Source organism: Streptosporangium sp. NPDC001681, assembly GCF_040298085.1.
In the GTDB taxonomy this organism is placed as follows: Bacteria; Actinomycetota; Actinomycetes; order Streptosporangiales; family Streptosporangiaceae; genus Streptosporangium.
The window spans coordinates 57,309-147,356 of sequence record NZ_JBEOZN010000007.1; the positions used below are offsets into that span (position 1 = coordinate 57,309).

Sequence of the window (90,048 nt, forward strand, 5' to 3'; positions counted from 1 at the left end):
CCGTTCTTCGGGGCCACACACGCGCACAGGCGCTCACCCAGGTCCGGGTCGGGGACCGGCACACAGCACACGTCCGCGACATCGGGGTGGGTGCCGAGCTCGCGCTCCACTTCGAGCGGAGAGATGTTGAGCCCGCCCCTGACCACCACGCGCCGGATCCGGCCGACGACCCACAGCGTGCCGTCGGCTTCCAGCCGGCCCAGGTCGCCGGTGCGTACCCACCCGCCCGCGGCCCGGTAACGGTCGTCCAGTTCGGGTGCCGCCACGTGGCACAGCGGGCTCATCGGTCCCAGCGCCCAGATCTCCCCGATCTCCCCGGCGGGCACCGGTCGCCCTTCGCGGTCCCGGACGGTCACCTCGGTCACGTCGGGGTCGGGGCGACCGGCCAGCCCGGGACGCCACCGGCCGGGGTCGCCTCCGGTATGGCAGTTGACACCGTCGGTGGACCCGTAGACGTTGACGACGGGCCGGTCGAACCGCCGTACGCAGGCGTCCCACGTCTCCTGATGCAGCGGCGCCCCGCTGGCGATCACGGCCCGCAGGGACGACAGGTCCGCGTCGGCGTGACCGTCGAGATCGGCCATGCGGCGCAGCATCGTGGGTACGCCGAGCACGTGGCTGGGGCAGTGCCGCTCGATCGCGCGCAGCGCGGCGGCGGGGTCGTAGCGGGACAGCAGCACGAGGGTGCCGCCGTGCCTGGCCAGGGTCACCGAGGTCCCGCAGGACCCGAACGAGGACGCCAGGGAGACCAGCAGCAGATTGCGCATCGGCTCCGGGCCGAACCGCAGCGCCGCCAGGTAGTTGCCCCGCCCGCCCGCCATCGCGTTGTGCGAGTAGGCGACCATCTTGGGCTCGGCCTCCGAGCCCGAGGAGACCAGGATGCGTGCGGGCGCCTCCGGGTCGGGGCGGGTGGGACGCCAGCGCCGGACCTCGTTCGCTGCGGGACGGTCCAGGCCGCGCGCCCCTGTCACGGGCCGGCCGAACGTCCACAGTTCGCGAAGGTGCGGCATCTCGCACCGCCGGTCGCGGGTCGCCTCGACCGTGGCCGGGACGGTGATGAGGGCTCCGGCCCGGGACCTGGCGAGCAGGGCGACGACGTCGCGAAGCCCCCGGGCGTCGGGAATGGGCAATGCCACGGCGCCGATCGCCGCGACCGCGAGCTCGGCCACCACCGCGTCGCGTCCGTTGGGCAGCAGGACGCCGATGATGTCAGCCGATCCCCAGCCTGCCCCGGACAGGGCGGCGGCGGCGCGGCGGACCCGGATATCCAGCGCGGCGTAATCGAGGGTGCCCGCCTCGTCGATGACCGCGGGGCGGCCGGGCGCCGTCCGGACATGCTCACCGAACAGGGTGTACAGATCCCGGCCGGGGCACAGTCCACGCGCGGTCCACTCCGCGCGCAGCCGTCCGGGAACACGATCGGTCAGGACGATGCCGTTGGCGGAGGTCCAGGACGGCGCATTGACGGGTCTCATCGGGCGTTCTCCAACTAAAGGGGCGCGGTTGCCGGGACGAACGTCCACGGCGCGCGGCTGTAGACGGCCTCGCCGCCGATGTCGAGCGCGGCCGAGAACGCGGGGTCGGCGGCCATCTCGGCCAGCTCGGTCACCACGGTGACGGCGCCGGTCCTGCCCGGCCACCGGGCTGGTGAGCAGGCGGGCGCGACACCACCGTCCCCCCTACCGTGCGGGACGGTGGTGTCGCGGATGAGGCGGGCCGCGTCGACCAGGGCCGTCTCGGCGCGCACCCCCGCGCCGGTGCGGGCGCGGGCCAGCAGCGCGGCGACGATCCCCTCCGCGCTGATGAGCCCGCCCAGCACATCGGTGAGAGTCAGCAGGGACGGCGCGGGCGGCTCGCCGGGGCCACCGACCAGGGCCGCCACTCCGCAGTACGCCTGCACCAGGTAGTCGGTGCCCAACGGCTGGGGGTCGGGCAGGAGGTCCGCCCACCCTCCCGCGTGCGCGTGAACCAGGCAGGGCCGCACGACGGCGAGGGCCTCATGGTCCAGGCCGAGCCGGGCCGCACGGCCCGGCGGCCAGTTGTGCAGGAACACGTCCGCGGCGGCGACGAGCCGTAGGGCGGCACGACGGCCAGGCGCGGACTTCAGATCGGCCTCGACCACCCGTTTTCCCCGGTTCAGTGCCTGGAACCTGGCCGAGCACTCTCCCGCCATGGGCGGCACTCCCCGCATGGGGTCACCTCCTGGCGGTTCGAGCCGGACGACCTCGGCGCCGAGCAGGCCGAGCAGGTGTCCCGCGAGCGGGCCCTGCACCCTGCTGGTGGCCTCCACGACCCGCAGCCCGGCCAGCGGGGCGTGGTCATGCGGACCGAGTGGCGGAAGGGCGGACGCCGGGGCGGTGACGGCCCGCCCGCGCAGCCGCCACGGCGACGCCGGGGCGGGGGGAAGAAGACCGGGGGCGTCGGCGGCCCGCACCGGCAGCACGCTGACGCCGCTGCGCTCGGCCACGGCTCGCACGGCCCGGTAGTCCAGCGCGGCCGCCGCCGTCCCGAGCGCGGCGGGCAGTGGGCACGTCGCGGTGGCGAAGCGCTGCTGGAACGGTGGCCAGCCCGCCGCGACCGCGGCGGGGCCGGCACCCAGTTCCGTCCAGAAGCGCCTCCAGTCCTCGGCGTCGAGCGTCTCGATCTCGAAACGCACGCCGTCCGCCGAGCGGAAGGGCGGGGCACCGTACCCCGCCGGGCCGGCCGGGCCGGGTGAGCCGAGGCCGGGCTCGGCGGTGGCCGCCGCGACGTACGGGGTGAGGGCCAGCAGCGCCGCCTGGGCGGCCGAGGTGGCCGCCGCCAGGGCCGGCCCGCCGCGCAGCAGGGCCAGCACACCCGCGCTGACCGCCTGGACCGCGAGCACCCCGGCGCACACGGAGACGTAGTCCACGCGCAGCGGTCGTGGCCCGCCGGCGGCCCGCCCGTGGACCTGCATGATCCCGCAGGCGGCCTGCACATCGCGTTCGCCGGCCATGGGCACGGCCACGGGCCCTGACCAGCCGATCCGGCACTCGGGCAGCGCATCGCCCATCGCCGCGAACGGCAGGCGGGTGACGCCCAGCCACCCCGCGGGTGCCCCATCCGGCGGCGTCTCGTTCCCCGTCTCGACGGCGCAGCCCAGCGCGCGCAGCCGCCGTACGGCGACCCGCAGCGCGGGTGAGTCGCCGAGCGCGCGCACGGCCGCCCCCGCCAGCGGCCGGCCCGCCGCCACCCCGGACCGGATTACGTCCACCGGCCCGTCCCGTGGGTCTCCCGCATCTCGCCGAGCCGGTCGCGCAGAGCCATCCGGCGGACCTTGCCGGTGCCGGTGCGCGGTATCTCATTCCAGGTCAGCACCACGGGGTCGGCCAGCCGCGGCAGATCGGCGGTGGCGCGCCGCCACGATCCGAGATCGAGTGCGCCGTTCTCGGTGACCACGACGGGCAGGGAGGGGCGCTCGGGAACGCTCAGGATGACGCACTCCAGCACCTCGGGGATACGGTCGTCGATGACGTCCTCCAACTCGACGCAGCTTCCCTCGGGGATGGCGTCCACCTCCCGATCCACGAAACGCATGCCGCCGGTGCGGGTGAGGGCGCCGACGTCGCCGGTGTTCCACCACTCGCCCGCCCGCTTGTCCTGCCAGCGGCTCTGTTCGCCGACGTATCCGAGGCACAGTGCCTTGGTCCGGCAGTACACCAGGCCGGTGGTGCCTCGCGGCACCGGTCGCAGCGTCTCGGGATCCACGACGCGCAGCCGGGTGCGGGTGGGGATCGGATGACCGAGGTCGCGGGTGGTGGGGTGCCGGTCGTGCGCGGTGGCCATGGCGCGCCGGGTGAGGAACCGGAAGGTCAGCGGACCGGTCTCGCTCTGCCCCCAGCCCTGCAACCACACCGGGCGACGGTGCCGCGTGGTGTGCAGGAAGGCGCGCACGGTGGGCGGGTGCATGGCGTCGAAGGTGCTGATGTAGAGGCGGACGCGCTCGAACGGACCGCCCTGCTCCTCGGCGTGGCGCTGCCAGCGCACATAGGTCGCGGGCAGTGCTTCGAGGGTGGTGGGCCGATGCCGGTGCAGGAACGGGCCGGCCTCGGCCCAGTCGGGGGCGCAGACCGCCAGGAGTTTGGCGGGGGCCAGCCACAGCACGCTCGCGGCCTGGGCCAGCGCGCGGCCGTGCGCGAAGGAGATCGCACTGGCCACGGTGTCGCCGGAACGGCTGCCGAGCACCGGCCAGCGGTGCGCCTCGAACCCGGCCAGGCGGCGCATGATCGTACGGGTGGAGTGGACGACGAGTTTGGGCACGCCGGTGGTGCCGGAGGTGTGCATGATGGCCAGCGGGTCGTCGGCGGGCGGGCGGTACGCGGGTGGTGCGGCATGGCCGCGTACATCGTCGATGGACAGGGTGCCCTCGGCCGCGCCGTCGACGAGCAGGGTCCTGGTGGCGAAACAGGTCAGGTCGGTGCCGGCCTCGCGGCTCGACGCCAGCAGCGCGGAATCGGTGACCAGGAGGGTCGGCTCCAGTCGCTTCAGCAGCGTCTCCAGCACGTCGGGGGTCAGGTTCGCGGAGAGCGACGCGGGCACCGCGCCGATGCGCGCCGCCGCGCAGTTCAGCAGCACGTAGTCCCAGTGGTTGCGCTTGGCGATGGCGACCCGGTCTCCGCGCCGCACCCCGGCGGCTGCGAGCCACCCGGCGACATCGCGGACGAGCCCGGCCAGGCCGGGAATGTTCAGCGCGGAACCCAGCGCGGGCGCGATGTCCAGCGGCCGGCTCAGGTGCACGGCCGTGGCGTGGCCTCGGTCGGCCAGATCGTCGAACAGGGTGCCCAACTCGATGGGCTTGGTGAGGAGTGCCATCTGCTCGCCTTCCGGTTCGGGGATGGGGACGGGAGGCCGCGGCGCGGCCACGGCGGACGACCCCGGTCAGCCGGCGGGCGACAGGTGGGCGAGCACCCGCGCGGCGGCCCGCGCGGCGGAGGCCACCGCACCCTCGCTGCACGGGCGCAGCGCCGTCCAGTCGCCCGCGTACTCCACCGCCGAGGCCGGACGGGCCTCGAACGCGGCGCGCAGTTCGAGGGCACGCGGTGTCGCCTCGGGCAGGCCGTACCGGAACCGATGCACGTGGGCGGAGGTGACGCACGCGGCCATCCCTGGCACGAAGTGTTCGGCCCGGGCGGTGAGGCGGTCCTTCACCTCCTCGTCGGGGGCGTCGATCAGTTCGGCGGTACCCCGGGGTGAGGCGACGAGCGACACCAGGCCACGCCCCGCGGGCACCCGCCCGGGATGCTTGTGATGATCCACGGTGATCACGTTGACCAGGGGGTCCTCGGCGGCGGGGACGAGGGTGGCGAAGCCGCGCCGTACGCCCGTGGGGGCCATCGGCCGGTCCAGGACCAGGGTGAGACGGAGCATGGGCGCGTAGCCGCACGCATCCCGGTAGGCGCGTTCGACCGGCGGGGCGTCCGTATGCAGGCGTGCCGCGACGGGGGCGGGCACGGCCAGTACCGCCGAGCGCGCGGTGACGGTGCCGCCGGGCGACTCCAGCCGGACCTCGCCGGAGTCCGCGACCACCCGGGTCACGGTGTGCCCGGTGACCACGTCGAGCCGCGCGGCCAGCGCGCGAGCGAGGGTGTCCATGCCGTCGCGGTAGGTGTGCCAGCCGTTCGTGCTGCCCGAAGCCGCCAGATGCGCGGCGAACGGGGCCGCCGCGGCGCGCTCGGAATCCCACCCGAAGAATCCGGCGACCAGCGGTTGGACGAGGTAGTCGTGAAGGTCGGGATGGTAGCGCCTGACGAGGTCGGCGACGGTGGCGGAGCCCAGTGGGCCGCGCTCCGGGCGGTCAGGGTCGAGGCCGCCGAGCCGGGCCAGGCGCGTCTGGAGGCGGAGCAGGTCCACCCGCGCGCGTGGCGGCAGCCCCGCCCCGGTGAGCAGTCCCAGCGGGCGGCCGGCGTGTGGCCTGGATCGGCCGCCACGCCACACGGCGAGCGCGTCGCGCACCCGGGGCACGGCCTCGGGGTCGGCGTCGAGACCGAGGGCGGCGATGAGCCTCCAGGTGGCCGGGTAGCCCGCGGCCGAGGGGAGCATCTCGGCCCCGGTGTCGATCAGACAGCCGTGGACGCGCAGGGTGCGCATCCGCCCGCCGACCGCGTCGGCGGCCTCGAAGACTCTTACCGAGCACCCCGCCTCGGCGAGCGCGTAGGCGGCGGCCAGCCCGGCGGGACCCGCGCCGACCACCGCGACGTCCAGTGCGGAGGTCATCTGGTGGTGCCGGCGAGCAGGGGGGCGGCCAGGTTCGCGATGACCAGCAGGATCACCGTGGCCCGGTGGGCGCGAATGGCGATCCGCCGGGCGCGCAGGATGTCACCTCGCACGGAGCCGATCACCAGGTGGGTCGCGCGCATGGCGAGAACCGGCAGCAAGACGATCGGTAACCACCAGGGTGCGGCGCCGAGGAGGGGGCCGACGACGATGAGCAGGCCCGCGGCGGCGGTCATCACGGTGATGAACGCCGTGTTGACCCCGGCGGGCACCAGGGCCGCGACGGTGACGCGCCCGGCGCGGCGGTCGCCGTCGATGTCGTGGGTGTTGGAGTAGAGCCCAAACAGCATCGGCCCGAATCCGAACAGCAGGGCCTGCACGAGAACCAGTTCGGTCACCTCGCCGGTGAGCAGGCCGTACGGCACCAGCACCCAGCCGACGCCCAGACCGATCAGGAAGATCTCCTGAAATCCTCGATAGCTGATCTTCAGTCCCCAGGAGTACTGCACCGACGCCACGACGCACACCGCCGCCAGAATGACCGCCCACAGCGGGCGGTGTGGCGCGGCGGCCACCGCCAGCGCCCACAGCAGCACGCCGAGCGCGGTCGCCGCCCAGGCGAAACGGAGCGCCTGGGCCTCGGTGAGGGTGCCGGCGACCAGCGGTTTCCTGGCCAGGCGTCGCTTGGCGGCATCGGCGCCGTAGTTGGCCGCGTCGCTGCCGTCGCGGTAGCCGGTGATGTCGTCGAAGCCGACCATGGCGGCCACCACGGTGACCTCGGCGAGGCAGATCAGCACCAGCAGGCCGATGACGCCCGGCTCCCACCGGCCGGCGGGGGCGAGCAGCGTCCAGACCAGTGGCAGGCCGATGTAGTAGTCGTAGACGTCGAGCTTGGCCAGGCGCGCGTAGGCCCCGAGGGTGCCGCGTGCGGTCGTGGCCGGAGCGGACTCCGCTTCCCTGCCGGTGAACTGATCGGTCATCGTGCTCCCCGGGTTTCGTGGGCGAAGGCGCAGACGGTGTCGGCGATGTGTTCCAGCTGGATGTCACTGAGGTGCGGATACAACGGCAGGGCGAGGTTGCGCCGGGCGGCCGAGGCCGCGTTGGGCCAATGTGCGTCGCGGGGCGCGTGCGACACGAACGCGGGCTGGGCGGGAAGGGTGCGCGGGTAGTAGACGTGCGAGTCGACGCCATGTGCGGCCAGGTGGGTTCTGAGCGCTTCGCGGTGGGTGGCCAGCACCGCGTAGACGTAGTGGCAGCGACCGTCACCGCCGACGGGAGGTGCCGACACCCCGAGGGCGGCCAGGGAGGCGAACCGGGTGGAGTAGTAGTCGGCGATATCCGCCCGGCGTGCCAGCCGTCGGCCCAGACCGGCCAGCCGATGCGTCTGGAAGGCGGCCATCACCTCGTCGAAGCGGCTGTTGTGCCCGATGCGGTGGTGGACGAATCGGCGCGTGCCGTCCTGGCCGTGATTGCGCAGCATCCGCACGCGCGTGGCCAGATCGGCGTCGTCGGTGACCACCACACCGCCCTCACCCGGCATCCCGAACGTCTTGACCTGTACGAACGAGTAAACGCCCGCGTCACCCCAGCGACCCGCGGGACGTCCCAGCAGCGTGCCGCCCTGCGCGACCGCCGAGTCCTCCAGCAGGCGTAGGCCGTACCGGTCGGCCAGCTCACGGAAGCGGGGCATGTCCGCCATCGTCGAGAACATGTGCGCCGGCATCAGCGCCTTGGTACGCGGGGTGATGAGTGCCTCGGCGGCGGCGGGGTCCATGGTCAGCCGCACCGGGTCGACGTCGGCGAAGACCGGCCGGGCACCGATGTTGACGACGGTCGCGGCCAGTGGCGCGCAGCCGAAGGCGGGCACCACCACCTCGTCGCCGGGGCCGACCTCCATGGCGTTCAGCACCAGGGTGAGGGCGGCCGTGCCGCTGGAGCAGGCGACGACGTCGCCGGCCCCCAGCCGATCGCGCAGTTCCCGCTCGAACCGGGCCGTGTGCTCGCCCAGGATGAATCTTTGGGGGGCGGCGGTGCCGATGGTGTGCACCGTCTCCAGCAGCGCGTCGCGGTCCTCCTCGAACAGGTCGGGTGGGAAGAAGGGGATGGTCGTGGTGGTCGGGGCGGTCACCGTCGTTCTCCCGCGTAGAAGTTCTCGATCTCGTCGCACACCCGGTCCACCTGCCACTCGGCCAGGTCGGGATAGAGCGGTAGCGCGAGGGCTCTCGCGCAGGCCGCCTCGGCGCGTGGGAAGTCGCCGGGAGCGTGTCCCAGATGCGCGAAGCACGGCTGGAGATGCATCGGAACCGGGTAATAGGTTTCGGACTCGATCCCCTTGGCGGCCAGATGCGCGACGAGGGCGTCGCGATCCTCGGCCTCGATGAGATGGACGTAACAGACCCGGTTGCCGCCGGGGTGCGGCGGGACGGTGCCGGGAACCGCGTACACCCCCGGGACACCGCGCAGCCGGTCGTCGTAGCGCGCCGAGAGCTCGTCTCGGCGGACGATGTCGGCGTCGAGGCGAGCGAGTTTGGCGAGCAGGACGGCGGCCTGGATATCGTCCATCTTGCTGTTGAGGCCGGAGAGCACCGTGGGGTTGGCGATACCGGGAAAGTGGTCCAGGGTGTGTCCGCCGCGACCGTGGTGGCGTAGCGCCCGCGCGGTCTCGGCGACGGCGTCGTCGTCGGTGAGCAGTGCCCCGGCGTCGCCGATGGCGCCGAGGGTCTTGGTCGGGAAGAACGACAGCACCCCGCCGACGCCGAGCAGCCCGGCGTGCGTGCCGTCCAGACGCATGCCGATGGCTTCGGCGCTGTCCTCCAGGACGGTCAGCCCGTGTCTTCGCGCCACCTCGTGCACGCCCCGCATGTCCGCGAGGCGGTCGAACAGGTGTACCGGCATCACCATCCGGCTGCGGGGGGTCACCACGGCGTCCACGGAGCGCGGATCGATCCCGTACCCGTGCTCCTCGATGTCCGCGAAGACGGGCACGCCTCCGGCGAGCACCACCGAGCCGGCCGTGGCGATGAAGGTGTAGGCGGGGACGATGACCTCGTCTCCGGGGCGCAGCCCGGCCGCGCGCAGCAGCAACACCAGTGCGTCGGTGCCGGAGTTGACGCCGACGACGTGTCTCGCGCCGGTCCACCGGGCGAGCGCCCCCTCGAACTCCGCGACCTTGGCGCCGTGCGAGAACTTGCCCCGGTCCAGGATGTCGACGCAGTGAGCGCGGATCTCGGGCCACAGCTCATCGAACGACGCGGCCTGGGTGAAGAAGGGGATGGGCGCGGACTCGGTTCGCGCCGGGGATGTCGCGGGAGGAGGGAGGGGTCTCTCCATGGCTCTCTTCCTGTGCGGCATGGTCGGGGAGATCAGGTCCAGAGAGCACGGCGGCATGGCTCGGGAGGCCATGTGTCGGTTTCGCGCGTCCGGTCGCACCAGCCGTGGGCTGTCCGGGGCGCCTCCGGGCAGCCGCACGGCGGGCGCGCGGCGGACGCGTCTGGGTCAGCGGCCCAGCAGGGGGATGTCGTTCTTGCCGAGGTGGTAGTCGCGAACCGCGTCGATCAGCTCCGTCACGGAGAGCCGGCCGGTGCCGTCGGTGTCCAGCTCCCGGAACGCCTGGTCGGCCACGTCCGGCTCAAGGCCGATGGCCTCGAACCACTTGGTCATCTCCGTCTGGCTGACCTCGCCGTCGCCGTCGCTGTCCAGGACGTTGACGATGGCCTGGATGGTGGGACCGACCACGCTGGCGAATCCGGCGTCGCCCTTGCTGATGATCTCCTGGTTGGCGGCCTGGATGAACTGGCCCTTGTCCATCTGGGGGGTGCCCGCGGCCCTGGACAGGCGGTCGAACATGGCCAGGTAGACCTGCCTGAGCTCGGCGCCCTTCGGGGTGCCCTGAGCGCCCAGGCCGGTGATGATGTCGTCGGCCTCGGTTTCGAAGTCCGAGCGCTCGATCACACCGTCGCCGTCCGAATCCCAGAGACGGAAGCGCTCTTCCAGACGGCTGCTCTGCTTGGTACCTGCGGCCATTCCAGTCCTTTCCCGAGAATTTTGGGCAGCCCAATGGATGAGCGCCCGGGATGAGCAGAGTCGGCGACAGAATTCCATCTTTTGGAATTCGCCACTCTCCGCAACGGAGATATAGCCATGCGTGACGACTCGTAAACACAGGATCAAGAAAGTCCCACGGCTTTACAATGGCGAGGGAGCAAAAAAGGGGATAGCTGGACATAAATCTGTTGTCCGCTGATATCTGAATATCGAGGATCGGCCAATTCTCATAGCCCGATCACCGTGAAATCACGCACGCCGGCACCGGGCTCATCCATGCCCCCGGGCTCGCCCTGCCGGAACACCAGCGACATCTCAGGTGCCAGGTTCAGGTCCCGGCCGGTGACCATCGGATCGGCATGGATGAGCACGTTGTAGTGATTGGGGAAGTGGCAGCCGTCGAACCCGAGCAGCACGCCGATCCGGCGCCGGCCGATCCAGACCTCGTCACCACGGTCGAGCACACCCGCCGTGGCGATCTCGACGAAGCCGAGAAAACCGACACGGTCGATCCTGGCTCCGGCTGCGGTCTCGGTGTGGTCGGTGACGACCAACTCGTGTACCTCCCCGGCTCGCACGCACCGGCTTGCGTACGGTTCGAGTCGCATGCCCCGGTCCGTCCGACGGTGGACCAGCAGCTTCACCAGGGTCGCGGTGACCTCGCGCTTGGGACCGTCCTCGTCCGGGTTCACACCGTCTCCTTTCCGGTGGCCGCCAGCCGATAGACGTCCTCGACGAGACGTAGGGCGGGCAGCCCGCCGTCACCGTCCCCCGCACCGTTCCGGATCCGCCCTTCGAACGCGCGCAGCACCCCCACGTACTCGTGCCACAGGGAGTTCTTGAACCCCGGATGGCCCGTCAGCATGTCGGCGTAGAGCGTTCGGCCGTCGGCCAGCAGGACCTCGATGTCCTTGCGCTCGCCCGGATAGGACCAGTCGAGCAGCACCCGCACCGACGCCGCCCCGGCGCGCAGCCCGATGTCGGCCCGCCGATCGGTGTCCGCCGCGTCACGGGTGATCCGCGCGGACACCACCTCGGCCGGCCCCAGCAGCGACTCGACCAGATCGAACGCGTTGGGGCCGTTGTCGGCGACACATCCACCGCCGCACCGCCGCGCGTCCAGGTACCAGGTGTCCGCACCCGCGTGCTCCTCGATGCGTTCCAGGTAGCGCACCGTCAGCTTCTCGACCCGTGCCCCGGCGAGCCCGGCTCGCAACCGCCCGACCGCGTGGTTGTACCTGCGGTGGAAGGCGGTGAACAACGGGGCGTCCCTGCGCGCGGCCAGCCGCGTCAGTGAGGCGCCCTGCTCCGTGTCCAACGCGAGCGGCTTCTCCACGCACACGGCCACTCCGCGCTCCAGCGCGTCCGCGCACACCCGCGCGTGCGCGTCGTTCGGCACGGTGACCACCACCGCGTCCGGACGTACCTCGTCCAGCAGCCGCAGATGGTCGGTGTAGACGGGCACCGAGCCGGTCCGCGCGGCCAGCACCGCCGGATCGCGGTCGCACACCGCGCTCAGCCGCAGCGTCGCCGAGCCGCGCAGCGCCGCGAGGTAGAAGCGGGAGATCACACCGAGACCGACGACCCCGATCCGCAGCGGGACCGTCATCGCTCCGCCAGGACGTCCGGTACGGCAAGACCGGCATGTGCTGCGACCTCCGCCAGCTCGGCGTATACCGTCGCGTCCAGCGGGACTCCCGTACTCAGGTGTTCCTCGGCACGCCGGTGTTCGTGCCATCCGGGGTAGCGCACCGGCTTCGCCCGGTCGACGGGCGGGCAGGCCAGCAACGCGCCGAACAGGGCGTTCGCGTCGGCCTCGGCCCCCTCGCGCAACGCACCCGGCGCGACGGCCGCCACGAAGAAGCCGATGTCGTCGTCGCGCCCGCCCGGTCCGCCGTCGCCCGCGAGCGCGTCGGGATGCGCGCCCAGCCCCGCGCCGGGCACCAGCGCGGCCAGCACCTCCACCGCGATGCCCAGCCCGAACCCCTTGTACTGCCCGGCCTCGCCCCCCAGCCACATCAGGTGTGCCCGCCCGGCGTCGAAGGCGGCGGGGTCGGTGACGGAGGCGCCCCCGTCGTCGCGGAGCAATCCTTCGGGGACGGGTCGCCCGGCGCGGGCGGCCTGGCGGATGCGGCCGGTGGGGGCCGCGGTGGTGCTCATGTCGAGTACGAACGGGGGGTGGTCGCCCGCCGGAGCGGCCACGCTGAGCGGGTTGGTACCCAGCATCGTCACCGCACCGCCGGGTGGCCTGGCGATGCGCTGGCCGCCACAGTTGCTGGCGACCAGTCCGATCATGCCGCGGCTGACCGCACGCAGCGCGTGGTGCCCGGCGCAGCCCAGATGGGTGGCCCCACGCACGGCCGCCACACCGATCCCGTACTCGGCGGCGCGTTCGGCCGCCACGTCCATCGCGACCCCGGCGACCCACAGGCCAAGCGCCCGGTCGGCGTCGATGAGCACGGCCGCGCCGCGGTCGGCGACCGTACGGGGCTCGGCATGGGGGTTGACCCGCCCCTCGTCGAACAACGGCAGATAGAGCCGGGTCAGGTTGACCAGGCCGTGCGAGTTCAGGCCGGTGAGGTCGCCGTAGCAGAGCGCCCGCGCGGCCTCGTGCGCCCGCTCGGGTGCCAGACCCCGGGCGGCGAACACCGCCGAGGTGAGACCGAGCAGGTCGGCGTGGCGCACCCGTACGGTCCCCGGCACCGACGGCGCGGGCTCGGGGTGCGGTCGCGCGGCTGACAGGGTTTGGTTCACGGTCGTCCGTTCGTGTCGTCGGTGAAGGCCAGCAGCAGTCGGGCCACCGCGGCGGCGAACTCCGCGAGCTCGTCGACTCGCGCGAACTCGCCGTCGGCGTGGGCGTTGTTGGCGGCGAGGTCGCCGGGTCCCAGCACCACGGTGCAGGCCCCGGCGACCTCCGACATCCAGATGGCGTCGCAGGTGAAGGCGGGCTCGTCGGACGGCCACGGCACGATCCCGGCCGCGTCACGCAGGAGCGCGTGCATCCGGAGGTCACGATCGTCCAGGACGGGCAGGCCGCGCTTGAGCCACTCCAGCCGGGTGATGACGTGCGCCTCGGCGGCGGTTCTGGCGAACAGCGTCGTGCCGGCGAAGGCCGTGACGAACGCGTCGAGACCGTCGTCCAGGGCGGTTCGCAGGTCCCGCTCCAGCCGCCGCCCGGCGGCGGCCGAGGCGTAGGCGAGGTTGAGCAGTAGCGACCCGCCGCCGTAGACCTTGTTGTGCAGGGTGCCCGTGTGCAGGCCCGCCACGCACACCGCGCCCTCGGCGGTGTGCCGGTCGAGCGCCCGGCCCAGGTGCTGGGCGAGAAAGCCCAGCAGGACGCTGGCGTTGTGCCCGTGGGCGGGGTGGTCGTCGATGGCGTCCATCCCGTCGACGACCACCCGTGCGGTCATCGCCGCCGTGCCGCGCGGCAGGAACCGCAGCCGGGTGGGCTCGCAGAAGACGTTCAGTCGCCCGGTGTAGCCGCGCTCCACCAACGGCCTGGTGCCGAAGACGCCCATGGCACCGCCCTCCTCCCCCGCCACGGCCTGGATCAGAATCCCGATGTCACGGCCGATGGCAGGGCGCAGCGCCCGCGCGGCGCGCACCCCGGCGAGCAGTGCCACCGCGGGCCCCTTGGCGTCGATCGCGCCGCGACCGTAGAAGCACTCGCCGTCGAAACGGACGGGTTGCCGTCCGGAGACGGTGTCCAGGTGCACGTTGAACATCACGGTGCGGGCGACCGGCAGGGCGGGCCCCAGCAGCAGCACCAGGCTGGGCTGGTGTTCGAGGAAACCGGGGATGTCCAGCGCCGCGCGCACGGGTGCCGGGACATCGGGGCGGTCAAGCTCGGCCCGCTCGGCGGGCGCATGGTGTACGCCGCGAAAGCCGATCGCGGCGGCGGCGCGGAGATAGTCGGCCTGCGCCTCGCGCAGCCTGGGCACGGGCGCCTCCGGGCCGGTCTCCAGCGGACCGGCGGTGGGCAGCCGCAGCAGTCGCAGCAGCAGGTCGCGGTCGGCCGGGGTGAGCGGGATCGGGGGCACGGCGCGGGCGGGCGGAACGGTCATCGGAGCTCTCCGGCCGATGCGGCGACCTGGGCCACAAGCCGTTCCAGCGCACGCCCGTACGCCACGAATGCGGCGTGGTCGCCACGACCGGGGTCACCGGGCGCCGCGTCGGTGCTCGCCGCGGCGAGGTGCGGGCGCAGGTGCAGGTGCGGCTCGATGGAGAGCGCCCCGGTGTAGCCATGGGCGAACAGCAGGCGAAGGCATTTCGCGACCTGGGCCTCACCGGTGCCCGGCGGGACGAAACCGACTCTGCCCTCCGGGCCGGTCACCGCGTCCTTGACGTGCACGTGCACCACGTGCTGGACGACGGCGGCCAGCATCGGCGCCGACGGGTATCCATACGCGACGCCGTTGCCGACGTCGAACAGCAGCCGCAGCGCCGGACTGCCGACGCCGGTCACCAGGTCCAGCATTCGTTCGGCGCGATCGCCCGCCCAGCCCGTGCAGTTCTCGTGCGCCAGCAGCAGCCCGGCGTCCTCGGCGCGCCGCGCCAGCTCACGCAGCCGCCGATGGGCGCGACGGCCCCACTCGGCCTCGGGCAGACCACCCGAGGGGTAGGACATGACGCGCACCAGGCGGGTTCCCAGAACGGCGCAGCGTCGGGCAAGGACGTCCAGTTCGGCCAGGTCGAGGGCGAAGTCGCCGGTCACGGGCCGGGACCAGTCACCGATCTTGGAGGCGACGCAGACCACGGTGACGCCGGCCGCCCGGATGCGCTCCGCCGAGTGGGCGAAGGTGGCCTCGTCCAGCCTCGCGACGGGAAGGCCGCCGATCGTGCGCAACTCCAGGTGCTTCCAGCCCAACTCGTCCAGAGCGGCGAGTTGGCCGGGCAGGTCGGGAGCCGCCTCGTCTCCGATCCCGGCCGGCACGACTCCGCCCGGCGGGGCGGGCGTGTGCTCAGCGGACGCCGTGGACACGCCGGACCTCCTTGTGCCGGCCGGTGTCCGGCTCGTGCGCGGCGCACAGATCCTTGGCCTCGTTGAGTAGCCGGACGGCGTCGATCTGCACCGGCAGCGTCCCCGGCGCGGAGGGAAACCGGGCGTAGCGCGTGTAGGTGCTGCGGACGAAGGCGGACAGGGCGTCGTCGGCGAACGCCGAGCAGGTCTGATCTCGGCCCTCGATCACCACCCGGAGCTGGGCGGTGTGGTCCGCGTCGCTGCACGGATAGTGACCGACGAGCGTCGCCCCCTCGAAGTCCAGGGTGATACGGCGCTCGCGCACGGGCGAGGTCAGGTCCGAGTCGATCTCGGTGCGCACGCCGGAACGGTGGTCCAACCGGAGCCTGGCGCGGCCCAGGCGTGGCAGCCGAAGCTGGTCGGTCACCATGTCCGTCCAGGAGGCATCGGCGATCCGGGCACCGCCGGCCAGGGTGAGCACCACGGCGAGCGCGTGCGGCATCTCGACGTCGAAGGCGGTGGGGTGGCCGGGGACCGTCGCGCTGCGGGTGAACCGGGGCTTGTTCTGCACCACACGGATGCCGCGCAGCCTGCCGAACTCCTCCGAGTCCACCGCCGCACGCAGGCGGTGGGTCAGGGAGCTGTGCAGCCAGTGGGTGGCGACGGTGATGTCCAGGCCCCAGCGTCGCCTCGTGCGTGCGATGGCCGCCAGGCCCATCAGGTCCAAGGCCAGCGGCTTCTCGATGATGATCTTTCGGTAGCCGAGCTCGGCCAGCCGCTCCAGCATGCCCGAACGAATATGCGGCGGGGTGCACAGGTGGACCACGGTGCGGTGCGGTGGAGTGCGCCCGGCAGCTTCCTCCAGGGTGCCGACCGCGACCACGCCGGCGACATCGGGGGGAGGCCGGAACGGGTCGTGGACGATGACCCGCCCGGGGGCGAGCAGGTCCGGGATCGCGGCGCGCACCCTGAACAGTGCCGGCAGATGCAGTCCTTCTCCGGCCCTGCCCATTCCAAGGATGAAGGTATGCAACATGATGCATCAGCGCCTTTCCGAGTTGCCTGTCACATGACTCCGAAACATGTTTTCCCGGGTACATGTCAGGCGTTCGGCGGAATCTTCATTCGCATGGTTCGACGCCACCGTGAGCACCCGCAAACCGTGCTGCTCCACTCACCGCGTCGGGCTGGATGCCATCGAGCGTCAGATATCGAATATCGGGTGTCGGGTGCCAGGTGGAGAAACGTGCGTGATGGGGACATGAATAAAGAGCCGGCCGGCACCCCTGAACCCGAAAACCTGGAATTTCGCGCGATCGGGCCGCCGGCCTGTGCGGGCGGGAATTTTCCGGGTGACCTCCGCCCACCGATCACCGGTGGTCATGATTTTGACGGTCGGGTCGGCAGCGAGCCGGACGTGCCTACCGGGCTAACCCGGACCACGTCACACCGTTCACCTGTCGCGATCAGGCTGTGGAGAAGCTGGACTGTCCGCCGGGCGGGGCGTGCCAGCCGTGATTCGGCTCGACCGGAACACCGGGGCCAAGGCAGAGCGGACCCGCGTGGATGAAGACCTTGGAATCGGTCAGGTTGATCAGCAGATGCGCGGTCGGCGGGAGCCGTCTGCATCCACCGGCTGGCAGGTCCCGGTACCTGCCGAGCTCCTCCAACTCGGTGGTGAAGACGACGACCTCGCCCTCGGCGGCCGCACCCGGCCCCGCCCAGGCGAGAACGGCCGTGGCCGACACCACGATCACCCCCAGAACAGCACCGAACAGCTTCATTCGCCCCTCCTGGATGGTCTTGAAGCATGCCCCGAAAGATCTCGGCGCCCCGGCGTCGTCCATACGGAACCACCGACATCGGCCATCATCAGGTAATGGAAAGTGATGTGTCAATCACTCTGGGTAATGAAAATTCGAAGCCGGTCAACCCGGCGGACGTGCCGGCTCCGCGCGCCGGTCGAGCCGTACGGTGACCGTCTGCGAGCCGCCGCCCCGGTCCGCCAGTCGTCCGAAGGCGAGGGTGAGGCTCGCGCCGGTCGTGGCGCTCCTCAGGAGCGGGTGTTCGCCGAGCACCTCGGCCACCGGCCGGTCCCAGGTCACGATCAGCTCGTCCAGGTCGCGCCGGGGATCCGACACGGTCAACGTGGCCGTACCGTCGCCGCGCTCCCTGACCAGGACCGCGCACGGGGCGGAGGCGGCCAGGCCGCCGACGGCTCCGTCGTTCCAGAAGTTGACCGCGGTGATTCCGAGAGACGGGACCCGGACGCCCTGCTGCCGGGCGGTGTTGGCGAGCACCCGTGCCCAGCCGGGGTCGGCGGCACGGGCCCGGGTCTCCGCCCGGCTCGCCCCCGGCAGGAGAAGGTAGACGTAACCGGCCGAGTCCGGGTCGACCCCGTGGTCCAGCCAGAGCGTCACGTAGCTCCGGGTCACCTGGCCTGCCGTGCGTTCCTCGCGCAGCGTGCGCAGCCGGGTGGGACAGGGCAGGACGTAGCCGCCGTGCCCGGCCAGATGTGCCCAGCCCTCCCGGTCGTCCACGGTGAGGGGCGCGCCGGTCCTGCGGTTGTCCACGACGGTCTCGACCGCCGCGCCGTCCTCGCTCGTGATCCCGGCCCCCAGGCAGAGCACCGCGTCGTCGAGGAAGAACCACGACTTGAAAGCCTCCATCGTGCTCTCGAAGCCGTTCAGGTGCTGGCCGACCGTCGCGTAGGTGCCGTCGGTGGCGCCGCCCACCCAGCGGGCGGGCGGGCAGGTGTCGCCCCAGGCGTTACCGGCGCCGTCGGCCAGCCGCCTGGTGGAGACGGTCGTGCCCGGCAGGCGGTAGGGGTCGACGGTGGGCCAGAAGGAGTCCGAGTACTGGTCGCCGTGCCCCTCGCCCCACCAGTAGAGCATCCCCGAGCCGGTGTGCCAGCCGCGCCGGTTCTCGCCGTTGCCGTGCTCGTAGTGGCCGATCCGGTACGAGGCCATGCTGAGCCCCGCGCACCACGCCGGCCTGCGGTGGACGGCGCGGGCGCTCATCGCCGTCAGCCGGTGCCCGAGCGGTTCCTCGGCCGCCGGGATCGCGTCGTCGTCCAGGACCGCGGCGAGGCGGGCGTGGAACCCCAGGTCGCTCCTCTCCGCCGCGTCGAGCATGGGTCTGGAGGTGTCGCGCAGCGCCCACCCCTTGACCATGCCCTGCCAGCGGACCCGCTCGGCGGCGGAGGCCGCCTCCCCCAGCAGCAGGATCGCCGCGGCGATGTCGCGTCCCCTGCGGTGGTCGCCGTACGGTTCCCTGCCGATCCCCCGGCCGCTGACCAGGTCCATGCAGAAGCCGTCGTGGACGAACGGCGCGAACGACCTCTCGACGCCGTCGAAGACGACCTGCCTGTTCGGATCGGTGATCTCCCATGGCGAGCCGCGCAGCACCGCGAACAGGGTGGCGAGCCCGGACAGCAGCACCACCCCGTACCCGCCCTGGTAGGGGACGGAGGTGTGCTGGATGAACGAGCCGTCCCGATAGAACCCGTCGCCCTCGAAGACGTGGCGGAAGACCGGGGAGAGCGCGGAGGCGGCCGACGTGGCCTTCCCGGAGTCGGAGCCGAGGATGGCGCGGAGCAGCATCACCGTGCACAGGTCCACCCGATTGGCCCCGGTGCTGGTGCCCTCGTAGTCGTTCAGACGGCACTCGGGGAGAAAATGGTCCACCGCCTCCTGGAGCGCCCCGCTTCGTGGGTCTGTCAGGTGCGGACCGATCAGCACGGCCGCGTCGAGGAGCTTTCTGGGAACGCCGATCTGCCAGTTCCACCAGTTGCCCGCCGGGTCGGCGCCCGCGGCGTACACCCGCCGCCGGTAGTGGTCGACGCCTTCCGCGACGGCGGCGGCCAGGTTCGCGTCGCCGGTCAGCCCGGTGCTCGGCAGCGCGTACGCGCGGGCCATGGTCCGCAACCGCACCGGAGTGTCGGTGAAGGAGGGGAACGCCAGCCCTGGCCAGAGCGAGGTGCCTGCCGGTGCCATGGTGTCCCGGTACAGGGCGGCAGTCGTCCCCAGCCTCGCCAGCCGGGTGCGGTACGGCTCGGCGGTCGGATCGAATCCCGACCCCGTCGTCACCTCACGCCAGCGGCGGCGCAGCAGGGCGAAGGAGTCGTCCTCCGCGGGCGCGGTACGCGCCGGAACCAGCGCTCCAGCCGCGGCGGCACCGCCGAGCTGGAGAAATAATCGCCTGGAATATCCGCTCACATATAGATTGTGAGGCGACGGTCACCGCCGCCCCGAATGCTACGCCGTACCGCCTCACGCGCTCGGGCACTCCGGGCTTCCGCCGGAGGCCGCCCTACCCGGGCATGAGGGCGCCTCGCTCGCGACCTGTCCCGAGCGAGGCGTCCTGCCCTGGCCGACGGGCTGTCAGCAGCCCTTGGTGATCTTCTTCAGGTGGTAGCGGGTGACCCAGAACTTCTTCTTGCCGCTCGTCTTGCCGTTGGTGATCAGGCACTTCGTGGTGGTCTGGCCGCCGCCGGCCCTGAAGTGGAGCTTCGCCTTCACCTTGTGCGAGCAGTGGTTGTTGAAGTAGACAGTCGTGGAGTCGTTACTACCCGTACCCCAGGAATAGTTGGCCTTCTTTCCCGCGGGCTTGGAGCAGGGGATGCTCGCCCTCTTGACGTCCAGGGTTCCGGCCGTGTCCGCGGACTTCGCCGCCACCTTGGCGGCGGGCGCCGCGGCCTGGGCCGTGGCGGACATGGCGGGCGTGACCATCATCGCGAGCGCGACACCGGTCGCGGCCACCACAGAGGTCGGTTTCCGGTGGTTCATGTTCTCTCCTTCTCGTCGGAACGCGGTTCTCCGGGGTGCGGTCAGTGGGACGGAGATGTCTTCCGATGTGGGCGCGTTTCCATCCACGGATGACGCCCGTGGATGGAAACGCGGCCCGAGTCCTCGCGGCCCCCGTAGGCCCCGCTTCCTGCGTGGATCGCGAACACTGCGGGAATCCACGGAAGCGGTGAGGCGAGGAGTGGCCCCGACTATGCCGGTGTGCCGCGACCGGCGGCAAGGAGGATCCACCGGATATGCGGCCAAACATTGTCCAGACCCCTCTGGACAATTGACGGCGCAGGTCACAGCCGTGTGCTCTGCGGATCAGATCCGGACCGAACGGCGGCGGACGGCCGGCAAGGGTGACTTCCGGTAATCTCCTCAGGTTTTGGGCGTACTGCCAAAGAGGCCGCGCCTGGGGCATGAGGATGTCCGCACGGCGGTGTCGAGCAGGGGGTGGATATGGCGGAGTCACCGAATCCACGGGACGGGGAGCCGGGGACACGGCGGGGGCGGAAACCGGTCCGGCCCGATCCTGAGTCCGGTCCTGTCGCGCTGCTCGCGCACCGGCTCTGGAAACTCAAGGAGGAGGCGGGCGACCCCTCCTTCGCCGAGATGTCGTCCCGTCTGGGCGCGGCCGCCTCGAAGTCGTCGCTGGCCGCCGCCGCCCGGGGACAGGTGCTGCCGAGCTGGGAGACGACCTGGGAGTTCGTTCGGGTCCTGGCGGTCGACCGGCTGGGACAGGACCCGGCCGAGGTCGAGCGCGAGTGGCGGGAGCACTGGGAGCGGGCCAGGAGCGCCGGCCGGGAGCCCGTCCCGGCCGGAGCCGGGGCCGAGCCCGGATCCCGGGATGTTCGACGGTCGCGCGTCAGGAAGCCGGTCGTCCTCACCGTGCTGTCCGCCGTGGTCGCCGGTGGCGCGGGCGCCCTCATCGCCTTCGTCGCGTCGTCCGACGGCGGGGAGGAGAAGCCCGTTCCGCAGGCCCCCCTGACACACGCCGCCTCACCGCGCGACGACTCCGCCTTCGAGGGGGACGTCACGCATCCGGACGGGACCGTGGTGCGGGGCGGGACGCACTTCACGAAGGTGTGGAGGCTCCGCAACTCGGGGACCATCCCGTGGCACAGGCGCTACCTCGACCGGATGAACGAGACCCCGTGCCATGCTCCCGAACGGGTCGCGATCGAGACGACCGCCCCCGGCGAGACCGTCGACATAGCGGTGCGCGTCCGCGCCGCCGACAGCCCGGGCAGGTGCAAGATCTACTGGAAGATGACCAACGAGGACGGGGCTCCACTGTTCGCCGGGAAAAATCCGATATTTCTGGATGTCACGGTGAAGTGATCGTCCACCTCGGAGAGCTTCACGGGTCGGACCCGGTGCCGGAGAACCGAGGTCCTTTCCCCCAGTGCAGGATCGCGGGCGCCGCTCCGGTCAGGTCGACGACCAGACCTGTGTCCCCGCGCGCGGCCGGACCACCCGCCCGTCACACCTGGGCATCGCGATTCCTCTCCGGGCCTCCCCTGCCTGACGCGGGAGACCGGTGCCGCCCGGTGAAGCACCGCCTGCCGCGCGGCGCCCGGTTCCGCCGGGCCGCCCAACCATGATCGGGTACGCCCCCGGCGGCACCAGGGAATCGGATACGGCGCCCGGGGAGCCGTGATCCGACGGGAGTCAGAGGTCCACGTCGTGGGAGGCGATCACGTGGACCCCCTCGGGATGCCGGCCCGCGGGAGTGACCAGGACCCGCCGGCCCTGCTCCCGGTAACCGTGCTCGGTCAGCCACATCAGGGCATACGGGCCGAGGTTGCTGAAATCGATCGGGGAGTCGGGCGAAAAGAGGTCCTTGCCCGACGAGATACCGCCGGTGTCGCCTTCGACGATCGACAGGGTGTAGGTGGTCATGGCAGCCCCCGAGCCGTAGTTGTCCTCAGGGTGCTTCATACCCGGTCACCCGGGTTCTGCTCTCGGCTCCCGGTTCCCCCGTCCCGGACCCCGACCCCGGATGCCGGACATCAAGCGGCGCCTGCGGCCCGGCCGCCGCGCATCACCCGAAGCACCACTAAAAGCAACATAAAGGATATATAGGTATATAGTGGACAGAAATTTCCCTCCAGGAGGAGCCCCTCCCCACAGCACATGTGGTTGATCGCGAAGAGCGGCCCGGCACAGGCCGAACCGGGTCATATCTCCGGCGCCGCCGCCCTCCCCGATCGCTCCTTCGACACGCTCACCAGCAGACCCGGAAGCCACGTCATGAGCCAGGACAGCGCCAGCCCGTATGTCGACTTCGAGATCGACCTCACCCTTGAGGAGACTCGCCGCCGCGCCGCCGTCATGGCGGCGCTGGAGCCGGACTGGGATCCGCCAGGGGTACTGCGGGCCGAGGAGGAGGCGTACGACCTCCTCTACTCCGGCCTCGACAGCCGGCAGCAGGAGATCTACGACATGCTCGTGGCCGCCGGCGTGCTTCCCCCCAGGGAGTCCGGCCGTGCCGCTTGACCCACACGCCGACTTCGGACGCAGGGCGTGGGTGCCCTGCCCCGGCTGCCAGGACCACCGCGACTGCGACGACTGCCTCGGCGGCCGCAACTGCGGGGAGCACTGGCGCTACCTCATCGGCAACACCGGAAGCCTGCTGCACCTGCAGTGCCCGGGATGCACCCACCTGTGGAACCACGAGACGGGCTTCGGCGCGGGCGGCCGGACCACCTCCGGCTGACCTGGCCAAAGGTGTCAGCGTCGCCCACGTGCGCGACGAATGCGAGCGGGTCAACGGCATCCCGCGGCAGCTCCCCGACCGGGACCATCACTCGCCGACCGAGGTCGGCAAGGCGTTCGGCGAGATCGCCCGGCGTTATCTGGAGGGGGTCTCCTACCTGGCCCGGCGCGAGCACCTGGTCGCGGAGGCCAGGACCCGGGGAGCTCACCAGGTGGTGGTCGACTCGCTGCTGATGATCCCGGAACGGGAGCACCCCGGGGGGACGCGGTTCTGATGGAGCTCATCGAGCTGGAGTAGACGGCACCCCTGCCCGGGTGGGACGTTTCGCATCGGCACCGGGCCTCCCCACCCGCGCTCGTCGCGGGCCGATCGCATGCCCGGCGGGCCGTTCGGGGCGCCCCTCCTGAGGCGGGAGACCGTCGTCCCCCGGCGGGCACGGAAAAGACGGAGCTCCAATTCCCGGAACGGGGTCCGAGGCCGAACAGCCGAACCCGGGAAACGCATTCATATCAAGTTGTTATGGAGCTTGTACCAATCTGGAGTGTGAAAGGTTTTCGCGATCACTTGCCTCCTGCGGGACGCCTGGCCGGAGACCGGAAAGCCCAACGGAAGGTGAACAACGGGCTTGCTCTGGAAAAAGGGCAGTTCACCAAGGAGCACGGAAGGTCACCCGAAACCCAGAGATGACGGCACATCTCTAGAGAACTACTGGTACGGTCCATCGACAGGATGCCAGCAGGTGGGGGCAATCCGTATTTCGGACAGCCCATATGTCGACTTAAGTGTTATTTATAATCAAATAGCCATAAGTAGCAATTACTAAGCCCTTTACCTTCCCAATAGATCACGGTCAGTCTAATATTTGGACCTATGTCATGGCGTGCATCAGATTTCCCAGATGGACAGGCTGGGTCCTCTGGCCGTGGCAGTGCTTCCTCCAGGCATGATTCCGAACAAGGATCCGACTGGCATCCCGAACGCCTCCTGTCATTCGATTGGCGGAAGGTCATTCTGTTCACGGCGGTTTTAGCGATCATCGCCGCCTCCGCGCTCTGGCTCGCGACCAGAGAGCCCTCCGGTCCGCCCCTCGCGGCGAACCCCACCCCCGACTCCTCGGACGCCGGCTGGGAGAAGGCCGTTTCCTCGCCCTCACCGACGCCGTCCTCCTCACCCCCCACCCCCGGATCAACCCCGAAACCCGCAAAGAGCGGTAGGTCCTCTCCTCGCCCCGAGGCGACCGGTACGGAGAAACCCCCCACGGAGAAGCCCCGTACGGAGAAACCCCGGAGTGAGACGAAAACCCCCCCGCCCGACACCGACTCGCCGGCCGCGTCCCGCCCGCCTCAGCTCACCGTCAAGGAGGCGTACGGCATCCACGGCCGCTACCAGCGAGGGCTGTCGGCCGCCCAGAGCAGGAAGGACCAGGCCGCCATGGCGAAGCTGGAGCACGGGCTCGCGCTGGAGATGACGCGGGCCGGCTTCAAGACCGCCGAGATGGAGAAGAAGTCGCTGGCCTCGGGGATATGGCCCAACCCGCAGATATGGATCCCGCGCCACGTGAACGGCACCGCCGACTGGTTCGTGGCGGTCTCGTACGAACCCGGTGTCGCCCGGATCGTCGACGTGATGAGCTCGGCCCCCGGGGGCTGGCGGCTCGTCGCCTCGGCCGCCGACACGCGTGCCACCCCGGCGCGGTTCCCCAAGATAGCGACCGACGCCGAAGGCTACGCGACGAGCCTGCCGGAGAACGCCACCGGGCTGAGCGCGACCCCTCGCCAGATCGCCCGCGCACACCTGGCGAGCCTGGAGAACGCCGAGGTCGACGCACGGTTCGACGAGGGGCCGTGGACCAGCGAGGCCGCACTGTTCTGGCAGCAGGAGCGGGCGCAGCTGGGACAGGCCGACTGGAAGCTCACGCTGTCGTACCGGCTTGAGGGACCGGTACGCGCGCTCAGGACCAGTGACGGGGGCGCCCTGGTCTGGTACGGAGCCCGATCCACCGAGGTCCGCGAAGCGGAGCGGGAGGGCGCGACGGTCAAGCTGAAGGGCTCGGCCGCCGTCCGCACCCGCGGTAAGGCCTTCGCCCACTCGGTGAGCGCCACATACGGACGCATGTATGTGACATATGTCCCCCCTGCCGGCTCGAACGAGCCCGCTCGCGTGCTGGGCGAGTGGAGCGACGTCCTGGAGAGCCACGGCGACTGACGTTTCACCGGAAGAAAAGGAACATTCATAATGACACCCTCACGTAAGCCATCACGCGCGACGGTGCTCACTGCGAGTGTCGCGATCGGCGTCTTCAGCGCCGGCGCCGGGCTGGGAACCGTCATCGCCGTCCGCTCCGACCCCGGCGGGGGGCAGGTGATGCGACTGGCCGCGGGCACGTATCTCCTCGACGACCAGGCCAAGGCCTGGTCGTCGAGCGCGTCTTCCGGCAGTGATCAACCGGTCCCGCTCTCCGGCGCCGACGCGGGCAGCACCATCGCGGGCGGTGCACGCAGGGGTGACTCCACGGACCCGCGGGTCTGCCTGACCACCACCACCGACGGGCACGCGGTCGAGGCATCGGGGGAAGGCTGTGTCGCCCTCCCGGTCCTGGCCCTGGCCGCCGCCGCAGCCCCTCTCGCACAGCGGCCCGGAAACCCCAAGAGCACGCCGATCCCGCCACCGCCCAAGACGACCACGGCGGCGAAACCCTCGACTCCCACGACGAATGCCCCGGCGGCCCCCAAGGCCACCTCGGCGCCGGTGCAGCCCGCCCCCAACCCGGGGCCGGTGCAACCCCCGGCTGCACCACCGGTGGCGAATCCCCAGCCCGTCAAGCCCCCGGCCCCTCCGGCACCGACGCCGACGGAGAGGGTCAGCGGGAACATCTCGCAGAGCGAGAGTGAGAGCGGCAGCGTCATCGAGCACCCCGCGGAGAAGAAGGTCGAGGTGGTCTCGCCGCCCAAGCCTGCTCCTGAGGCCGGCAGGACGAAGTCCTCGGGCCCCTCACTGTCATCGCAGCCCCAGCCCCCCGGTGGGAACAAGCCCTCCCAGCCCCCCGGCGGGAACCGGACCTCACAACCGCAACCCCCCAGCGGGAACCGAACCTCTCAGCCACAGCCCACCGGCGACAACAAGTCACAACCCCAGCCTCCCGGCGGCAACCGAACCACCCAGCCAGGGGAGACGGCACCGCACACCCGGCCGACGGGCACCCTGCGGCCGGCGATCCGGTCGGGTACGGGCCAGCCGATCGTGCCCTCCGGCGATGTCAGGCCCCCCACGGCGCCCGCCGTCGTGCCCCCCGCGACCAGGCCGACGGACGACGCGGGCGCGCCTTCGCCGAGGAAACAGCCGTCGGCCCCGCCGAGAACGGTGACGCCGACAGCGGCACCGACGGCGCCCGGTGGCAGCCTGAAGCCTGTCCAGCCACAGCCGTCCGCCGGTCCCGGCGAGAACGCGTCGCAGGGTCCCGACGGAACCGTGCTCATGCCGGCCACACCGCAACTCCCCGGCGGCCAGAACGGCGTCTCGCTGCCGGTCTTCGAGGACCCTGAGCTCCTGCGGCGAGCCTACGAGGCCCTCGGGCTGGACAGGGGCATGCGCTACACGGACGAGAACGGCGTGTGGGATCTCAACATCGCCCCGCCGGGCACGCCACCGTGCCGCAACTACACCGCCGAGGAACTCCAGGCGCTGAGCACGTCCCAAGGGCCGAGCCCGGCCCAGAGCGGCCAGACGATCCCCCGCGACTCGTGCCTGTGGCCCGCGTTCATCCGCTGGCTCTACGCGGAGCCCGCATCCGGTGAGGTCAGCAACTGGACCAAGTTCACCGGCCTGCCCCAGCGGAACCTGGAACTCGTGGTGACCGACCCCGCTCCCGCGCCGCTTCCCCAGCCGGTGCCCGACCAGGTCCAGCCCGATCCCGGCCAGCCCGATCCCGCCCAGTCCCTTCCCGGTCATAACCTTCCCGATCAGCCCGACCAGGGCCGGCAGGTTCCCGCACAGCCCGACCCCGGCCGGTTGAGCCCGGCTCAGCCGGGCACCGGAGACGGTGTCCCCGCACAGTGGGGACGCGGCGAGAACGACCGAAACCGGACCTCCCCCTTCCAGCCCGACCAAGGCCAGGTCGAGCCGGACCCGGTCGAATACGACGGCCAATGAGCACACCCACCGGAACCGGGCGTTTCGCGCCCGGCCCCGGCCAGGGGGCGGCCTGGGTGCGCGAGCACGGCGCGCACCTGATGGACTACGCCGCCTCCCGCCTCGAATCCGGCCGGGCACGCGCGGCGGTCGTCGCCGCGCTGGCGGCCGGCCGGACCGAGGCCGCCCCCGAGGGCGTCACGGTCCGGGGACGGTTGCTGGCCGCGCTGCGACGTGACTGCCGCACCTCCACCGGCCACCGGGAGCGGTACGTGCCGGGTTCGGGGCCCGGCATGCCCGATGCCCTGCTGATCGAACGGGTGTGGACGATCGTCGACCCCCTGGGCACGGAGACGCTCAGGTTGATGTACCGCCACGCGCTCGGCATGGAGGATCTCCCCCACGTGCTGGGAATGCCCGCCGACGAGATCGGCAGGCTCGCCACCCGTACCCAGGATCTGATCGAGACCCTGGTGAGCGGGCTGGACGCGCTCGCCAACGGGCGGCGTACCTGTCCGGAGCTCGCCCCGCTGGTGGAGGCGGTCTTTCCGGGCGTCTTCCCCACCGGTAGGCCCGGTGGGCAGGCATCCTCCGCCATCGATCCCGACGACGCCCGGACGACCCTGCTCTCCCACATGATCAGGTGTTCCGTGTGCACGCGGCCGATCAACATCCGCTACACGGTCCCACAGATGATCTCCCACCCGCCGGTCGCGCCGCTCTCCGCCGAGGAGCGGCAGCGACTCACGGACTCGCTGCCCCCGGAGGCGGTCCCGCCCGCATACCCGGCCCGTGGCGGGTCCGCGCTCCTGCCCGCACCTCCCGCCGAGGGCCGGTCCTCCGTCCTCCCCGCTCCTCCGGCCGGGAGCGGTGTCCCCGCCGCTCCGGTACCGCCTGCCGTGGCACTGCCCGCGCCCAGGGTCGGCACACCTCCCTATCCGCCGGTGGCCTCGAAGCCGCCGGCGAAACCACCGGCCACGACGTCAACGGGCACGGGGTCGGCGAGTACGGTCACGCCACCGGCCGGCGGGCCGGCGGCGGGCGCCTCCGATCCCTCCGGCATGCCCCCGCTGCCCGCCCTGCCACCCCGTAGGATCCGGCCGGTCCGCCCACCGTCCGCACCCCCCGTACCCGGGCACGACACCCCGCTGTACGACGCCCTGCTCACCCAGGCATGGGCGCGCGAGGTCCTCGCCCAGAGCGAGGAGATCACCGGCACCATCCCCAGGCAGGCGCCGCCCGCCTCTCAACCTGTCGCCAAGGCCGAGCCCGTCGTCATCGCGGGGCAGGCGTCCGTCGAGATGCGCGACGACACCCAGGTTCCCGCGCTGCGCTTCCACACCGAACCCGACGACCGCCCCGACGAGGAGCGGATCGAGATGGGGATCCGCGTGCTGGAGGCGCTCAGCTGGGCCGGTACCCGGATCAGGAACATGACGATCAAGATCGTCATCATCGTCGTGGCGGGCGCGGCCGGCACCCTGACCGGAATGAACCTTCTCGGCCCCGCGATCGAGTCAAAGGAGCCGGCCAGGTCGCTGCAGGCGTCCACCAGCCAGACCACCCAGGCTCCCCCCGCCGCGGGCGCGCCGGCGCGACGAGACGGACTCGCCTCTCGCCTGCGGGTCCCGCCCGTGGTGACGCTGGACGAGTTCGGCCAGGGAAGCATGATCCTCACCATCTCGGGAGAGCCGTTGAAGTGGCGGATATCGGCTCCCGGCCTGGCCGTGAGCCCTTCCGACGGCACGTTGCGGGAAGGCGTCACGCAGGTGATCAACCTGCGGGCCCACCGGATCCGCAACTGGTGCGGTGCCCCCGCCTCCGTCACCGTCCCGCTGACCGTTCACGGCCTCGACGACTCGATCAGTACGACGGTGCGCTGGCGGACCTGCTGACAGCCCCGTCCCCCTCCCTGCGAAAGGAACTTGGCAATGACCGATACCTCCCCCCATATCCAGACATCACCGCCCACTCCGGCCGAGCAGTTCCATGAAACGGTCCCGCTCACCGCGGAACACCTGCTCACCAACCGCCGTCCTGAGCCCGCCGGAGGATGGCGCCGCCTCGTCTGGCAACTCTCCGGCAGGCGCATCATCCCCGCGGAGTCGGCGGCGGAGCTGGAACGGCGCACGCTGATGGCGCAGGCACAGACCCCCGTCGCGAGCGGGCACCACCGGATCGCGGTCATGAGCCTCAAGGGCGGGGTGGGCAAGACCACGACGACCGTCGCCCTCGGCAACACCCTGGCCTCCCTGCGCGGCGACCGGGTGATCGCGATCGACGCCAACCCCGACCGCGGGACCCTGGGCCTCAAGGTCAAGTCCGAGACGGCCGCGACCATCCGCACCATGCTGGCCGAGGCCCCCCACATCCTGCGCTACGCCGACGCGCGTGCCTTCACCTCGCAGTCCCCCGCCCGGCTTGAGGTCCTCGCCTCCGACACCGATCCGGCCGTGAGCGAGGCCTTCAACGCCGAGGACTACCGCACCGTCGCCGGTCTCATCGAGCGCTACTACTCCATCTGCATCACCGACTGCGGTACCGGCCTGCTGCACGGGGCCATGGGCGCGACGCTGGAGCTGGCCGACCAGATCGTGCTGGTCAGCCTGGTCGCGGTGGACGGGGCGAGCTCTGCCGCCGCGACGCTGGACTGGCTGACCGCCCACGGCCACGCCGACCTGGTCAGGAACGCCATCGTCGTGCTGAACGCCGTGGAGGCCAAGTCCGACGTGGACCTGGACCTGCTGGAGCGCCACTTCACCTCCCGCTGCCGCGCGGTGATCCGTATCCCCTACGACCCGCACCTCAAGGAGGGTGCCGAGGTTGATCTGGTCCGCCTGCGGCCCACGACCCGGGGCGCGTACCTCCGCCTGGCGGCGGCGGCCGGGCAGACGTTCAACCAGCGCACCGATCGGAGCCACTAGTGCGCCATGTCGCCGACGATCCCGGGCTGAACTGGGATCTGGGCCCGCCGCCGAACGCTCGGCGCCGGATGATCATCGTGGTCGTCTCGATCGTGGGGGCGATCCTGCTGGCGGCCGCGGCATGGCAGCTCCTGCGATCCGAACCCGAAACCGTGAGCGCCTCCGTACCCGTCGGGAACGCCGGGGACACCGTCATGCTCGCCCCGCCCTCCGGTTACGAGGGCGCGGCCGGCTACCCCGTCGGATTCCCCCGCAGCGAGGTGGGCGCGATCTCGGCCGCCGCCGCCGCGCTGGAGGCGGCGTGGACCCTGGACTCCGCACAGGCCGAGCAGGCGGCGCTGCTGTACGCGCCACCCGAGCAGCACGACGCGGCACGGGCCGGCGCCCGCGAGGCCGTCGCCGGATGGCGCGAGATCCTCGGCCTTCCCAAGGACGGGGCGCTACCCGACGGCGCCGCCATGCGGACACGGACGGTCGGCGTCCAGTGGAAACCCCGCGGCCAGGATCAGACGCAGGTCTCGGTCCTGGTCCAGGTGACCGCCACCCGGGGCGTCGGGGACACCGAACCGACCTTCTCCAACTCGTACGCCATCAGCCTGCTCATGCGCTGGCAGCCCGGCATGCGCGGCGCGAACCAGGGGGACTGGGTCAACATCCCCGACCCCCTGGCAACCTCCGTGCCGCCGGTCGCCCTGCCGGGCACCCCCGAATTCACCACCGCCGGCTGGAGACCCATCTCCGGCCCAAAGCCCACCTCATAGATCCAGGAAGAGCCATCAATGCCCCCACGTAGCTCGTCCCGGCGAGTCAGCTTACTCTCCGGCCTACTGCTGGCCGCGGTATCCGCGACGACAAGCGCGGTCATCGCCCAGCCGTGGGCCGCCGTGGCGGATCCCGGCGTGAGTACCACCTCAGGCCCGATCCAGGAGGCGCTCCCCCAGCAGGAGGCCGTCTCCGAGGTCGTGACCCCCTCCGTCCAGAGGGAGAGCTCCCCGCCCACCCAGACGAGACAATCCCGCCCCACCGAGGCCCCCGTGGCCCAGAGGGAGAGCCCTCCACCCACCCAGACGAGACAATCCCGCCCCACCGAGGAGAAGCCGGCGGAGGAGCTCAGGAGTTCCACCGGCGAGACCGAGGAGACCGCGCCGGTCTCCCGTAACAGCCCCGGTACGAGGAACGCCGCGCCCGTCCCACAGGAGGAGGTCCCCGCCGAGGAGACCACGGCGGCTCGGCAACCCGCACGGACCAGGACCACCGCATCGGCGGACCCGGCGCTCTCCAGGACGCGTCCGACCGAGGAACCACCCGCGAACACCACCACCAGGCGCACCACCGAGCCGACGACGCCCCCGAAGCCCACCCAGACGCCACCAAAGAGCACGCAGCCCACCAAGCCTCCTGGGGACACCGAACCGTCGGCCACCACGTCGAACCCGCCGTCCGCGACGCCGACCCCCTCCGGCACCTCCGCGCCGAAGCCGAGTGAGACGGCCACCAGCCCGGCCGCGACCCCGCCGGCCACCACGACACCGACCGGCACCCCCAGTCCCCCGAAGCCGACACCCCCGAAGCCGACGCTCCCGAAGCTCCCGAAGCTCCCGAAGCTCCCGAAGCCGACGTCGACCCCGCCGCAGGCGACGCCGAAGCCCTCGGCGAGTCAGCCCACCATCCCCACCACGCCACCGCACACGCCACAGCCCGCCCCCGCGCAGACCGGCGTCTACGAGCCCACCCTGCTGAGCGAGTGGGTCCGTGACAACCAGCCCCAGGCGGTGGACTCCTCCCCACGGACCGTCGTGCCGCCGCCTTCGTTCAAGCGCTCCGCCTCGGAGGTGTGCGACCCCGCCGACATCGCCTCGTGCTGGAGCCTCGCGCCCTGGCGGAGCCGTACCGCGGAGTCTCCTGACGCCCTGCCGGTCTCGAACCAGGGATCGTCGTCGTCGAACACGCCCCGCTGGGTGTTCGCACCGCCACCCCAGTCCGCCCAGCCGCTGTCAAGCCCGAGGAGGACGGCGGCCCCCAGCCCGACGACCGTCGGCTGCTGGAGCTTCAGTCCCTCCAAACTCTGCGCCAGATCCTGGGAGGAGTAATCATGATCACCAGATCCCACGTGCGGGTAGCCGTACTCAGCATGGTGGCCGCGCTGGCGGTGAGCACTCTCAGCGCGGCCCAGGGAGAGGTGGTCAAGGCGGCGCCCTGCGCCCCCGCCACAACCGGCGAGGCCAGCGCCGCGCAAGCCCTCAACTGGGGCACACCGTCCTGGTGCGCGGAGTTCGACGACTACCTCAACGAGTCCGACTGGGTGTTCTACGACTCGGCCGGGCACGCGGGTAACGGCCGCCGCTCTCCGCAGCAGCTCTACCTCGGCAACGGGGCGCTCTACCTGTACGGCCGTGAGGACGGGACCACGGCCGGGCTGGCCGCCCGTCACGACCAGGCCTACGGGCGCTGGGAGACCCGCATCCGCCTGTACCCGGGCGCCGGGTCGTACCATCCCGTCGCCCTGCTGTGGCCGAAGGACGGCGGCGGCAACGTGCAGAGCTCCACCGGCGAGGAGGTGGACTTCCTGGAGGTCATCGACGACCCGAACAGGCAGCGGCCGAACTTCTTCCTGCACACCCCGCAGGGACAGGAGCAGGCCCACGCCAACATCGACATGACCACCTGGCACACCTACGCGGTGGAGATCACTCCCAACAGCGTCGTCGGCTACATCGACGGGCAGGAGTGGTTCCGCTCCGGCAACGCCACCCGCAGTTCGATGTCGGTCTGCCTGCAGCTGGACTGGTTCCCGGGCCAGGGAAGCTCGGGAGAGGCGTGGATGGAGGTGGACTGGCTCCGCATCTACCCGTCCGGGACGGGCGTCGCGGGCTGACCCCATCTCGGTAGGGCGGGAGGGCGCGGGACATGGGTCCCGCGCCCTCCTCACGTTCCCGGACAGGCTGCTCCGGGACCGGCTGGTTCCGCGGGGAAACGGGCGGCCGGAAGGTGCTCAGGCGAGCTGGGCGCCCTGCAGCCCGGCGTAGGCGCCGCGCAACCGCATCAGCTCGTCGTGAGTGCCCATCTCCTGGATCCCGCCTTCGCGCATGACCACGATGCGGTCGGCGCCGCGGATGGTCGACAGCCGGTGAGCGACGACAAGGACCGTGCGCCCGGCGACCAGTCGGGTCAACGCCTCCTGGATGAGCGCCTCCGAGCGGGTGTCCAGGGCGGAGGTGGCCTCGTCCAGGATCAGCACACGCGGGTCGCGGATCAGGGCGCGGGCGATGGCCAGACGCTGGCGCTGGCCGCCCGACAGACGGGCGCCCCGCTCTCCGACGACCGTGTCGAGGCCGGCGGGGAGCCGGTCGATGAACTCCAGCGCGTTGGCGTCCTGGAGCGCCTGCCGCACCCTGTCGGAGGGGACGTCGGCCATGCCGTAGGTGATGTTCTCCCTGATGCTGCCCTCGAACAGGATCGACTCCTGCGGTACGACGGACAGGAACCTGCGGTAGGTCCGCAGGTCCAGTGTCTCCATGTCACGCCCGTCCAGCAGGATCCGGCCGGAGGTGGGACGCACGAAGCCGATGACGAGGTTGAGCACCGTCGACTTGCCCGCTCCCGAGGGGCCGACCAGCGCGATCGTCTCTCCGGGGGTCACCGTGAGGTTGAACCCGGTGACCGCGGTGCCCTCGCCGTAGGAGAACTCGACGTCGCGGAACTCGATCTCGCCGCCGACGGAGACGACCTGCTCCTTGCCCGCGTTGTGCTCCAGGTCGGGTGCCTGGAGCACCTCACCGATGGATCGTACGGAGGCCAGCCCCTTGCTGATCACCGGGGTGAGGCTGAGCAGGGAGGTGACGGCGGAGGTGAGGGTGGCGAAGAAGGTGGTGAGCATGACCACGTCGCCCGCGGTGATGGGGATGACCTGGTAGTAGGCGACGAGCGCGGAGCCGGCGAGGAAGGCGACACCGAGCGTGTTGAGCAGGATCCAGGCCAGCGCGCCGAAACTGCCGTTGAGCAGGTCCAGCCGGAGCCCCTTGCGCAGCACCTTGGTCAGCGTGCCGTCGACGCGGTGCAGGGCGTCCTGTTCCAGGCCGTGCGCGCGGGTGATCGGGATGAGCGTGGTCATCTCGCTGACCCGGGTGGACAGCTGCTCGACCTCGCGGCGGAAGCTCTCGTTGTCGTCGCGCAGCCGGGTGCGCATCCGCATCACGAGCAGCGCGGCGGCGGGTACCACCACCAGGAAGACCGGCATCGCGGCGGGCACCCGCACGGCGATCACCACCAGGCCCCCGGCCAGCATGGTGAGCGCGGACAGGCCCATGTCCGCCGCCTGCTGGCTGGTCTGCTCCACGCTCTCGACGTCCCGGATGACCTTGGTCTGGAGTACGGCGGCGCTGACCCGCGAGTGGTAGCCGATGGAGAGCTGCTGCATGCGGCGGCAGAGCGCGGAGCGCAGGTCCGTCCCCATCCGGCGGATGGCTCCGTGCAGGCAGCGGACGTAGAGCAGGTGGAGGGGATAGTTGAGGAGCAGCAGGACGAGCAGCACGCCCGCGTTGACCCACAGATGCGCGATCGGGCCGTGACCGACCACGATGTCGACGACATTGGCCGTGATCAGCGGCAGCAGCCAGGTGGGGCTGTGCTTGAAGAGGAAGGCGAAGACCGCCACGAGCAGCCTGAGGCGGTCCTCCCGGAAGAGATAGGCGAGCGTACGCATTGGATGCTCACCGCGGTAGCGATGATCGAGAGCGCCAACCACAAATCCCCCAAATAGTGGTAGATCTCCGGTCAATCCTCTCGTATCGAAATTTCGGCCGCGTGACAAGCCCGCGCGTGCCGCCGCCGGACCACCCCGCCCGTCGCGAGCCGTTCAGTCCCTCGCTGCGGGAAGCCTCATCTCCAGGAGCTGACCGGGCCAGTCGCCGACCTTGAAACTCTCGGTCCTGGTGAAGCCCTGGCTCTCGTAGTACGCCACCAGGCGACCGTCGTCGCCGCCGTAGCAGTCGACCCGCAGCAGCGCGACCTCCCGCTCGACGGCCTCGGCCCTGGCACGCTCCAGCAGGGCCGAGCCGACCCCGCGACCGTGGAACCGCTGGTCGATGACCAGCCCCTGGACGTACAGCTCGGGCTCGGAGGCGGGGGTGACGTAGGGCATCGCGGACCCCACGACCAGGCATCCCGCGGGCCGGCCGTCGAGTTCGGCGACGCGCATCCCGCCGGACGTCGCCCATGAGGTGACACTCTCCACACGGGCCGCGTCAGTCGAGAACGGTTCGCTGCCCCACTGGCCGGTGCGCCCCTGGGAGGTCAGCCACGCCACCGCGCTGTCGAACATCGCCAGGACAGCCGGTACGTCGCCGAGGTGCCCGTCACGGATAATCACCGGCGGATCGTAACAGGACATGCACCCCTATACGGGATATGCCGCGTAAAGAACCTCACCGCGCCGGAAGATCAGTACACTCGGCGACGGCCGGAGTACGGCTCCTTGGTCACGGGCGCATGCCGTGGCCCCTTTCCCCCCCCGGGAGTCACGTGAGCAGCGGAGTGATCGGCGCGTTCCCCGAGCCGCCCCCGGTTCCACCCGGTCGGCGCTCGTTCCGCCCTGGTCGCAGGTGGCTGTGGTGGCTGGTGGCCGCCGTCACCGCCGTGCTGCTCGTGGCGGGCGGGACCGTGGCCGGCGCGTACGTCAAGCTGACCGGCAACGTCAAGCACGTCGAGGTCACCGCGGAGGACCTCGGACGCCGGCCGGCCAAGGTCGCGACCAGTGCGATGAACGTCCTGATCGTCGGCTCGGACCAGCGAAACGGCAAGAACGCGAGGTACGGCCGGGTCGCGGGCGAGCGGACCGACACGATCATGCTCGCGCACATCTCGCCGAAGCGGGACAACGCGATGGTCATCAGTTTCCCGCGTGACTCGATGGTCCAGCTCCCCGCCTGCCGGGCCAGGCAGGGGCTGCCAGGGCAGCGGCCGCACCTGGGCATGATCAACGAGTCGTTCAACTCCGGCGGCATCACCTGCACCTGGAAGACCGTCGAATCGCTCACCGGCATCCACATCGACCACTTCGTGAAGGTCGACTTCACCGGTTTCAAGGACATGGTCGACGCGGTCGGTGGCGTGGAGATCTGCGTGCCCGAGGCGATCGACGACAAGAAGGCCCTGCTCCACCTGTCCGCCGGACGTCAGAACCTCGGGGGTGAGCAGGCCCTGGGCTACGTACGGGCCCGCTACAGCCTGGGTGACGGATCGGACATCGGGCGCATCCAGCGCCAGCAGATGTTCATCGCCTCCATGGTCAAGAAGGTCATGAGCGGTGAGACGCTCACCGACCCGGCCCGGCTCTTCGGCTTCCTGGACGCGGCGACGAAATCGGTCACCACCGATCCCGGCCTCACCCCGGGCGTCATGAAGGACCTGGCCACCAGCGCCGAGGGGCTCGCCGCCGGGCAGATCCACTTCATCACCACCCCGTGGCGCTACTCGCTGGTCCACCCGGGCCGGGTGGAATGGGTCGAGCCGCAGAGCGGCAGGCTGTTCCGTATCGTCGCGACGGACCGGGCGATCGCCGGCTCCGGGGTCAGGGGCGGCCAGTCCAGGGTGCCCCGATCGAAGATCCAGATAGAGGTGCGCAACGGAACCATGCGGTCCGGCCTGGCCACCGGAGTGGCGGTCCAGTTGGAGGAGCGGGGCTATCACGTCGCCAGGATCGGCGACGCCCTGCGCAAGCCGTACCCGGCGACCACGATCGCCTACTCGCCGAACGGCACCGCCAAGGCGCCCACCCTCAGCCGAGACCTGATCGTCTCCACCCCCAAGCCCGTCTCCTGGGCGACCACGGGAAGGCTCATCCTGACGATCGGTGACGACTGGAGAGGCCTGAAGCCGCTTCCCCGCAACGACAACGAGAGCCTGAAGGGTTTCGACGCGACCCACGACTCGTGCACCGGCGCCTGACCGTTCCCGTCAGATGGACTTCGAGGCGAGCCGTACGGGAGGGACGCCGAGCAGGCCATGATCGACCGGCTGCCATCGGGATGCCGCGAAGGCCCCGGCGGCTTCCTCCCGATCCCGTCTGAGCTGGAAGCCATTTCCCTTCACCATCAAATGAGCATAAAAACTTGACCCGGCTTTGCTGTCTGATTAATACCAATAACCTATAAATAGTCCTAAGTATGCATTTATAGAAGTAAAGGCCCTTTCGAGGGGGAACGTCAGCATTGCGATATCCACGTTCGATCCAGGGCCGCATGACCCTCACCGCGCTCGTCCTGTTCATGCTGGTGCTGGGGATCGGCATGTTCGCCATACAGGATGTCGTGCGGGACAAAGTGTTGACCGACGCCACCGACGCGGTGGCCGAGGCCGCCGGGAAGGCGGTCCAGAGCGTCGAGAACGGGCCCGCGAACGCCGTCGTCCTTCCCACCAGCCACATCTCCCTCATCCAGGTCGTCGCGGCCGACGGCCGGGTGGTCGCCGCCAGCCCCGCCATGAAGGGGAAGCCCAGGATCAGCGAAACACTCCCTACCGACGGCGACCTCCAGGTGAACGGGACGTCCTGCATGACCTTCCCCACGGGGCGGCAGACGTGCTACATCATCGTGGGCTTCCGGATCGATCACTCCCCCTACGGCAAGGTGATGGTCTACGCGGCGGCACCGGAACCCCAACTGCTCCGTACCAACGTCCTGGAGATCTCACTGGCGCTTTTCGGCTCCGTGCTCCTCGCGCTGCTCGGCTGGGGTACCTGGCAGCTCGCCGGTCGCACCCTGAAACCGGTGGCGCGGATCCGCGCCAAGATGGCCGAGATCACCGCCACCGACCTCAGCCGCCGGATGCCCGTACCCGATTCCGAGGACGAGGTGGCGCAGCTCACCAAGACCGTCAACGCGACCCTCGAGAGACTGGAGCGGGCTGTGGAGAACCAGCGCCGCTTCGCCTCCGACGCCTCCCACGAGCTGCGCACCCCGCTGACCGGGCTGCGCACCAAACTCGAACTGGCGATCTCCGATCCCAACGCGGAGGACTCGCACACGACCATGCGCGCCGTGCTGGCGGACGCAGAACGGCTCCAGGCCATCATCGACGACCTTCTGCTGCTCACCCGCCTCGACGCCGGCGTGCAGAGTACATCGGAGCAGATCAACCTCTCCGAGCTGGTCACCGCCGAGGTGGAGCGGTGGCCCCACCGGCACGAGGTGCTGTTGAAGCTCGCTCCCGACGTCGTGGTGCGAGGCAACCGGCTCCAGCTGACCCGGCTGCTGACCAATCTGCTCACCAACGCCGACCGGCACGCGACGAAGGAGATACAGGTCCGGGTCGGCAACGAACGGGGCGAGGCCGTGATGGAGGTCATCGACGACGGGCTCGGCATCCCGGCCGGGGAGCATGAGCGGATCTTCCAGCGGTTCACCCGCCTGGATTCGGCGCGCAGCCGCGACGCCGGGGGAACCGGCCTGGGCCTGCCCATAGCCAGGGACATCGCCCTGGCACACCAGGGCAGGCTCTATGCCACCGACCGCGCCACCGGCAACGGCGCCCGAATCGTCCTCTGCCTCCCGCTGTCGACCGCCACACGCCGCTGAGGGATCCCTCCGACGGGTTGGCGGAGAGACCACCCTGGTGACCACAAGATGCGGCCCCTGCGGAGATGGCCCGTATCCGTCATATGTGAGAATCAGGCCATGCACAGGATCGTCATGTTCGCCATGGACGGTGTGATCCCCTTCGAGCTTGGCATCCCGCCGCGCATCTTCGGTATCGCCAGGAGCCCCGAGGGCGAGCGGCTCTACGAGGTGCTCACCTGCACCGTCGACGGCGCCCCGGTACGCACCGACGCCGACTTCTCGATCGCGGTGGACCACGGAGCCGAGGCCCTGGCCGGAGCGGACACCGTGGTGATCCCCGCCACCCACGCGCTCGGCCCCGTCTCCACCGAGGGACGGCTCACCAGGCCCATGGCCGACGCGATCGCGCTCATCCGGCCGGGCACCCGCCTGGTCTCGATCTGCACCGCCGCCTACGTGCTCGGGGCGGCCGGACTGCTCGACGGCCGCCCCGCGACCACCCACTGGAGCCACACCGAGCACTTCCAGAAGCTGTTTCCCCGGGTCAGGGTCAACCCGGACGTGCTGTTCGTGGACGACGGGGATGTGCTCACCTCCGCCGGAGTGGCCGCGGGGATCGACCTCTGCCTGCACATCGTCCGGCGCGACCACGGCACCGAGGTGGCCAACCGGGTGGCCAGGCGATGCGTCGTGCCGCCGTGGCGCGACGGCGGCCAGGCCCAGTTCATCGAGCGCCCGCTTCCCGCGCCGACCGCCGCGACCACCGCGGCGACCAGGGCCTGGGCGCTGGAACGGCTGCACAAGCCGCTCCCCCTCAGCGAGCTGGCCGCCCACGCCCGGATGAGCCGCCGTACCTTCACCCGGCGCTTCCGCGACGAGGTGGGCCTCAGCCCCGGACAGTGGCTCATCCTGCAGCGGGTGGAGCTGGCCCGGCAGCTCCTGGAGAGCAGCGACCTGCCGGTGGACGGCATCGCCCTGCGGGCCGGGTTCGGCACCGCGGCCTCGCTCCGCCAGCACCTGCAGGTGGCCGTCGGCGTCTCGCCGTTGGCCTACCGCCGCACGTTCCGGCCCGTGGAGGCCGCACCGGATCCGGAGCCGTCACCGGCTGCGTGACCACTCCTCCTGCAGACGGGCCGCCGCCTTCTCCGGGGTGATCCTGCCGTGGGCGACATCGAGAATCACATCGCCCTCCGCGCGCTCCAGGAACACCTCGTCGGGGACGTTCAGCGAGCCGCCGCCCCGGATGAGTTCCTGGAGCGCGGCGTAGCCGTCCTTACCCTCCGGGGTGGCGAAGACCGACGATTCCACCTTGAAGTCCGCAGCCGCGGGGACCATCGTCAGGTCTCCGGCCCAGCTGGAGACGCCGTCGCCCACGGTCAGGAATTCGATCAGCGTGGCCGCCTCGGCCACGTGCCCGGAATTCCTGGGGACGGCCAGGCCCACCTCGGCCGTGCTACGGACGGCCGGCCTGGCGTCCGGCAGGACAGTGGGGAAGGGACCGGCGCCGATCTTCTTGACGGAGAACTTGCCGGTCCTGCGGTAGGACGTGGACAGCATCGAGCTCTGGCCTGAGCCGTCCACCAGGAACAGCGCCTTGCCGGAGCGGAAGAGCTCGGCCGGGCCGTCACCCCTGAGGGCCAGCGTGGACCTCGCCAGCATGCCCCTGTCGAACATCGCCCCATAGCCGGTCAGGGCCGAGACCATCTCGGCGCTCTTCCACGACTTTCCGCCGGCCAGCAGGTCGTCGGAGAGGGTCGGGTCGGTCTGACCGGCGATGGTGAACAGCAGTTCCTCCTGCCGGCGCGGCTCGCCGGAGAAGACGATCGGCTGAAGGTCGGGGATCTCCTTCCTGACCCGCATGACGATGGATTCGAGATCGGCGACCGTCTTGGGGAAGGACTCCCCGAGCTCGGACAGGAGAGCCGCGTCGTAGTACATGACCGCGCCGGCGGTGGATCCCATCGGGACCGAGTAGAGCGTGCCGTCCTTGGCGACCTGCTCCGTCTGCTTGACCACGACCGGGTCGAGTTTCCCGAGCAGGTCGCCGGAGACCTCGTCCTTCCAGTCGGCGACCGGACGGAGCCGGTTCTTGACCGCGCCGGTCATGGTCGGGATGTGGATGCCGACGACGTCGAGCGCCTCGCCGCCGTCGAGTGCCTTGGGCAGCCGCTTGCGGTAGTCGGCCTCACCGAAGGTGCGCAGGTCGACCTTGATGCCGGGATTCGCCTCCTCGAAGGCGGCGAGCGCCGCCTTCAGCCCGGCCTCGGGCGGGGAGAAGGTCCAGTACTTCAGGGTGACGGGCCCTGCGGGCTTCTCGGCCGGCTTCTCCGTGGGCTTGGAAACGGACTGCTCGGCCGGTTTCCCGCCCTCGGCCGCCCCGCCGGCACCGCAGGCGGTCAACCCCAGGGCGAGGGCGGCGGTCATGGCGAACACGCGAGCTGTACCACGCATGCATACCTCCAAAAGGATCACGGTGCGGGTGACGGTGTTCAGCCCGGCGAGTCCAATCACGGTGTAGATCGTGAAAAAAGATCTTATGTGCTCTTCTGCCGCGACGACGGCCGCTAAAACCCCGCTGCGCCCCTCAACCCTGCCGTGAACCGCGCGGCGAACCCCGGCGACAACCGGCTCTCAGCCCTCGACGATCTCGTGACGGAGGTGCTCGCGACTGAGGTCGAGGAGCATCCTGACGTGGGCGTCGGCGAGACGGTAGTAGATCATCCGGCCGGACCGGCGATTGGCCACGATGCCCGCCGTCCGCAGCAGCCTCAGGGCGTGCGACACGGCGGTGTCGCTGACCTCGACGGTCTCGGCGAGATCGCAGACGCACAGCTCACCGGCCTCGAGCAGCGCGTACAGCAGCTGCGCACGGGTCTGGTCGCCCAGCAGCCTGAACAGGTCGGCGAGCCGGGCCGCCTCGCTCGGGGTGACAAGGCGATCCCGTGTCGCCGCCACCCTGGCCTCGTCGGGCTCCACGGTCACGCACGCGTCCAGACCGGCGACGACTTCCATGGGCGAACTCCTGAACAGATACTCAAATGATAACGACTATCGTACCAAGTCGCCCGGACGGCGGCGGGTCCCGCGAGCCCGGCGGGACGGTCAGTCCTGCTTGGCGCTCAGTGGCCGGGCGATGTCCTCCAGGCTCCTGCCCTCGGCCTTGACCCCGAGGAAGAGCTCCACCAGCCCTGCGATGATCATGAGGGTCGCGCCGATACAGAAGGCCAGCGCCGTGTCACCGGGTCTGCCGCTCTTGACCAGGTTGGCGAAGACCAGCGGTCCGGACACGCCACCGGCGAAGGTGCCGATCGCGTAGAAGAACGCGATCGCCATGGCCCGGGTCTCCATCGGGAAGATCTCGCTGACCGTCAGGTAGGCCGCGCTCGCCCCGGCGGAGGCGAAGAAGAGCACGACGCACCAGCAGGCGGTGAGCGTGACCGCGGTCAGCACCCCCTGGTCGAACAGCCAGGCCGTGCCGAGAAGGAGCACCCCGGACCCGATATAGGTGCCGGAGATCATGGGGATGCGGCCGACCGTGTCGAACAACCGCCCGAGCAGGAGCGGGCCGAGGAAGTTGCCGACCGCGATGACCGCGAAGTAGTAGCCGGTGTGGGTGACGATGCCGAAGAAGGTCGACAGGATCTGTGCGTACCCGAAGGTGATGGCGTTGTAGAGGAACGCCTGACCGATGAAGAGCGCCAGGCCGAGGACCGTGCGCTTGGGGTAGCGGGCGACCATGGTGTGCGCGATCCGCCCGAAGCCGATCGACGTGCGCTGGTGGATGGTCATCGACCGCGAGGGCTCGTCGAGCGGGACGCCCTCCTCGCGCTCGATCCGCTTCTCCACCTCGTCGACCAGCCTCTCGGCCTCCCGGTCGCGGCCGTGGATGAACAGCCAGCGAGGGCTCTCCGGCACGTGTCTGCGGACCAGCAGGATGGCCAGGCCGAGCACCACCCCCATCCCGAAGGCGACACGCCAGCCGATGTTCAGCGGGAGGTTGTCGAGCAGCGGCACGGTCAGCAGCGCGCCTCCGGCGGCGCCGAGCCAGTAGCTGCCGTTGATGATGATGTCGATCCTGCCGCGATGGCGGCTCGGGATGAGCTCGTCGATGGCCGAGTTGACGGCCGCGTACTCGCCGCCGATGCCGAAACCGGTCAGGAACCGGAACAGGAAGAACCACCAGACGGAGAAGGAGAACGCCGTCGCGGCGGTGGCGACCAGGTAGACGGCCATCGTGATGATGAACATCTTCTTCCGGCCGAACCTGTCGGTGAGCCAGCCGAAGAACAGCGCCCCGAGACACGCCCCCGCCACGTAGAGGGCCGCGGCCTGCCCTGCGACCTGGGCCTGGGTGATCGCCAGGCCGCTGCCCTCCTTGGCCAGCTGGGCGGAGAGGTTTCCGATGATCGTCACTTCGAGGCCGTCGAGGATCCAGACGGTGCCGAGGCCGACGACGATCATCCAGTGCCATCGTGACCACGGCAGCCGGTCCAACCTCGCGGGGACCTTCGTGGTCACGGTCCCCGTCTGAACGTCGCTCACGACAGGAGCGGTTACCCCCGCATAACCGGCTTATGCCGGTGTGAGACGCGCCGCTTCATTGGCCCTCGGCTGCGCGATCAGGACAAATCCCCACCTTTTCGATACATTGCGCGAGCATGGGGACATGGGGAGACTTAATCCTGTTTAGGGAGATCAATGAAAGCCCGGATCACGGGCGTCGCGACGTATCTGCCGGAACGGACCATGTCCAGCGCGGATGTGGAGCGGCGGATAGAGGGCTACGTGCCCTACGGAGGCGTCGTCGAGAGGCTGACGGGAATCCGACGGCGCCATGTGGCCCGCGATGACCAGCAGGCCTCGGACCTGGCCGCCGAGGCGGCCCGCGGCCTCGACCACTCAGACGTCGACCTGCTCGTCTTCGCGTCGGCCTCGCAGGACATGGTCGAGCCCGCCACCGCGCACATCGTGGCGGCCAAGCTGGGACTCTCCTGCCCGGTGTTCGACGTCAAGAACGCCTGCAACAGCATGCTCAACGGGATCCAGATCGCCGAGGCGCTGATCCTGTCCGGGGCGCACCGCAAGGTACTGGTCTGCTCGGGCGAGATCCCCTCACGGGCGATCCGCTGGCGGGTCAGGGATCGCGCGCAGTTCGTCGACTCCTTCGCGGGCTACACGATGTCGGACACCGGAGCCGCGGTCATGGTCGCCGCCGATATGGAACGTGGCATTTTCTACCGCGACTTCGCGGCCGACTCCACGGCGTGGGCGATCGGCACCCTGCCGGGAGGCGGTTCGGCGCATCCTCGCGACCCCGAATACTCCTACTTCCGCGGCGACGGGCGCAGGTTGAAGGAGGCGTTCGAGATGATCGGCCCGGACATCTTCCTCAACGCGCTCAAGCACACCGGCCTGACCTGGGACGACTTCGCCATCGTGGCGGTACACCAGGTGGCGCTGCCCTACCTGCGCTTCCTGGCCCAGGTGCTCGGCATCCCCGCCGACAGGCTCGTGGTCAGCCTGCCCGAGCACGGCAACTGCGCCTCGACCACGCTGCCGCTCCAGCTCGCGCTGGGCGGCTGGCGGCCTGGCGACCGGGTGGCGCTGCTCGGGCTGGGCGGCGGGATCAGTACCGGCGTGATCCTGGCGGAGATGTGATGGATCTCTGGGTGATCATCCCTGCCTACAACGAGGCCCACGGCATCGAGGCGACGCTGAGAGCGCTGGCCGAGCAGGACGACCGGGACTTCACACTGCTCGTGGTGGACAACGCGAGCACCGACGGCACCGCCGAGATCGTCCGGCGGCACGGTGTCCAGGTGATCGTCGAGACCCGGAAGGGCACGGGCGCCGCCTCCGACACCGGCATGCGCCACGCCATCGCGCACGGGGCGACCCACCTGGCCAGGACCGACGCCGACTGCCTGCCCCGCCCCGACTGGGTGCGCAACATCCGGCGGGCCTTCGGCGACGGGCTGGAGATGGTCGGCGGCCAGCTGCGCCCCCGGACCGACGAGTTCCGGCTGAAGTTCTGGGAGCGGCACCTCATCCCGTTCGTGGTGGAGGTGGCGGCCACCTTCGGGCGCTTTCGGCCCGGCAACAGGGACCCGCGCTACCTGGGGCCGTACGTGATGATGCCCGGCGCCACCCTGGCCATCACCGCGGAGCTCTACGACCGCGCGGGTGGTTTCCCCAGGACCGCGATCGAGGAGGTCCACGAGGACCGCGCCCTGGTCAACCGGGTGCGCATGCTCACCGCCGCGTACGGCTCGCGCCGCGACGTGGTGGTCTTCGGCTCCGTGCGCAGGCTCAGGGCGTACGGCCTCGCGGGCACCCTCGCCTGGTATGCCGACCACCACTACCGCCCAGAAGTGATCGACGTCCGGTGAACCACGAGACGCGGCTCTACCTGGCCGCGCATCCCTTCGCCTACCCGCTCCTGCGGCTGCTGGCCAGACTCGGGCCCGTGGTGCGGGTTCCCGGGCTGGGCGTCGTGGTCAACGACGCCACCGTCGCGCGGGCCGTGCTGATGGACGAGCGGTTCCGCAAGGACGGTCCCGGATCGCCCGGCGACCTGTGGACGCCCGTGCTCGGCCCCTCCGTGCTGCTCAACATGGAGGGAGCGGGCCACCTCGCGCTGCGCAGGAAGCTGATGCCGCTGTTCACCCCCGGATACGTCTCGGCGCTGGTGGACGACGTGCTCCGCGGGCCGCTCGACGACCTCTCGGCGCGGCTGGGACGCGGCGAGGCGGTCGACCTGGTGGACGCCATGCGGCTGATGGCCGGAGCGGTGATCTGCCGGGTGATCGGGCTGGGCGAGGTCTCCGAGGCTCGGGCCAGGGAGCTGTTCGCGGACGGGGAGCGGGTCGTCTCGATGGTCTCGCTCCGCTCGCGGCGGCTGTCGGATCGGCAGGTGGCGGCCGCCCGGCAGGTGCTGGACCGGATCGGGGACATCGCGCAGGCCGCCTATGAGGCCGCCGACGAGTCCACGGTGATGGGCCGGATGCGGGCACAGGGGCTCTCGCCCGCCGAGGCCAGGGGAGCGGCCGGGGCGTTCTTCCTGACCGGTACCGAGACGGTCGCCACGTTCGTCCCCCGGCTCTTCGCCCTCCTGCACGACCACCGGACCCCGGTGGACGACCTGGACCGGATCATCGAGGAGGCCATGCGGGTCACCACGCCGACCCCGCTGATGCTCCGCTCGGTGTCCACCGCCGCGCGCGTCGGCAAGGCCGCGGTGCGCCCCGGTGACCGGGTGCTGATCGTCACCCACAACTGCGCCAGGGCGTACGGCCCGTTCGATCCCTCCCGCCCTCACCCGCCCGAGCTGCGCAGGCTCTGGTTCGGCGCGGGCCCGCACTTCTGCATCGGCTACCCGCTGGCCCTGGCGGAGATCCGGGCGGTGGCCTCCGTCCTGCTCTCCCACCGGGTACGCGTCCTGCGACGGCGCGCGGCCAGGGGGGTCCTCATTCCCACCTACGAGCACCTGTGGGTCAGTGCCACATGAACGACATCATCAACGGGATCATGACCATCGCCGGGCGGGAGCCGGGACGGACCGCCATCGTCGACGGCCGAGGCCGCGAGATCACCTACGGTGAGCTCGCCCGCCGGGTGTCGGCGGTCCGCGACGCGATGGGCGGGCCGTCACCTGAGAACGGGATGCGGCCCGGGGACGGGGTGCTGTTCGCGGTGCGGCCCGGGGTGGACGCGGTGACGCTGGCGCTGGGGGCGGTCGCGGCGGGCGGGACGCTCGTCCTCGCGGACCCCGGGCTGGCGCCCGACGTGCTCGCGGCCCGCATGGCCGCGACCCGGCCCGCGTGGGTGATCAGCGAGTCCCTGCTCTACACGCTGAGCGGCCCGCTCAGGAGCCTGGCCCGCCGCCGCGGCCTGCTCCTGCCGAACCTCGCCGATCCGCTTCCCGGCCGGCCCGTCCGCCACCTGTACACCGGCCCGTGGCTGCCGGGGGTTCCCCGAGGGGCGCTACGGCTGTCTGGGATCCTCCGATCACCGTCCGGCCCGTCCGGGCCGCGGGCGTACCGATCCGACCCGGACCAGCCGGCGGCGGTGATCTTCACCTCCGGGACCACGGCACGCCCGCGAGGGGTGGTGCACACCCGAAGGTCGCTCGCGACCGGGCTGGAGATGTTCAGAAGCGTGTTCCCGCTCGGCCCCGGCGACATCGTGCACACCGACCAGCTGATGCTCGGCCTCCCCGCCCTGCTGGCCGGGGCGACCTGGTCACTGCCCGGAGGCGGGGACCTCGCCGCCGAGCTGGCCGCGAGGCGGGCCACCCACACCTTCGCCGTGCCGGTGCACCTGGACAGGCTGCTGCGCCGGACCCCCAGACTTCCCGGAACCCTCCGCTACCTCCTGCTCGGCGCCGCCCCCGCCCCGCCGGGCGTGCTCCGGCGCGCGATCGAGGCCGGCCCCGAGGTGCTGTCCGTCTACGCGATGACCGAGGCGCTCCCCATCGCCATCGCGTCGGCGCGGGAGAAGCTGGCCCAGGCCGAGGGGGACCTGCTCGGGGCACCGCTGCCCGGTGTCGGCGTCCGGATCGCCGAGGACGGTGAGCTGTTCGTCTCGGGGCCCCACCTCGCGCGGTGCTACCTCGGTGAGGAGCCGTTGCGCGAGATCGCCACCGGCGACCTGGTCCGGCTCGACGCCGGCCGGCTGGTACTGCTCGGCCGGAAGAAGGACATGATCCTCCGCGACGGCGTCAACATCTATCCGGGCCTGTACGAGTCCGGCATCGCGGCGCTGCCCGGGGTGGCCGAGGCCGCGATCGTCGGACTCGCCGACCCCGACACCGGGGACGAGGAGGTCGTGCTGGCCGTCGTGCCCACCGACGGCTACGACGAGGGCCTGCTGCGCGGGGCACTCCCCGAAATCGTGGACTCGGCGGCCCTGCCCGACCGGATCGAGCCGCTCGACGCCTTTCCCCGCTCGGGGCGGGCCGACAAGCTCGACCGGGCCGCCCTGCGGGATCTGGTCGCCCGCCGTGACTGAGCATCGGGCCGGCACCGATCCCGGGCCGGGCGGCAGGGCGGTGCGGGTCGCGGTGACGGGGGCCTCGGGGTTCGTGGGAGGCGCGGTCTGCCGGGCGGCCGTGGCGGAGGGCTGGACGGTGTTCGCCTTCGGCAGGCGGTCCGGAGTGGACGGCGGGCACGTCGGCCACGCGCCGTACACATCGTGGGATCTCCTCGGCGGGCGACCGGAGCCGCGGGAGGTGGACGCGGTGATCCACTGTGCCGGGAGCGTCACGGACTGGGGGTCGGCGCGCGACATCTGGGCGGCCAATGTCGACGGCACCCGCAACGCGGCCGCGGCCTTCCCCGGCGCCAGGTTCGTGCACGTCAGCACGGCGAGCGTCTACGACCCGTTCCTGCCGACCGTGATGGCCACCGAGGAGGCCGCCCCGGTCGGGCGGTACGCGAACGCCTACGGCGCCTCGAAGGCCGCCGCGGAGAGGTGTCTGGAGCGGGCGGTCATCCTACGACCGCACGCGGTCTACGGCAGGGGGGACACCACGCTGCTTCCCCGAGTCCTCGGTGCGGTCAGGGGTGGCAGGCTTCTCGCGGTGGGCGACGGACGCCAGCGGATCAGCCTGACCTCGGTGGACAACCTGGTCCTGGCCTGTCTGCTCGCCGCCGCGGGACCCGTCGACCACGGTGTCTTCAACGTGACCGACGCCGAACCCGTCATGCTCGACGACGCCCTGCGCTCGATCCTCGCGGAGCGCGGCATCGACGCCGAACCGTACTATCTGCCCCTGAAGCTGGTCGACCCCGTCGCGGCCGTCGCCGAGGCCGCCTTCCGGCTGCTCCGACGCCCGCACCCGCCCCGGCTGACGCGCTACGCCGCGGGCCACCTGGCCGTCGAGCGGACCCTCGACATCACCGCGGCGCGCGCCCGCCTCGGCTACCGGCCGTCGGCGACGTCGTTCGTCGGATCCTCCGACTGGTGAGCGCGGGATTCGAACATGGCGGCGGCGGCCTGGTAACGGATGAGCCCGTTCCTGGCGACGAAGACCACCCCCGCCATGAGCAGGCCGAGCGTGAAGAGCACGCGCAGGCCGTTTCTCAGGAAGGCGGTCAGCGCGTCGAATATCACGAGCACGGCGGCGACCGGCAGGCCGCCGGGGCCGGTGGAGTCCGGCAGGTAGATGTTACGTAGCGCGGACATGGCGATCGCCAGCGTGAACATGCTCCCGGCCATGCCGATACCGGCACCGATCAGTGCGGTGCACCGGTCGCGGGCCAGGAAGACCCCGGCGGCGATCAGGGCCGGTGACGTACCCGCCAGAACCCACCTCAGTGAGATCAGCCTGTCATGGATGTGGTCCATCTTGGCCACGGCGGAGGCGGGGAGCACCTCGGCGACGGGATGTGTCCTGGGCAGGCGGGAGGCGGCTTCCAGACCGCCGCTCCGCAGCCGGTGTCTGACCAGTTCGTACATCGGGGCGAGGTCGTAGCCGATGCTGCTTGGTATGCCGGAATCCGCGCTCAGGACCGCGACGAACCTGCGGTGCGCCAGCCTGTTGATCTCCACCCAGGCGGTGACGAAGTCATCGTCGACCTGATCCCCCACCGCGTTGTGGACAAGCCCCTCCTCGGCCGCGACACCCCGCTCGCGCAACCTCAGGGTGATCTCGTTGGCGACGCGACCGGTGACCGCGTCCCGTACGTCCGGGTGGCGGGCCAGCGGTGCCATGTTCCTGAGGTAGCCGCCGGGATCCGCCACCTCGTTCGCCGTCCAGAACGCCACGAGGGTAAGGGGCGCGAGAAGGCAGCCGAGCGCGATCAAAATCGAGCTGATCATTTTACGCACGGGACCTCCTAACCGCTTTACCTGGAAATCCCCTCGTTTGCCAGTCAAAATCGATTACGTGTCCTTTTTGACCATAACTTGGAGGTCAGCGTCATCCCGACGGCGCGATCTGGTTTACAAACCTTGACCGACCACCCTCAGCGCGTCGAACAACCACATAGCCCATTCAACTGGAAACCGTTACTAACCTGCGACGTATTGGGGTGACGGACAGGAGATGTAGGGCTATGGCCGATAACACGGGGCGGACAGGCGTCGGATCGAGTCTGGCACTGACACTGGGCTCGGCCGTTCTGTGGGGCCTGGCCCATATCTGGGCGGGCCGCCGCCTGACGGGCGCCTTTCTGATGGGCATCGAGCTGACCCTCGCCGGAGCCGCCGCGATCGCCGTGCTGACCGCGGGGCCCGCCCTGCTCGCCCTCGCCGTACAACCCGCCTGGCTCTGGGCCTTCGCGCTCGCCGCGATGTTGCTGGCCACCGTGGCGGTGGCCGTGGTCATACACTCCTACCTGCTGGTGCGGCCGGAGTCGTCATCGCCCGCGGCCCAGTACCTCTCAACCGCCGCCGTCGGCCTGCTGTGCGTGCTGGTGACCGCTCCGATGATCTATGTGGCTCGGCTGGCCTACGTCTCCCAGAGCGTGGTGACCTCGGTGTTCGCGGAGAGCGTCACGCCGATGCCGACGGACCCGTGGAAGGGCATGGAGCGGATCAACATCCTGCTCATCGGCGCGGACGCGGCGGCCAACCGGGTCGGCGTGCGCACCGACAGCATGACCGTGGCCAGCGTCGACACCCGGACCGGCGAAACTGTGCTTTTCGGCCTGCCGCGGAATCTGGAGAAAGTCCCGATGCCGCCGGGCCCGGCCCGCGAGCGATTCCCCTTCGGCTTCGAAGGCGAGCCGCCCTACACACCGGGCATGCTCAACGAGGTCTACCAGTACGCCGAGGACTACCCGGAAATGGCCCCGAGGCTGGGCAAGAGGCACCGCGGCCCCTCGCTGCTGAAAAGGACGGTCGGCGGCATCCTCGGACTCGACATCTCCTATTACGCGATGGTTGACATGAGGGGGTTCGTGGAAATCGTCGATGCGATGGGCGGCGTGCGGATCCGTATCAAGGACCCCATCGTGTACGGCAGGCAGAACGAGGGCCGGATCGAGGCGGGCCGGCGGAAACTCTCGGGCGAGGAGGCGCTCTGGTATGGCAGGTCCCGCACCTTCAGCGACGACTACGTACGGATGAGCCGCCAGAAATGCCTGCTGAACGCCGTCGCCAAGCAGGCCGACCCGGTGACGGTGTTCAAGAGCTTCGAGAGGCTGGCCACCGCCACCGTCGACGCGATCTCCACCGACATACCGCGGCAGCTACTGCCCGACCTGGTCGAGCTTTCGGAGAAGGTGAAGAACTCCAGGATCAGGAGCCTCCAGTTCGTGCCCCCGCTGATCTATACGGGTGCGCCCGACTACCACCTGATCAGGCGTGAGGTCATCGCCACCCTGGCGGCCCCGCCCGCCGGGGCCGACGCCGCCGTGCCCGCCGTACCGACGGGGAACCGCGGCAGGAACGCCGGGGAGCGCGCGGGGGCGAGCGCCGTCGTCCTCGACTCCGCCTGCGACTGACGGACGGCAGACCAGCGGGTAACGGCTGATGAGCGACACACCCGGCGCGTTGAGAGCGCCCACGAGGGCCGGAATGCTGTTATGGAGTGATTACTTAGAGTCGCCACGGAGGTAAGAGGATGAAACGCCGTCTGGCCAGCCTGAGCCTGCTCACCGCGGTCGCCGTACCCGCTGCTGGATGGCAGCCGGCCTGGGATGATCCGGTCCCCTCACTCTCCATCTCCCTCGACGACGGGACGAGGGACACCACTCCCGGCGCGGAGAACACGTACACGCTCCGTATCAACAACCAGGGAACCACCCGGTTGAGGCACATCCTCCTGGTGCAGTCCCTGCCGCCGTCGATGACCTTCGTGAAGGCCGACGCCGGAGGCCGCGTGGAGCAGGGCAAGGTGGCGTGGACCGTGAACGTCCTGCCCAGGAAGGAGACCGTCGTCCACCTGAGCGCCCGGGTCGGCGCGGTCGCGGGGGCGCAGGTGCGGGACCTGGCGACGACCGCCTGCGCCCGCAGGAGCGCGGCCGGCCCCGTGCTGGTCTGCGCCACGGACGTCAACACCGTGGCTTCGCCGGAGACGACCGACTGGGTCCTGCCTATCTCACTGGCCTCCGCCGCCGCGGCCGGGCTGGCCACCGCCGGGTTCCTGCTCCGTCGCCGTCGCCGCCGGGACCAGCCGGCCTGACCCGCGCGAGAGTCCTGGTCCGGCGTTCCTCATCGGAGACCGTCCTGACGGCCTCAGCCTCCCGGTCGCGGTTCGCGACCTCCGTTGAGGAACGGAAGCATCAGGGCGTCCCGCGCCGGCGACACAACCGCGGAGCCAGGCCGAGGCCGAGGAGCAGGAACCCCGCCAGGACCGGTCCGAGCGGCAGGCCCGTGAACGGCAGGGCGGGACGGCCCGGTCCCGCGCAGGGCCCGCCGACGGGACAGGGGATCGGCAGGGGCCGTTCCCAGGCCGGCCCGTACGACGGCGCGGAAGACGGCTCAGGCACCCGCGCGGGCGAAGGGATCCGGGCGGGTGACGAGGTCCGGACGGGCGAGGGGATCGGCACCAGATCGGAAACGGGCGGCGACACCGGTTCCCGGCCGGGGACCGTCGCCGGCTCCGGTACATGATCGGTGACGGCCCCCGGTTCCGGACCGGGGCCGGCCTCCGACGCCGGCGTCGGCGCCGGGGCCATCCTCACCGGCTCCGTCCCGCAGTCGGGATCGGTCGACCCCGCGGAGCAGTTGGACTCGGGCTTCACGCCCACCACCTCGTCGCGCAGCATGGAGTCGCCTGAGGGAGGGTCGCCCACCGTGACACGGTAGGTGATCGTCACCGCGGACTCCGCCGGAATGTCACCCCGCCAGTCGAGCACCGGCTCGGCGTAGCTGACAGTGCCCGAGGAGGCCTCCACATCACCGAACACCGCGTCGTCGAGCACCCCCGACAGATCGTCCGTGAGGCGGGCTCCGGGGTACGCGATCCGCCCCGGGTTGGTGACCGTGATCGTGTAGGTCACGGTGTCACCCGCCTCGGGCTCCTCCGGCATGAGCGTCCTGCTGATCGTCACACCCTCCACCGCGACCCGCTGCGCACAGCCGAGGCTCGCCCCGGGAACGGGCTCACCGAGCCTGGCCGGTCCCGGCGCCGGGCCGGGGCAGTTCGTCCCGCCCCCGCGAGCCTGAACGGCGCTGTCCAGCACCCGGTCCCCGGTGTCGGGGGTGTTCACGGTCACGCTGTAGGTGATCGTGACCGTCTCGCCCGCCGGGATGTCGCCGGTCCAGGCCAGCTTCGACGCACCGTACGAGACGGTTCCATCCGTGGCCCGCGCGTCGCCGTTGTAGATCGCGTCGTCGAGCACCCGGGAGAGTTCCCCGGTGAGCGCGGCCCCCTGATAGGCGGCGGTGCCGACATTGCCGACGGTGACCGTGTACGCGACCACCTCGCCGGGATCGACCGTCTCCCGATCCGCGGTCATGAGGACGTACAGCAGCGGCAGGCCGGGCGCGTCGAGGTTGCCGCAGGCGGGATCGGTGGAACCGGCCTCGCAGTTGGAGCCCTCGCCACCGACCAGTTCGCCGGAGAGCCGCAGGTCCCCCGCCGGAGGGTCGTTCACCGTGACTCCGTAGCTGACCGTCACCGTCTGGCCGGCGGACACGTCCCCCGACCAGGTCACCCTGGACTCGGCGAAGGAGACCGTGCCCGAGGTGGCCGACTCGTCGTGGTCGAAGTCCGCGTCGTCGAGCACGCCCGACAGGTCGTCGGTGAAGGTGAAGTCCGGCCGGTCGTCGTCACCGGTGTTGCGCAGTTCGACGGTGTAGGTGATCTTCTGCCCGGGCCTGGCGAGGACGGGCGAGGCCGTCTTGGTGATCTCGACCCCCGCCTCCTCCACCTCCACCTCCACCGGAGCGGACAAGGACCCCCCACCGGACTTGGCACGAACAGGCGAAACCGTCTTGGTGGCCCCGACCCCCGCCTCCTCCACCTCCACCTCCACCGGAGCGGACAAGGACCCCCCACCGGACTTGGCACGAACAGGCGAAACCGTCTTGGTGGCCCCGACCCCCGCCTCCTCCACCTCCACCTCCACCGGAGCGGACAAGGACCCCCCACCGGACTTGGCACGAACAGGCGAAACCGTCTTGGTGATCTCGGCCCCCGCCTCCTCCACCTCCACCGGAGCGGACAGGGCTCTCTCGCCGGCCTCCGATCGATGCGGAGACGTCACGATGGCCGGGTGGGACGGCGGCGCCTCCGTCCCGTTCCGGGGCGGGGCGGACACGACCAACGGCGTCGCGAGCATCGCGAGCGCGACCCCCCACGCGGCGAATCCGTCGGCTCGCCGCTCGGAAACGCGACGTGACCGGGTATCGGTACCTATCACCAAAGCCCCTTGCTGACCCCTTGTCCACGATCCCGCCGGGGGGCTCAAGATCAACCGACTCGGGGTGGGATACCCGGGCGGCCGGGGTCTCACCGGAGTCGACGGCAAACATCTGCCCTACCCGTACCCAAGGCCGTCGCCGAGTCCGTACAGGAGGGAGCGAAGCGGTAACGGCGGATCTTCAGCACCGGTCATGACATGGCAGGTGTTTTCCCTCAGACCCCACATCCGTACTTGTCATGAGAGACCACTTTCATCCGTGTTCGCAGCGCGGACACCCTCCCAACTCGCCCGGTGATACACGTCACGCACCCTCGCCCGCCGTGGCATGATGGTCCCCCGCAAGAGTTGCAATGATTTTCATAATCAGATTGGATCGTCGTCGTGAGGGTGGCATTCGTCGGCAAGGGCGGCAGCGGCAAGACGACTCTGTCGGCGCTGTTCTCGAGATACACAGCGAGCCGGGGCGGTCCCGTCGTGGCCGTCGACGCCGACATCAACCAGCACCTGGGCATGGCGCTGGGAGTGGCCGATGGCGCGCTGCCAAGACCGATGGGCTCGCACCTGACCGAGATCAAGGAGTACCTGCGAGGTGACAACCCCCGCATCTCCTCGGCCTCAGCGATGGTCAAGACCACCCCGCCGGGGCGCGGCTCGCGACTGCTCCGCCTTGACGAGCGGAACGACCCGATCCACGGCGGATTCGCCGCCGCCGCACCCGAGGGGCCCCTGCTGATGGTCACCGGGCCGTTCAGCGAGGATGACCTGGGAGTGGCGTGCTACCACTCCAAGGTCGGCGCCGTGGAGCTGTATCTCAACCATCTGCTCGACGGCGCGGGTGAGTACGTCGTGGTCGACATGACTGCCGGGGCCGACTCATTCGCCTCGGGGTTGTTCACCCGCTTCGACATGACCTTCCTGGTGGCCGAGCCGACCCGCCAGGGGGTGAGCGTCTACCGGCAGTACCGTGACTACGCCGCCGACTACGGCGTGCCGATCGCGGTGGTGGGCAACAAGATCCACGGCCCCGGGGACGTGTCGTTCCTGCGTGAGCAGGTCGGCGACGACCTGCTCGTCTGCCTGGAGCACTCCGCGGCGATCCGCGCGATGGAGCAGGGCCGCCCCTTCACCCTCTCCGACCTTGAGGTGGCCAACTCCCGGGCTCTGGGCACGCTCCTCGACCATCTCGACGCCCAGGAGAAGGACTGGGACCGCTTCGGCCGCCAGGCCGTGCGGTTCCACCTCCGCAATGCCGAGGCCTGGGCCAACAGGGCCACGGGCGAGGACCTGGCGGCTCAGATCGACCCCGACTTCGTCTTCGGGCCCACGCGAGTGTCGCTCTCCCGCTAGATGGAGCGATCACCACGCCCGACCTAGTGTCTGATTGATCCCCTTCCGAGAGGAGAACGCAGTATGTCGCTGACCGTTTCGAACGATCTTCTCGACCAGGCCAGGACCGGTGAGGTGGACGACGCGGCTTTTGTCACCTGCGTCAGAGACTCACTGCCCTACGCCTGGTCGCTGATCAGCGACCTGGTCAAACAGCGTGAACATACCGGTGCCGAATTCGCCGACAACACCGTGCCGCCACCGGACGAGGCCGCCCGCGGCCAGCTCCTGCGCGCGCTCGCCAGCGACGCCATGCGTGGCGCCCTGGAGCGGCACTTCGGGGTGCGGCTGGCCTTCCAGAACTGCCACCGGGTCGCGGTCTTCGACCCGGCCGCCACCGGGGCCCACGCGGAGTTCATCACCGCCAGGTCTCAGATCCTCAACCAGACGCCCGAGCTCGTCGACTGCTGACGGCGGCCTCACTCCGAGGCCTTCCTTCCCCGTGCCCGCCGCACCCGGCGGGCACGGCCGGAGAGCCTGGGCAGCACCTCGGCTCCCAACCGCCTGATGTTCTCAAGGGTGCGGGCGCCCTCGCCCGCACCCTCCACCATGAGGATCAGGTGCCGCAGACCGGTGACCTCGGCGGTCCGCTCGATCCTCGCCACGCAGAGATCAGGCGAGCCGACCGGATGCGTCCCGCAGAGGAAGTCCACGTACTCCCCGACGTCGCGCGCCGGCCGCGCCCGCCCGTCCACCGGTACGTATCCCGCGAGACCCGGCTCCAGCCAGCGCGGCATGGCCTCCCGCATCTCCCGCACGGCCTGATCCGTCGTATCGGCCACATAGCCCACGGCCGCCGCGACATGACCGGGCGGTGACAGCGGGCCCACCGCCAGCGCACCGTAGTCGCGGATCATGGCAGCCTTCTCCCGATCCCCGACATGCATGCCGAGCAGCATCGGCAGCCCGCGCTCGGCTGCGATCAGCACGGTCGCGGGAGAGGTACACGCGACGATCGGCCTGATCCGGACCGCCGGCACCATCGGCACCTGCCTGAAGTTGAAGAACTCCCCGCTCGCGGAGAGCGTGTCACGCGAGAGCGCCTCGCACAGCAGGTCGAGCGACTCGCGGAAGCCGCGCTCGAACCTCGCCAGGCCCGTGCCGAACACCTCCAGGTCCACCCACGGCCCGCCCCTGCCCACCCCCAGGGCGAACCGGCCCCCGGAGACCTGGTCGAGGATCGCCGCCTGCTCGGCCAGATCCACCGGATGCCGGGTGGACAGGACGCTCACCGCCGTCCCGACCCTGATCCTGGCGGTGCGCCCCAGCGCCACACCGGCCAGCGTCGCCGCCGACGGGCAGACGCCGTACGACATGAAGTGGTGCTCGGCGATCCACGCGTCATCGAATCCCGCCTCCTCCGCGGCCACGACCGCGTCCACGGTGTCGCGCAGCACCTCTCCCGGTTGCCGGCCGGGAAATCCCGCCGCGACCAGGAAGACTCCGATTCGCACTCTTCGATGATGTCCGATGTCCGCCGCTAGCCGAAGAGGTCGAGCTGGCCCTCACCGGCCAGTGGGTTGCGGTGCCTCTTGAGGTGACGCCAGCGGGGCAGATCGTCCAGGTACGACCAGGACAGACGGTGGTGCTCCGTCGGGCCGAGCTCGGCCAGGGCCGCCTGGTGGACCGGGGAGGGGTAACCCGCGTTCTCGGCGAACCCGTACTCGGAGAAGCCCAGCGAGGCCATGTAGGTGTCCCTGCGGACCTTTGCGATCACGGAGGCCGCGGCCACGGAGACACAGGACAGGTCGCCCTTGACCTCGCACCGGACCGGCCAGGGCGCGCCCAGATAGTCGTGCTTGCCGTCCAGCACGACCACGTCGGGCCGGACGGGAAGCCCGGCCAGCGCCCTCCTGGCCGCCCGGCGCAGGGCCTCGGTCATCCCGAGCGCGTCGATCTCCTCGTGGGACGCCTCGCCGTACCCGATACCGGCCGCCCAGGCGGTGATCTCGGAGACCATGGCGGCGCGGCGGGCGGGGGTGAGCAGTTTGGAATCGGTGAGACCGGCGGGCGGTTCCGACAGGTCGGTGACCACGGCGCAGACCGCCACCGGGCCCGCCCAGGCTCCGCGCCCGACCTCGTCCACCCCGGCGACCAGCTTGGCACCGCCGTCGTTCAGCAATCGCTCGAGCGCGTAGGAGGGAGGCATGCGCCGACGTTACCGGCAGGGGAGCGCGACCGCCTCCCGGTGTACCCGAGGGCGTCATCTGGGCACGGGCTCGACCGCCTCCAGGTCGGCGGCGAGGAGCCTGGCGGCGACGTGAACGGCCCTGAGGGTGACGGAGACGGCAGGGCGGTGAACGCTGGAGGATCGGGCGACGGCGTGGACGGTCCGGCAGACCGGCGGGCCGGGCAGCCGGCGGACGACGATGCCCCGGACCCCCGCGGCCAGCGCCAGGGCGGGAACGGCCGCGATGCCGATGCCCTTGGCGACCAGACCGATGATCGTGCTCAGTCCCTCGAACTCCCAGGGCACCGGCCGGTGGCCACCGACGTCGGCCATCAGCCGGTCCACCGCCAGCCGGGAGGGCTCGCCGTCCGGAGTGGCCATCCAGGGCTCCTCCCTCAGCTCGCGCAGGTCGACGGGGACGTCGGGGGAGGCGAGCCGGTGCGTGCGCGGCACCACGAGCACCAGCGGATCGCGCAGCAGCGGGAAGACCCGCATGGTGTCCGGTTCGCGTATGCCGCCGTACCAGTCGTCGATCAGGGCGATGTCCACCTCGCCCGACTGCACCTCGCGCATCCCGCGCCCCGAGCGCCCCTGCCCCATCCGCAGGGTGATCTCGCCGTGCCGGCGGAGCGTCCTGGTCAGCGCGGGCGCGAAGGCCACCGCGGCGGTGGGGAAGGCGGTCACGGTGACCCGTCCCGCCGGGGTGACGGCCTGGGCCGACAGGTCGGACTCGGCGCTCTCCACCATGGCCAGGATGCGCTCGGCGTGCTCGACCAGGCGGCGCCCCGCGTCGGTCAGCTCCGCGCTCCTGGCGGTTCTGTCGATCAGCGCGGTCCCGGCCTGGCGCTCCAGCGCGGCCAGTTGCTGGGAGACCGCCGAGGGGCTGTAACCCAGGGATGCCGCGGTGGCGGCGATGCTGCCCCGGCGGGCGAATTCGCAGATCAGCGCGAGTCTCCGCAAATCAAGCATCAGCTTTCCTTATGCCCACCCGCGAGAACCGAAGCTTGTCCTTACGCCCCTACCTCATCAGGGTTGGGAACGTTCCGCAACGAGGGAGGGAACCTCACGATGAACGTCACCCTTTCCGCCACCCTGGCGGCCAACGAGGACATCGAGCGAAGACGGCTCGCCGGGGAGCGCGTGCTGCACCTGGCCTTCGGAGAGGCGGGGTTGCCCGTTCATCCGGCTCTGCGCGAGCGGCTGGCCGCGGCGTCCGGGCACAACGGGTACGGACCTGTCGCCGGCGCGCCGGTGCTGCGCGAGGCGGCCTCCGGCTACTGGTCGCGGCGGGGTCTGCCCACCGACCCGGAACTGGTGGTCTGCGGCCCCGGGAGCAAGCCCCTGCTGTACGGCCTGCTGCTGGCGATCGGCGGCGACATCGTGCTGCCGATGCCGAGCTGGGTCAGCTACGCCGCCCAGGCCGACCTGGTCGGGGCTCGGTCCCTGCTCGTTCCCACGCCCGATGGCGAGGGTGGGGTGCCCGACCCCGAGCGCGTGGCGGCGGCGGTCACGAACGCCCGCGCCCAGGGACGCGACGTGCGTTCGCTGCTGGTCACACTGCCCGACAACCCCAGCGGCACGCTGGCCGGGGCGCCCACGATCCGGCGGATCGCCGAGGTCGCCCGCGAGCTCGACCTCACGATCATTTCCGACGAGATCTACCGCGACCTGGTCCACTCCCCGGCCACCGGCTTTCTCAGCCCCGCCGACGTGGCCCCCGAGCGGACCGTGATCACCAGCGGGCTCAGCAAGAGCCTGGCCCTGGGCGGCTGGCGGATCGGGGTGGCCCGGCTCCCGTCCGCGGGACTGCGTGACCGGCTGCTGGCGGTCGCGAGCGAGATCTGGTCCAGCCCGGCCGCACCCGTCCAGCAGGCGGCGGCGTACGCGTACACCGAGCCGCCGGAGCTCGTCGAGCGGATCGGCGAGAGCCGCAGGTTGCACGGCACGGTGGTGCGGGCGGTGCACGAGCGCCTCGTCCGCGCGGGCGTAAGGGTGGCCGCGCCGCAGGGCGGCTTCTACCTCTATCCCGACTTCACCGGGCTGGACTTCGCGTCCTCCGCCGACCTGTCGGCGTATCTGCTCGACCGGCACGGCGTCGGGGTGCTCCCCGGCCACGTCTTCGGCGACGACCCGGCGGCCCTGCGGGCGCGGGTGGCGACCAGCCTCCTGTACGGCGAGACGACGCGGCGTCGGCTGGCCGCGCTCGGTGCTCCCGACCCCCTGGAACTGCCCTGGATCTCGGCCTCGCTGGACCAGTTGAGCGAGGCATTGGCCGGCCTGCGCGCCACCCGGCGGCCACCCCGCCCGCAGGTACGCGCCCCGCTCGCCGCGGCCCCCGCGACGGGGTGAGATCGCATCGCGGCCCCCGCGTCGGCGACGCGCGTTCCAAGGGTGGATTTAGCGCCTCTGGCCTGGTCTTTCTTACCGCGGAGCGCCCTGGGGGCGGTGCTTCTCACGATGCTCGCCAAGATGTCTCGTGTCGTTTGGCATCAGGCAGGGGAAAGAGCCCTCATTATGTGCTCATGCCCGCTTCTGTCACCCTGTCCGGGCGCCTCTTGCGCCTGGAACCGCTCAGCCTCGCGGTCGTCGACGACCTCGTCGCCGCGGCGAGTGAAGACCGTTCTACCTACGGCTTCACTCGCGTCCCCAATGGCCGGGACGAGATGGTCTCCTACGTGGAGGCCGCTCTGGCTGAGCAGGCGGAGGGCCGCACGATGCCCTTCGCCATCCGGTGGCTTCACACCGACCGCGTGGTCGGTGCCACCCGTCTCATGAACCTGGAGTACTGGCAGGGCCCCATGCCCTGGCCTCCGGGCACTCGTGGGGCGGTGGGCGATGTCCCGTCCGTGGCGGACATCGGTTACACCTGGCTCTCCGCCTCCGCGCAGGGGACCGGTGCCAACCGCGAGAGCAAGTACCTGATGCTCTCCCTCGCCTTCGAGACCTGGCAGGTCCACCGCATAACCCTCAAGGCCGACATACGGAACGTACGATCCCGGGCCGCCATCGAAGCCCTCGGCGCGCACCTCGACGGTGTGCGGCGGGCGGAGAGCCGAGGCGCCGACGACACGGTCCGAGATACCGCGTACTACTCGATCCTGAGCGACGAATGGCCGATCGTCCGAGAACGGCTGCGCGCGCGGATGGGCCTGTTCGAGGCCGCGTGAGGCGCCCCTGGACAAGGGGTAGCGCAAGGAGGATCAAATAAACCGACAAAAGCCATATAACGGTCAAAGCTCACTTTAACTATTTAATGGAACAAAAGGCCCGCCCGGGGTTCCGGGCGGGCCAGGTATCCGTCTGATGTCGTACGCGGGTCATGGGAGGCGTTCGTACGCCGCGCCACCGAGCGGGTCACGAGGTGGGATCACTCCTCGCCGTCGACCTCGTAGATGTAGCGCCACTTGCCGCACAGTGTCCGCTTGGCGTCGTGCTTGTCCCAGTAGCAGACCCTGACCTGCAGGTTTTCGACCTCTTCCCGAACGAAGTGGAAGGGGGTGTAACCCTGGGAGCCGCACTTGCGCGCCCAGTAGTAGCTCTCCTCGCCCTCGTGGTCCTCGACCTTGAACTGGACGTAGCCGCAGAGCCAGCTCGGCGAGTACTTGTCGTAGACCCTGCCCTGGACGTGGACGCTGTCGTCGTCCTCGGTCCAGACGCGACCCTTGGCGCTGGCGCGGGAGTCGTCGTAGTACTTGGAGTAGTAGGAGCCCCAGAACTCGTCGTAGTCGCTGGAGGCGGCCGGGCCGGCGGTGGAGGTGGCGGCCGAGGCCGGAGAGGCGAGGGCCGGAACACCGATCGCGATGACGGCGGTGGCGGCGGCGAGACCGAGGAGTTTGCTGATCGAGCGGCGCATGATGGTTCTCTCCTTGAGGGGGCGGCTCCCGACTTCCTCTAGGAGCCATGGCTCATTGATAGGCTCGCCCGCCTTCATCACGCTTACAGCGCCTTTATCCGCACCTGCAATCCACCGACATGTCGGGCATGGCCGCCCCCGTATGGGGCCATGCCCGACAGCCACAGCATTGTGGACATGACTCAACAGCCGATTAACGTGCGATCAACGGCTCGGCGAACGGACAACCCTCTACTTACTGAGTCAGCAGGGGAGGATCTATCATTTGGCCATAAAACTTCCCATCGGGCGGAGATTCGAGAAATGGCTGTTCAGGGCAGCGGAGACGGACTGCGGTTCGCCGTACTCGGTCCTGTCCAGGCCTGGCGTGACGGATCCGAACTCGACCTGGGCACCCCACTGCAACGTTCCATCCTGGCGATGCTCCTGCTGAGGGAGAACCGGGCGGTGACGCCGACCGAGATGATCGACGCGATCTGGGGGGACGACGCCCCGCCCCGCGCGCTCGGCGCCCTGCGCACCTACGTCTCCCGGCTGCGCGCGGTGCTGGAGCCGGACAGGTCCCCGCGCACCCGCCCCGAGCTGCTCACCTCCGTCGGCAGGGGGTACGCGCTGCGGCTGAACGGAATCGCCCTTGACCTGGTCCTCTTCGAGCGCGGCGTCGCCGAGGCCGAGGTCGCGCGCCGCGCGGGCGACCTGGCGAAAGCCGCGGAGAGCCTGCGTGCGAGCCTGGCGCTGTGCACCGGCGAGCCGCTGGCCGGAGCCGTCGGCCCCTATGCCGAACACCAGCGCGACCGGCTCACCGAGCGCCGGATGAGCGTGCTGGAAGTCCTGATGGACCTGGACCTGGAGCTGGGCAGGCACGCCGACGTGCTGTCCGAGCTGATCGCGCTGACCGCCGACCATCCGCTGCGCGAGCGACTCCGCGCCCAGCTGATGCTGGCCTACTACCGCTGCGGGCGCAGGGCGGAGGCACTGGCCGCCTTCGCCGAGACCCGCGCCACGCTGATCGAGGAACTGGGCATCGAGCCCGGCACCGACCTGACGAGCATGCACCAGCGCATTCTCACCGACGCCCCGGCCCTCGCGCTCGCCCCTGCCGACCGACCCACACGGCTCGCGCCCGCCGAGGCCGCACCGGCCGCTCCGGATCGGAGCCCGAAGCCGGAGCCGACGAGAACGTCGGGAACGCGGGGAACGCCGGTGGTCCCGGAACTGCCGCGCCCCGCGCAGCTTCCCGCCGCCGTGAACGACTTCACCGGGCGCCGTCAGATCATCGCGCGGCTGCGCACGCTGCTGTCGGCCCAGGAGGGCTCCGAGGGCGTGCCCGTGGCGGCCATCTCCGGCATCGGCGGCGTGGGCAAGACGGCGCTGGCGGTGCATGTCGCCCATGCCATGCACGACCTGTTCCCCGACGGCCAGCTCTACGCCGACCTGCGCGGCTACGGCGTGGAGCCGACCGCGCCCGAGTCCGTGCTGGCCGCGTTCCTGCGCGGGCTCGGCCTGCCCGCCGACGCCATCCCCGACGGCCTGGCCGAGCGTTCCGCGCTGTTCCGCTCGCTCCTGGCCGACCGGCGGATGCTCGTGCTGCTGGACAACGCCCGCGACGCCGCGCAGGTGGGCCAGCTGCTCCCCGGTTCGGCCGGGTGCGCGGCGATCGTGACCAGTCGCGGCAAACTCGCCGACCTGGCCTCGGCCCGGCTGATCGACCTGGACGTCATGGAGCCGGAGGAGGCCCTCGCGCTGTTCGGCACCGTCGCCGGCACCGAGAGGGTGGAAGCGGAACGCGCCGCCGCCATGGACGTGGTCGCCGCCTGCGGTTTCCTGCCGCTCGCGGTGCGAATCGTGGCGGCGCGCCTGGCCGCCCGGCCGTCCTGGACCGTCGCCTCCCTGGTTCCCCGGCTGGCCGACGAGCGCCGCCGCCTGGACGAGATGCGCGTGGGAGACCTCGCGGTGGAGGCGACCTTCGCCCTCGGGTACGGCCAGCTCAGTCCGGCTCAGGCCCGCGCGTTCCGGCTGCTCTCCCTGCCCGGGGGCCCGGACATCTCGATCGGGGCCGCCTCCGGGCTGCTCGCGCTGGAGGCGATGGACACCGAGGACGTCCTGGAGTCCCTGGTGGACGCCAGCCTGCTTGAGGCTCCGGCCCCTGGCCGTTACCGCTTCCACGACCTGCTCAAGCTCTTCGCCCGCCGGGTCGCGGAACGGGCCGAGAGCACGGCGGAGGGGGACGGCGGTCAGGACGGCGGGGAGCGACGCGGGTCCGGGGTGAGCGTGGCCATCGGCGGGGAGGGCGCGGTGGCGCTGGCCCGGCTGCTCGACTTCTACCTGGCGTCCGCGCGCTCGGCGCACCGCCTCGCCTACGAGGGCAGCACGATCGCCGACCAGCTGGGTGTCACCGGTACCGGCCACGCCTTCGCCTCCGCCGACGAGGCTGTGGCCTGGCTGTCGGTGGAGGCGGAGTCGCTGTTCGCGTCGATCGCCCAGGTGACCCGCGCGAACCAGGCCGAGGCACTGCTGCCGGGGGCCGACCTGCTGCTCGCCATGGAGCCGCTGCTGGAGTCGGGAAGTCACGGCCGCGAATTCGAGAGCCGGACGCGGGAGATGCTGGCCGTGGCGCGACGGCTCGGTGCCGTCTCCAGCGAGCTGCGCTGCCGCTACGTGCTGGGCCGGGTGCTGTTCGGCACCAACCGGCTGGCCGAGGCCGAGGAGGAGTTCCGTGCCTCCCTGGAGCTGTCGGCCAGGGGCGATCGCATCGTTGTCGGCGAGGTACTGAACGCGTTGGCCGTCGTGGCCGGGCGCCGACGCCGCCACGTGGAGGCCCTGGCCTGGTTCAGCTCGGCGCGCGAGGCGTTCAGGGAGGTCGGAGCGCGGGGCGGGGAGGCGCTGACACTCAGCTACTCCGCCCGCGACCACCTGTTCCTGGAGCAGCCGCAGGAGGCGATCGCCGCCGCCGAGCAGGGGCTGGCCCTGTTCATCGAGATGGGCTCCAGCGCCGGCACCGCCAGGGCCCGCTACCACCTGGGGATGGTCCTGTCGCGGGTCGGCCGGTTGAACGAGGCGGTCCACCACCATGCCGAGTGCCTCGCCTTCTTCCGGGCCAGCAGGCAGCGGGTCTGGGAGCAGCGGGTCTGTTCCCGGCTGGCCGAGACCTTCATCCACGCGGGCCGCTTCACGGACGCGACCCGTCACGCGGAGCAGGCGCTTACCGTGAGCCGGGAGATCAGCCACCCGTACGGTGAGGCGCAGGCTCTGTGGGTGCTAGGCAAGGCGCTCAACGGCCTCGGCAGCACCGGCCGCGGGCGCGACTGCCTCGAACGCGCCCACGACCTGTTCAGCAGGCTCGGCGCGCCCGAGGCCGAGGATCTGCGCCTTCTGCTGGAGCGCGACCAGGTCGACAGCTGATCCAAGATCATCGTAAAGATCATCGTCAAGCCGCGTCATCCAAACGTGGTTGATCACTGGCATGCCCCTCGAAGTCGGTCCGCGGTCCGGAATGAGCGTGGAAGCCCGGCCGGCCGCCTGGCCCCGGGCGACGTGTAGGGGGCCCGGTCATCCGGTACGTCGCCCGCGGGCCGGCCGCCTCACTGTGGCAGCCGGCCGGACTTTGCACGGACCCTTCACCCCCCGAGTCCGTGCCCCACGCCCAGAGCCTCCCTCACCGGGGTTGACATCCGATTGACAGGCAATAGCGGCGATATCCACAGCCTGTGGAGAATCACCCTGTGGATATGTGGAAAAACCCCTCGGCAATCAGCGGACGGAGCACGGCGGGGGCCTTGGCCCGCAGGTCATCGGGGTCCTCGCCGGTGAGTTCCGCGATCGCGTCGAGCAGCGGGGCCAGTGGATAGTCACCGTCGCAGACCCCCGCGAGGGCGGCTTCCACGGTCCCGACCCGCGTGCTGCGGCGCAGCCTCCCGGTCTGCCTCAGCACGATCCGCGCCGGGTCCTCGGCGCCGGGCGGTCCGCTCCGCTCCTCCAGCACTCCCTCGGCGACCGCCAGTCTGGCGCCCAGCAACTGGGCGTCGGTCAGCCGGTGCGCCGTGGTGATCGCGCCGAGCACCTCGTCCACGTATCCGCCGACCGGCAACTCCACCGGCAGGCCGTACTCCTCCACCCGCACGACCGGGTCAAGGCTCCCGGAGTCGTGCAGCGTGATCCAGCCGAAGCCGATCCCGGTGACGTTCTCGGAATCGAACCAGCCGAGCCAGTCGTCGTAGAGCTCGCGGTAGCGCGGGGTGCCCTGCTCGGCGGCGTCCCTCAGCCACAGCTCGACGTACTCGGCGGGATCCTGCACGTCGCGCTGGACCACCCAGCCGTCACAGCCGGTCCCGGCGAGCCAGCCGCCCACCCGGTCACGCCAGTCCTCGCCGTCGACGTGCAGCCAGTTGGCCAGCAGGTGGCAGGTGCCGCCGGGTGCGAGGTGGCCCGGCGCCCGCCGTACGAGGTCGCGGCAGAAGTCGTCGGCGGGCAAGCCCGACTCCCGGTAGGTGAACCGGCCGGCCGGGGAGATCACGAACGGCGGGTTGGAGACGACCAGGTCGAAGCGTTCGCCCTCGACGGGATCGAACATGGAACCCTGCCGCGCCTCGACCCCGGTGATCCCGGACAGCGCCCAGCTCAACCGGGCCAGCTCCAGCGCGCGCGGGTTGACGTCGGTGGCCGTTATCTCCTCGGCGCGGCTGTTCAGATGGAGCACCTGGACCCCGCATCCGGTCCCGAGATCCAGCGCACGCCCGACCGGGCGATGTGAGGCCAGCTGGGCGAGGTTCGCCGAGGCTCCCCCCGCGCCGACGACGTGGTCCGGGCGCAGGGCGGGGTCGCCCGGCCTGACCTTGCGGTCGGAGACCAGGTAACCACCGGTCTCCCAGGGCTGCAGGTGAACCGTGGAGGTGACCCGCCCGCCCTCGACGGTCACCAGTCCCGCGGCGGCCAGTTCCTCCAGCGGGAGGCCCGCCGGCGCCCCTCGTGCCTCCACGGGGGCGCCTAGCCACCACAGCCGGATCAGGGTGCCGAGCGGGTCACCCTGGCCGGTGACGCGCAGGGCGGGTACCGTCTCCTCGCGGGAGAGCGCGGTGGCGGCGACGTCACCGAGTCGCTCGCGGACGCCGTCGATGGTGTAGCCGGTGTCAAGCAGGAGCTCTCTGAGCCGGTCCAGCAGATCGTTCACCGGGCAATCCTCGCACCGGGCACGTCCGGTCGCCCCGAGTGATGCGACTGTTACACACCGGGGTAAGCATTCTGCAAGCGGACTTCAACCGGGAGGCGGTACTTCTTGGTAACTGCACCATCCGTTCCAAAGGATCCGTGATGCTGATCCCCTGCTTCGCCTGTGAGTCCCGTTTTCGCCCTGATGAGTATTTTCGTGCCTGCCACGACTACTGCCGAGGCAAGGATCTGGTCGCCTGGACCTGTCCGCGATGTGGCAATCAGGATGAGTTACGAGTCTTCCCCGGAGAGCTGGGGTTCGGCTACGCCAGGCGCGGCAGGTTCGACGTCTCCGACCGGGTGCGCGTGCCCGGCCTGCGGCGCCGGCGTCAGGACCTGCGACTGGACATCTCGCTCGACGAGGACGTCTGGCGGGTGTCGACGCGGATGCGCCAGTTGGCGGGCACGCGCTGAGCCCGCTCCGGCCGGGCGGGAACGGTGACGGCGGTCAGGAGCCCTGCTGCCGCAGGCTCTGCCAGGCCGCCTCACAGAGGCCACCGATCTCCTCGGAGGTGGGCTGGTGCGCCCCGGCGAACCACAGGCGGCACATCTCGTTGGCCGGTCCGAGCCAGAGCACGTAGCACATCGTCGGATGGACGGGCTGGAGCAGCCCGTTCTTCATGTGTGGGCGCCACCAGTCGGAGACCGTTCTGAAGAACGCCCTGCGCGACTCCGACACCTCGGTGCCGCCCGGCTCCTCACGCCTGGGCGGCCGCTCACTGATCAGCAGGTGGGCGCGCTCGCGATGCTCGCCACACCAGGACATGTGCAGCGCGACGATGGCCTCGATGCCCTCCCTCGCCCCCTCGTGGCGATGGAGCTCGGCGAGGAACGCGTCCTGGTACATGCGCAGGGTCTCGGCGTACAGGACGCCGAAGACATGTTCCTTGCTGGCGAAGTGGTGATAGAAGCTGCCGACGCTGACGCCGCTCTCCTCACGGAGGCTGGCCAGCGTGGTGGCCGAGACACCATCTTGGCTGAATCGTCGTAGGGCGCCCTCGACGATCCTGGTGCGGCCGTCGCGTCCGTTCTTGGCAGTCTTCACGACTCCAATGGTGCGGCACCAGAACCTTATTCCGCAAACTGTGCGGGAAACAGCTTGGACCACGCCGATCATACCGCCTTGATCGCGACACCGCGCCACCGCCCCGGAAGCCCCGCCCACATGCCCGCGTCCCGGCGCGGGGGCCCCTCAGCGCAGGATTCTCGCGGTCACCTCCACCGTGCCGCAGGAGGCGCGCATGGTCGCCTCAGGCCACATCTTGCGGATCATCGCCAGCACCGTGCGGTTGTCTCCGAGCACGTCCATCCCCACCGTCCCGGCTCCCCGGGCCGCCGCGCGGCGCATCAGCGTACGGACGAGCCGGGAGCCGAGCCCCACTCCCTGCCACTCGTCGCCCACCACCACGGCGATCTCGACGTCGGTCACCTCTCCCTCTCTCCAGTAGCTCATCGCGTGCCCGACGACGAGGTCCCCGTGTACCGCGAGCAGCGCGTCGCACCGTTCGTCCACCGCCAGGAGCGCCCTGACGAAGCCCGCGCCGGGACGGCTCACCCCGGTGAAGAACCGCCGTGCCTGCGTCCGGGGCGACAGCCCCCCGAGGAAGCGACGGACCCGTTCCTCGTCATCCGGCCGCGCGGGCCGGATCTCGACGGCCTCCGGCATGGCGTCCACGGGCACGGGCGGTGCCGAGGCCTGGCACGGCGACGCCAGCTGAGTTCGCATCATGGACTCAGATTCTCGCGAGAGAGCTGAGTATGTCAAGTAGACTTAGATGAGCGTTGGAGGTGGCGCCATGGCGACTTACGATTCGCACATGAGTGAGGCGGCTCCCGGCAACCTGCCCCTGCGGCCGGAGAACTGTTCCATCGAGCGTGCCCTCGGCATCGTCGGCGAGAAGTGGACGTTCCTGGTGCTGCGCGAGGCGTTCAGCGGGGTACGGCGCTTCGCCGACATGCAGGCCGCCACGGGAGCACCCAGGCAGGTGCTCAGCGCCAGGCTGGCCCGCCTCGTGGAGGAGGGGCTGCTGCGCAAGGTGCCCTACCGCGAACCCGGGCAACGGCAGCGCGACGAATACCGGCTGACCCAGATGGGTCTCGACCTCTACCCGACCCTGGTGGCCCTGATGCGGTGGGGCGACAGGTATCTCAGCGACCACGAGGGGCCGCCGACACTCCTCACCCACCGTGGCTGCGGCGCTCCGATCGAGCAGCACTTCCGCTGCGCGGAGGGGCACGAGGTGTCCGGCCCGAGAGAGGTCACCCCGCTTCCCGGCCCCGGCATGCGCCTCAGCCCTCCAGCTCCCGCGTCTCCAGCCCCCGCAGGCAGTGCCTGAGGCTGAGCACCGAGATCAGTGCCGCACCGCCGAGCAGCACCGCGACCGCCGAGGTGCGCACCAGAAGGTAGGTCTCCAGAGTCTGGCTGAGCAGCAGCCACAGGCTCAGCGCCGCGTTCAGCAGTTGCGCGCACCCCCACAGCACCGACTGCGACACGAAGAAACGGCGCATCCGCGGGTGCTCCGTCACCTGGTCGGGCAGCGGCACGAGATCGGCCACCACCCGCCGGATCAGCGGCCGCCGCAACGGCGCGGTGAGCAGGAAACCCATGCTCACGCAGAACACCCCGAGGCAGGGCTGGAGGAAGAACACGATGGGGTTGCCCGTCGCCACGGTCAGCACCACCCTGACGGTGATCGTGCCCGCCGCCAGCATGAGCGTGCCGGGCGCCTCGCTCCGCCTGACCAGTCGCCAGGCGACCCCGCCGTAGACCCAGAGCGCCGCCACCGCGAGCGCGACGTGCGAGTTGGTGAAGATCAGCGCGACATAGAAGACGAGAACGGGAAGCATCATGCTCTCGAACACCCTGGGGGCGGCATGCCGCAGCAGAGCGCCGAGACGGGGGAGTGCGATCGGAGCCGTGGGAGCGGGCATGAGCACAGTCATCAGGGGCAGGCTCCGAGGGTGATGGAACGTCCCGGGGGATATTTCGGCCGACCATATGCGATGTTCGAAGTGTCCATGAATTTTTCCATGACATCCGACGATCGCGCGGTTCCGGGCACCTTACTACGCCCGCAGGCACCCCCCGCCACTCCCAAACGCGCACTCGAAGGACGGGGCGGCACTCCCGGTGCCTACTCTTGAGAGCGTGTACCGGTTTCTGCTGACTCCCCGATGGCTGGCTCTGCACACGGTGGTGTTGCTGGTCATCCCCGCTTTCGTGCTGCTGGGCCAGTGGCAGTTCGGGCGTTTCACGGAAAGATCCACCAGCAGTGACCAGATCACCCACAACCTCGCCGCCGCCCCCGTCTCCGCGGAAGAGCTGACCTCGCCCGGCGGCACCGTCTCCGTGCAGGACAAATACCGTCCCGTCACGGTCGGCGGCAGGTACGACGCGGACGCCCAGCTCCTGGTCAGGCGCCGCACCCAGAACAAGGTGGTCGGCTTCTACGTGCTGACTCCGCTGATCTCCCCGAACGGCACCGGTGTGCTGGTGAACCGGGGCTGGGTCAAGGCGGGTGCCACGGCCGACGCCCTCCCCGAGGTCCCCGCCCCGCCCTCGGGTGAGGTAACTGTCACCGGCAGGCTACGGCCCACCGAGACCGAGGAGACCTCGGGCATCCGAGACCGAGCGGGCCTGCCCACGGGCCAGGTCCTGCTGATCAACACCGAGGCGATCGGCAGCCGCCTGCCGTACCGGCTTCTCGGCGGGTACGTCGAGTTGACCGGGCAGTCGCCCGCGGCCACCACCGCGCCGGAACCCGTCCCGGCGCCGGACGTCGGCGGGGGAGGCGGGCTCAACCTGGCGTACGGCGTGCAGTGGTGGCTGTTCATCGGGATCGCGATCGGCGGCTGGGCGCTGCTGATCCGCAGGGAGGCCGCCGACCTCAGGGCCGCGGCCACCGCCGCGCCGGCCACGACCGGTGGTCCAGAACCCGGCGACCCCGCCGAACTCCCGGACGCCCCCGAGCGGACCGCACCGGCTGAGCGGGCCGGCACCTGACGAAGACCGCCTGAACACCGGCACCCGGCTGCGGGACCGATGGAAAGCCGCGGAGCCTAGCCGCCGACGAGGTTCAGCAGAGTGCCTGCGCCCAACGCCAGACCCGTGGAGAGCAGGCCCACCCCGATCGCCAGCAGGAACCCCCGTCCCCCGCCGAGCCGCTCGCGCGGCGCGGGGCGCCGCCCGGCCTCGAACCAGAGCGGGCGGGGTTCGAGGAGCAGGAACAGCAGCGCGCCGGCCTGCCCGACGGTGAAGAGCCAGAGCCAGGCCCACCGGTTGCCCAGCCTGGGCGTCGAACCGAGCATGATCAGGGAGGCGAGCACCCAGGCTCCGAGCACCCACACGCCGCCGACGGACGCAGGCACCTTTCTGACCCAGAGGGGCACGAGCTCCCATCTGTCGGAGTCCTCCGGCTCGGTCGCCCTGATCCGGCTCCGGCTCAGGTCGCCCCCGAGATCCGCCCTCGTGTAGGCGGGCCGTTCCGCCAGGAGCGCCTCCGGGCCGATCTCGCGCCAGATCAGCGGGCCCTGGGCCCAGCGGACCCGGTGGATCGCGCCGGACTGCTCGTCGTACTCGAGGAAGGAGACGCGGTCGGCCGCCGCCGCGGCGCGAAGCTCGGCCCGCGTCCCCGGCCGGGGAGTGAGGCTCAGCACGGTGACCAGGACGCCGAAGAGCAGGACGAGCAGGAGCACCGTCCGGATGGTCAGTCCGAGGAGCCGCCAGCCGCGCCGGACTTCGACCGCTTCGGGAGCCATACCTTATTTACTACCTCATGGTCATGCGTTGACCATCGCCATACCGAAAAGGAGCGCCACCGCGATCGCGAACCCTCGCGTGCCGTCGATTCTGGCCGGTGCGGGCAGCACCTCGTACGGTCCGCGCCACAGGGGATGGGGCTCCAGCAGGGCGTAGAGCAGCGAGCCGCCGGTGAGGAACATCCAGAACCAGGCCCAGCGGCTGGCGTAGCGGGGGTTCGGCCGGGTCAGCATGAGCAGCCAGGCCAGCACCTCCGCCGCCACCGCCACCGGGCCGAAGGGTTCCCACCAGCGCCCGTAAGCGGGCGAGCCCATCAGACCGCCGAAGCCCTCGGTGCGCACGATCTCCACGCCGGGGTCGGCTACGGCGCGTACCTGGGCCAGGAAGGCCCCCTGGCGGCGCTCAAGGGCCTCGGGGACCAGCCGGGTGGTCTCGGGGTCCCAGACGTCGTCGGGCTGGTCGAAGCGGGCCTGGCTCCAGGAGAGCGGCCCGTGCGACCACGTCAGCGTGCCGTAGGCGGGCCAGTTGCGGTCGTAGACGACCTTGGTCACCCCGCCGGCCCGCAGGTCCGAGATGAGCTCCGAGGCGGGCCGCAGGGGTGGCGCCTGGTTGAGGTGGACGACCACCGTGGAGATCGCGAGCACGAACAGCAGTGCCAGGCGCACGACGTACGGCATGTCGCCCCGTGCCGGAACCACCACTCGCATCTCTGCCCCCGTCACGCGAGATCCACCGCCAGACAGGCTAGCCGGTGGCCCTGTAGGACGCCGGTAAGAGACGTCTTGGGAGACAGAGATACCAACCGGAGACCTTGCGGCTTGAACAGTGTTATTCCAGCGTCATACGGTTGACCGTGTGACTACGCCGCTGCTCCCCGACCCCGAGCCCAGGCGGCGGGACTATGTGATCATTTCGGCCGATGACCACCTGATCGAGCCGCCCGACATGTTCGACGACCGGCTGCCGGAGAAGTACGCCGAGCTGGCTCCCAAGGTGGTCGAGACCGACTCGGGTCACCAGGTCTGGCGCTACGGCGGTGCCACCTACCCCTGCGCCGGGCTCGACGTGGGCGCCGGTCTGCCCCGCGAGCAGTGGACGCTCGACCCGGTGCGGTTCGAGCACATGCGTCCCGGCTGCCACGACATCGAGGCCCGGATCGAGGACATGGACCGCGCCGGCGTCTGGGCCGCGCTCTGCTTCCCCGGCATGCTGGCCGGGCAGTCGGGCATGGTCTTCGCCAAGACCCGCGACCAGGAACTCGGCCTGGCGATCCTGCGCGCGTGGAACGACTGGCACGTGGACGTCTGGGCGGGCACCTATCCGGAGCGGATCATCGCCCTGCAGCTGCCCTGGCTGACCGACCCCGAGATCGCCGCCAAGGAGATCCGCGACAACGCGGCGCGCGGTTTCAAGGCGGTGCTCTTCCCCGAGTTCCCCACCCGGCTACGTCTGCCGTCCATCCACAGCGACCACTGGGACCCGTTCTTCCAGGCCTGCGAGGAGACGGGCACGGTCGTCTGCCTGAACGCCGGCGCCGGCTCCTGGGCACCCGTCCCCTCGCCGGACACCCCGATCGAGGCGATCACCACACTGATGCCGACGAGCGCCATGTTCGCCTGTGCCGACTGGCTCTGGTCGGGCATCCCGCTGCGCTTCCCCGCGCTGCGGATCCTCATCGTGGAGGGGGGAGTGGGCTGGCTGCCGATGCTCGCCGAGCGGGCCGACTACGCGCTCGACCACCCGGTGGCCGGCGAGGCCTCCTGGGAGGGTGGCCTGAAGCCCAGCGAGGTCCTGCGTAGAAACTTCTTCTTCGGCACGCTCAACGACCACGCCCTGTCCGGGGTGCGGCTCGCCGTCGGGCTGGAGCACGTGCTGCTGGAGAGCGGCTACCCCCACTCCGACTCCACCTGGCCCGACACCCAGCAGGCCATCGCGACGAACCTGGGCAGCCTGCCGCCCGCCGACATCGCCCGGGTGGCCTACGGCAACGCCGCCCGCCTGTTCGGCCACCCACTGCCCTCTCGCGCCTGGCTCAGGATGGAACAGCTCTGACCCGGTCACGCTCCCAGTCGACGTAGCGCCCGCCCTCGCCGAGCAGGGAACTCATCAGCCACAGGAAGACGCCGAAGTCGTCGGCCACTCCGACGAGAACCAGGAAGTCGGGGATGACGTCGAACGGCGAGATGATGTAGAGCACGCCAAGGCCCATCATGGCCAGCTTGCCCTTGCTCATACCGGGGTACTGCCCGCGCATGACCGCGCCGATCATCCTGGGGAGGGCGCGCAGGCGAGCGCCGAGACCGGGCGAGCCCGGCTTCGACACACTCCGGTACGTCTTCCACGCCTGTGCCGCGCGCGCCGCCTTCGCCATGGGGATTCCTCTCGGAAGCACGTTCGCCTGGTGGCGTATTACCCCACCACTTCACGATATAACGCGTGATTTTCCGATACGGTTCCCGAACGCCCGCCGCGACCGGGACGATCACACCCCCGCCGCCGCTCCCGTCCATCCGTTCCCCGATATCACCAAATATCCCGAAAAAATCGCGTCAGCGCATCGCCGGGTGCTGGAAGGGCCGCTCCTCCTCGATCTGGGCGGCCACCCGGATGAGCAGATCCTCCCGTCCTGCCGCGGCGACCAGTTGCACGCCTACCGGCAGGCCGTCCGCGGTGCGGTGCAGCGGCAGGGAGATCGCGGGCTGCCCGGTGGCGTTGATCGGCGAGGTGAACGCCACCGCCTGGTTGGTCAGGCCCCGCGAGAGGCTGACGTCGTCCGCAGGCAGCCGGCCGAGGTGGAAGGGCGCCACCCCCAGGGACGGCATGAGCAGCAGGTCGTGGGATTCCCACCAGGCGGCCATCCGCCGCCGGAACCCGTCGATCCAGTCGCGCGAGGCCAGGTAGCCGACCGCACCGAGCTCGCGACCCGCCGCGCCCAGGATCCGGTTGCGCGTCTCCAACTCGTCCAGCTCCACGGGTCTGCCGCGCCAGCGCCCGATCTCCTCCAGGTCGGCGGCCACGTGGGCGGCGACGACGGTGCCGAAGTGCGTGGCGAAGCCGTCCTCGGCGAGCGCGGACGGTCCCCCCGGCTCGACGTCGTGCCCCAGCGCCGCCAGCAGCCCGGCGGCCCCGGTGACCGCGGCCACCAGGTCTGCCTCCGGCGGGACGGTCCCGTCCGGATGTTCGGTGAGGAAACCGATCCGCAGCCGCCCGGGGTCGGCTCCGACCTCCTCGGCGAGCGGGCGCCGCCAGGCGGACGCGCCGTACGGATCGCCCGGCATCGTCCCCGCGACCACGTCGAGGGTCGCCGCGCTGTCCCTGACCGTACGGCAGAGCAGGCCCGCGGCCGAGAAGCCCGCCCAGGGCTCGCCCGCCGACGGCCCCGAGCTGACCCTGCCCCTGCTGGGCTTCAGCCCGACCAGCCCGCACATGCTCGCTGGGATCCGTATCGATCCGCCGCCGTCGCTGGCCGTGGCCACCGCGACCATGCCCGCCGCCACCGCCGCCGCGGATCCCCCGCTCGACCCGCCGCTGCTGTAGCGGAGGTCGTACGGGTTGCGGGTCGGGCCGAACGCCACCGGCTCGGTGGTGATCGCGGTGCCGAACTCCGGGGTGTTGGTCCGGCCCAGGATCGTGAACCCCGCCCGGCGCAGCTTGGCCACCGCGTAGCCGTCACGCTCCACCGAGATCCCGTCGAGGGTGCGCGATCCCGCGCGGTACGGCTCACCGGCCATGCCCCAGCCCAGATCCTTCAACAGTGTCGGCACCCCCGCGAAGGGAGCGTCGAGCTCGACCTTGTCCGCCTCCTCCAGTGCCCGCTCGAACCTGCGGTGGACCACCGCGTTGATCGCGCCGTCACACGCCTCGATCCGCGCGATCGCCGCCTCGGCGAGCTCTCTCGGAGAGACCTCTCCCTTCCATACGGCCTGCGCCTGTCCGATCGCGTCCAACTTCAACAGGTCGTGCAAGAGTCACTCCTCGGCGGGGGCCAGATCTCGTACGGCCTGCGTGATCGGAACCTCGCCGCCGGGGATGGGGGCGAGAACCGGGGTGCTCAGACCGTTGCGCACATACTCCCTGATCCTGGCCCTGCACGTGGCGGCGTCGCCGTGCACGATGAGCTCGTCCACCACCTCGTCGGGGATGGCCTTGAGCGCCGCCTGCCGGTCACCGGCCGCCCATGCCTCGTGCATCGGCCGCAGCACCTCCCCGCGCCCCAGCCAGTCGTGGAAGGCCGCGTAGACCGGAACCGTCAGATAGCTCGCGAGCATCCAGCGCCCGAGCTCGCGCACCTTCTCCGCGTCCTCGCTGACGCACACGAACAGCCGGGCGATCAGCTCGGTCTCCTGCCCGACCTCGGCCCTGACCTTCAGCACGTCCTGCGGCGAGAGCCAGTTGGTGATCGCGCCGTCGGCCTCGCCGGCGGCCAGGTGCAGCATGCGGGGGCGGAGCGCGGCGAGCACGATCTTCGGCGGGATCTTGGGGGCGCGCTCCAGCTTGAAACCCTTGACCTCGAACGTCTCGTACCGCTCGGTGACCTTCTCTCCCGCGAGGGCCTTGCGCAGGAAGCGCAGGGTGTCTCTGGTCCTGGCGAACGGTTTGACGAACGCTCCGGCGTTCCAGCGCTCCACGATGGCCGGGGAGGAGGCCCCGATGCCCAGGACGAAGCGATCGGGGGCGAGGTCGGCGAGCGTCGCGGCGGACATGGCGAGCAGGCCGGGCCCCCGGGTGGAGACCGGGACGATCGCGCTGCCGAGCCGTACCCCCGGCGCCCATTCCGCGGCCATCGCCAGGGGCACGAAGCCGTCGACGCCGTTGACCTCGGCGGACCAGGCGTCGGTGTAGCCGAGCCCGGGGAGTTCGGCGATCAGATCCTTGGAGCCGGCCAGTGAGCGGTCGTAGAAGGGAACCGTCATACCCCAGCGTGGGCCCGTAACCATCGTGCCGCCTCCATGTCAGTGGTCGCCGCCCCGGGACCTTCCCCCTAGAACGACATTCTGATGTAGCTTGCCGCACCCGGCTGGGGGGTCGTCAATAGGTTGACTGTACCAACCAGACGGTATGCCCTGGATGCAATGATCTATATCGGCTCTCCGCTTACCCCATCATTACTTTCCGTATGATGTTAGAAACCTTGCGTGACGACGCATCGGTGGAGGAAAAAACGACGGGGCCTGCTCGGCGCGGCGGTCCTCGCGACCTGTATCGCGGCCCCCGCGCCGGCCGCGCCGCCCTCGCTCTCGGCGCTCTCGGCGCTCTCGACGGCGGGCGGTGCCGGCCCGCCCGCCCCGCAGGTCGTCCAGCACGTCAGAAGGCCGATCTCGGCCTCCGGTCGCTCAGCGCGCCCGGAACCCGAGACGGACCACTCGACGGCAGGCCCCCAGGCGAGTTGGGAGCCCGGATATCCGGCCATGCCGCCACCCGAGATGAAGGCCGAGCCCGACTACCCGACAGCACCTCCCCGGGTGGACTGGGAGCCCGAGGATCCGGTCGCGTTTCCCGCCGAGGTGAAACCCGAACCGGACCATCCGAAGGAACCGCCGGAGAAACCGGGCTACCCGGCCGACATTCCGGTCAAGCCGGAACCGAAGTCAGAGTCCACACCCAAGCCTGAACCCAAACCCGAACCGACACCCGAGCCCGAACCGGAGTCGCCTACGCCCGCCCCACCCTCGCCGCCCCGGCCCCGCCCGCCCGCCTACGTTCCCAAGGCCGCTGTCACGCCGACACCACCCCGGACCCGCCCCCCGCGGCCCGTAGCGGTGACGCGTCCCAGCGTTCCTCCCCTCCTGCGGCAGCGACTGGTGCTGGACCGCTACGCCGAGCGGCGCGAGGGCACCGACCGGAGGCTCGTCCTCCTGGTGATGTTCACCGGCGTGATCTCGGTCACCGCGGTCGCCGCCCTCAACCACCGGGGCCGCAGATAGCGCGGACGGCACACGACCGGACGACGAAGCCCGCCGGGAACCACCGGCGGGCTTTTCCGATCCCGGACGCGCCGAACTACGGCTGGGCGGGAAACTGACCGTCGATCTGGTCGTACTGCCGCTGCGCGGCCTTGAACGCGTCAGGCCCGACGGCACCCGGCCCGCTGAACGGGTGGCTGATCAGGATGATGAAACACACCCCGATGACGACCACGCCCACCCGGACCAGATCGGCGACGATCGACGAGAACGTGGGCCGCACCCTGAGCGTCCAGGGCAGCGCGATCACCAGCATCCCGGAGAGGATCATCGAGATCACGAAGATGCTCTCCAGACCGGTGCTCGCGTCGTCCCCCCTTACCGTTCGGGCGTGGGAGATCTCGGAGATCCGGTCGAGCGCGTCCTGCTGGAGGTTCTTGCTCGCGTCGCCGATCGGCTGGAGCCGGAGCACCGAGGCCCGCATGTCGGCGAGGGTCTGCCCGGGGAGCGGGGACATCTCGCTGCCGGCCATGAGCGGCCAGTCGAGGTCGATGCTCTGCGCGGTGTACTGGCGGATCTGGGTCCTGACCGGCGCCGCCTCGGGGATGGGCGCCACCGACCAGTACATCTCGGTGAGGCTCTCGGCCTCGGCCTGGACGTCGGTCTCCGTCGCCCAGAGCCCGTCCCGGCACAGGACCGCGGCGTAGGCCAGCACCAGCAGGTAGACGGCGAGGGCGAGATTGGCGGAGAAGTCGATGGACGACGAGCCGTGCCCGTCGTCATCCCGCCCCTTCCTCCTCAGCACGCGGAACGCGATCAGCAGGATCGCGACGGACAGCACCACCAGCACTGCTACCCAACCCATGGGACTCCCTTGAATCCGTCGTCAAACAACCACTCAGGGTAATCAGATCGACACGATGATTCCTGGAGTTCCGCCGGTATTCACTCGCGAAGTTCGTGAACTCCCGCGATGAAGTCACGGGCGACCCCGCGCAGGCCAGGCAGGTGCGAAAGCCCCACCAGCCGGTCCACCAGCGGCACGGTGAGCTCGATGAACCGATATGTCCGTCGGCATCCCTCCGAGTCGTCGTGCACCCAGAACAGCACGACGCCCATCGACATCAGCCAGAGCAGTTCGGGCAGCTCGGCCCGCAACTCGGCGTCCATGCGGTCGGAGGATCCCTCCACGACCCGCCGGTAGATCTCGATCGACGCGTCCCTGGAGGGCGAGGACTCGGCGCTGAACGGGTTGAGCGGGTTGCTCGGCTCGGCCGCGTGCTTGAAGAACTTCACCGCGAACTCGTGGTACGGCTCGGAGACCCGCACCCACTCCCGCAGCACGCCTTCCAGCCGTGCGGCGAATCGGTGCTCGGTGGCCAGCAGCTTCTCGCACGCGGCCTCGTGCTCGGCCTGGGCCCGGTCGTAATAGGCCTGGACCAGGATCTCCTTCGAGGCGAAGTAGTAGTAGGCGTTGCCCACCGACACCCCGGCCTCGGCGGCGATGGCCCGCATCGTGGTCGCCTCGTACCCTCGCTCGCGAAAAAGCCGCAGGGCCGTCTCCACGATGACCTCACGGGTCCTGTCTGATCCACGGCTTCTCGGGGGCGGCTCGGCCATAGAGCACCTGTCACCTATCGCTTGGAGCTGGGAGAACGGGCTCGTCTGGTCTCTCTCCACTGGACGAACCCTAGATCATCCGTCCCGCGTCACCAGGGAGAAGCCCCAGTCAACGACCCTAGGCGCGCCACATTGCCCCCGCCACTCATATCGACTATTGCCACCCGGCTCTCGCCTCCGCGTGCCTCTGGCGGTAGCGCCCCGATCATGCCGAGCACCGTGCGACCCCTGTCTCAGCAGGTCATCGAGCCGCACGATGATCCCCATTACCGGGCAAAATTCACTCTTCGGGAGGGATCATCCGGGTTCGGGGGTGGGATTGATCCATTTGGCGGAAGGGCTCCCGCGACAAGGGATACACAATGGGGACACGTCCCTGTAGACAGCGGGCTGCCCGGTTCACCGCCGGAGCACTGCTCGCTCTGCAGATATCTTTCATCGCATCGGCCCGGGACGACAGTGCGACCGCGGAGAGCGGACACGCGTCGGCCACCGTCACGATCGTGAGCCGGCCGATCACGGCCGGCCCGGCGGAGGCACGCCGGTCCACGATCATCGGGACGTACGACACCGGCGCCCTGGAAACCGCCGGGCTCTACCGCCGGACCGTCCGCCAGGAGCCCTCCCTCCAGGGGAGGGACATCGCCACCACGGGCACACCGCCGGAACAGACGGCCCCCCTGATCCTCGAGACCACGGAACGGACGCGGGCCGCCGCCCTGGCGGGCACACCACCGGAACAGGCGACTCCCCCGATCCTCGAAGCCGCGGCGCGAACGCGGGACACCGCCACCGCGGACGCGCCATCGGAACAGACGGCCCCCCTGATCCCCCAGAGCCCCCGGGAGACCCGGGCCTTCCAGCCACGGTCCCTCCCCGAAACCTTCGCGGAGCAGGCGCCCTCCGCCCCCGAGAGCCCGGCCGAGGCCCACCCCCCTCAGGCGCAGCGAGCCAAGCAGCGCCAGCCGGTGCGGCTGGCGCAGGCGGACGCCAAGCAGCGCCTCCGGGCGGCGGGCCTGACCTGGAGTTCCTCGGGTAAATGCGCGAACCGTCGCGGACGGCACTGCACCTCGCTGCAGGCGGTCCGGGCCGCCACCGTCTCCGACGTGATCGAGCTGAAGCGCCGCAGCGGTTGTCCCCTGGTCGTCACCGGCGGCACCGAGGTGGGCCATGCCCCGGGCCCCTACAGCCACTACATGGGCTACAAGCTGGACATCAAGCCCAACGAATGCATCAACCGCTACATCACGAAGAACTATCCGTCACAGGGCATACGAGGCGACGGAGCCCCCCTGTACGGCGAATCGGCGACCTCGGGCACCCTCTACGCCCGCGAGGCGGACCACTGGGACATCCTCTTCCGCTGACTCGCGAGATCCCACCTCCCAAGCGCCGGGTTCCACTGTCTCCGGTGTCCGCCGCTCACGCGAGCGCCGCGAGGGTCGTGCGGCGACATCCGATGCCGCCGCACGACCGGGGAGGTCACCCGAACTCGGCCGCGACCAGCTCGGCGATCTCCGCCGCGTTCAGGGCGGCGCCCTTGCGGAGATTGTCGCCACAGACGAACAGGTCGAGGGTGTTGGGGAAGTCGAGCGCCTGGCGGATTCGGCCCACGTAGGTGGGGTCGGTTCCGACGACGTCCGCCGGGGTCGGGAAGACGCCGTTGGCCGGGTCGTCCATGACGACCACGGTCGGAGCGGCCTCCAGGATCCGATGGGCGTCGGCGACGGTGATCTCACGCTCGAAGGTCGCGTGCACGGCCAGCGAGTGGGTGGTGATCACTGGGACGCGGACGCAGGTCGCCGAGACCTTCAGGTCGTGGATCCCAAGGATCTTCCGCGACTCGTTGCGGAGCTTGATCTCCTCGGAGGCCCAGCCGCCGTCCTTGAGCGAACCCGCCCACGGCACCACGTTGAACGCCACCGGTGCCGGGAAGGGCGACTCGGCGTCCCCGAGCCTGTTCTGCAGGACCTTGCGCACGTCACCGGCGGTCTGCCCGACCGTACGGTCGCCCGCCAGGGCCTCGACCTCGTCGTAGAGGCGGGCCGAGCCCGCCACACCCGCGCCGGAGACCGCCTGGTAGGAGGCGACCACCAGCTCACGCAGGCCGTACTCCTCGTGGAGGGCACCCATCGCGGCCATCATCGACAAGGTCGTGCAGTTGGGGGTGGAGATGATTCCCAGCGGCCGCTCGCGCGCGGCCTCGGGGTTGACCTCCGGCACGACCAGCGGAACCTCGGGGTTCATCCGGAAGGTGCCCGACTTGTCGATGACGACGGCACCGCGCTCGGCGGCGATCGGCACCCACGTCGCGGAGACCTCGTCCGGCACGTCGAAGATCGCGATGTCGACACCGTCGAAGACCTCGGGAGTCAGCTCCTGGACGACGAGGTCCTCACCGCGGACCCTCAGGACCTTGCCCGCCGAGCGGGCGGACGCGACGAGCTTGATGTCTCCGTAGACGTTCTCGCGGCCGGAGATGATGTCCCGCATCACGGTGCCGACGGCGCCGGTCGCGCCGATCAGGGCAAGGGTGGGCTTGCGGCTCATCGCCCGGTACCTCCATAGATCACGGCTTCAACCTGGTCGGCGTCGAGGTCGAAGGCGCGGTGCGCGGCGCTGACCGCCGTGTCCACCTCGTCCTGTCCGACGATCACCGAGATGCGGATCTCCGAGGTGGAGATCATCTCGATGTTCACCCCCGCGTCGGCGAGAGCGGCGAAGAACGTCGCGGTGACGCCGGGGTGCGAGCGCATGCCCGCTCCGATCAGCGAGACCTTGCCGATCTGGTCGTCGAAGAGCAGCGACTCGAAGCCGATGCGCTCCTGGATCTTCTTCAGCGCGGTGAGCGCCACGGAGGCGTCACTCGTGGGCAGCGTGAAGGAGATGTCAGTCCGGCCGGTCGTCGCCGCCGACACGTTCTGCACGATCATGTCGATGTTGACCTCGGCGTCGGCGAGTGTTTTGAAGATCGTCGCAGCCTCGCCGACCTTGTCGGGCACCCCGACAACGGTGATCTTGGCCTCGCTCCGGTCGTGCGCGACGCCGGAGATGATCGGCTGCTCCATCTCTGTTCCTTCGCTGTCGGGGTCGGAGACGACCCACGTGCCTTCCTTGGTGCTGAACGAGCTTCTGACGTGGATCGGCAGGCCGAAACGGCGAGCGTACTCAACGCAGCGCAGGTGCAGGATCTTCGCACCGCAGGCCGCCATCTCCATCATCTCGTCGTACGAGATCTTGGGAATCTTACGGGCGGTCGGGACGATGCGGGGGTCGGCGGTGAAGACGCCGTCCACATCGGTGTAGATCTCACACACGTCGGCGTTCAGGGCGGCGGCGAGCGCGACCGCCGTGGTGTCCGAGCCTCCCCTGCCGAGCGTGGTGATGTCCTTGGTGTCCTGGGAGACGCCCTGGAACCCGGCCACGATCGCGACCTGGCCGTTGTCCAGCGCCCCGCGTATCCGGCCGGGCGTCACGTCGATGATGCGCGCGCGGCCGTGCGAGGAGTCAGTGATCACGCCGGCCTGGGAGCCGGTGAACGAACGCGCCTCCTGACCGAGGTTGGCGATCGCCATCGCCAGCAGCGCCATCGAGATGCGCTCACCCGAGGTGAGCAGCATGTCAAGCTCCCGGCCAGGCGGGAGCGGCGAGACCTGCTGGGCGAGGTCGAGTAGTTCGTCCGTCGTGTCACCCATGGCGGAAACGATCACCACGACGTCGTTGCCGGCTTTTTTCGTCGTGACGATCCGCTGAGCGACCCGCTTGATGCAGGACGCGTCGGCGACGGACGAACCACCATACTTCTGAACAACGAGCGCCACGAGATGTCTCCGAAGCAATCTAGGGCTGTGGAGTTCACAGTCTACTGGCGCCCTAGCTGGGACCTTCTGATATGGCTCAGTATGTGGACGATCACACGGTTGTGCGCTCCTCGGCGACATCAAGCCGGGTATGGGCGACAAGTGCCTGAAGTGCCCGCATCGCCGCTCCGGCGTGGTTTCCCCAGGTGTTGAAATAGGAGTACTGCCACCACCAGAGAGCCTCCAGCGGGCGACCCGCACTGTGGTGCCGCAGACCGTGCAGGAGGTCGGCGGCCACCGCCGTCAGGTCGTCGGAGAGGCGGTACGGAGTGACCCCGGTGTCCTTGTAGGGGTCGAAGACCTCGGCGTAGTCGTCGACCGGCCCCAGCCGCTCGGCCAGCGCCGTTCGGACGGCGTCGACGTCCGGGTCCTCGCCCAGATGCGGTTCCCAGTTGCCCGACAGGATCACGTCCTGGCTCGCGCCGAGCTGCGCGCCGGCCGAGCTGACCTGCGCGACCTCCACCAGCAGCAGGGGCAGGATGGCGTCGCCGCCCTCGCCGCCCGCCAGGCGGGTCAGGCCGTCGATGTAGTTCTTCGCGTGCTCCGCGATCCGCTCCGCGAGAGCACTCCACGCGTCATCAGACATCAAGGAGCCTCCTTCCCTCGAACGCGCGGCCCAAGGTGACCTCGTCCGCGTACTCGAGGTCACCGCCCACCGGCAGACCGCTGGCCAGTCGTGTCACTTTCAGTCCCATCGGCTTGACCAGACGGGCGAGATAGGTCGCCGTCGCCTCCCCCTCAAGGTTGGGGTCGGTGGCGAGGATCAGCTCGGTGACCTGGCCGTCCGCCAGGCGGGTCATGAGCTCTCTGATGCGCAGGTCGTCGGGGCCGACACCGTCGATCGGGCTGATCGCCCCGCCCAGCACGTGGTAGCGGCCTCGGAACTCGCGGGTCTTCTCGATGGCCACGACGTCCTTCGACTCCTCGACGACGCAGATCACGTGGGGATCGCGCCTGACGTCACGGCAGATCCGGCACTCCTCCTCCGCGGCGACGTTGCCACAGACCCGGCAGAAGCGGACCTTCTCCTTGACCTCCAGCAGCGCGTGCGCGAGCCGTTTCACGTCGGCCGGCTCCGCGGCCAGCAGGTGGAACGCGATGCGTTGCGCGCTCTTGGGACCGACGCCGGGGAGCATCCCCAACTCGTCGATCAGGTTCTGGACGACCCCTTCGTACATGACCTAGAACCCGGGAAGCTGGCCGAGCCCGCCCCCGCCCCCCAGCCCCTGTGCGAGCGGACCGAGCTTCTCCTGCTGCAGGTCGGCCGCGGCACGCACGGCGTCGCGGATGGCCGCGATGACCAGGTCGGCGACGGTGTCCGCCGTCTCCTGGGGATCACCGGGGTCGATGGCCTCGGCGCTGATCTCTAGTTCGAGCAGCTCGCCCCCGCCGTTGACCGTGGCCACGACCAGGCCGCCGCCCGCGGAGCCCTGAACCTCCGCGTCGTTCAGCTCCTGCTGGGCGCTCACAAGCTGCTGCTGCATGAGCTGAGCCTGCTCCAGCAGCTGCTGCAGGTTGACATCCCCTGGGTTCACCGTCGTTGTGCTCCTCATTCGTGACATCGGTCGTCACGAGCCTACGGGTTCTGAGCCGGGTGTTGTACTGAAGCGAGCACGGGTTCCCTGCTGACGGGGATTAAACCTTCGTCGGGCCCCGGGCCCCCTCCAGACGTCCGAGACCCGACATGACACGCCCCGGAGCGGCCGCACACGGCGGCGTGTGATCGAAAGGTAACCGTCCGAAGGTTGCACACACGTTGCGATCGTCCGCTCACTCTTCGCGTGCCCTCTTTGATCGAACGGGTTGCGTGCGGGGTGCTGAGCCCCGATGCTTCCGCCATCGGCTCTGTTCCGGGGGGATATGTGTCCGACAGCCAGATGAGAGCCGTCCAGACAGCCGACCTCGACTCCTACGCGTCACGGCTGCGGCGCCTGCACGAGGCCCTGAGCGACGGTGAGCAGCCGGTGGCCGAGGGACCCAGAAGCGTGATCTCCTCGTCGTGGCGGCGGTCGCTGGACGCCGGGATCGACCTCGAGACCAGGTCGGCCCCGCCGGCCTTCGAGGGCCAGGACGTCCGGGAGGTCCGTTCGGCCCACCCGATGAGCGGGCTGCTGCCGATCATCACCGGCACCCTGCTGGGCGCTGCCGCCGAGGGCGACCAGATCCTGCTCATCGCCGACGCCGAAGGCAGGGTGCTCTGGCGGGACGGCGACCACCGGACGATGGAACGCGCCGACGAGGTGGGACTGGCCGCCGGCTTCGACTGGAGCGAGCGGGCGATCGGGACCAACGGCCTGGGCACCGCGCTCGCGACCCGGCGGCCCCTCCACGTCTTCTCCTCCGAACACCTGGTCAGGGCACTCCACATCTGGTCCTGCTCCGCCGCGCCGGTCATCGACCCCGACAGCGGCGGCCTGCTGGGCTGCGTCGACGTCAGCGGCACGACGCGCGCCATGCACCCGGCGAGCGTCGCCCTCGTCGAGGCCGCCGCGCGGCTGGCCGAGAGCCACCTCACACTGCGCATGCTCGAACATGACGAGCGGCTCAGACGCCGCCACGAGAGACAGGTGAGCGCGCTGCGCGGCGAGCCTGGCGCCCTGGTCACCGCGACCGGGCGGATCATCGCCGGTGACGACGCACCGCAGTGGGGTCACCGCATCCGCCTGCCCGAGGTGGGCCACCGTCTGGTCCTGCCCGACGGGCGGAGTGCCTTCCTTGAACCGCTCGGCGACGAGGGCTTCCTGCTCCGCCTCGCGGGTCCGGCGCGTGACCCCGTGCTGACCCTGTCCCTCCTCGGCACCGAGCACCCCTCGGCGTGCCTGGAGGGGGTCCGCCTGCCGCTCTCCCTGCGCCACGCCGAGATCCTCGCGATGCTCGCCCTCAACCCCCGGGGAATGACGGCCGCCCAACTCTCCTTCCATCTGTACGGCGACGCGGGAAATCCGGTGACCATCCGTGCCGAGGTCCACCGGCTCCGCATCCACCTCGGCCACACCATCGCCGCCAGGCCGTACCGCCTCACCTGCACGGTCGAGGCCGACTTCCTGGAACTCAAGCGGCTGCTCGCGGCCGGCGAGACCGCGCCGGTCGCCCGCGCCTACCGCGGCCCCCTGCTGCCCCGCTCCGAGGCGCCCGCCCTGCGCCGCGAGCGGGAGGAACTGGAGGGCCAGGTACGGGCCCGCCTCCTGCGGCGGGGCGACCCCGACGACCTCTGGGCCTACACCGAGACCGAGCACGGCAGGAACGACATCCAGATCCTCGAACGCCTCGCCGCCACGCTGCCCCGCCACGACCATCGCGCGGTGGCGGCCCGGATCCGCCTCAGCGGCGTCGACCTGCCCTGAGGTCCTCGCCATCTGGAAGGCGGGGATTCCCGTGCCGCCACGGGTGCGGCGGGTCTCCCGGTGACCACTTTCAGGGCGGACGTCCGAGACCTCCGGGACACGGGTGGGAGCGCGGCGTGCAGCCCGTCAGGTGTGGTCGATCTCACCGATGATCTGGCCACCCAGCTCGCGCTGGATGAGGGCCATCCCGGTGAGCGCGTCGACGTCGGCGTCCGCGTCGTTCAGCGGGTCGACCTCGTCGGCGTCGGGGGCGGCGCCGCGGTTACCCCGGGCGGGCACCGCGTCGGGCCAGGCCGCCTTGGCGCCGGTCTTGGCCACGGCCCTTGGACCGGCCTGGGCGGCGGCCCTGGCGGCCGAGCGGGCGGCGGCCAGACCGGGACCGGGGCCGGAGATCGGCGGGGGAGGCGAACCCGGGTCCTCCGGCATGGGGGCGTCCGGCCAGGACTCGTCCGTCGCGGGCGGGGTCTGACGCGCCGGGGCCGCCCGCTCCGCCTGCGGCGCGGGCGGAGCGACGGGGGCCTGCGCCTGACGGACGGGCGCCTGTGCCTGCGGCTGGGATGGCTGGGGGGTGGGCTGCTGGGGGGCCGGGGGCTGTCTCGGTGCCGGTGCACGACCCCCGCCCGACGGAGCGGGCCCGTTGCCGACAACGGCCTCGACCTTCCAGGTCCCGCCCAGAACCTCCTGCAGCACCGCCGCGACGACCGCGTCCTTGCCGCCCCCGGTGAAGTTCTTCATCGCGCCGACCTGCGCGAACCCCAGGGTTACGATCTTGCCCTCGACCCCGACGACCTGGGCGTTGGTGTTGACGTTGGCCCACACGACGATGCTGCGCCGCTTGAGCGCGGCGAGCACCTGGGGCCACGCCTGCTGCACGGCCCCGCCCCCGGAACCGGGCGCGGCCACCATGTCGACCGGCGCGGGCGCGCCGGGAGCCTGCTGAACGGGCGCCTGGGCCTGCTGCCCCGTAGCCGGTGCGCCGGGCCTGACCGCCACCGGCCAGTCATCGCCCTGGGCACCGGGCTGCTCGACGGGTGCCTTGACGGGTGCCTTGACGACGGGCGGTTCGGGCCGCTCCGCCTGTGGCGGGGGCGCCGCGTGGACCACCGGTGCCGGTGCCGGTGCCGGTACCGGAGCCGCGGCCTGCGGAGCGGCGTGCACGACGACCCCGCCCCGTTCCAGCCGCTCCAGCCGTGCCAGCAGCGCCGCCTCGCCCTGCGCCGCGCCGGGAAGCAGGATCCTGGCGCACATCAGCTCAAGGAGCAGACGGGGCGAGGCCGCACCGCGCATCTCGATCAGGCCCGCGTTGAGGATCTCCGCGGCGCGGGTCAGCTCGGCCGGGCCCATCGAGGCCGCCTGGACCTGAAGCCGCTCCAACTCGTCGCCTGGCCGGTCGAGCAGCCCGCTGGTGGCCGCCTCCGGCACGTTGGCCAGGATCACCAGGTCACGGAAGCGCTCCAGCAGGTCCATCGCGAACCGCCGGGGGTCGTGGCCGCCCTCGATCACCCGGTTCACCACCTGGAACACCAGCGCACCGTCGCGGCCGGCGAAGGCCGCGACCACGTCGTCGAGCAGGTCACCGTCGGTGTAGCCGAGCAGGGAGACAGCGCGCGCGTACGTGATGCCCGCCTCGTCCGACCCGGCGAACAGCTGGTCGAGGATGGAGAGCGAGTCGCGGGCCGAACCCGCGCCCGCCCGGACCACCAGCGGGAGCGCGGCGGGCTCGAACGGGACGTTCTCGGAGGTGAGGATCTCCTCCATGAGCGTGCGCAGCGCGGCCGGCGGGATCAGCCGGAACGGGTAGTGGTGGGTCCTGGACTTGATCGTCCCGATGACCTTCTCCGGCTCGGTGGTCGCGAAGACGAACTTCAGGTGAGGGGGAGGCTCCTCGACGAGCTTGAGCAGCGCGTTGAAACCCTCGCGGGTCACCATGTGCGCCTCGTCGATGATGTAGATCTTGAAGCGCGACGACACCGGCGCGAAGAAGGCCCGCTCGCGCAGGTCGCGGGCGTCGTCCACGCCACCGTGCGAGGCGGCGTCGATCTCGATGACATCGAGGTGGCCGGGGCCGGTGGGCGCCAGCGCCACGCAGGACTCGCACTCCCCGCACGGGTCGGGGGTCGGGCCCTTCTCACAGTTCAGGGAGCGGGCGAGGATGCGCGCGCTGGACGTCTTGCCACATCCCCTGGGCCCGCTGAACAGGTAGGCGTGGTTGATGCGCCCGCTGCGCAGCGCCTGGCGGAGCGGATCGGTGACGTGCTCCTGACCCTTGACCTCGGCGAAGGTTCCGGGCCGGTACTTGCGGTACAGCGCAAGACTCATGCGACGATCCCACCTGCGAGGGGTCCTGAAACGAAAGACCCCTCGCACACCCGCCAGAGCCCGCTTATCCTTGCTGCCTTCCGGCCCTGGGGAGGTTCACAGGATGACGCCGCGCGAGGGGTCGACCCTCAGTCTAGCCCCAGATCCGAGTGCTCGGGGTCGGAAATCCATGGTCCGCGCACCTCGAAAGTTGGGTAAGCTTCTCCACGGAGGATTCGCCTAGTTGGCCTAGGGCGCACGCTTGGAAAGCGTGTTGGGGGCAACCCCTCAGGAGTTCGAATCTCCTATCCTCCGCCTTCTCGGAAGGGGCGGCCCGCGTCGGCGGGCCGCCCCTTCCGGCGTTCGGGTCTCGGTTGGCCTTTTCCGGGGGTTCTTCCCCCTCCCCCCCGCCGACGCGGTGTCCACGTCCCGGGGAGGTCATCGGCTGCCGGGGCCGCCCCGGACCGGAATGCGGCCGGCGCTCCACGGCGGCGCGGAACCGGCCATGCCGAAAGTGCATGCCGGCAGCGAGACCGGAGCCGCCACGGCGGCCCATCGGCGGTGACGGCGGCGATGCGCGGGTCCACGCCCGACTCGCCGTAGATGTGCACCAGGTGGGTCTTGACCGTCGCCTCGGTGATGAAGAACCGCCTGGCGACCTCCCGGTCGCCCGCGCCGAACGCGCGAAGCGCCGTTAAAGGCGGCCATGCTAGCGTGATCACGCCCATATTTGCTTGTTTGGGATGATTGATAACCATCTCCTGAGCAGTCAGGCGAGAGCCCATGAAGATCACTCGTTGGGTCGCGGGTGGCATGACCTTGGCCGCTACGGCCGCCCTCACCCTGGTGTCCGCCGGTCCCGCGCAGGCCTTTCCCCAGGGCTCCTGCGGACATTCGTACCGCAAGGTAGCCAGCTATCCCATTGCAAAAGGGACAAAAGACGGGAAGGCATACGGCACCGTCACGCTGTACCACAGCAGCACCGCGCACAGGAAATGCGCCATTGCCCGGGTGGCGGGCTCCTACGTCGGACAGACGAGTTATCTGTACGTTGCGCTCTTCGTGGACAGGAACGAGAACAAGAAGTACGACGGCCCTGACACGGGGGTCGCCGATGGCAGCGCGCGCTACAAGTGGTTCGCGGGCCCGGTGTACACCTCCGCCGACCGCCTGTGCGTCCAGTTCACCGGGGCGATCAGGATCGGTTCCAAGCCCGTCGTCCACGGGGGCACACCAGAAGGCAAGTGGATGCACTGCGGTTAGACACGGCTCACCGCCTCTGACCCGGTGACGGGGAATCCTCGACGTGGAACGGCCACCGCGTGGTGCAGGGGACAGCGCGTCAAGTGGTTCACCACCGGCTACCGGAGCGGCGATCCCGGCAGGTGCGACACCTTCTCCGGCGACATCTGATAACTCCGGCGGCGCCTGCCCAGGACGCATCCGAAAGACGGCCTCCGAGCTGCGGCGATGAAGATCGGACAGGCGAGAGGCCGGATTCTCTCCTAAACTACGTACTGTGATCTTCAAGCTGGTCGGCGATGGACGGCCCTACCCCGAGCACGGTCTCTCGCATCGCGAGTGGGCGCAGATACCGCCGCGACAGGTCCGGCTCGACACGCTGATCACCACGAAAGCGGTGCTGGACCTGCACTCCCTGCTCGCCAAGGACTCCACGTTCTACGGCGACCTGTTCCCGCATGTGGTCCAGTGGCGCGGCGACCTCTATCTGGAGGACGGCCTGCACCGGGCCCTACGCTCGGCCCTGCACCAGCGCTCGGTGCTGCACGCCCGGGTCCTGGAACTGCCCGCGGAGAACTGAGGCCCCGGGCGGGATTTGCCGGGCTCGCGCAAGGGATGAAGCGGCGGGGAAAGACGGCAGAACGCCCTGGACGCCCCTGTCGGCGAACAGCTCCGCGGTGGCCCTTCCGATGCCGGACGCGGCACCGGTGACGACCGCTTCCTGAACACTCATGCGTTCC

At 70.6% G+C, this 90,048-nt stretch carries 82 protein-coding genes, 1 tRNA gene and 1 other RNA gene (1 of these 84 cut by a window edge); 36 read left to right on the forward strand and 48 right to left on the reverse strand.

Translation table 11 applies throughout. From position 1 onward, the window contains the following. The 17 genes from ABT130_RS04825 to ABT130_RS04905 all read right to left on the reverse strand — a co-directional run. Positions 1 to 1,475, reverse strand: partial view of a class I adenylate-forming enzyme family protein gene (locus tag ABT130_RS04825; protein ID WP_350952905.1) — the 5' portion only. Its footprint begins 199 nt before the window's first position; only the first 1,475 of its 1,674 coding nucleotides appear in the window; its start codon is at positions 1,473 to 1,475; its stop codon lies beyond the left edge, outside the window. A gap of 14 nt (positions 1,476 to 1,489) precedes the next feature. Beyond that, on the reverse strand, positions 1,490 to 3,232 hold the full coding sequence (locus tag ABT130_RS04830; protein WP_350952907.1) for a CoA transferase: 1,743 nt from the start codon (positions 3,230 to 3,232) through the stop codon (positions 1,490 to 1,492). Next, the gene (locus ABT130_RS04835) at positions 3,223 to 4,830 is read right to left on the reverse strand and encodes a class I adenylate-forming enzyme family protein (RefSeq protein WP_350913462.1); all 1,608 of its coding nucleotides are present in this window, start codon (positions 4,828 to 4,830) and stop codon (positions 3,223 to 3,225) included. Before ABT130_RS04835 ends, ABT130_RS04830 begins: the two co-directional genes overlap by 10 nt. A gap of 66 nt (positions 4,831 to 4,896) precedes the next feature. Continuing rightward, positions 4,897 to 6,231, reverse strand: a complete 1,335-nt coding sequence (locus ABT130_RS04840; protein ID WP_350952909.1) for a protoporphyrinogen/coproporphyrinogen oxidase — start codon at positions 6,229 to 6,231, stop codon at positions 4,897 to 4,899. Beyond that, on the reverse strand, positions 6,228 to 7,211 hold the full coding sequence (locus tag ABT130_RS04845; RefSeq protein WP_350952911.1) for a UbiA family prenyltransferase: 984 nt from the start codon (positions 7,209 to 7,211) through the stop codon (positions 6,228 to 6,230). The genes ABT130_RS04840 and ABT130_RS04845 overlap by 4 nt, the downstream gene beginning before the upstream one ends. Beyond that, complete coding sequence (locus ABT130_RS04850; protein ID WP_350952912.1) at positions 7,208 to 8,359, reverse strand: DegT/DnrJ/EryC1/StrS family aminotransferase; 1,152 nt, start codon at positions 8,357 to 8,359, stop codon at positions 7,208 to 7,210. The genes ABT130_RS04845 and ABT130_RS04850 overlap by 4 nt, the downstream gene beginning before the upstream one ends. Next, positions 8,356 to 9,561: a DegT/DnrJ/EryC1/StrS family aminotransferase gene (locus ABT130_RS04855; protein ID WP_350952914.1), complete on the reverse strand. Its 1,206-nt coding sequence runs from the start codon at positions 9,559 to 9,561 to the stop codon at positions 8,356 to 8,358. The genes ABT130_RS04850 and ABT130_RS04855 overlap by 4 nt, the downstream gene beginning before the upstream one ends. A 165-nt stretch (positions 9,562 to 9,726) precedes the next feature. Further along, positions 9,727 to 10,254 carry an EF-hand domain-containing protein gene (locus ABT130_RS04860; RefSeq protein ID WP_350952916.1) on the reverse strand — a complete coding sequence of 176 codons (528 nt, stop codon included), beginning with the start codon at positions 10,252 to 10,254 and terminating at the stop codon, positions 9,727 to 9,729. A 248-nt stretch (positions 10,255 to 10,502) separates the two neighbouring features. Further along, on the reverse strand, positions 10,503 to 10,967 hold the full coding sequence (locus ABT130_RS04865; RefSeq protein ID WP_350952918.1) for a DUF6917 domain-containing protein: 465 nt from the start codon (positions 10,965 to 10,967) through the stop codon (positions 10,503 to 10,505). Further along, entirely contained in the window at positions 10,964 to 11,884 is a 921-nt protein-coding gene (locus tag ABT130_RS04870; protein WP_350952920.1) for a Gfo/Idh/MocA family protein, read from the reverse strand. The genes ABT130_RS04865 and ABT130_RS04870 overlap by 4 nt, the downstream gene beginning before the upstream one ends. Next, the gene (locus ABT130_RS04875) at positions 11,881 to 13,029 is read right to left on the reverse strand and encodes an Ldh family oxidoreductase (protein WP_350952923.1); all 1,149 of its coding nucleotides are present in this window, start codon (positions 13,027 to 13,029) and stop codon (positions 11,881 to 11,883) included. Before ABT130_RS04875 ends, ABT130_RS04870 begins: the two co-directional genes overlap by 4 nt. Then, the gene (locus ABT130_RS04880) at positions 13,026 to 14,339 is read right to left on the reverse strand and encodes a M20/M25/M40 family metallo-hydrolase (RefSeq protein WP_350952925.1); all 1,314 of its coding nucleotides are present in this window, start codon (positions 14,337 to 14,339) and stop codon (positions 13,026 to 13,028) included. Before ABT130_RS04880 ends, ABT130_RS04875 begins: the two co-directional genes overlap by 4 nt. Next, positions 14,336 to 15,256, reverse strand: a complete 921-nt coding sequence (locus ABT130_RS04885) for a sugar phosphate isomerase/epimerase family protein (RefSeq protein WP_350952927.1) — start codon at positions 15,254 to 15,256, stop codon at positions 14,336 to 14,338. The genes ABT130_RS04880 and ABT130_RS04885 overlap by 4 nt, the downstream gene beginning before the upstream one ends. Further along, entirely contained in the window at positions 15,237 to 16,271 is a 1,035-nt protein-coding gene (locus ABT130_RS04890) for a Gfo/Idh/MocA family oxidoreductase (RefSeq protein ID WP_350952929.1), read from the reverse strand. The genes ABT130_RS04885 and ABT130_RS04890 overlap by 20 nt, the downstream gene beginning before the upstream one ends. A gap of 430 nt (positions 16,272 to 16,701) precedes the next feature. Next, the gene (locus ABT130_RS04895; protein WP_350952931.1) at positions 16,702 to 17,019 is read right to left on the reverse strand and encodes a hypothetical protein; all 318 of its coding nucleotides are present in this window, start codon (positions 17,017 to 17,019) and stop codon (positions 16,702 to 16,704) included. Positions 17,020 to 17,163: 144 nt separating this feature from the next. Next, entirely contained in the window at positions 17,164 to 19,452 is a 2,289-nt protein-coding gene (locus ABT130_RS04900) for a polysaccharide lyase 8 family protein (protein ID WP_350952933.1), read from the reverse strand. A gap of 165 nt (positions 19,453 to 19,617) precedes the next feature. Then, on the reverse strand, positions 19,618 to 20,022 hold the full coding sequence (locus ABT130_RS04905; RefSeq protein ID WP_350952935.1) for a hypothetical protein: 405 nt from the start codon (positions 20,020 to 20,022) through the stop codon (positions 19,618 to 19,620). 462 nt (positions 20,023 to 20,484) lie between these two features. Here ABT130_RS04905 and ABT130_RS04910 point away from each other — a divergent pair, with 462 nt between their 5' ends. Then, positions 20,485 to 21,366 (forward strand): NBR1-Ig-like domain-containing protein, encoded by an 882-nt coding sequence (locus tag ABT130_RS04910; RefSeq protein WP_350952937.1) that lies wholly within the window; start codon positions 20,485 to 20,487, stop codon positions 21,364 to 21,366. Between the two features lie 330 nt (positions 21,367 to 21,696). Here ABT130_RS04910 and ABT130_RS04915 read toward each other — a convergent pair whose 3' ends face one another. Further along, on the reverse strand, positions 21,697 to 21,966 hold the full coding sequence (locus ABT130_RS04915) for a hypothetical protein (RefSeq protein WP_350913495.1): 270 nt from the start codon (positions 21,964 to 21,966) through the stop codon (positions 21,697 to 21,699). Positions 21,967 to 22,167: 201 nt separating this feature from the next. Here ABT130_RS04915 and ABT130_RS04920 point away from each other — a divergent pair, with 201 nt between their 5' ends. The 10 genes from ABT130_RS04920 (at position 22,168) to ABT130_RS04965 (ending at position 32,671) form a co-directional block, all read left to right on the forward strand. After that, on the forward strand, positions 22,168 to 22,524 hold the full coding sequence (locus ABT130_RS04920) for a DUF6400 family protein (RefSeq protein WP_350952939.1): 357 nt from the start codon (positions 22,168 to 22,170) through the stop codon (positions 22,522 to 22,524). Next, the gene (locus ABT130_RS04925; RefSeq protein WP_350913499.1) at positions 22,514 to 22,744 is read left to right on the forward strand and encodes a hypothetical protein; all 231 of its coding nucleotides are present in this window, start codon (positions 22,514 to 22,516) and stop codon (positions 22,742 to 22,744) included. The genes ABT130_RS04920 and ABT130_RS04925 overlap by 11 nt, the downstream gene beginning before the upstream one ends. Before the next feature lie 28 nt (positions 22,745 to 22,772). Further along, positions 22,773 to 23,018, forward strand: a complete 246-nt coding sequence (locus tag ABT130_RS04930) for a DUF2795 domain-containing protein (protein WP_350952941.1) — start codon at positions 22,773 to 22,775, stop codon at positions 23,016 to 23,018. Positions 23,019 to 23,614: 596 nt separating this feature from the next. Continuing rightward, positions 23,615 to 24,949 carry a DUF8094 domain-containing protein gene (locus tag ABT130_RS47730; protein WP_502992076.1) on the forward strand — a complete coding sequence of 445 codons (1,335 nt, stop codon included), beginning with the start codon at positions 23,615 to 23,617 and terminating at the stop codon, positions 24,947 to 24,949. Between the two features lie 30 nt (positions 24,950 to 24,979). Further along, positions 24,980 to 26,893 carry a hypothetical protein gene (locus tag ABT130_RS04940; RefSeq protein ID WP_350952943.1) on the forward strand — a complete coding sequence of 638 codons (1,914 nt, stop codon included), beginning with the start codon at positions 24,980 to 24,982 and terminating at the stop codon, positions 26,891 to 26,893. Further along, a complete protein-coding gene (locus tag ABT130_RS04945; protein WP_350952945.1) occupies positions 26,890 to 28,767 on the forward strand; it encodes a hypothetical protein in 1,878 nt (625 codons plus the stop codon). Before ABT130_RS04940 ends, ABT130_RS04945 begins: the two co-directional genes overlap by 4 nt. 36 nt (positions 28,768 to 28,803) lie before the next feature. Beyond that, entirely contained in the window at positions 28,804 to 29,796 is a 993-nt protein-coding gene (locus ABT130_RS04950) for a MinD/ParA family ATP-binding protein (protein ID WP_350952947.1), read from the forward strand. Continuing rightward, positions 29,796 to 30,557 carry a hypothetical protein gene (locus ABT130_RS04955; protein WP_350952949.1) on the forward strand — a complete coding sequence of 254 codons (762 nt, stop codon included), beginning with the start codon at positions 29,796 to 29,798 and terminating at the stop codon, positions 30,555 to 30,557. Before ABT130_RS04950 ends, ABT130_RS04955 begins: the two co-directional genes overlap by 1 nt. A gap of 138 nt (positions 30,558 to 30,695) precedes the next feature. Continuing rightward, positions 30,696 to 31,886: a hypothetical protein gene (locus ABT130_RS04960; RefSeq protein ID WP_350952951.1), complete on the forward strand. Its 1,191-nt coding sequence runs from the start codon at positions 30,696 to 30,698 to the stop codon at positions 31,884 to 31,886. 2 nt (positions 31,887 to 31,888) lie between these two features. Further along, entirely contained in the window at positions 31,889 to 32,671 is a 783-nt protein-coding gene (locus tag ABT130_RS04965) for a glycoside hydrolase family 16 protein (protein WP_350913515.1), read from the forward strand. Between the two features lie 117 nt (positions 32,672 to 32,788). Here the strand turns inward: ABT130_RS04965 and ABT130_RS04970 are convergent, their stop codons facing one another. Together ABT130_RS04970 and ABT130_RS04975 are read right to left on the reverse strand one after the other, a co-directional pair. Further along, complete coding sequence (locus tag ABT130_RS04970) at positions 32,789 to 34,498, reverse strand: ABC transporter ATP-binding protein (RefSeq protein WP_350952954.1); 1,710 nt, start codon at positions 34,496 to 34,498, stop codon at positions 32,789 to 32,791. Between the two features lie 153 nt (positions 34,499 to 34,651). Further along, the gene (locus ABT130_RS04975) at positions 34,652 to 35,164 is read right to left on the reverse strand and encodes a GNAT family N-acetyltransferase (protein WP_350913519.1); all 513 of its coding nucleotides are present in this window, start codon (positions 35,162 to 35,164) and stop codon (positions 34,652 to 34,654) included. 152 nt (positions 35,165 to 35,316) lie between these two features. Here ABT130_RS04975 and ABT130_RS04980 point away from each other — a divergent pair, with 152 nt between their 5' ends. After that, a complete protein-coding gene (locus tag ABT130_RS04980) occupies positions 35,317 to 36,741 on the forward strand; it encodes an LCP family protein (protein WP_350952956.1) in 1,425 nt (474 codons plus the stop codon). A 9-nt stretch (positions 36,742 to 36,750) separates the two neighbouring features. Here the strand turns inward: ABT130_RS04980 and ABT130_RS04985 are convergent, their stop codons facing one another. Then, the gene (locus ABT130_RS04985) at positions 36,751 to 36,888 is read right to left on the reverse strand and encodes a hypothetical protein (RefSeq protein WP_350952958.1); all 138 of its coding nucleotides are present in this window, start codon (positions 36,886 to 36,888) and stop codon (positions 36,751 to 36,753) included. Between the two features lie 146 nt (positions 36,889 to 37,034). Between ABT130_RS04985 and ABT130_RS04990 the strand changes: the two genes are divergently transcribed. Together ABT130_RS04990 and ABT130_RS04995 are read left to right on the forward strand one after the other, a co-directional pair. After that, positions 37,035 to 38,369, forward strand: coding sequence for a sensor histidine kinase (locus tag ABT130_RS04990; RefSeq protein WP_350952960.1), 1,335 nt, complete (start codon positions 37,035 to 37,037; stop codon positions 38,367 to 38,369). Between the two features lie 99 nt (positions 38,370 to 38,468). Next, entirely contained in the window at positions 38,469 to 39,464 is a 996-nt protein-coding gene (locus tag ABT130_RS04995; RefSeq protein ID WP_350952962.1) for a GlxA family transcriptional regulator, read from the forward strand. Here the strand turns inward: ABT130_RS04995 and ABT130_RS05000 are convergent. The 3 genes from ABT130_RS05000 to ABT130_RS05010 all read right to left on the reverse strand — a co-directional run bounded on the left by ABT130_RS05000 (position 39,450) and on the right by ABT130_RS05010 (position 42,893). Further along, positions 39,450 to 40,802, reverse strand: coding sequence for an ABC transporter substrate-binding protein (locus tag ABT130_RS05000; RefSeq protein WP_350952964.1), 1,353 nt, complete (start codon positions 40,800 to 40,802; stop codon positions 39,450 to 39,452). The two genes, ABT130_RS04995 and ABT130_RS05000, sit on opposite strands and share 15 nt — an antisense overlap. A gap of 180 nt (positions 40,803 to 40,982) precedes the next feature. Next, positions 40,983 to 41,363 (reverse strand): ArsR/SmtB family transcription factor, encoded by a 381-nt coding sequence (locus ABT130_RS05005; protein WP_350913531.1) that lies wholly within the window; start codon positions 41,361 to 41,363, stop codon positions 40,983 to 40,985. 90 nt (positions 41,364 to 41,453) lie between these two features. After that, positions 41,454 to 42,893 carry an MFS transporter gene (locus tag ABT130_RS05010; RefSeq protein WP_350952966.1) on the reverse strand — a complete coding sequence of 480 codons (1,440 nt, stop codon included), beginning with the start codon at positions 42,891 to 42,893 and terminating at the stop codon, positions 41,454 to 41,456. 156 nt (positions 42,894 to 43,049) lie between these two features. Here ABT130_RS05010 and ABT130_RS05015 point away from each other — a divergent pair, with 156 nt between their 5' ends. Genes ABT130_RS05015 through ABT130_RS05035 form a run of 5 tightly spaced genes read left to right on the forward strand, consistent with a single transcriptional unit; the run spans position 43,050 to position 48,318 of the window. Continuing rightward, positions 43,050 to 44,009: a 3-oxoacyl-ACP synthase III family protein gene (locus tag ABT130_RS05015; protein ID WP_350952968.1), complete on the forward strand. Its 960-nt coding sequence runs from the start codon at positions 43,050 to 43,052 to the stop codon at positions 44,007 to 44,009. Continuing rightward, positions 44,009 to 44,740 carry a glycosyltransferase family 2 protein gene (locus ABT130_RS05020; protein ID WP_350952970.1) on the forward strand — a complete coding sequence of 244 codons (732 nt, stop codon included), beginning with the start codon at positions 44,009 to 44,011 and terminating at the stop codon, positions 44,738 to 44,740. Before ABT130_RS05015 ends, ABT130_RS05020 begins: the two co-directional genes overlap by 1 nt. Next, complete coding sequence (locus ABT130_RS05025) at positions 44,737 to 45,858, forward strand: cytochrome P450 (RefSeq protein WP_350952972.1); 1,122 nt, start codon at positions 44,737 to 44,739, stop codon at positions 45,856 to 45,858. The genes ABT130_RS05020 and ABT130_RS05025 overlap by 4 nt, the downstream gene beginning before the upstream one ends. Then, on the forward strand, positions 45,855 to 47,360 hold the full coding sequence (locus tag ABT130_RS05030; protein ID WP_350952974.1) for a class I adenylate-forming enzyme family protein: 1,506 nt from the start codon (positions 45,855 to 45,857) through the stop codon (positions 47,358 to 47,360). Before ABT130_RS05025 ends, ABT130_RS05030 begins: the two co-directional genes overlap by 4 nt. Continuing rightward, complete coding sequence (locus ABT130_RS05035) at positions 47,353 to 48,318, forward strand: NAD-dependent epimerase/dehydratase family protein (RefSeq protein WP_350952976.1); 966 nt, start codon at positions 47,353 to 47,355, stop codon at positions 48,316 to 48,318. Before ABT130_RS05030 ends, ABT130_RS05035 begins: the two co-directional genes overlap by 8 nt. On the opposite strand, the gene ABT130_RS05040 is transcribed toward ABT130_RS05035, so the two are convergent. Continuing rightward, positions 48,273 to 49,181, reverse strand: coding sequence for a hypothetical protein (locus tag ABT130_RS05040; protein ID WP_350952978.1), 909 nt, complete (start codon positions 49,179 to 49,181; stop codon positions 48,273 to 48,275). The two genes, ABT130_RS05035 and ABT130_RS05040, sit on opposite strands and share 46 nt — an antisense overlap. A 227-nt stretch (positions 49,182 to 49,408) precedes the next feature. On the opposite strand from ABT130_RS05040, the gene ABT130_RS05045 reads away from it, so the two are divergent. Further along, entirely contained in the window at positions 49,409 to 50,800 is a 1,392-nt protein-coding gene (locus ABT130_RS05045; protein WP_350952980.1) for an LCP family protein, read from the forward strand. A 119-nt stretch (positions 50,801 to 50,919) separates the two neighbouring features. Continuing rightward, positions 50,920 to 51,480, forward strand: a complete 561-nt coding sequence (locus ABT130_RS05050; RefSeq protein ID WP_350952982.1) for a hypothetical protein — start codon at positions 50,920 to 50,922, stop codon at positions 51,478 to 51,480. Between the two features lie 100 nt (positions 51,481 to 51,580). Here ABT130_RS05050 and ABT130_RS05055 read toward each other — a convergent pair whose 3' ends face one another. After that, positions 51,581 to 53,665 (reverse strand): DUF7927 domain-containing protein, encoded by a 2,085-nt coding sequence (locus tag ABT130_RS05055; protein ID WP_350952984.1) that lies wholly within the window; start codon positions 53,663 to 53,665, stop codon positions 51,581 to 51,583. Positions 53,666 to 54,049: 384 nt separating this feature from the next. Here ABT130_RS05055 and ABT130_RS05060 point away from each other — a divergent pair, with 384 nt between their 5' ends. Next, positions 54,050 to 55,015 carry an ATP-binding protein gene (locus ABT130_RS05060; protein ID WP_350913553.1) on the forward strand — a complete coding sequence of 322 codons (966 nt, stop codon included), beginning with the start codon at positions 54,050 to 54,052 and terminating at the stop codon, positions 55,013 to 55,015. A 63-nt stretch (positions 55,016 to 55,078) separates the two neighbouring features. Continuing rightward, positions 55,079 to 55,465 carry an SCO5389 family protein gene (locus ABT130_RS05065; protein ID WP_343971632.1) on the forward strand — a complete coding sequence of 129 codons (387 nt, stop codon included), beginning with the start codon at positions 55,079 to 55,081 and terminating at the stop codon, positions 55,463 to 55,465. A gap of 8 nt (positions 55,466 to 55,473) precedes the next feature. Here the strand turns inward: ABT130_RS05065 and ABT130_RS05070 are convergent, their stop codons facing one another. Genes ABT130_RS05070 through ABT130_RS05080 form a run of 3 tightly spaced genes read right to left on the reverse strand, consistent with a single transcriptional unit; the run spans position 55,474 to position 58,193 of the window. Next, positions 55,474 to 56,508, reverse strand: coding sequence for an LLM class flavin-dependent oxidoreductase (locus ABT130_RS05070; RefSeq protein WP_350952986.1), 1,035 nt, complete (start codon positions 56,506 to 56,508; stop codon positions 55,474 to 55,476). 26 nt (positions 56,509 to 56,534) lie between these two features. Then, positions 56,535 to 57,203 (reverse strand): ribonuclease HII, encoded by a 669-nt coding sequence (rnhB, locus tag ABT130_RS05075; protein ID WP_350913557.1) that lies wholly within the window; start codon positions 57,201 to 57,203, stop codon positions 56,535 to 56,537. Between the two features lie 54 nt (positions 57,204 to 57,257). After that, positions 57,258 to 58,193, reverse strand: coding sequence for a LysR family transcriptional regulator (locus ABT130_RS05080; protein ID WP_350952988.1), 936 nt, complete (start codon positions 58,191 to 58,193; stop codon positions 57,258 to 57,260). A 99-nt stretch (positions 58,194 to 58,292) separates the two neighbouring features. Between ABT130_RS05080 and ABT130_RS05085 the strand changes: the two genes are divergently transcribed. Continuing rightward, the gene (locus tag ABT130_RS05085) at positions 58,293 to 59,573 is read left to right on the forward strand and encodes a pyridoxal phosphate-dependent aminotransferase (RefSeq protein ID WP_350952990.1); all 1,281 of its coding nucleotides are present in this window, start codon (positions 58,293 to 58,295) and stop codon (positions 59,571 to 59,573) included. A 173-nt stretch (positions 59,574 to 59,746) separates the two neighbouring features. Next, positions 59,747 to 60,391, forward strand: coding sequence for a GNAT family N-acetyltransferase (locus ABT130_RS05090; protein ID WP_350952992.1), 645 nt, complete (start codon positions 59,747 to 59,749; stop codon positions 60,389 to 60,391). A gap of 200 nt (positions 60,392 to 60,591) precedes the next feature. On the opposite strand, the gene ABT130_RS05095 is transcribed toward ABT130_RS05090, so the two are convergent. Further along, entirely contained in the window at positions 60,592 to 61,077 is a 486-nt protein-coding gene (locus ABT130_RS05095) for a hypothetical protein (RefSeq protein WP_350913567.1), read from the reverse strand. A gap of 303 nt (positions 61,078 to 61,380) precedes the next feature. On the opposite strand from ABT130_RS05095, the gene ABT130_RS05100 reads away from it, so the two are divergent. Further along, positions 61,381 to 64,479: an AfsR/SARP family transcriptional regulator gene (locus tag ABT130_RS05100; protein WP_350952994.1), complete on the forward strand. Its 3,099-nt coding sequence runs from the start codon at positions 61,381 to 61,383 to the stop codon at positions 64,477 to 64,479. Between the two features lie 313 nt (positions 64,480 to 64,792). On the opposite strand, the gene ABT130_RS05105 is transcribed toward ABT130_RS05100, so the two are convergent. Next, positions 64,793 to 66,244 (reverse strand): DUF7059 domain-containing protein, encoded by a 1,452-nt coding sequence (locus ABT130_RS05105; protein WP_350952996.1) that lies wholly within the window; start codon positions 66,242 to 66,244, stop codon positions 64,793 to 64,795. 140 nt (positions 66,245 to 66,384) lie between these two features. On the opposite strand from ABT130_RS05105, the gene ABT130_RS05110 reads away from it, so the two are divergent. After that, the gene (locus ABT130_RS05110) at positions 66,385 to 66,696 is read left to right on the forward strand and encodes a hypothetical protein (protein ID WP_350913574.1); all 312 of its coding nucleotides are present in this window, start codon (positions 66,385 to 66,387) and stop codon (positions 66,694 to 66,696) included. Between the two features lie 34 nt (positions 66,697 to 66,730). Here the strand turns inward: ABT130_RS05110 and ABT130_RS05115 are convergent, their stop codons facing one another. Then, positions 66,731 to 67,327, reverse strand: coding sequence for a TetR/AcrR family transcriptional regulator (locus tag ABT130_RS05115; protein ID WP_030917031.1), 597 nt, complete (start codon positions 67,325 to 67,327; stop codon positions 66,731 to 66,733). A 147-nt stretch (positions 67,328 to 67,474) separates the two neighbouring features. Continuing rightward, positions 67,475 to 68,011: a GNAT family N-acetyltransferase gene (locus tag ABT130_RS05120; protein ID WP_350952998.1), complete on the reverse strand. Its 537-nt coding sequence runs from the start codon at positions 68,009 to 68,011 to the stop codon at positions 67,475 to 67,477. 88 nt (positions 68,012 to 68,099) lie between these two features. Here ABT130_RS05120 and ABT130_RS05125 point away from each other — a divergent pair, with 88 nt between their 5' ends. Then, entirely contained in the window at positions 68,100 to 68,618 is a 519-nt protein-coding gene (locus ABT130_RS05125; protein WP_350953000.1) for a winged helix-turn-helix transcriptional regulator, read from the forward strand. Here ABT130_RS05125 and ABT130_RS05130 read toward each other — a convergent pair. Continuing rightward, on the reverse strand, positions 68,572 to 69,225 hold the full coding sequence (locus tag ABT130_RS05130; protein ID WP_350953002.1) for a VC0807 family protein: 654 nt from the start codon (positions 69,223 to 69,225) through the stop codon (positions 68,572 to 68,574). The genes ABT130_RS05125 and ABT130_RS05130 overlap by 47 nt on opposite strands. Positions 69,226 to 69,430: 205 nt before the next feature. On the opposite strand from ABT130_RS05130, the gene ABT130_RS05135 reads away from it, so the two are divergent. Further along, complete coding sequence (locus tag ABT130_RS05135; RefSeq protein WP_350953004.1) at positions 69,431 to 70,285, forward strand: SURF1 family cytochrome oxidase biogenesis protein; 855 nt, start codon at positions 69,431 to 69,433, stop codon at positions 70,283 to 70,285. A gap of 56 nt (positions 70,286 to 70,341) precedes the next feature. On the opposite strand, the gene ABT130_RS05140 is transcribed toward ABT130_RS05135, so the two are convergent. Next, positions 70,342 to 71,040: a hypothetical protein gene (locus ABT130_RS05140; protein ID WP_350953006.1), complete on the reverse strand. Its 699-nt coding sequence runs from the start codon at positions 71,038 to 71,040 to the stop codon at positions 70,342 to 70,344. Positions 71,041 to 71,061: 21 nt separating this feature from the next. After that, positions 71,062 to 71,763, reverse strand: coding sequence for a hypothetical protein (locus ABT130_RS05145; protein ID WP_350953008.1), 702 nt, complete (start codon positions 71,761 to 71,763; stop codon positions 71,062 to 71,064). 133 nt (positions 71,764 to 71,896) lie between these two features. Between ABT130_RS05145 and ABT130_RS05150 the strand changes: the two genes are divergently transcribed. Further along, positions 71,897 to 73,093 carry an amidohydrolase family protein gene (locus ABT130_RS05150; RefSeq protein WP_343971677.1) on the forward strand — a complete coding sequence of 399 codons (1,197 nt, stop codon included), beginning with the start codon at positions 71,897 to 71,899 and terminating at the stop codon, positions 73,091 to 73,093. Here the strand turns inward: ABT130_RS05150 and ABT130_RS05155 are convergent. The 3 genes from ABT130_RS05155 to ABT130_RS05165 all read right to left on the reverse strand — a co-directional run bounded on the left by ABT130_RS05155 (position 73,074) and on the right by ABT130_RS05165 (position 75,978). Then, the gene (locus ABT130_RS05155; protein WP_350953010.1) at positions 73,074 to 73,412 is read right to left on the reverse strand and encodes a YkvA family protein; all 339 of its coding nucleotides are present in this window, start codon (positions 73,410 to 73,412) and stop codon (positions 73,074 to 73,076) included. The two genes, ABT130_RS05150 and ABT130_RS05155, sit on opposite strands and share 20 nt — an antisense overlap. A gap of 178 nt (positions 73,413 to 73,590) precedes the next feature. After that, positions 73,591 to 75,006, reverse strand: coding sequence for an amidase (locus ABT130_RS05160; RefSeq protein ID WP_350953012.1), 1,416 nt, complete (start codon positions 75,004 to 75,006; stop codon positions 73,591 to 73,593). Positions 75,007 to 75,009: 3 nt separating this feature from the next. Continuing rightward, positions 75,010 to 75,978, reverse strand: a complete 969-nt coding sequence (locus ABT130_RS05165; RefSeq protein WP_350913597.1) for an LLM class F420-dependent oxidoreductase — start codon at positions 75,976 to 75,978, stop codon at positions 75,010 to 75,012. Between the two features lie 198 nt (positions 75,979 to 76,176). On the opposite strand from ABT130_RS05165, the gene ABT130_RS05170 reads away from it, so the two are divergent. Further along, positions 76,177 to 76,965 (forward strand): hypothetical protein, encoded by a 789-nt coding sequence (locus ABT130_RS05170; RefSeq protein ID WP_350953014.1) that lies wholly within the window; start codon positions 76,177 to 76,179, stop codon positions 76,963 to 76,965. A gap of 76 nt (positions 76,966 to 77,041) precedes the next feature. Here ABT130_RS05170 and ABT130_RS05175 read toward each other — a convergent pair whose 3' ends face one another. Together ABT130_RS05175 and ABT130_RS05180 are read right to left on the reverse strand one after the other, a co-directional pair. Next, positions 77,042 to 77,809, reverse strand: coding sequence for a bestrophin-like domain (locus tag ABT130_RS05175; protein ID WP_350953016.1), 768 nt, complete (start codon positions 77,807 to 77,809; stop codon positions 77,042 to 77,044). Positions 77,810 to 77,889: 80 nt separating this feature from the next. Beyond that, on the reverse strand, positions 77,890 to 78,510 hold the full coding sequence (locus ABT130_RS05180) for a TetR family transcriptional regulator (protein ID WP_350913602.1): 621 nt from the start codon (positions 78,508 to 78,510) through the stop codon (positions 77,890 to 77,892). 557 nt (positions 78,511 to 79,067) lie between these two features. On the opposite strand from ABT130_RS05180, the gene ABT130_RS05185 reads away from it, so the two are divergent. Continuing rightward, positions 79,068 to 79,931, forward strand: a complete 864-nt coding sequence (locus tag ABT130_RS05185; RefSeq protein ID WP_350953018.1) for a hypothetical protein — start codon at positions 79,068 to 79,070, stop codon at positions 79,929 to 79,931. Positions 79,932 to 80,046: 115 nt separating this feature from the next. On the opposite strand, the gene ABT130_RS05190 is transcribed toward ABT130_RS05185, so the two are convergent. The 5 genes from ABT130_RS05190 to ABT130_RS05210 form a co-directional block, all read right to left on the reverse strand. Next, a complete protein-coding gene (locus ABT130_RS05190; protein ID WP_350913606.1) occupies positions 80,047 to 81,114 on the reverse strand; it encodes an aspartate-semialdehyde dehydrogenase in 1,068 nt (355 codons plus the stop codon). Continuing rightward, entirely contained in the window at positions 81,111 to 82,385 is a 1,275-nt protein-coding gene (locus ABT130_RS05195; RefSeq protein WP_350913608.1) for an aspartate kinase, read from the reverse strand. Before ABT130_RS05195 ends, ABT130_RS05190 begins: the two co-directional genes overlap by 4 nt. A 91-nt stretch (positions 82,386 to 82,476) precedes the next feature. Further along, positions 82,477 to 83,010 carry a DUF5063 domain-containing protein gene (locus ABT130_RS05200; RefSeq protein WP_350913610.1) on the reverse strand — a complete coding sequence of 178 codons (534 nt, stop codon included), beginning with the start codon at positions 83,008 to 83,010 and terminating at the stop codon, positions 82,477 to 82,479. Beyond that, positions 83,003 to 83,602 carry a recombination mediator RecR gene (gene recR, locus ABT130_RS05205; RefSeq protein ID WP_031158292.1) on the reverse strand — a complete coding sequence of 200 codons (600 nt, stop codon included), beginning with the start codon at positions 83,600 to 83,602 and terminating at the stop codon, positions 83,003 to 83,005. The genes ABT130_RS05200 and recR overlap by 8 nt, the downstream gene beginning before the upstream one ends. A gap of 3 nt (positions 83,603 to 83,605) precedes the next feature. Next, the gene (locus tag ABT130_RS05210) at positions 83,606 to 83,959 is read right to left on the reverse strand and encodes a YbaB/EbfC family nucleoid-associated protein (protein WP_343971709.1); all 354 of its coding nucleotides are present in this window, start codon (positions 83,957 to 83,959) and stop codon (positions 83,606 to 83,608) included. Positions 83,960 to 84,301: 342 nt separating this feature from the next. On the opposite strand from ABT130_RS05210, the gene ABT130_RS05215 reads away from it, so the two are divergent. Next, positions 84,302 to 85,768, forward strand: a complete 1,467-nt coding sequence (locus tag ABT130_RS05215; protein ID WP_350913612.1) for a GAF domain-containing protein — start codon at positions 84,302 to 84,304, stop codon at positions 85,766 to 85,768. Positions 85,769 to 85,894: 126 nt separating this feature from the next. On the opposite strand, the gene ABT130_RS05220 is transcribed toward ABT130_RS05215, so the two are convergent. Next, a complete protein-coding gene (locus ABT130_RS05220) occupies positions 85,895 to 88,087 on the reverse strand; it encodes a DNA polymerase III subunit gamma and tau (RefSeq protein ID WP_350953020.1) in 2,193 nt (730 codons plus the stop codon). 30 nt (positions 88,088 to 88,117) lie between these two features. Next, positions 88,118 to 88,213: signal recognition particle sRNA small type (ffs, locus tag ABT130_RS05225), an RNA gene on the reverse strand. A gap of 82 nt (positions 88,214 to 88,295) precedes the next feature. Here ffs and ABT130_RS05230 point away from each other — a divergent pair. The 3 genes from ABT130_RS05230 to ABT130_RS05240 all read left to right on the forward strand — a co-directional run bounded on the left by ABT130_RS05230 (position 88,296) and on the right by ABT130_RS05240 (position 89,888). Continuing rightward, positions 88,296 to 88,381, forward strand: a tRNA-Ser gene (locus ABT130_RS05230). A gap of 468 nt (positions 88,382 to 88,849) precedes the next feature. Then, positions 88,850 to 89,329, forward strand: coding sequence for a hypothetical protein (locus ABT130_RS05235; RefSeq protein ID WP_350953022.1), 480 nt, complete (start codon positions 88,850 to 88,852; stop codon positions 89,327 to 89,329). A gap of 256 nt (positions 89,330 to 89,585) precedes the next feature. Then, positions 89,586 to 89,888 carry a type II toxin-antitoxin system VapB family antitoxin gene (locus ABT130_RS05240; protein WP_350913620.1) on the forward strand — a complete coding sequence of 101 codons (303 nt, stop codon included), beginning with the start codon at positions 89,586 to 89,588 and terminating at the stop codon, positions 89,886 to 89,888. Positions 89,889 to 90,048 lie beyond the last annotated feature (160 nt).

Coding starts and splice junctions, on each gene's coding strand:
- ABT130_RS05045 (WP_350952980.1), top strand. CDS start 49,409: ATGGCCGATAACACGGGGCGGACAGGCGTCGGATCGAGTCTGGCACTG.
- ABT130_RS05165 (WP_350913597.1), bottom strand. CDS start 75,978: ATGGTTACGGGCCCACGCTGGGGTATGACGGTTCCCTTCTACGACCGC.
- recR (WP_031158292.1), bottom strand. CDS start 83,602: ATGTACGAAGGGGTCGTCCAGAACCTGATCGACGAGTTGGGGATGCTC.
- ABT130_RS05100 (WP_350952994.1), top strand. CDS start 61,381: ATGGCTGTTCAGGGCAGCGGAGACGGACTGCGGTTCGCCGTACTCGGT.
- ABT130_RS05050 (WP_350952982.1), top strand. CDS start 50,920: ATGAAACGCCGTCTGGCCAGCCTGAGCCTGCTCACCGCGGTCGCCGTA.
- ABT130_RS05175 (WP_350953016.1), bottom strand. CDS start 77,809: ATGGGTTGGGTAGCAGTGCTGGTGGTGCTGTCCGTCGCGATCCTGCTG.
- ABT130_RS05005 (WP_350913531.1), bottom strand. CDS start 41,363: ATGGAAGTCGTCGCCGGTCTGGACGCGTGCGTGACCGTGGAGCCCGAC.
- ABT130_RS05080 (WP_350952988.1), bottom strand. CDS start 58,193: ATGCTTGATTTGCGGAGACTCGCGCTGATCTGCGAATTCGCCCGCCGG.
- ABT130_RS04990 (WP_350952960.1), top strand. CDS start 37,035: ATGACCCTCACCGCGCTCGTCCTGTTCATGCTGGTGCTGGGGATCGGC.
- ABT130_RS05200 (WP_350913610.1), bottom strand. CDS start 83,010: ATGTCTGATGACGCGTGGAGTGCTCTCGCGGAGCGGATCGCGGAGCAC.
- ABT130_RS04840 (WP_350952909.1), bottom strand. CDS start 6,231: ATGACCTCCGCACTGGACGTCGCGGTGGTCGGCGCGGGTCCCGCCGGG.
- ABT130_RS05130 (WP_350953002.1), bottom strand. CDS start 69,225: ATGACTGTGCTCATGCCCGCTCCCACGGCTCCGATCGCACTCCCCCGT.
- rnhB (WP_350913557.1), bottom strand. CDS start 57,203: ATGCCTCCCTCCTACGCGCTCGAGCGATTGCTGAACGACGGCGGTGCC.
- ABT130_RS04910 (WP_350952937.1), top strand. CDS start 20,485: ATGGCGGAGTCACCGAATCCACGGGACGGGGAGCCGGGGACACGGCGG.
- ABT130_RS05085 (WP_350952990.1), top strand. CDS start 58,293: ATGAACGTCACCCTTTCCGCCACCCTGGCGGCCAACGAGGACATCGAG.
- ABT130_RS05090 (WP_350952992.1), top strand. CDS start 59,747: ATGCCCGCTTCTGTCACCCTGTCCGGGCGCCTCTTGCGCCTGGAACCG.
- ABT130_RS04895 (WP_350952931.1), bottom strand. CDS start 17,019: ATGAAGCTGTTCGGTGCTGTTCTGGGGGTGATCGTGGTGTCGGCCACG.
- ABT130_RS04945 (WP_350952945.1), top strand. CDS start 26,890: ATGAGCACACCCACCGGAACCGGGCGTTTCGCGCCCGGCCCCGGCCAG.
- ABT130_RS05140 (WP_350953006.1), bottom strand. CDS start 71,040: ATGGCTCCCGAAGCGGTCGAAGTCCGGCGCGGCTGGCGGCTCCTCGGA.
- ABT130_RS04970 (WP_350952954.1), bottom strand. CDS start 34,498: ATGCGTACGCTCGCCTATCTCTTCCGGGAGGACCGCCTCAGGCTGCTC.
- ABT130_RS05065 (WP_343971632.1), top strand. CDS start 55,079: ATGTCGCTGACCGTTTCGAACGATCTTCTCGACCAGGCCAGGACCGGT.
- ABT130_RS04995 (WP_350952962.1), top strand. CDS start 38,469: ATGCACAGGATCGTCATGTTCGCCATGGACGGTGTGATCCCCTTCGAG.
- ABT130_RS05215 (WP_350913612.1), top strand. CDS start 84,302: ATGAGAGCCGTCCAGACAGCCGACCTCGACTCCTACGCGTCACGGCTG.
- ABT130_RS05110 (WP_350913574.1), top strand. CDS start 66,385: ATGCTGATCCCCTGCTTCGCCTGTGAGTCCCGTTTTCGCCCTGATGAG.
- ABT130_RS05220 (WP_350953020.1), bottom strand. CDS start 88,087: ATGAGTCTTGCGCTGTACCGCAAGTACCGGCCCGGAACCTTCGCCGAG.
- ABT130_RS05000 (WP_350952964.1), bottom strand. CDS start 40,802: ATGCGTGGTACAGCTCGCGTGTTCGCCATGACCGCCGCCCTCGCCCTG.
- ABT130_RS05190 (WP_350913606.1), bottom strand. CDS start 81,114: ATGAGCCGCAAGCCCACCCTTGCCCTGATCGGCGCGACCGGCGCCGTC.
- ABT130_RS04855 (WP_350952914.1), bottom strand. CDS start 9,561: ATGGAGAGACCCCTCCCTCCTCCCGCGACATCCCCGGCGCGAACCGAG.
- ABT130_RS05020 (WP_350952970.1), top strand. CDS start 44,009: ATGGATCTCTGGGTGATCATCCCTGCCTACAACGAGGCCCACGGCATC.
- ABT130_RS05015 (WP_350952968.1), top strand. CDS start 43,050: ATGAAAGCCCGGATCACGGGCGTCGCGACGTATCTGCCGGAACGGACC.
- ABT130_RS04860 (WP_350952916.1), bottom strand. CDS start 10,254: ATGGCCGCAGGTACCAAGCAGAGCAGCCGTCTGGAAGAGCGCTTCCGT.
- ABT130_RS05235 (WP_350953022.1), top strand. CDS start 88,850: ATGAAGATCACTCGTTGGGTCGCGGGTGGCATGACCTTGGCCGCTACG.
- ABT130_RS04905 (WP_350952935.1), bottom strand. CDS start 20,022: ATGAACCACCGGAAACCGACCTCTGTGGTGGCCGCGACCGGTGTCGCG.
- ABT130_RS05095 (WP_350913567.1), bottom strand. CDS start 61,077: ATGCGCCGCTCGATCAGCAAACTCCTCGGTCTCGCCGCCGCCACCGCC.
- ABT130_RS04845 (WP_350952911.1), bottom strand. CDS start 7,211: ATGACCGATCAGTTCACCGGCAGGGAAGCGGAGTCCGCTCCGGCCACG.
- ABT130_RS05125 (WP_350953000.1), top strand. CDS start 68,100: ATGAGTGAGGCGGCTCCCGGCAACCTGCCCCTGCGGCCGGAGAACTGT.
- ABT130_RS04940 (WP_350952943.1), top strand. CDS start 24,980: ATGACACCCTCACGTAAGCCATCACGCGCGACGGTGCTCACTGCGAGT.
- ABT130_RS47730 (WP_502992076.1), top strand. CDS start 23,615: ATGTCATGGCGTGCATCAGATTTCCCAGATGGACAGGCTGGGTCCTCT.
- ABT130_RS05120 (WP_350952998.1), bottom strand. CDS start 68,011: ATGATGCGAACTCAGCTGGCGTCGCCGTGCCAGGCCTCGGCACCGCCC.
- ABT130_RS04985 (WP_350952958.1), bottom strand. CDS start 36,888: ATGGTGAAGGGAAATGGCTTCCAGCTCAGACGGGATCGGGAGGAAGCC.
- ABT130_RS04950 (WP_350952947.1), top strand. CDS start 28,804: ATGACCGATACCTCCCCCCATATCCAGACATCACCGCCCACTCCGGCC.
- ABT130_RS04965 (WP_350913515.1), top strand. CDS start 31,889: ATGATCACCAGATCCCACGTGCGGGTAGCCGTACTCAGCATGGTGGCC.
- ABT130_RS04870 (WP_350952920.1), bottom strand. CDS start 11,884: ATGACGGTCCCGCTGCGGATCGGGGTCGTCGGTCTCGGTGTGATCTCC.
- ABT130_RS04915 (WP_350913495.1), bottom strand. CDS start 21,966: ATGAAGCACCCTGAGGACAACTACGGCTCGGGGGCTGCCATGACCACC.
- ABT130_RS04890 (WP_350952929.1), bottom strand. CDS start 16,271: ATGTTGCATACCTTCATCCTTGGAATGGGCAGGGCCGGAGAAGGACTG.
- ABT130_RS04880 (WP_350952925.1), bottom strand. CDS start 14,339: ATGACCGTTCCGCCCGCCCGCGCCGTGCCCCCGATCCCGCTCACCCCG.
- ABT130_RS05030 (WP_350952974.1), top strand. CDS start 45,855: ATGAACGACATCATCAACGGGATCATGACCATCGCCGGGCGGGAGCCG.
- ABT130_RS05155 (WP_350953010.1), bottom strand. CDS start 73,412: ATGGCGAAGGCGGCGCGCGCGGCACAGGCGTGGAAGACGTACCGGAGT.
- ABT130_RS04835 (WP_350913462.1), bottom strand. CDS start 4,830: ATGGCACTCCTCACCAAGCCCATCGAGTTGGGCACCCTGTTCGACGAT.